This window comes from Pseudomonas halotolerans, assembly GCF_039581215.1.
GTDB lineage: Bacteria > Pseudomonadota > Gammaproteobacteria > Pseudomonadales > Pseudomonadaceae > Aquipseudomonas > Aquipseudomonas tehranensis.
On record NZ_JBCNTJ010000023.1, the window covers coordinates 1 to 90,030 of the forward strand.

At 60.6% G+C, this 90,030-nt stretch carries 85 protein-coding genes and 4 tRNA genes; 41 read left to right on the forward strand and 48 right to left on the reverse strand.

Annotation, left to right across the window (positions count from 1 at the left end; genetic code table 11):
- Positions 1-83 precede the first annotated feature (83 nt).
- From msrQ to AAIS01_RS24095, 6 genes are all read right to left on the reverse strand, one after another.
- Positions 84-704, reverse strand: coding sequence for a protein-methionine-sulfoxide reductase heme-binding subunit MsrQ (gene msrQ / locus AAIS01_RS24070; RefSeq protein WP_343471017.1), 621 nt, complete (start codon positions 702-704; stop codon positions 84-86).
- Positions 704-1,717 carry a protein-methionine-sulfoxide reductase catalytic subunit MsrP gene (msrP, locus tag AAIS01_RS24075; protein ID WP_343471018.1) on the reverse strand — a complete coding sequence of 338 codons (1,014 nt, stop codon included), beginning with the start codon at positions 1,715-1,717 and terminating at the stop codon, positions 704-706. Before msrP ends, msrQ begins: the two co-directional genes overlap by 1 nt.
- A gap of 63 nt (positions 1,718-1,780) precedes the next feature.
- Positions 1,781-2,638: a CDP-diacylglycerol--serine O-phosphatidyltransferase gene (gene pssA, locus AAIS01_RS24080; RefSeq protein WP_214918137.1), complete on the reverse strand. Its 858-nt coding sequence runs from the start codon at positions 2,636-2,638 to the stop codon at positions 1,781-1,783.
- Positions 2,639-2,781: 143 nt separating this feature from the next.
- Complete coding sequence (ilvC, locus tag AAIS01_RS24085; protein ID WP_003228216.1) at positions 2,782-3,798, reverse strand: ketol-acid reductoisomerase; 1,017 nt, start codon at positions 3,796-3,798, stop codon at positions 2,782-2,784.
- Positions 3,799-3,843: 45 nt separating this feature from the next.
- Positions 3,844-4,335: an acetolactate synthase small subunit gene (gene ilvN, locus AAIS01_RS24090; protein WP_003205610.1), complete on the reverse strand. Its 492-nt coding sequence runs from the start codon at positions 4,333-4,335 to the stop codon at positions 3,844-3,846.
- Positions 4,336-4,337: 2 nt separating this feature from the next.
- On the reverse strand, positions 4,338-6,062 hold the full coding sequence (locus AAIS01_RS24095) for an acetolactate synthase 3 large subunit (RefSeq protein WP_343471019.1): 1,725 nt from the start codon (positions 6,060-6,062) through the stop codon (positions 4,338-4,340).
- 400 nt (positions 6,063-6,462) lie between these two features.
- Between AAIS01_RS24095 and AAIS01_RS24100 the strand changes: the two genes are divergently transcribed.
- On the forward strand, positions 6,463-6,885 hold the full coding sequence (locus tag AAIS01_RS24100; RefSeq protein ID WP_431191943.1) for a DUF4124 domain-containing protein: 423 nt from the start codon (positions 6,463-6,465) through the stop codon (positions 6,883-6,885).
- A 7-nt stretch (positions 6,886-6,892) separates the two neighbouring features.
- Here AAIS01_RS24100 and AAIS01_RS24105 read toward each other — a convergent pair whose 3' ends face one another.
- The 3 genes from AAIS01_RS24105 to mrcB are packed head-to-tail and all read right to left on the reverse strand — an operon-like array spanning position 6,893 to position 10,273.
- Positions 6,893-7,222: a YqcC family protein gene (locus tag AAIS01_RS24105; protein WP_092403051.1), complete on the reverse strand. Its 330-nt coding sequence runs from the start codon at positions 7,220-7,222 to the stop codon at positions 6,893-6,895.
- Positions 7,222-7,938 (reverse strand): tetratricopeptide repeat protein, encoded by a 717-nt coding sequence (locus AAIS01_RS24110; protein WP_343471020.1) that lies wholly within the window; start codon positions 7,936-7,938, stop codon positions 7,222-7,224. The genes AAIS01_RS24105 and AAIS01_RS24110 overlap by 1 nt, the downstream gene beginning before the upstream one ends.
- Before the next feature lie 16 nt (positions 7,939-7,954).
- Positions 7,955-10,273 (reverse strand): penicillin-binding protein 1B, encoded by a 2,319-nt coding sequence (gene mrcB / locus AAIS01_RS24115; protein ID WP_343471021.1) that lies wholly within the window; start codon positions 10,271-10,273, stop codon positions 7,955-7,957.
- 126 nt (positions 10,274-10,399) lie between these two features.
- Between mrcB and AAIS01_RS24120 the strand changes: the two genes are divergently transcribed.
- The 3 genes from AAIS01_RS24120 to AAIS01_RS24130 all read left to right on the forward strand — a co-directional run bounded on the left by AAIS01_RS24120 (position 10,400) and on the right by AAIS01_RS24130 (position 12,872).
- On the forward strand, positions 10,400-11,956 hold the full coding sequence (locus AAIS01_RS24120) for a bifunctional aminoglycoside phosphotransferase/ATP-binding protein (RefSeq protein WP_343471022.1): 1,557 nt from the start codon (positions 10,400-10,402) through the stop codon (positions 11,954-11,956).
- A gap of 91 nt (positions 11,957-12,047) precedes the next feature.
- Entirely contained in the window at positions 12,048-12,389 is a 342-nt protein-coding gene (locus tag AAIS01_RS24125; RefSeq protein ID WP_343471023.1) for a pentapeptide repeat-containing protein, read from the forward strand.
- A 210-nt stretch (positions 12,390-12,599) separates the two neighbouring features.
- Positions 12,600-12,872 carry a TfoX/Sxy family protein gene (locus tag AAIS01_RS24130; RefSeq protein ID WP_047229837.1) on the forward strand — a complete coding sequence of 91 codons (273 nt, stop codon included), beginning with the start codon at positions 12,600-12,602 and terminating at the stop codon, positions 12,870-12,872.
- A gap of 342 nt (positions 12,873-13,214) precedes the next feature.
- On the opposite strand, the gene AAIS01_RS24135 is transcribed toward AAIS01_RS24130, so the two are convergent.
- From AAIS01_RS24135 to AAIS01_RS24150, 4 genes are read right to left on the reverse strand one after another with little or no spacing between them, the layout of a single operon-like run.
- Positions 13,215-14,072, reverse strand: a complete 858-nt coding sequence (locus tag AAIS01_RS24135; protein ID WP_343471024.1) for a ChaN family lipoprotein — start codon at positions 14,070-14,072, stop codon at positions 13,215-13,217.
- A 15-nt stretch (positions 14,073-14,087) separates the two neighbouring features.
- Complete coding sequence (locus tag AAIS01_RS24140; protein WP_343471025.1) at positions 14,088-14,855, reverse strand: heme ABC transporter ATP-binding protein; 768 nt, start codon at positions 14,853-14,855, stop codon at positions 14,088-14,090.
- Entirely contained in the window at positions 14,855-15,838 is a 984-nt protein-coding gene (locus tag AAIS01_RS24145) for a FecCD family ABC transporter permease (RefSeq protein WP_343471071.1), read from the reverse strand. Before AAIS01_RS24145 ends, AAIS01_RS24140 begins: the two co-directional genes overlap by 1 nt.
- Before the next feature lie 50 nt (positions 15,839-15,888).
- Complete coding sequence (locus AAIS01_RS24150; RefSeq protein WP_343471026.1) at positions 15,889-16,767, reverse strand: heme/hemin ABC transporter substrate-binding protein; 879 nt, start codon at positions 16,765-16,767, stop codon at positions 15,889-15,891.
- Between the two features lie 257 nt (positions 16,768-17,024).
- Between AAIS01_RS24150 and AAIS01_RS24155 the strand changes: the two genes are divergently transcribed.
- On the forward strand, positions 17,025-17,363 hold the full coding sequence (locus AAIS01_RS24155) for a Rieske (2Fe-2S) protein (protein ID WP_343471027.1): 339 nt from the start codon (positions 17,025-17,027) through the stop codon (positions 17,361-17,363).
- Here the strand turns inward: AAIS01_RS24155 and sfsA are convergent.
- Both sfsA and AAIS01_RS24165 read right to left on the reverse strand, forming a co-directional pair.
- Positions 17,298-18,053 (reverse strand): DNA/RNA nuclease SfsA, encoded by a 756-nt coding sequence (gene sfsA / locus AAIS01_RS24160; protein WP_343471028.1) that lies wholly within the window; start codon positions 18,051-18,053, stop codon positions 17,298-17,300. The two genes, AAIS01_RS24155 and sfsA, sit on opposite strands and share 66 nt — an antisense overlap.
- Positions 18,053-19,225 carry a pyridoxal phosphate-dependent aminotransferase gene (locus AAIS01_RS24165; protein WP_343471029.1) on the reverse strand — a complete coding sequence of 391 codons (1,173 nt, stop codon included), beginning with the start codon at positions 19,223-19,225 and terminating at the stop codon, positions 18,053-18,055. The genes sfsA and AAIS01_RS24165 overlap by 1 nt, the downstream gene beginning before the upstream one ends.
- Positions 19,226-19,575: 350 nt before the next feature.
- On the opposite strand from AAIS01_RS24165, the gene dksA reads away from it, so the two are divergent.
- The 15 genes from dksA (at position 19,576) to AAIS01_RS24245 (ending at position 39,801) form a co-directional block, all read left to right on the forward strand.
- A complete protein-coding gene (gene dksA, locus AAIS01_RS24170; RefSeq protein WP_018609331.1) occupies positions 19,576-20,019 on the forward strand; it encodes an RNA polymerase-binding protein DksA in 444 nt (147 codons plus the stop codon).
- 229 nt (positions 20,020-20,248) lie between these two features.
- Positions 20,249-21,139, forward strand: a complete 891-nt coding sequence (gene gluQRS, locus AAIS01_RS24175; protein WP_343471030.1) for a tRNA glutamyl-Q(34) synthetase GluQRS — start codon at positions 20,249-20,251, stop codon at positions 21,137-21,139.
- A gap of 77 nt (positions 21,140-21,216) precedes the next feature.
- Entirely contained in the window at positions 21,217-21,393 is a 177-nt protein-coding gene (locus AAIS01_RS24180) for a hypothetical protein (protein WP_003176118.1), read from the forward strand.
- Entirely contained in the window at positions 21,377-24,331 is a 2,955-nt protein-coding gene (locus AAIS01_RS24185) for a sensor histidine kinase (protein ID WP_160893587.1), read from the forward strand. Before AAIS01_RS24180 ends, AAIS01_RS24185 begins: the two co-directional genes overlap by 17 nt.
- Before the next feature lie 22 nt (positions 24,332-24,353).
- A complete protein-coding gene (locus AAIS01_RS24190) occupies positions 24,354-25,784 on the forward strand; it encodes a sigma-54-dependent transcriptional regulator (protein ID WP_343471031.1) in 1,431 nt (476 codons plus the stop codon).
- A gap of 786 nt (positions 25,785-26,570) precedes the next feature.
- Positions 26,571-27,968 carry a polynucleotide adenylyltransferase PcnB gene (locus tag AAIS01_RS24195; RefSeq protein ID WP_214918165.1) on the forward strand — a complete coding sequence of 466 codons (1,398 nt, stop codon included), beginning with the start codon at positions 26,571-26,573 and terminating at the stop codon, positions 27,966-27,968.
- A 3-nt stretch (positions 27,969-27,971) separates the two neighbouring features.
- A complete protein-coding gene (gene folK / locus AAIS01_RS24200) occupies positions 27,972-28,457 on the forward strand; it encodes a 2-amino-4-hydroxy-6-hydroxymethyldihydropteridine diphosphokinase (RefSeq protein ID WP_343471032.1) in 486 nt (161 codons plus the stop codon).
- Between the two features lie 365 nt (positions 28,458-28,822).
- A complete protein-coding gene (gene panB, locus AAIS01_RS24210) occupies positions 28,823-29,623 on the forward strand; it encodes a 3-methyl-2-oxobutanoate hydroxymethyltransferase (RefSeq protein ID WP_343471033.1) in 801 nt (266 codons plus the stop codon).
- Positions 29,620-30,480, forward strand: a complete 861-nt coding sequence (gene panC, locus AAIS01_RS24215) for a pantoate--beta-alanine ligase (protein ID WP_343471034.1) — start codon at positions 29,620-29,622, stop codon at positions 30,478-30,480. The genes panB and panC overlap by 4 nt, the downstream gene beginning before the upstream one ends.
- 183 nt (positions 30,481-30,663) lie before the next feature.
- A complete protein-coding gene (gene panD, locus AAIS01_RS24220; RefSeq protein ID WP_092403019.1) occupies positions 30,664-31,044 on the forward strand; it encodes an aspartate 1-decarboxylase in 381 nt (126 codons plus the stop codon).
- Between the two features lie 349 nt (positions 31,045-31,393).
- Positions 31,394-33,058 carry a glucose-6-phosphate isomerase gene (gene pgi, locus AAIS01_RS24225; RefSeq protein ID WP_343471035.1) on the forward strand — a complete coding sequence of 555 codons (1,665 nt, stop codon included), beginning with the start codon at positions 31,394-31,396 and terminating at the stop codon, positions 33,056-33,058.
- Between the two features lie 191 nt (positions 33,059-33,249).
- Positions 33,250-35,187: an acetate--CoA ligase gene (acs, locus tag AAIS01_RS24230; RefSeq protein WP_343471036.1), complete on the forward strand. Its 1,938-nt coding sequence runs from the start codon at positions 33,250-33,252 to the stop codon at positions 35,185-35,187.
- Positions 35,188-35,433: 246 nt separating this feature from the next.
- Positions 35,434-36,450, forward strand: a complete 1,017-nt coding sequence (locus tag AAIS01_RS24235) for a class I SAM-dependent rRNA methyltransferase (RefSeq protein ID WP_343471037.1) — start codon at positions 35,434-35,436, stop codon at positions 36,448-36,450.
- Positions 36,451-36,569: 119 nt separating this feature from the next.
- Positions 36,570-39,503 (forward strand): DUF748 domain-containing protein, encoded by a 2,934-nt coding sequence (locus tag AAIS01_RS24240; protein ID WP_343471038.1) that lies wholly within the window; start codon positions 36,570-36,572, stop codon positions 39,501-39,503.
- A 1-nt stretch (position 39,504) separates the two neighbouring features.
- Positions 39,505-39,801, forward strand: coding sequence for a DUF2845 domain-containing protein (locus AAIS01_RS24245; RefSeq protein WP_343471039.1), 297 nt, complete (start codon positions 39,505-39,507; stop codon positions 39,799-39,801).
- 328 nt (positions 39,802-40,129) lie between these two features.
- Here the strand turns inward: AAIS01_RS24245 and AAIS01_RS24250 are convergent, their stop codons facing one another.
- Together AAIS01_RS24250 and AAIS01_RS24255 are read right to left on the reverse strand one after the other, a co-directional pair.
- Positions 40,130-40,483: a BON domain-containing protein gene (locus AAIS01_RS24250; protein WP_343471040.1), complete on the reverse strand. Its 354-nt coding sequence runs from the start codon at positions 40,481-40,483 to the stop codon at positions 40,130-40,132.
- A gap of 325 nt (positions 40,484-40,808) precedes the next feature.
- Positions 40,809-41,231, reverse strand: coding sequence for a pilin (locus AAIS01_RS24255; RefSeq protein ID WP_343471041.1), 423 nt, complete (start codon positions 41,229-41,231; stop codon positions 40,809-40,811).
- A 224-nt stretch (positions 41,232-41,455) separates the two neighbouring features.
- Here AAIS01_RS24255 and pilB point away from each other — a divergent pair, with 224 nt between their 5' ends.
- From pilB to yacG, 5 genes are read left to right on the forward strand one after another with little or no spacing between them, the layout of a single operon-like run.
- Positions 41,456-43,156, forward strand: a complete 1,701-nt coding sequence (gene pilB, locus AAIS01_RS24260) for a type IV-A pilus assembly ATPase PilB (protein WP_343471042.1) — start codon at positions 41,456-41,458, stop codon at positions 43,154-43,156.
- Positions 43,157-43,158: 2 nt separating this feature from the next.
- Positions 43,159-44,376 (forward strand): type II secretion system F family protein, encoded by a 1,218-nt coding sequence (locus AAIS01_RS24265; RefSeq protein ID WP_343471043.1) that lies wholly within the window; start codon positions 43,159-43,161, stop codon positions 44,374-44,376.
- Position 44,377: 1 nt separating this feature from the next.
- Complete coding sequence (locus tag AAIS01_RS24270; RefSeq protein WP_107322952.1) at positions 44,378-45,247, forward strand: prepilin peptidase; 870 nt, start codon at positions 44,378-44,380, stop codon at positions 45,245-45,247.
- A gap of 11 nt (positions 45,248-45,258) precedes the next feature.
- The gene (gene coaE / locus AAIS01_RS24275; RefSeq protein ID WP_343471044.1) at positions 45,259-45,882 is read left to right on the forward strand and encodes a dephospho-CoA kinase; all 624 of its coding nucleotides are present in this window, start codon (positions 45,259-45,261) and stop codon (positions 45,880-45,882) included.
- Entirely contained in the window at positions 45,879-46,079 is a 201-nt protein-coding gene (gene yacG, locus AAIS01_RS24280; protein WP_047229863.1) for a DNA gyrase inhibitor YacG, read from the forward strand. Before coaE ends, yacG begins: the two co-directional genes overlap by 4 nt.
- On the opposite strand, the gene AAIS01_RS24285 is transcribed toward yacG, so the two are convergent.
- Together AAIS01_RS24285 and AAIS01_RS24290 are read right to left on the reverse strand one after the other, a co-directional pair.
- Positions 46,076-46,291: a hypothetical protein gene (locus tag AAIS01_RS24285; RefSeq protein ID WP_092402997.1), complete on the reverse strand. Its 216-nt coding sequence runs from the start codon at positions 46,289-46,291 to the stop codon at positions 46,076-46,078. The two genes, yacG and AAIS01_RS24285, sit on opposite strands and share 4 nt — an antisense overlap.
- Positions 46,292-46,354: 63 nt before the next feature.
- Positions 46,355-47,041, reverse strand: coding sequence for an energy-coupling factor ABC transporter permease (locus AAIS01_RS24290; RefSeq protein WP_343471045.1), 687 nt, complete (start codon positions 47,039-47,041; stop codon positions 46,355-46,357).
- A 145-nt stretch (positions 47,042-47,186) separates the two neighbouring features.
- On the opposite strand from AAIS01_RS24290, the gene AAIS01_RS24295 reads away from it, so the two are divergent.
- Genes AAIS01_RS24295 through AAIS01_RS24310 form a run of 4 tightly spaced genes read left to right on the forward strand, consistent with a single transcriptional unit; the run spans position 47,187 to position 49,922 of the window.
- A complete protein-coding gene (locus tag AAIS01_RS24295) occupies positions 47,187-47,813 on the forward strand; it encodes a DUF1780 domain-containing protein (RefSeq protein ID WP_343471046.1) in 627 nt (208 codons plus the stop codon).
- Positions 47,810-48,337: an MOSC domain-containing protein gene (locus AAIS01_RS24300; RefSeq protein ID WP_343471047.1), complete on the forward strand. Its 528-nt coding sequence runs from the start codon at positions 47,810-47,812 to the stop codon at positions 48,335-48,337. The genes AAIS01_RS24295 and AAIS01_RS24300 overlap by 4 nt, the downstream gene beginning before the upstream one ends.
- A gap of 52 nt (positions 48,338-48,389) precedes the next feature.
- Complete coding sequence (locus AAIS01_RS24305) at positions 48,390-48,563, forward strand: DUF3094 domain-containing protein (protein ID WP_214918225.1); 174 nt, start codon at positions 48,390-48,392, stop codon at positions 48,561-48,563.
- Positions 48,564-48,623: 60 nt separating this feature from the next.
- Positions 48,624-49,922 (forward strand): NAD(P)/FAD-dependent oxidoreductase, encoded by a 1,299-nt coding sequence (locus AAIS01_RS24310; RefSeq protein ID WP_343471048.1) that lies wholly within the window; start codon positions 48,624-48,626, stop codon positions 49,920-49,922.
- A gap of 137 nt (positions 49,923-50,059) precedes the next feature.
- Here AAIS01_RS24310 and AAIS01_RS24315 read toward each other — a convergent pair.
- The 7 genes from AAIS01_RS24315 to rluD form a co-directional block, all read right to left on the reverse strand.
- Positions 50,060-50,136, reverse strand: a tRNA-Pro gene (locus AAIS01_RS24315).
- A 94-nt stretch (positions 50,137-50,230) separates the two neighbouring features.
- Positions 50,231-50,306: transfer RNA gene (locus tag AAIS01_RS24320), tRNA-Lys, on the reverse strand.
- A 5-nt stretch (positions 50,307-50,311) separates the two neighbouring features.
- Positions 50,312-50,388, reverse strand: a tRNA-Pro gene (locus AAIS01_RS24325).
- Positions 50,389-50,395: 7 nt separating this feature from the next.
- Positions 50,396-50,471: transfer RNA gene (locus AAIS01_RS24330), tRNA-Asn, on the reverse strand.
- Between the two features lie 431 nt (positions 50,472-50,902).
- Positions 50,903-53,467, reverse strand: coding sequence for an ATP-dependent chaperone ClpB (clpB, locus tag AAIS01_RS24335; RefSeq protein WP_047229871.1), 2,565 nt, complete (start codon positions 53,465-53,467; stop codon positions 50,903-50,905).
- A 130-nt stretch (positions 53,468-53,597) separates the two neighbouring features.
- The gene (pgeF, locus tag AAIS01_RS24340; RefSeq protein ID WP_343471049.1) at positions 53,598-54,323 is read right to left on the reverse strand and encodes a peptidoglycan editing factor PgeF; all 726 of its coding nucleotides are present in this window, start codon (positions 54,321-54,323) and stop codon (positions 53,598-53,600) included.
- Positions 54,320-55,282, reverse strand: a complete 963-nt coding sequence (rluD, locus tag AAIS01_RS24345) for a 23S rRNA pseudouridine(1911/1915/1917) synthase RluD (RefSeq protein WP_092402987.1) — start codon at positions 55,280-55,282, stop codon at positions 54,320-54,322. Before rluD ends, pgeF begins: the two co-directional genes overlap by 4 nt.
- 151 nt (positions 55,283-55,433) lie before the next feature.
- On the opposite strand from rluD, the gene AAIS01_RS24350 reads away from it, so the two are divergent.
- From AAIS01_RS24350 to AAIS01_RS24365, 4 genes are all read left to right on the forward strand, one after another.
- Positions 55,434-56,450 (forward strand): outer membrane protein assembly factor BamD, encoded by a 1,017-nt coding sequence (locus AAIS01_RS24350; RefSeq protein ID WP_343471050.1) that lies wholly within the window; start codon positions 55,434-55,436, stop codon positions 56,448-56,450.
- 124 nt (positions 56,451-56,574) lie between these two features.
- Positions 56,575-56,808, forward strand: coding sequence for a PP0621 family protein (locus AAIS01_RS24355; protein WP_343471051.1), 234 nt, complete (start codon positions 56,575-56,577; stop codon positions 56,806-56,808).
- Entirely contained in the window at positions 56,798-58,390 is a 1,593-nt protein-coding gene (locus AAIS01_RS24360; protein ID WP_343471052.1) for a two-component system sensor histidine kinase NtrB, read from the forward strand. Before AAIS01_RS24355 ends, AAIS01_RS24360 begins: the two co-directional genes overlap by 11 nt.
- Positions 58,387-59,733: a sigma-54-dependent transcriptional regulator gene (locus tag AAIS01_RS24365; RefSeq protein ID WP_343471053.1), complete on the forward strand. Its 1,347-nt coding sequence runs from the start codon at positions 58,387-58,389 to the stop codon at positions 59,731-59,733. The genes AAIS01_RS24360 and AAIS01_RS24365 overlap by 4 nt, the downstream gene beginning before the upstream one ends.
- A 296-nt stretch (positions 59,734-60,029) precedes the next feature.
- Here the strand turns inward: AAIS01_RS24365 and thiO are convergent, their stop codons facing one another.
- From thiO to AAIS01_RS24400, 7 genes are read right to left on the reverse strand one after another with little or no spacing between them, the layout of a single operon-like run.
- Positions 60,030-61,151: a glycine oxidase ThiO gene (gene thiO / locus AAIS01_RS24370; RefSeq protein WP_343471054.1), complete on the reverse strand. Its 1,122-nt coding sequence runs from the start codon at positions 61,149-61,151 to the stop codon at positions 60,030-60,032.
- 53 nt (positions 61,152-61,204) lie between these two features.
- A complete protein-coding gene (locus AAIS01_RS24375; RefSeq protein ID WP_343471055.1) occupies positions 61,205-61,606 on the reverse strand; it encodes a type IV pilin protein in 402 nt (133 codons plus the stop codon).
- A 10-nt stretch (positions 61,607-61,616) separates the two neighbouring features.
- A complete protein-coding gene (locus AAIS01_RS24380) occupies positions 61,617-64,718 on the reverse strand; it encodes a pilus assembly protein (RefSeq protein WP_343471056.1) in 3,102 nt (1,033 codons plus the stop codon).
- Positions 64,705-65,184: a pilus assembly PilX family protein gene (locus AAIS01_RS24385; RefSeq protein ID WP_343471057.1), complete on the reverse strand. Its 480-nt coding sequence runs from the start codon at positions 65,182-65,184 to the stop codon at positions 64,705-64,707. Before AAIS01_RS24385 ends, AAIS01_RS24380 begins: the two co-directional genes overlap by 14 nt.
- A gap of 10 nt (positions 65,185-65,194) precedes the next feature.
- Positions 65,195-65,908 (reverse strand): PilW family protein, encoded by a 714-nt coding sequence (locus AAIS01_RS24390; protein WP_343471058.1) that lies wholly within the window; start codon positions 65,906-65,908, stop codon positions 65,195-65,197.
- Positions 65,905-66,366: a type IV pilus modification protein PilV gene (gene pilV, locus AAIS01_RS24395; protein ID WP_343471059.1), complete on the reverse strand. Its 462-nt coding sequence runs from the start codon at positions 66,364-66,366 to the stop codon at positions 65,905-65,907. The genes AAIS01_RS24390 and pilV overlap by 4 nt, the downstream gene beginning before the upstream one ends.
- A complete protein-coding gene (locus tag AAIS01_RS24400) occupies positions 66,363-66,836 on the reverse strand; it encodes a GspH/FimT family pseudopilin (protein ID WP_343471060.1) in 474 nt (157 codons plus the stop codon). The genes pilV and AAIS01_RS24400 overlap by 4 nt, the downstream gene beginning before the upstream one ends.
- Before the next feature lie 219 nt (positions 66,837-67,055).
- Between AAIS01_RS24400 and AAIS01_RS24405 the strand changes: the two genes are divergently transcribed.
- Entirely contained in the window at positions 67,056-67,571 is a 516-nt protein-coding gene (locus AAIS01_RS24405; protein WP_343471061.1) for a GspH/FimT family pseudopilin, read from the forward strand.
- Here AAIS01_RS24405 and ispH read toward each other — a convergent pair.
- The 6 genes from ispH to murJ form a co-directional block, all read right to left on the reverse strand.
- Positions 67,548-68,495 carry a 4-hydroxy-3-methylbut-2-enyl diphosphate reductase gene (gene ispH / locus AAIS01_RS24410; RefSeq protein WP_343471062.1) on the reverse strand — a complete coding sequence of 316 codons (948 nt, stop codon included), beginning with the start codon at positions 68,493-68,495 and terminating at the stop codon, positions 67,548-67,550. The genes AAIS01_RS24405 and ispH overlap by 24 nt on opposite strands.
- A gap of 179 nt (positions 68,496-68,674) precedes the next feature.
- Positions 68,675-69,112, reverse strand: a complete 438-nt coding sequence (gene fkpB / locus AAIS01_RS24415; protein ID WP_245140988.1) for an FKBP-type peptidyl-prolyl cis-trans isomerase — start codon at positions 69,110-69,112, stop codon at positions 68,675-68,677.
- The gene (gene lspA, locus AAIS01_RS24420) at positions 69,105-69,629 is read right to left on the reverse strand and encodes a signal peptidase II (protein WP_092403411.1); all 525 of its coding nucleotides are present in this window, start codon (positions 69,627-69,629) and stop codon (positions 69,105-69,107) included. Before lspA ends, fkpB begins: the two co-directional genes overlap by 8 nt.
- Positions 69,622-72,453, reverse strand: a complete 2,832-nt coding sequence (ileS, locus tag AAIS01_RS24425; protein ID WP_343471063.1) for an isoleucine--tRNA ligase — start codon at positions 72,451-72,453, stop codon at positions 69,622-69,624. Before ileS ends, lspA begins: the two co-directional genes overlap by 8 nt.
- Before the next feature lie 13 nt (positions 72,454-72,466).
- Entirely contained in the window at positions 72,467-73,405 is a 939-nt protein-coding gene (gene ribF / locus AAIS01_RS24430) for a bifunctional riboflavin kinase/FAD synthetase (protein WP_343471064.1), read from the reverse strand.
- A gap of 129 nt (positions 73,406-73,534) precedes the next feature.
- Positions 73,535-75,073, reverse strand: a complete 1,539-nt coding sequence (murJ, locus tag AAIS01_RS24435; protein WP_343471065.1) for a murein biosynthesis integral membrane protein MurJ — start codon at positions 75,071-75,073, stop codon at positions 73,535-73,537.
- Between the two features lie 254 nt (positions 75,074-75,327).
- Between murJ and rpsT the strand changes: the two genes are divergently transcribed.
- Positions 75,328-75,606, forward strand: coding sequence for a 30S ribosomal protein S20 (gene rpsT, locus AAIS01_RS24440; protein ID WP_003185593.1), 279 nt, complete (start codon positions 75,328-75,330; stop codon positions 75,604-75,606).
- Positions 75,607-75,815: 209 nt separating this feature from the next.
- On the opposite strand, the gene AAIS01_RS24445 is transcribed toward rpsT, so the two are convergent.
- The 5 genes from AAIS01_RS24445 to rplU form a co-directional block, all read right to left on the reverse strand.
- A complete protein-coding gene (locus AAIS01_RS24445; RefSeq protein ID WP_076386392.1) occupies positions 75,816-76,280 on the reverse strand; it encodes a CreA family protein in 465 nt (154 codons plus the stop codon).
- Between the two features lie 9 nt (positions 76,281-76,289).
- Entirely contained in the window at positions 76,290-77,408 is a 1,119-nt protein-coding gene (gene proB / locus AAIS01_RS24450; protein WP_092459954.1) for a glutamate 5-kinase, read from the reverse strand.
- Positions 77,409-77,678: 270 nt separating this feature from the next.
- Positions 77,679-78,902: an Obg family GTPase CgtA gene (cgtA, locus tag AAIS01_RS24455; protein WP_047230163.1), complete on the reverse strand. Its 1,224-nt coding sequence runs from the start codon at positions 78,900-78,902 to the stop codon at positions 77,679-77,681.
- Between the two features lie 190 nt (positions 78,903-79,092).
- Complete coding sequence (gene rpmA, locus AAIS01_RS24460; protein ID WP_003205738.1) at positions 79,093-79,350, reverse strand: 50S ribosomal protein L27; 258 nt, start codon at positions 79,348-79,350, stop codon at positions 79,093-79,095.
- A 35-nt stretch (positions 79,351-79,385) separates the two neighbouring features.
- A complete protein-coding gene (rplU, locus tag AAIS01_RS24465) occupies positions 79,386-79,700 on the reverse strand; it encodes a 50S ribosomal protein L21 (protein WP_003176051.1) in 315 nt (104 codons plus the stop codon).
- A 239-nt stretch (positions 79,701-79,939) separates the two neighbouring features.
- Here rplU and AAIS01_RS24470 point away from each other — a divergent pair, with 239 nt between their 5' ends.
- The 3 genes from AAIS01_RS24470 to AAIS01_RS24480 all read left to right on the forward strand — a co-directional run bounded on the left by AAIS01_RS24470 (position 79,940) and on the right by AAIS01_RS24480 (position 81,950).
- Complete coding sequence (locus AAIS01_RS24470) at positions 79,940-80,908, forward strand: polyprenyl synthetase family protein (RefSeq protein WP_343471066.1); 969 nt, start codon at positions 79,940-79,942, stop codon at positions 80,906-80,908.
- Positions 80,909-81,147: 239 nt separating this feature from the next.
- On the forward strand, positions 81,148-81,489 hold the full coding sequence (locus AAIS01_RS24475; RefSeq protein ID WP_076386396.1) for a zinc ribbon domain-containing protein YjdM: 342 nt from the start codon (positions 81,148-81,150) through the stop codon (positions 81,487-81,489).
- A 203-nt stretch (positions 81,490-81,692) separates the two neighbouring features.
- The gene (locus AAIS01_RS24480; protein WP_092459955.1) at positions 81,693-81,950 is read left to right on the forward strand and encodes a PA4570 family protein; all 258 of its coding nucleotides are present in this window, start codon (positions 81,693-81,695) and stop codon (positions 81,948-81,950) included.
- A 126-nt stretch (positions 81,951-82,076) separates the two neighbouring features.
- Here AAIS01_RS24480 and bamJ read toward each other — a convergent pair whose 3' ends face one another.
- The 4 genes from bamJ to AAIS01_RS24500 all read right to left on the reverse strand — a co-directional run bounded on the left by bamJ (position 82,077) and on the right by AAIS01_RS24500 (position 86,617).
- Positions 82,077-82,694, reverse strand: coding sequence for a BamJ family beta-barrel-assembly machinery protein (gene bamJ, locus AAIS01_RS24485; RefSeq protein ID WP_025215564.1), 618 nt, complete (start codon positions 82,692-82,694; stop codon positions 82,077-82,079).
- 205 nt (positions 82,695-82,899) lie between these two features.
- A complete protein-coding gene (locus AAIS01_RS24490) occupies positions 82,900-83,388 on the reverse strand; it encodes a TIGR00645 family protein (protein WP_047230159.1) in 489 nt (162 codons plus the stop codon).
- A gap of 132 nt (positions 83,389-83,520) precedes the next feature.
- Complete coding sequence (locus AAIS01_RS24495; RefSeq protein WP_092403427.1) at positions 83,521-83,862, reverse strand: PA4575 family protein; 342 nt, start codon at positions 83,860-83,862, stop codon at positions 83,521-83,523.
- 316 nt (positions 83,863-84,178) lie between these two features.
- Positions 84,179-86,617 (reverse strand): Lon protease family protein, encoded by a 2,439-nt coding sequence (locus AAIS01_RS24500; protein ID WP_343471067.1) that lies wholly within the window; start codon positions 86,615-86,617, stop codon positions 84,179-84,181.
- 274 nt (positions 86,618-86,891) lie between these two features.
- On the opposite strand from AAIS01_RS24500, the gene AAIS01_RS24505 reads away from it, so the two are divergent.
- The 3 genes from AAIS01_RS24505 (at position 86,892) to AAIS01_RS24515 (ending at position 89,917) form a co-directional block, all read left to right on the forward strand.
- Positions 86,892-87,380 (forward strand): DUF3015 domain-containing protein, encoded by a 489-nt coding sequence (locus AAIS01_RS24505; RefSeq protein ID WP_057451579.1) that lies wholly within the window; start codon positions 86,892-86,894, stop codon positions 87,378-87,380.
- 87 nt (positions 87,381-87,467) lie between these two features.
- Positions 87,468-89,321 (forward strand): Lnb N-terminal periplasmic domain-containing protein, encoded by a 1,854-nt coding sequence (locus AAIS01_RS24510; protein ID WP_343471068.1) that lies wholly within the window; start codon positions 87,468-87,470, stop codon positions 89,319-89,321.
- A 104-nt stretch (positions 89,322-89,425) separates the two neighbouring features.
- A complete protein-coding gene (locus tag AAIS01_RS24515) occupies positions 89,426-89,917 on the forward strand; it encodes a GreA/GreB family elongation factor (RefSeq protein ID WP_343471069.1) in 492 nt (163 codons plus the stop codon).
- The last annotated feature ends 113 nt before the right edge of the window (positions 89,918-90,030 follow it).

Here is a 90,030-nt window from a genome sequence, read left to right on the forward strand (position 1 = left end):
TTGAAACTCAAGGAGTTTTCCGTTTCGACTGCGCCGGAAGTGGGGCGAATTATAGACGTCCAGAATTTGCCGTCAAGCGTTAATTACGCTTTTGTTGCAGAAGGTGCCTTGCGCCCCATTAGGCGCGGAATCCGACGCATAACCGGCGGAACTCTCAACATCAGCAACACGGCCCCTATAGAAGCATAAATCGACCACTCCTTAAGATCCGCCCGCACAATCCACAACATATGCAGCAATCCAAGGCCCAAGATTGGATAAACCAAACGATGCAGTTTTTTCCAGCGCGTGCCCAGTCGCCGCTGACTGTAGCGATTGGAAGTAATCGCCAGCGCCAAGAGCCCCAGAAACCCAAGCGCCCCAACGATAATATAAGGTCGTTTGCTCAGTTCGACGCCCAGTTGCGACCAATCGAACCCCAGGATGAACGCCGTATACCCACTCAGATGCAATACCACGTAAGCAAAACACCACAATCCCAGCTGACGCCTGACCGCGATCCACCCTGCCCATCCCGTGAGTTTCTGCAACGGCGTCATGCTCAAGGTGATCAACAACAAAATAAGCGTGCCCAACCCGAGCCGATCCACCAGCACCTTGCCCGGGTCAGGCCCCAACTTATTCATCAACGCTTCGTAGAGCCAGAGCAACGGCCAAACCGCCGCAGTAACAAAGACGCCGATTCGCCAGACTGGAAAGCGCATCAATAGTCCTTCCTCAAGTCCATCCCTGCATATAAAGAAGCGACTTCATCCTGATAGCCGTTGAACATCAACGTATCGCGCACGTTAGGACTGAACAGCCCGCTCGGCAGACGGCGCTCCCGTGCCTGGGTCCAACGCGGGTGATCGACCGTCGGATTGACGTTGGCGTAAAAGCCGTACTCGTCGGACGCAATGCTCTGCCAGGTCGTCTTGGGCTGCTCGCTGACCAGACTGATGCGCACAATGGATTTCACACTTTTGAAACCGTACTTCCACGGCACTACCAAGCGCAACGGTGCGCCGTTCTGGTTCGGCAACTCTCGCCCATACATCCCAACCGCCATGATTGCCAGCGGGTTCATCGCCTCATCCAGTCGCAAGCCTTCAACATAGGGCCAGTCAATCAAAGCAAACCCCGAGCGTTGCCCAGGCATGGTCTTGGGATCCTGCAGGGTTTCGAAACGAATGTACTTGGCCTTGGAGGTCGGCTCGACCTGCTTGAGCAATGCGGAAATGGGAAAGCCGATCCACGGAATAACCATGGACCAAGCCTCCACGCACCGCAGGCGATAGATTCGCTCCTCCAACTGATATGGTTTCATGAAGTCTTCCAAAGCATAGCGCCCCGGCTTGCCCACTTCCCCGTCGATCACCACGCTCCAGGGCTCGGTTTTCAAGGATCCGGCATTGGCCGCCGGGTCCCCTTTGCCGGTTCCGAACTCATAGAAATTGTTGTAATGGGTGGCGTCTTTAAAAGGTGTGATGGACTCATCCTTGACCGTAACCGCGCCCCACTGGGTGGACGGCAGCTTCTCGGCAAACCAGGACGGCGCCTTGCCGGGCTCGACATCCGCATAACGCGCAACATCGGCAGCACTGGCCCAACGCGGAAGGCCGCTGACGGCAAGGCCAGCCACAGCTGCGCCCACCATTTGGCGACGGGATAGATAGAGGGATTCTGGCGTGACGTCCGACTCAAGGCAGTCGGACGACTTGGGGATCTTGATCAGCATGACAACTCCGCAGCATTGGAGGGCAGATGCACCAATAGACTGCGGAGTATGAGGGAAATTACATCACTCGGCTTTTTTGTGTCGACGCAGGCGCAACAGGTATTGGACCGGACCGGAAGCGGCATAGGCGAGGAACACCAGCAACAAGATGCGCGGCGGATCACTGAAGACCACCGCGAACACCAGCACCACCGCCAGAATCGCAACGAACGGCACCCGCCCCTTGAGATCCAGCTCCTTGAAGCTGTTGTACTTGATGTTGCTGACCATCAGCATACCGGCCGCCGCGACCAACAGCGCCACCAGGAACGACATCTTCGATCCCTGGATACCGTAGTCGCTGAAAGCCCAGACAACACCGGCTACGACACCCGCCGCGGCAGGACTCGCCAGGCCGATGAAGTAGCGCTTGTCGGCCGTACCGACCTGGGTGTTGAAACGCGCCAGACGCAATGCAGCACCGGCAACATAGATGAAGGCGACCATCCAGCCGACCTTGCCCATGTCCCCCAACGCCCAACCGAACGCCAGCAGAGCCGGCGCCACGCCGAAAGCGACCATGTCCGACAGCGAATCGTATTCGGCGCCGAAGGCGCTCTGGGTGTTGGTCATGCGGGCCACGCGCCCATCCAGGCCGTCGAGCACCATGGCAACAAAGATCGCAATGGCTGCGAAGGCAAAGTAACGACTCGCCCCGACACTATCGCCGGCGCTCAAGGCCGCCTGGGCGCTCATGGAGCTGATGATGGAATAGAAACCGGCGAACAGGTTCGCGGTGGTGAACAGGTTCGGCAGCAGATAGATGCCACGGTGCCGGACCTTACGGCCCTCAGCGTCATGTCCTTCTTCGACGTGCTCGTCGATGGGCAGCAGGCTTTCGGCGTCAGGAGCCTGGTTTGGCTCGTCGGGGCGTTCGCTCATGGACAGTACCTTGCAACGGTGTGAAAAATTCGACAGGTGTCTGGGACGAGGGTTCGGCCGCAAACGATGCAGCTTTATACCAGAAGCCACCGTCCAAACGAAAAAACGCGGCCAGGGCCGCGTTTTCCGATCAAGCTCGCGACTTAGTTCTTGGCTTTGTCGACGATCTTGTTGGCTCCGATCCACGGCATCATCGAGCGCAGTTGCTCGCCAATGATTTCGATACCGTGGGCGGCGTTGTTGCGACGCTTGGCGGTCATCGAAGGATAGCCGGTAGCGCCTTCGCTGATGAACATCTTGGCGTATTCGCCGTCCTGAATACGTTTCAGGGCGTTACGCATGGCCTGGCGGGACTCGGCGTTGATCACTTCCGGACCGGTCACGTACTCGCCGTATTCAGCGTTGTTGGAGATCGAGTAGTTCATGTTGGCGATACCGCCTTCGTACATGAGGTCAACGATCAGCTTCAGTTCGTGCAGGCATTCGAAGTAGGCCATTTCCGGCGCGTAGCCCGCTTCAACCAGGGTCTCGAAACCGGCCTTGACCAGCTCGACGGTACCACCGCACAGAACGGCTTGTTCGCCGAACAGGTCGGTTTCGGTTTCGTCCTTGAAGGTGGTTTCGATGATGCCGGTACGCCCGCCGCCAACACCGGCAGCGTAGGACAGAGCGACGTTCTTGGCGTTGCCGGAAGCGTCCTGGTAGATCGCGATCAGGTCAGGGATACCACCGCCCTTCACGAATTCGGAACGAACGGTGTGGCCCGGGGCCTTCGGCGCGATCATGATCACGTCGAGGTCGGCGCGTGGCACCACCTGGTTGTAGTGAATCGCGAAACCGTGGGAGAAGGCCAGGGTGGCGCCTTTCTTGATGTTCGGTTCGATTTCATTCTTGTACAGCGAAGACTGGAACTCGTCCGGGGTCAGGATCATGACCAGGTCGGCAGCCGCAACAGCGGAAGCAACGTCGGTCACTTTCAGGCCGTGAGCTTCGGCTTTGGCAACAGTCGCCGAACCTTTACGCAGGCCAACAGTAACGTCAACGCCGGAGTCTTTCAGGTTGCACGCTTGAGCGTGGCCCTGGGAACCGTAACCGATGATGGCGACTTTCTTGCCCTGGATGATCGACAGGTCGCAGTCTTTATCGTAGAAAACTTTCATGAAATACCCCTATATCCGGCCATTCAGGCCATTCGCTAATTTGGTTTAGATGCTCAGTACTTTGTCGCCACGGGCAATCCCGGTGACACCACTGCGTACGGTTTCCAGAATCGAGGCAGTGCCGATCGATTGAATGAAGCTGTCGAGCTTGTCGCTGGTACCGGTCAACTGAACGGTATAGACGCTGGCGCTGACATCGACGATCTGCCCACGATAAATATCGGTAGTGCGTTTGATCTCGGCGCGCTGGGCACCGGTGGCCTTGACCTTGACCAGCATCAGCTCGCGCTCGATGTGAGCGCTTTCCGACAGGTCCACCAGCTTGACCACCTCGATCAGCTTGTTCAGGTTCTTGGTGATCTGCTCGATGATCTCATCGTGTCCCACCGTGGTCAGCGTCAGACGCGACAGGGTCGGGTCTTCGGTTGGCGCCACGGTCAGGCTTTCGATGTTGTAGTTGCGCTGCGAAAACAGGCCCACTACGCGAGACAGAGCACCCGGTTCGTTTTCCAGAAGCAGGGAAATAATATGTCGCATGATTAGGTACGCTCCGTCTTGCTCAGCCACATATCGCGCATGGAGCCGTCTTTGATCTGCATCGGGTAGACGTGCTCGCTGGTATCGACCTTGATATCGAGGAACACCAGGCGATCTTTCATGGCGAACGCTTCTTCGAGCCCGGACTTCAAGTCCTTCAGATCGGTGATGCGGATACCCACGTGACCGTAGGCTTCGACCAGCTTGACGAAGTCCGGCAGCGACTCCATGTAGGAGTGCGAGTGACGACTGCCGTAGCTCATGTCCTGCCACTGGCGAACCATGCCCAGTACGCCGTTGTTCAGGTTGACGATTTTCACCGGCAGACCGTACTGCAGGCAGGTCGACAGCTCCTGGATGTTCATCTGGATACTGCCCTCGCCCGTGACACAGGCGACGTCGCTATCCGGAAAACTCAACTTGACACCCATGGCCGCCGGGAAACCGAAGCCCATGGTGCCCAGGCCACCGGAGTTGATCCAGCGGTTGGGCTTGTTGAACTTGTAGTACTGCGCGGCGAACATCTGGTGCTGGCCCACGTCGGAGGTCACAAAGGCATCGCCCTTGGTCACTTCGCACAGGGTTTCGATCACGGTCTGCGGCTTGATCACGCTGCCGTCGCCCTTGTCGTAAGGGAACAGGCCACGATCACCGCGCCATTCATCGACCTGCTTCCACCAGCTAGCCACGGACTCCTTGTTCGGAGCCTCGCCGATTTCCTTGAGGATGGCGACCATTTCGCTCAGCACGCTCTCCACAGGTCCGACAATCGGCACGTCTGCCTTGATGGTCTTGGAGATGGACGCCGGGTCGATGTCGATATGGATGATCTTGGCATTCGGGCAGAATTTCGCCGGGCCGTTGATGACACGGTCGTCGAAACGCGCGCCGACCGCCAGAATCACATCGGCATGGTGCATCGCCAGGTTGGCGGTGTAGCTGCCGTGCATGCCGAGCATGCCGATGAACTGACGATCAGTGCCCGGGTAGGCGCCCAACCCCATCAGCGTATTGGTGACCGGCAGGTTGAGCAGTTTCGCCAATTCGGTCAGCGGCGCGGAGCCACCACCGAGGATAACGCCACCACCTGAGTACAGCACCGGACGCTTGGCCGCCAGCAGCATTTCGGCTGCCTTGCGGATTTGCCCGGAGTGACCGCGCACAGCCGGGCTGTAGGAGCGCAGCTTGGCTTTCTTGGGGAAAATGTATTCGAACTTCTCGGCCGGGTTGGTCATGTCTTTCGGGACATCGACCACAACCGGGCCCGGACGACCGGATTCAGCCAGGTAGAAAGCCTTCTTCATGACCTCCGGGATCTCCGAAGCGTGCTTGATCATGAAGCTGTGCTTCACGATCGGCCGGGAAATACCGATCATGTCGGTTTCCTGGAACGCGTCGGTGCCGACCATGGTGCTGGGCACCTGACCGGAGATGATCACCATCGGGATGGAGTCCATATACGCCGTGGCGATACCGGTGATGGCGTTCGTGGCGCCAGGGCCGGACGTCACCAGGACCACGCCGGCTTTACCGGTGGCACGGGCATAACCGTCAGCCATATGGGTCGCCGCTTGCTCATGACGAACCAGGATGTGGGTCACTTCCGGTTCTTTGAACAGGGCATCATAGACATGAAGAAGAGCACCACCGGGGTACCCGTAGATATATTTGACGCCTTCGTCACGCAAAAAGCGGACGAGCATCTCACCGCCAGATAAAAGCTCCACGTTGTTCACCTCTAAAACGCCAGAATACCGGCCCACACAAAGGGACGGGTCTTAATAGGTTTACTTCTCGGCAGAGCATGAGCGACGGTGGTCGCCGACTACGTCAGCACTGACTGAGCAAGTATTGGGATCGTCCCAAGTGTTGCGGGCCTTTCCCACCCAGCGCGAGGTAACGCGTTGCGGGTGTAACAGGTCGGCGCGGATGTGCGCCTCATGATCTGCCGAGTGGGCCTGCTTCTGGCAGTCCCTCTACAGCGGACTTTGGATTCTTCTGTTTCGCCCTCTGCAAGTCAAGCCGTCAATGTGCTTTATTCGAAGTAAGCGCATGAGAACGCAAGAAAAAACCCTTAAACAGCAACTGTGTTAGCTTCAATTGCGCAACCCATGACAAGGAAACAGCATGCGAATGTTCTTCTTGACGGCCAGCCTGCTGGTTGGCCTGAGCCCGATGTGCATGGCCGGTCAGGTCTATAAATGGGTGGACGACCAAGGGGTTACCCACTTTGGCTCGCAGCCGCCGCCAGGGGGGCAGGCCACGACCGTGATCAAGCCCTCCCCTTCCGCCACCAAGCCAGCAGCCCCTCCGCCTGCCGGGGTGATTGGCGACCAGAAGGCGATTGACCAACAGGTCAAGCAGCAGATTGCCGAGCAGCAAGCCCAGCTCAAGGCCTTCTGCGAACAGACTCGGACCAATCTGGCGCAATTGCAGAACAACCCGAGGGTACGCGAGGACGTGGAGGGGGAAATGCGCCGCCTCACAGAAGAGGAGCGGCGCCAGCGCATCGACGAAACCCGCAAGCAGATCGAGGAGCACTGCCAATAACTGGCAGTCAGTTAACGTCGCTGATCAATTGGTCGAACTGCGCCAACAGGCGCTGCAACTCAATGCCTTGCCCCGGCCGCTGGGCATAGACCATTTCAGCCATCGCCAGGATGCCCGAGGCGTTGGGCAGCGGCAGGTCATTTTCCAGGATGGCTTTCATGCGTGGCAGGAAAATCCATTGCAGCCATTGCTCGAAGTCCAGCGTGTCGACCGCGAACGGCTCGACACTGGCCAATGCCTCGGCCGACGGCGAAACGCTGCTCCACCAGCCCTGGACCCGCAACTCCCGCTCAATCAGCAGCAACTGATCGGCGATCTTGGGAAAACGCGTATCCATCAGAGCGAAACCTTGGCCTTCTGACGGGCCAATGCCGCGCCGGCGGAGTCGCCTTGTTTCTCACGGGCCTGAGCGATCAATTCCCACAGGCTGGCCTGAAGCGCCGGACGACCGTTGGCGAATGTCAGGCCACGACGGGCCAGTTGCTCGGCTTGCGGCGCATCGCCCTGGGCCATGCGCACCTGGGCCAGGCGATAGAGAACCTGGGGTTCACGCGGTGCAACACGCTGGGCTCGCTCCAGGCTGGAGGACGCACCATTGAGATCACCACCGGCCTGTTGCTGTTGAGCGGTAGTCAGCAGTGCCAGTACCGGACCGTCCAATTGCTCATCAGCGGACAGACCTCCCGAGCTGGGCGATGGAACGCTGCTCGGCGCTGAAGGCATGCTGTAGCTGCCCTGGTCGATCGGCGAGGTATCGATAGGTCCTGGCGTGATCGGCCCCGGCGTGATCGGTGTGCTGCTGATCGGTGCCGACGTCGTGGCGCCCCCGGGCACCATCACGACGACACCGGTATCGCCCTGGGGAATCGCCTGGACCTGTCCCTGCACCGGCCGCTGCACCGTCGTTTGACGGAAGCCGCCATTGGCCGAGACCCGCTCGCTATTGGAAACGGCAGTGCCGGAATCGACAACCGGAATCGACCCGCGTTGTACGGTAGAGCAACCGCTGAGCAATGCCACGGCCGTAACCGCTGGAATCAACCACTTGTTCACTTGAAACCCTCTTTGCTTAATTCATCCAGTCCTTGACCCAATCCATGACCGATTCGGCGGGGTTTGGAATGCCACAGGCTGCACCAGGTGGTGGTTCGCTGCCGCGAATATACGGCATCTGCACCGCGCCCGGGCAACTGGCGTCGGAGCCTTGGCCGGTGCGCGAATCCACCCAGGCCTGAACGATATTGTCTGGTTGCGGCATGTCCAGCGGCAACGGATCGGCCTTGCGCATGAAACTGGTCCAGACCTGCAATGCACCGGTGGCACCGGTGAACGGGGTCTTGCCGTTGTCGTCACGGCCGAGCCAGACCACTGCCAGCAGGTCCTGGCTGAAACCGGCAAACCAGCTGTCGCGCGAGTCGTTGCTGGTACCGGTCTTGCCCGCCAGGGTCAGGTTGCGTGGCAATACGTTATAAACCGAACTGCCAGTGCCTTCACGCATGACCCGTTGCATGGCGCTCTGGATCAGATAAATGGACGCCGGATCAAAACGCTGCTGGATCTGGAACGGATAGCGCTTGAGCGGCTCGCCGTCAGCGGTGAGCACGCTGCGAATGCCGCGCATCGGCGTATTGAAACCGCCGTTGGCCAGCGTCTGATACATGGCTGCCACTTCAATCGGAGTGAGGCCACCGGCCCCCAGCAGCATCGAAGGGAAAGCCGGAAACTCGCGACTGACACCCAGGCGGGCCAGGGTCTTGAGGACGTTCGGCACGCCGATTTCAAGCCCGAGGCGAGCCGTCGACAGGTTGTAGGAATGCGCAAGCCCCTGGTACAGGAACACCGTACCGTGGGACCGGCGATCATAATTCTGCGGCTTCCACACCTGGCCGTCTGCGCCCTTGACCGAGAACGCCTCGTCGGACAGCCAACTGGTCAGGGTGTACTGGCTCGGCTTTTCCAGGGCGGTGAGGTAGACCGCCGGCTTGATCAGGGAACCGATCGGGCGGACCGCATCCAGCGCCCGGTTGAACCCGGCATAATTGGCTTGCCGACTGCCGATCATGGCCTGGACTTCCCCGGTTTCCGGGTTGGTCACCACCATCGCGGCTTCAACTTCATCAGAGCCCTTGCGTCCGGCCAGTCGCTTGAAGGTGTCATTGACCGACGCCTGGGCTTTCATCTGCAGGATCGGGTCGAAGCTGGTAAAGATCCGCAGGCCTTCTTCGGTCAAGTCTTCGTCACGGTAGTCCTCACGCAGTTGACGCTTGACCAGGTCCATGAAACCAGGAAACGAGCTGTCTGCCAGACTGCCGCGCTTGGTCACGCCCAAGGGCATCTTCTTCGCGGCTTCGACTTGCTCGGCCGTCGCCACGCCTTGCTGTTGCAGCAAGTCGAGTACCAGATTGCGCCGCTCGAGGGCGCGCTCCGGATTACGCCGCGGGTTATAGGACGATGGGCCCTTGACCATACCCACCAGCAACGCCACCTGATGCAGCTTGAGCTCGGACAGCGGCTGGCTGAAGAAGAACTGGCTGGCCAGGCCGAAACCGTGAACCGCTCGCTGGCCGTCCTGGCCGACGAAGACTTCGTTGAGATACGCCTCGAGAATCTCCCGCTTGTCGTAATGCAGCTCCAGCAACAGCGCCATCATGGCTTCCGTGAGTTTGCGACTCAGGCTGCGCTCGTTGGTCAGGTAAAAGTTCTTGACCAACTGTTGGGTCAGGGTGCTGCCGCCCTGACGCATATGGCCCGAGGACGCGTTCACCCAGATGGCCCGAGCAATCGACTTGGGCGATACACCGAAGTGATGATAGAAGTCGCGATCCTCGACGGCGATCAGCGTATCGAGCAGGAACGGCGGCACCTGATCGATCTTGATCAGGATCCGGTCTTCAAGGTTCTTGGGGTACAGGCCACCGATCAGCAGTGGCTCAAGGCGCACCACCGACAGCTTCGCATTGTTGGCACCGGTCAACGCCGCGACGTAGTCGCCGGAGAACCGCACTCGCACCGCCTGCGCCTGCTCCATGCCTTCATAAAACTGGAAACCGCGGGTATTGAGGTCAACAGTATTGCCATTGACGGACGCAGCGCCCGGGCCATTGGCCACGCTTTCACGGCGATAGCCCAGGGCATCGAGTTCGGTCAGAAAATCGTCCCGACTCAGCTTTTGTCCGACGAACAGCTCCAGGGGCCTGGCGTAGACCTTGGCCGGGATGGTCCAGCGCTTGCCGGAGAACTTCTCCTGGACCACGGCATCGAGATAGACCGCAAAGCCGGCGAGCACGACGAGGCCCACCAGGCTGAGTTTAAGGGCCCAGCCCAGCCAGGGCCGCAGGCGACTGGCAGGTGGTTTCTTGGGGGTACGGGGGGATCGGGTACGAGTCATGGCGGCGGATTATACGCACTTTGCCGCGGTTCAACATGACCACACAACGGGCCCTTCTGTTTGCGTTAACGCGGCTTGCCGCCATAATGACCGCCTTGAATTTTCCCAGTCTCTGAAGGATCGCCCGTGAGCCAGTCCCTGATCGCCGCCCTGCAAAACCCGGCCCTCTATCCGCATCCCGTCGAAGGGTTCCAGGTCATCGAGACCCACATTTCCTGGGTAGTGCTCACGGGGCCGTATGCTTACAAATTCAAAAAACCGGTCAATTTCGGCTTCCTCGATTTCACCAGCCTCGAGGCACGCAAGCATTTCTGCGGGGAAGAACTGCGCTTGAACCAGCGCCTGACCCAGGATCTGTATCTGGAAGTCATGCCCATTACCGGCACCCCAGAAGCGCCACAACTGGGTGGTGAAGGCCCGGCCATCGAATATGCCCTGAAGATGCGTCAGTTTCCCCAGAGCCAACTGCTCAGCACACTACAGGCCAATGGTGAACTGACCACGGCGCACGTCGACGAAATGGCTGCGCAGATCGCCCGTTTCCATCTCTCCACGCCTACAGTGCCTGCCGAAAACGCAGCCGGTACCCCCGACAGCGTCATGGCGCCGGTGCGGCAGAACTTCGAACAGATTCGTCCGTTCCTCAGCGACAAGGCTGACCTGTTGCAACTCGAAGCCCTGCAAGCCTGGGCCGAAAGCAGCTTCGAACGCCTCAAACCGCTGCTCGCTCAACGCAAAACCGAAGGTTTCATCCGCGAATGCCACGGTGACATCCACCTGGGCAACGCCACGGTGATCGATGGCAAGGTCGTGATTTTCGACTGCATCGAGTTCAACGAGCCGTTCCGTTTCACCGATGTCTATGCCGACACTGCTTTCCTGGCCATGGACCTGGAAGACCGGGGTCTCAAGTCACTGGCGCGACGTTTCGTCAGTCAATACCTGGAACTGACCGGCGACTATCGGGGCCTGGAACTGCTGAACTTCTACAAAGCCTACCGCGCCCTGGTCCGGGCCAAGGTCGCGCTGTTCAGCATGCCGGCCGAAGCCGCCCCCGTGCAGCGCGCCACCACCCTGCGCCAATACCGCAACTACGCGAACCTGGCCGAAAGCTACAGCACCATTCCATCGCGTTTTCTGGCCATCACCCACGGCGTTTCGGCGGTTGGCAAAAGCCATGTCGCGATGCGTCTGGTGGAAGCCTTGGGAGCCATTCGCCTGCGCTCGGACGTTGAGCGCAAGCGTCTGTTTGGTGAGCAACAAGTGCCCAACGACCCACAAGCCGGCATCTATAGCAGCGGCGCCAGCGATGCCACTTATGCCCGTTTGCATGAAATCGCCGGTGTCATCCTGCATGCTGGGTTCCCGGCAGTGATCGACGCCACTTACCTCAAACACGATCAACGCGATGCGGCGGCGAAAGTTGCCGAAGCCACGGGCGCTCCGTTCCTGATCCTCGACTGCAATGCGCCACAAGCGGTTCTCGAAAGCAGGCTTGCGCAACGTCAGGCCGATCAAACAGATCCATCCGACGCAAACCTGGCCGTCATCGCGGCACAACAGGCCAGCCGTGAAGCACTCACCCCGGCGGAAATTTTGTGCAGCAAGCGGGTCCAAACCAATGAAAGCGGCACGCTGGACATCGTGGTCGCGCAGATTCGCCAACGCTTGCCAGGCTTGTAAGAAACTATTTCGGCCGTGGAGTCCTCCCAGCCTTCACGGTCGCCAAATAGTGGCAGTATACTGGCGTCATAAAACCAACAGGTGATATGAAATGAGCCAACCCAAGCTTCTCAGTACCCCGCTGTATGCTTTGCTGCGTGAAGACGACATTGCCGGCTTCAACAACGAACGGCCTCAAGGCCCCGTTGATATGCGTGGCGGCGACTTTCGTGGCCTGGACCTGCGAGAGCTCAATGCCGACGACGTTGATTTCACTGACGCTTACTTTCGCTCCGCGGATTTGCGCGGTATCGATTTTCGCAAGTCGTCCCTGGAAGGTGCCAGCCTGGCCCATGCGCAGATATCGGGCGCCTATTTCCCCGCGGAGCTGTCTGCCGACGAGATTCTGATGTCGATGAACTTCGGCACCCGGCTGCGCTACCGCACCCGCTGAATCGGGCCAAATGTACCGTAGACCCCATTGATCTCCAGCGCCCCTGCCTGCGCTGGACGACGCATCCTGCCGCGCCTCCCCACCCTATCGTGCGTAATGCATTAGAAGCTTTTGCTTCAAATCCCACCAAAGAATCACGTTTTTCCTACTGACCGCTACACTGCTGAGAAGCTTGCCCACTGCACCAATCGGCCGTCGCAAGGAGGCTCGATGAATGATGAGCTGCAACACCTGAAAAACCTGGGCAAGACGTCAGCCCAGTGGCTGCACGCCGTGGGCATCCACAGCGCCTCGGATTTGCGCCGCCTCGGAGCGGTAGATGCCTATCGGGCAGTGCGCACCCGCGGGTTCCGGGCTTCAAAGGTATTGCTCTATGCCATCGAAGGCGCGCTGATGGATGTGCATTGGAATGACATCCCCGCCGAACGCAAAGAAGCTTTGAACAAGCAGTTGGACGCCGTTTCGACGCGCCACAAAGCCTGACAGTTTCGCGTGACTTGCTGCCGTCCCCTCTCAGGCGGAAGGTTATTTCATCGAATGCTAAAACAATGTTTGACATGGTAATGAGAATCGCTATGATTACCACATCCGGTCGCGAGACTGGTCGATATTTGAAAAGCCCTTGGTTCGGACTCTCAGATATCTCCTCATCAGGCTAATCACGGTTATTTGACCCGGCTTTTTGCCGGGTCTTTTTTTGCCTGAAAGAATGCACCTTTCTCCACATCGCCCCTATAGGCGCTGGCGAGCGCCACGAGGCTGCGATCTTTCCCAGACACCTGACTCTCAAGCGAAAGATCAAAAGATCGCAGGCTTCGCCAGCGCCTACGGGGCTCGCTTGTGTTCACGCATCTGCGCGCAGTAATCCTGCGGCGGCGTAGCCTTGGTGTACCACACGTAATCCGCCATGGCCGATGAAACCTCGCTGCCCTCCTCGGCCAGCAACAGGACGGTCGGCGCCTCACGGGCCCCCAAATCCAGCACATGCAGCGGCACCCCGACGTCCTTTCGGCCATGCCAGGCACCGGCGAACAACACTGCAGGTGATGGCGCATCCAGCAGGCGTTCGGCCATGCGTCGGTCACGTTGCTGCTGAACGGCCAGCATCGCCGGCATCTGTGATTCGGGCAGCAGGCCACAATGGGATTGGCGGATCTGCTCCAGCAACTGATCCTTCACACCGGCCGCATTCGCACGGGCGCCTCGCAAGTGCGGCGCTTGCCGGTAGACGCGCTGGATCTCGGCGGCGTCCAGATTGGCGGCCAACAACGGAGAACGTTGCGTCAGGGCGAACTCCACGACAGGACCATACAGGCTCCAGTCCCATCCCGGCGACCAATCCAGGGCTGCGGGCAGATCAGCGGGCAAGGCAGGTAACTGGCGGACCGCGTCAACCCGAGGCTGCTGGAGGGGCGTCAGCATTTCCAGCAGAAGGCTGCCTTGGGCCCGTTGCGCGGCCAGTGCCTGAAGCAGCCATAGCTGCAGCACGTGGTGATCGCGATTGTCATGTTGTTCGCCTACCACCACTCGAGGTGCCCGTGCCAGGCGCCCGACCAGTGCTTGAGGCGTGACGGCCCGGCCAGTGTGCAAATCAAGGATCTGCCCATCGACCGGGGGTGGCGTGACGCTCTGACAGGCCGTCAGCACACTCAATGCCAGCATCAGGATCAGGCGCACGTTCACGTCCTCAGGCGGCCCTCAGCGGGCGATGATCAGTGGATGCCCGCGCTCCGGATGGGGTTGCACCAGCACTTCCAGGCCAAACACCGCTTTGAGGGGTTCCGGGCGCAGTACTTGCTGCGGCGTGTCCAGGGCTACCGGCCGGCCGGAGGCGAGCAACATCAGGCGATCACAATAACGCGCCGCCAGGTTCAGGTCATGCAGGATCACCAACACGGCAGCGCCGTGATCGGCAAACTCACGCACCGCTTGCAGAATGGTGTGCTGATGCAGTGGATCGAGCATCGAAGTCGGCTCGTCCAGCAACAGGGTTTGCCCCGCTTCCCCTGGCCACAACTGCGCCAACACCCGCGCCAGGTGCACCCGCTGGCGCTCGCCCCCGGACAGCGCCAGGTAACTGCGGCCGTGCAGATGCGCCGCGTCTGAGGCTTCCAATGCCAAGGCAATGATTTGCTCGTCCCGTACTCGACCACTCCGATGCGGCAGGCGCCCCATGCCGACCACTTCTTCGACGCGGAATGCAAAATCCAGGGTCGATGACTGCGGCAACACCGCCAGGCGACGGGCACGCTCGGCGCCGTCCCAGTGGGACAATGGCCGATCATCGAGCCAGACCTGTCCCTGCGCAGGACGCAACTGACCGCAAAGCCCCGCCAGCAATGTACTTTTACCCGCACCGTTGGGCCCGAGGACCCCCAACACCTGGCCGGGGTGGAGCTCAAGATTGACATCCGCCAACACGGTCTTGCGACCACGCTGAATGTGCAGGTTCTGCGCTCGTAACATCAGGCGCGCCCTCGCAGCAATAAATAGAGGAAGAACGGCGCCCCGATGAATGCCGTGACGATGCCGATCGGCAGTTCCGCCGGAGCCAGCGCCAGACGCGCCACCAGGTCGGCGAACAGCAGCAGGCTCGCTCCCGCCAGCACCGAAGCCGGCAACAGAACGCGATGGTCGGGGCCGGCCATCAACCGTACCAGATGCGGCACCACCAGCCCGACAAACCCGATCATGCCCGCCGCTGCCACTGCCGCACCAACCCCCAGGGCCGTGCAAAACACCAATTCACGCTTGAGTCCTTCGACATCAACGCCCAAATGGGCAGCTTCGGACTCTCCCAACAACAGAGCATTGAGCGCCCGGGCCCGCCGAGGCAGCCAGAGTGCTACGCCAACGCTGACCAGCAACAGCGGCCACAACCGCGCATAACTGGCGCCATTCAGGCTCCCCAGGTTCCAGAACGTCAAGGTACGCAGCGTCGCGTCGTCCGCCAGATAAGTGAACAGGCCCACCGCCGAACCGGACAGCGCGGTCAGGGCGATACCGGCCAGGAGCATGGTCGCGACATGGGTCTGGCCGTTGCGCCGGCCGAGGCGATAAACCAATGCCGTGACCCCAAGCCCGCCGAGGAATGCACAGAACGACAACACATAGGGGCCGAACGCTTCGGGCAAGCCACCCAGCGCCGAGCCACCAACAATGGCGAACGCTGCGCCCAGCGCCGCACCGCTGGACACCCCCACCAGTCCCGGGTCGGCCAACGGGTTGCGGAACAGCCCCTGCATCGCCACCCCGGATAACGCCAAAACCCCACCCACCGCCAACCCCAGCAGCGTACGCGGCAGACGGATCTGACCGAGGATCAGCTCGGCCTGCTCCAGCCCCTCGGCGGCCACTGGCAACCCCATCAGGCGCAACGCGGCGCGCAAGGTATCGAACAGCGGCAAACTCACCGGCCCCAGGGCCAGGGACAGCCAGATCGCCAGCAGGCACAACAGGCCCAGGCCCATGAACAACGTGCGCGGCTTGACCAACGGGGTCATGGTGCCTTGGCCGGCTCGGTCGGGTAAAAACCGGCGGTCAGCTTCACCAGGCTTTGCGGCAACCGCGGGCCCAGCCCGCCGACCAGCAGTGTCGGGTCAAGCTCGATAACGCGCCCGGTCTTGGCGGCCCGAGTGGAGGAGAGAATCGGGTTTTCCCGGAACAACGCCGCACGTGCTTCCTCGCCACTTAACGCGCGATCGGCGAACACCAGAACTTCGGGGTTCAGGCTGGCCAGAGTCTCCACTGAAAATGACTTGTAACCTTTATGTGTCGCCAGGTTGTGACCACCGGCCTGCTGCACCAGCCAATCGGCGGAGGTGCCCAGGCCAGCGACCATCGGCTTGCCGCCGGCGCTCCCGACCAACAGCAACACGCCGGGGGCCTTTTGTTTGAGCTGGAGTTGGCTCACCCGAGCTTTTTGCTGACTGATCTGCTGTTGATAACGATCGAACAACTGCGCGGCTTGGTCCTCGGCACCCAGCAGTTGCCCCAGGTGTCGCAGATTGCCCTGGAGGGTCGGCAGGTCCGGCGTCGCCGAAAACAGTTCAACCTGTACCCCGGCGCTGCGGACCTGCGCCAGTACCGGTGGCGGCCCCATTTCTTCGGTGCCCACGAGGATCTGTGGACGCAGGCTCAGTACCCCCTCGGCCGACAGCTGTCGCTGATAACCGATGCTGGGCAAATCCCGCAAGGCTTCGGGATGCTGGCTGGTGGTGTCCACGCCCACCAGTTTCGACTCTCCGCCCAAGGCACTGACCCATTCCGACAGTGCGCCGCCGGCACTGACCCAGCGTTGTGGCAAATCGGCCGCTGTGGCCCCTTGGTTAGTCAGCAGCGCAACACAGAGCGCAACAACGCGGATATTCAGGCGCATCAGGCAGCTTCCTCAAAAGTTTTCCACAGGGTCGAGCATGGACCCGCCTGGCCAAGTATCCTCAGCCCTGCGAAGGAGGCGCCATTTGATAATTGTTTTCATTTAGCCGTCAAGCATGAACCTTTTGGTGTGACCTCTGTGGGAGCGAGCCTGCTCGCGATAGCGGTGTGTCGACCACATTGCGGCTAACTGATCGATTGCTATCGCGAGCAGGCTCGGTCCCACATAAACTCGATCACTCAACCATAGAGACGCACATGAAGTTTCTTTGTACTGGTGCCGAATTGCCCGACAGCGGCAGTCGCGGTTTCGACATCGATGGGCGCAAGCTGCTGGCCGTGCGTCGCGCAGGTCAGGTTTATGTCTATCTCAACCGCTGCCCGCACCGCGGCGTGCCGCTGGAATGGCGACCCGACGAGTTTCTCGACCCCAGCGCCAGCCTGATCCAGTGCGCCACCCATGGCGCACTGTTTCTGATTGAAAGCGGTGAATGCGTCGCCGGCCCCTGCGCCGGGCAGTTTCTGGCCGCGCTAGACAGCCGGGAAGACAAGCAAGGGATCTGGGTCGAGCTGGAGCGGTTCGAGCAACACCGGTAACCGGCGGTCCACCCACATCTGCTCGGGCGTCAACGTGACCCCGTAGGCCAGCACTTCCACACCCGCAGCCACAGCGTCGCGCAACGCCGCCGCGTACACCGGGTCGATTTCCTGTGCCGGGCGCACCGCGTCGATTCCGCTCAGGTTGACACAATACAACTGCACCGCCCGCACGCCGTCCCGGGCCAAGTGAGCGAGTTCGCGCAGGTGCCTGGCTCCTCGCAGGGTCACCGCATCGGGAAACGCCGCCACGCGGTTGCCATTAAACCCCAACGTGACACTTTTCACTTCGACCCAGGCAGAGCCTTCGTCATAGTCCAGTCGAAAATCGATACGGCTGTTTTCCTGACCGTAAGCCACTTCACGCTTGAGCCCGGTGAAACCGTTCAGTTCGCTGATGACCCCGGCACGCAGGGCCTCCTCGATTAACGGATTGGCTCGCGCGGTATTGATGCAGGCCAGCCGCCCCTGAGGGGTTTCGCCGATTTCCCAGGTACCGGGCAATTTGCGCTTGGGGTCGCTGGAACGACTGAACCAGACTCGCGCGCCTTCGGCCATGCAGTTGAGCATCGAGCCGGTGTTGGGACAGTGAATAGTCAGCAGTTCGCCATGAACGGTCTCGATATCGGCAAGAAAACGCTTATAACGTCGAATCAACCGGCCTTCTTCCAATGCAGGTGAAAAACGCATCAGCCTTGCCAGCTCCGCAGTCCGCGCTCAATTCGCTCCACCGCTTCCTGGAGCCGCGGCAGGCTCTGGGTGTAGGCGAAACGCACATGGTGCCCAGCCTGGTGACGACCGAAATCCAGCCCCGGCGTGAACGCCACGTGTTCGGTTTCCAGAAAGTGCTGGCAGAACGCAAAAGCGTCGCCGCCGAATGCACGAATGTCGGCATACAGGTAAAACGCGCCCTCTGGCTCCACCGCAATGCCGAAACCCAATTCACGCAAGGCTGGTAGCAGAAAGTCGCGACGCAGCGCGAACTCGGCCCGGCGTTGCTCGAATATTTCGATCGTCGCCGGTTCGAAACAGGCCAACGCCGCGTACTGGGCCATGCTCGGCGCACTGATGTAGAGGTTCTGCGCCAGCTTTTCCAGCTCACCCACGGCCGCCGAAGGCGCCACCAGCCAACCCAGCCGCCAGCCGGTCATGCCGAAATACTTGGAAAAACTATTCAGAACAAAAGCCTCGTCGTCGACTTCCAGCACGCTCGCAGCATCAGTGCCGTAAGTCAGGCCGTGATAGATCTCATCCACCACCAAGTGACCGTTGTGGCTCTTGATTGCCTTGGACAGCCCGGCCAGTTCGTCCCGACTGAGAATCGTCCCGGTGGGGTTGGCCGGCGAGGCGACCAACGCGCCCACACTGTTGTGGTCCCAGTGGCGGTTCACCAGGTCCGGGGTCAGTTGGTAGCGGACGTCCGGGCCGACCGGCACCAATTGAGCCGCGCCTTCCACCAGCCGCAGGAAGTGGCGGTTGCAGGGGTAACCGGGGTCAGCCAGCAGCCAGTGCTTGCCCGGGTCCACCAGCAAAGCGCTGGCCAGCAGCAACGCGCCGGATCCGCCCGGCGTGACCAGAATACGCCGCGGGTCTATGTCCACACCGTAACGCTGCCCATAGAAACCGGCGATGGCTTCGCGCAATTCGGGAATGCCACGCGCCGCCGTGTAACGGGTCTTTCCCGCCGCCAGTGCGGCCTGGCCAGCCTGGATGATCGGCTCCGCCGTGGTGAAATCCGGCTCGCCGATCTCCAGGTGGATGACATCGTGCCCGGCGGCCTGCAATTCATTGGCGCGGGCCAGCAGCGCCATCACATGGAAAGGTTCGATGGCGCGGCTACGCGCACTGTAGGGCTGAGCCATTAGCCTTCCTTCAACGGGAAAAGAACCGATTCTACCCAACTCTCTGTCCAAGTCAGAAACAACTGCGGGAACGAGCGCGAACCCAAAGAGGTCTGAGCCGTCGGATTGCAGGAAATGACTCCGGCAATTGGCCCAGGCTTGACTAGAATCAAGCATTGAGCGGGTTTGCTGCCCAACCAGACCGAACCCAACCACGCTCCGCAAGCCCCGGCCGCCGCAGGCTCGACAACCGGGAGTAGCGCGGCCCGATTTGATCTGGTAAGTTCGCCCGCTTGCAGCCGCAGGGCCGGCAGGTGTCGGTGATGGAGCAATCCTGCGTAGTGGATTACAAGAGTAGAGGCGGTCCATTCATGCCCACCCAAGCAAAGCAGAATCAAAATCAGTCGCTCAGCGGGTTTGAGCCATATGTCCCGCAAGCCGGCGAAGAATACATGGGCGCCCCCATGCGCGCGCACTTCACCAAGATCCTGAACAAGTGGAAACAGGACTTGATGCAGGAAGTCGACCGCACCGTGGATCACATGAAAGACGACGCGGCGAACTTCCCCGACCCGGCCGACCGTGCCAGTCAGGAAGAAGAATTCAGCCTCGAACTGCGCGCCCGCGACCGTGAGCGCAAGCTCATCAAGAAAATCGACAAGACGTTGCAACTGATCGAAGATGAAGAATACGGTTGGTGCGAGTCCTGCGGCGTCGAGATCGGCGTCAAGCGACTGGAAGCACGTCCGACCGCCGACATGTGTGTCGACTGCAAGACCCTGGCGGAAATCAAGGAAAAACAGGTCGGCAAGTAATTGTCTGGGCTGTAACAAAAACGGAGCGTTCACACGCTCCGTTTTTGTTTCTGAAACGTTCTCCAAGCCTGGCGACTTTGTGGGAGCGGGCTTGCTCGCGAAGGCGATGAATCATTCAACCTATACTTCAACGGACACACCGCTTTCGCGAGCAAGCCCGCTCCCACAGGAGATATCGTGATCGCGAGATGTGTGTTTCTGCCCGGCTGGACTCAGTAACATACGCCCCATGACTCCCACCTCCCCCTACATCGGTCGCTTCGCCCCCACGCCCAGCGGCCATCTGCACTTCGGCTCGCTGGTCGCCGCGCTGGCGTCCTACCTGGATGCCCGGGCCGTGGGCGGGCGCTGGTTGTTGCGCATGGAGGACCTCGACCCGCCACGGGAAGAGCCTGGCGCCCAAGCGGCCATTTTGCAGGCATTGCAAAGCTACGGGTTTGAGTGGGACGGTCAGATGGTCCGCCAGAGTGAGCGTCATGAGGCCTACGATCAGGTCATCAACCGCCTGCTCAGCCAAGGCCTGGCCTATGCCTGCACCTGCTCGCGCAAACAATTGGAGCCTTATCAGGGCATCTATCCGGGACTGTGCCGCAACGCCGGGCACGACGCCCAGGACGCGGCCATCCGTTTGCGCGTCCCCGAGCTGGAATATCACTTCATCGACCGGGTACAAGGTGAGTATCGCCAACACCTGGGCCGCGAGGTCGGCGACTTTGTGATCCGTCGTCGCGACGGGCTCTACGCCTATCAACTGGCCGTAGTGCTGGACGATGCCTGGCAAGGGGTCACCGATATCGTGCGCGGGGCCGACCTGCTGGACTCCACACCGCGCCAGCTCTATCTGCAAGAGCTGCTCGGGCTGTCACAACCGCGCTACCTGCATGTGCCACTGATCACCCAACCGGATGGGCACAAGCTCGGAAAGTCCTACCGTTCGCCCCCACTGACGGCCGACCAGGCCACGCCGTTGCTGTTACGGGCATTGCGCGCGCTGGGCCAGCTACCGGACGGCGAACGGGTCGGCGGCAATCCCAGGGAAGTGCTGGACTGGGGCATCCGCCACTGGGATGCGGGGAAGATCCCGCGCACACTGACCCTGCCAGAGGCGCAAATACATTGACGACGCTTGCAGCCTGGCGCTCATCCGTTACCATCGCCGCACGTTTTCGGGCACGCGCTTAAAAAAGAGAGGCCGGGATGTACATCTATCGCTTGGTCCTGCTCCTGGTAGTGGGGATTTATCTGTTCTCCCCGGCCATCATGGATTGGTGGATCGACGCCACGGGTGCCTGGTATCGGCCCTATCTGCTGTGGCTGATCCTGATTGTCGTGACCTTCATCCTGCAGAGCCAAAAAGATGCCGATGAGCTTTAGCCTGACCCAGATGATCCTGATCAGCGCCGCCTACCTGGCAGTGCTGTTCGGCGTAGCCTGGATCAGCGAACGGGGCATGATCCCCCGGGCGATCATCCGTCACCCGCTGACCTATACCCTATCGCTGGGCGTCTACGCCAGCGCATGGGCGTTCTATGGCACGGTCGGGCTGGCCTATCAGTACGGCTACGGTTTTCTGTCCAGTTACCTCGGTGTATCGGGGGCATTCCTGCTGGCGCCCGTGTTGCTCTACCCGATCCTGAAAATCACCCGCACCTACCAGCTATCATCCCTGGCCGACCTGTTCGCCTTTCGCTTTCGCAGCACCTGGGCCGGCGCGCTGACCACGATTTTCATGCTGGTGGGCGTACTGCCTTTGCTGGCCCTGCAGATCCAGGCGGTGGCTGACTCCATCAGCATCCTCACCCGCGAACCGGTGCAACACCGGGTCGCCCTGAGTTTTTGCGCCCTGATCATCCTCTTCACGATTTTCTTCGGTTCTCGCCACATCGCCACCCGGGAGAAACACGAAGGCCTGGTGTTCGCCATCGCCTTCGAATCGGTGATCAAACTGATCGCCATCGGCGGCGTCGGCCTCTATGCCCTGTACGGCGTCTTCGATGGCCCGCAACAACTGGAGCTCTGGCTGCTGCAGAACCAGACCGCCCTCGCCGCCCTGCACACACCTCTGCAGGAAGGCCCGTGGCGCACGCTGTTGCTGGTGTTCTTCGCGTCAGCGATCGTCATGCCGCACATGTACCACATGACCTTTACCGAAAACCTCAACCCGCGCTCGCTGGTGAGCGCGAGCTGGGGCCTGCCGCTGTTCCTGCTGCTGATGAGCCTGGCGGTGCCGCTGATCCTGTGGGCCGGACTGAAGCTGGGCGCCAGTACCAACCCTGAGTATTTCACCCTCGGCATCGGCATCGCCGCCAACAGCAAGGCCCTGGCGTTGCTGGCCTACATCGGTGGCCTGTCGGCGGCCAGCGGCCTGATCATCGTCACCACGCTGGCGCTGTCGGGCATGGCCCTCAACCATCTGGTGCTACCGCTCTACCAGCCGCCGGCCGAGGGCAATATCTACCGCTGGCTGAAATGGACCCGCCGCGCACTCATCGTCGCCATCATCATGGCCGGCTACGGCTTTTACCTGATGCTGGGAGACGGACAGGACCTGGCCAACCTCGGCATTGTCGCGTTCGTCGCCACCTTGCAGTTCCTGCCCGGCGTACTGTCGGTGCTGTATTGGCCAACTGCCAACCGCCGTGGCTTTATCGCCGGTCTGCTGGCGGGGATCCTGGTGTGGCTGGTCGCCATGCTGTTGCCACTGCTGGGCAACATGCAAGGGTTCTATATTCCACTGCTGAACATGATCTACGTGCTCGACGACACCAGTTGGCACATGGCGGCCATCGCCTCGCTGGCGGCGAACGTGCTGATGTTCACCCTGATTTCGCTGTTCACCAACGCCAGCAGCGAAGAGGCCAGCGCCGCCGAAGCCTGCGCGGTGGACAATGTTCGCCGCCCCCAGCGGCGAGAGCTGCACGCCGCCTCGCCCCAGGAGTTCGCCACGCAACTGGCCAAGCCCCTGGGTGCCAAGGCTGCGCAAAAGGAAGTCGAACAGGCCCTGCGCGACCTCTACCTGCCCTTCGATGAACGCCGTCCATACGCCTTGCGTCGCCTGCGGGACCGGATCGAAGCCAACCTGTCCGGCCTGATGGGCCCCAGCGTGGCCCAGGACATGGTCGAGACGTTCCTGCCCTACAAGGCCGGCGGCGAGAACTATGTGACGGAGGACATCCACTTCATCGAGAGCCGCCTGGAGGACTACCACTCGCGCCTCACCGGCCTTGCCGCTGAACTCGACGCCTTGCGCCGCTACCACCGCCAGACCTTGCAGGAGCTGCCGATGGGCGTGTGCTCCCTGGCCAAGGACCAGGAAATTCTGATGTGGAACAAGGCGATGGAAGAACTGACCGGAATCGCCGCCCAGCGCGTGGTCGGTTCGCGCCTGAGCACCCTGAGTGAGCCGTGGAAAGGCCTGCTGCAAGGCTTCATCGACCTGCCGGATGAGCATTTGCACAAGCAGCACCTGGCCCTCGATGGCCAGACTCGCTGGTTGAACCTGCACAAAGCGGCGATCGACGAGCCACTGGCGCCGGGTAACAGCGGCCTGGTACTGCTGGTGGAAGACCTCACCGACACTCAGATGCTCGAAGACAAACTGGTTCACTCCGAACGCTTGGCAAGCATTGGCCGGCTGGCCGCCGGGGTGGCCCACGAAATCGGCAACCCGATCACCGGCATCGCCTGCCTGGCGCAAAACCTGCGCGAAGAGCGCGAGGACGATGGCGAGCTGACGGAAATCAGCGGCCAGATCCTCGAACAGACCAAGCGGGTGTCGCGCATCGTCCAGTCGCTGATGAGCTTCGCCCATGCCGGCGGCCACCAGCACAACGATGAGCCCGTCTGTCTGGCCGAAGTGGCCCAGGACGCCATTGGTCTGCTGGCCCTTAACCGGCGCAATTTCGAGGTGCAATTCTTCAACCTGTGTGACCCGGACCATTGGGTCGACGGCGATCCTCAGCGGCTCGCCCAGGTACTGATCAACCTGTTGTCCAACGCCCGCGACGCCTCACCTGCGGGCAGTGCGGTGCGGGTCAAGAGCGAAGCCAGCGAACACACGATCGACCTGATCGTCGAAGACGAAGGCAGCGGTATTCCACAGAACATCATGGACCGATTGTTCGAACCTTTCTTCACCACCAAGGACCCGGGCGAAGGCACCGGTCTGGGCCTTGCACTGGTCTATTCCATCGTTGAAGAGCATTATGGACAAATCACCATCGACAGCCCGGCCGATGTACAAAGCCAACGCGGCACCCGTATACGGGTGACCTTGCCGCGTCATGTCGAAGCGACGTCCGCTGTGAACTGAGACCGTCGAGAGAATCGAATCAATGCCGCACATTTTGATCGTCGAAGACGAAACAATTATCCGCTCCGCCTTGCGCCGCCTGCTGGAACGCAATCAGTACCAGGTCAGCGAAGCCGGTTCAGTGCAGGAAGCACAAGAACGTTTCAGCATTCCAACGTTTGACCTGATCGTCAGCGACCTGCGCTTGCCAGGCGCCCCCGGCACCGAGCTGATCAAGCTCGGCCAGGGCACGCCGGTGCTGATCATGACCAGTTATGCCAGCCTGCGCTCGGCGGTGGACTCCATGAAAATGGGCGCGGTGGACTACATCGCCAAGCCGTTTGACCACGACGAGATGCTCCAGGCCGTGGCCCGCATCCTGCGCGACCGACAAACGGCGACCAACAATACGCCGGAACCCGCGAGCAAGACGGCAGCCTCGGCCAAAGTCGGCGCCGGCAACCATAACGGCGAAATCGGCATCATCGGCTCTTGCCCGCCCATGCAGGACTTGTACAGCAAGATCCGCAAAGTGGCGCCCACCGACTCCAATGTCCTGGTCCAGGGCGAATCCGGCACCGGCAAGGAGTTGGTCGCCCGGGCGCTGCACAACCTGTCCCGACGGGCCAAGGCCCCGATGATTTCGGTGAACTGTGCGGCGATTCCGGAAAGCCTGATCGAGTCCGAACTCTTCGGCCATGAAAAAGGCGCGTTCACCGGCGCCAGCGCCGGGCGCGCCGGGCTGGTGGAGGCCGCGGACGGCGGGACGCTGTTCCTCGATGAAATCGGTGAGCTGCCCCTTGAAGCCCAGGCACGTTTGCTGCGGGTGCTTCAGGAAGGCGAGATCCGGCGGGTCGGGTCGGTGCAGTCGCAGAAAGTCGATGTGCGCCTGATCGCCGCTACTCACCGTGACCTCAAGAGCCTGGCGAAAATCGGCCAGTTCCGTGAGGACCTGTATTACCGCTTGCACGTCATCGCCCTCAAGTTGCCGGCCCTGCGCGAGCGTGGCGCCGACGTCAACGAAATCGCCAATGCGTTCCTTGCCCGCCAGAGCGCACGGGTCAACCGCACCGATCTCAAGTTCGCCCCGGACGCTGAACAGGCCATTCGTCACTACGCCTGGCCGGGTAACGTTCGAGAGCTGGAAAACGCGGTAGAGCGTGCAGTGATCCTGTGCGAGAGCCCGGAAATCTCGGCGGACCTGCTGGGCATCGACATCGAGCTGAGTGACCTGGACGATGAAGAGTTCATCGGCCTGGCCCCCCAACAGGGAGGGGCCAACAACTCCAGTCACGAACCGACCGAAGACTTGTCCCTGGAAGATTACTTCCAGCATTTCGTCCTCGAACACCAGGACCACATGACTGAGACCGAACTGGCACGCAAGCTGGGGGTTAGTCGCAAATGCCTGTGGGAACGCCGGCAGCGCTTGGGTATCCCTCGCCGCAAGACCGGGGTCGCCAGCGAAAGCTGACTGTGTGGGAGCGAGCTTGCTCGCGATAGCGGTGTGTCAGTCGCGCCATAGGCAAGCTGATCCCCCATCGCGAGCAAGCTCGCTCCCACAGGGAATGTGAAAAAACTGTTACCTCAGCTTTTTTCACGTAACAGAAGCCGGGGTTTACGGTAACGAAACCCCGGCTTTTTTTCGCCCCGGCAACAACGGAAAATCATAACCCCCCCGGTTTTACTGGGGCTCGCAAAAGTTGGCACGCACCCTGCTATAGCTTTGGTACAAGAACAATAACAAGCCATGTAAACGACAATAAAAATAAGACGAATCGACTCACGCACAATAAAAACAAGACGGCGAGAGGCGCAGCTAACTGATTCTTTTGGAGAGGCGTTGTATTTGGGGCTTGCCCCACGACCAGGCCGAGAACAATAAAACTGTCTCAAGACAGGTGCCTGAACTGGTTGGATCGGTTGATCACTGCAACACAGCGACCAAAGCAATCCGTTTGCTCTTGACTCCCGAATGGGAGTGCCACGCAGGGAAGACCTCGTGGCGCGGGCACTCAACAAAAACAAGAAGCCCGAAATCAATAATAAAAACAGAGCACGCAACTAATTCTGGGGGAGCTTCGGCTCCCCCTGTGGTTTCCGGCATTCCCCTTCCTTGAAGCCTACAAGGCTTGTCGCTCAAGCTTGCAGCTCAAAACTGCTCCGTCCTACACCATCCCTCGACTAAATGCTAGAATCCCCGCCCATCATGCGGTCACTCTTCGTTTTTGGCCGAATATTCCTTCAAACAGTGCATCCCATGCTGAAGAAGCTGTTCCAGTCATTCCGTTCTCCCTTGCGTCGTACGCAACACATTCGCAGCACGCCTGAAGTGCTCAACAGTGGCCAGCATTCGTTGCAAAAGGCCCAGTTCAGCCGTTACGCGGTGAACATCGTCGAACGCCTGCAGAACGCCGGTTACCAGGCTTATCTGGTGGGCGGGTGCGTGCGTGACATGCTGCTCAACATCACGCCCAAGGATTTCGACGTCGCCACCAGCGCCACGCCGGAACAGATCCGGGCCGAGTTTCGCAACGCACGGATCATTGGCCGGCGCTTCAAGCTGGTCCACATCCACTTCGGCCGCGAAATCATCGAAGTGGCAACATTCCGCGCCAACCACCCCCAAAGCGATGAAGAAGAAGACAGCAACCAGTCTTCACGCAACGAGAGCGGGCGCATCCTGCGCGATAACGTCTATGGCACGCTGGAAGAAGACGCACAACGCCGCGACTTCACCATCAACGCCCTGTATTACGACCCTGTCAGCGAGCGCATCCTTGACTACGCCAATGGCGTACATGACATCCGTAACCGCCTGATCCGCCTGATCGGCGACCCCAAGCAGCGCTACCAGGAAGACCCGGTGCGCATGCTGCGAGCCGTGCGTTTCGCCGCCAAACTGGATTTCGGCATCGAAAAACACAGTGCCACACCGATTCGCGAACTGGCGCCGATGCTGCGGGAGATCCCGTCGGCGCGCCTGTTCGAGGAAGTGCTCAAGCTGTTTCTGTCGGGCAACGCGGCGGACACCTTTGAAATGCTGGTGGACCTGCAACTGTTCGACCCGCTGTTCCCGGCCAGCGCCGAAGCGCTGGAGTACAACCCGACCTACACCCACACCCTGATCAGCGAAGCGCTGATCAACACCGATCTGCGTATCAAGCAGAACAAACCGGTGACCCCGGCCTTCCTGTTTGCCGCACTGCTCTGGCCGGCCCTCCCGGCCCGAGTGCTGCGCCTGCAGGAGCGCGGCATGCCGCCGATCCCCGCCATGCAGGAAGCTGCCCACGAGCTGATCAGCGAACAGTGCCAACGTATCGCGATTCCAAAACGCTTCACGATGCCGATCCGCGAAATCTGGGACATGCAGGAACGCCTGCCACGGCGCAGCGGCAAACGTGCCGACCTGCTGCTGGACAACCCGCGTTTCCGGGCTGGCTACGACTTCCTGCTGTTGCGTGAAAGCGCCGGCGAACAAACCGATGGCCTGGGTGAATGGTGGACCGATTACCAGGACGCCAACGACAGCGAGCGCCGCGAGATGATCCGCGAACTCAGCGGCAAGGACGAGGGCGCCAGCGGCCCGCGCAAGCGTCGTCGCAGCAGCGGCGCCAAGCGCAAACGTGCCGGTGTCCCGAGCGCCTCGGACGAGTAATCGATGGAGCGCCTCTACATCGGCATGGGCAGCAACCTCGCCGAGCCCGCCGAACAATTGCGCAGCGCTATCCAGGCGCTGGCGCAACTGCCCGACACACAACTGGCGGGCGTATCAGCGTTCTACCAAAGCGACTCCCTGCTGCCCGGCCAGCCACGTTATACCAATGCGGTGGCGGCGCTGGACAGCCGCCTGACGCCGCTGGACCTGCTTGATGCACTGCAAGCGATCGAAACCGGCCAGGGCCGCGAACGTCTCGAGCGCTGGGGCCCACGAACCCTGGACCTGGACATCCTGCTGTTCGGCGATCGCCTGATCGACGAGCCCCGCCTCAAGGTTCCCCACTACCACATGCAGGCCCGGGCCTTTGTCCTGTACCCACTGGCCGAACTCGCCCCCGCCGATCTGCGCCTGGCCGACGGACGCTTGCTCAAGGACCTGCTTGCCGCGTGCCCATTTGTCGGCCTGGAACGCCTGCCCTCCCACTGACGAAGACCATCCCCTGTGGGAGCGAGCTTGCTCGCGATAGCGTCGGCACATCCAGCATCCAGGGCGACTGACACACCGCCATCGCGAGCAAGCTCGCTCCCACAGGTTTCGGTACCGGACAGTCACATCCGGGGCGCTCCCCCAAGCTGAAACGCATCAGTAACCTCGGTAACACCCGGCGGTAACACATCCAATTGACTTCCCGGGTGCTCCTCACGACTATAGGCGTCCCGTTGCCGCCAACGCGGCGCTAAAGGGCGCAATCCAGGCCTTACAAGCACCACACATAGAAGGTGCGCCTGTATAAATGACCCATCATGCGCGTTACTCGCAGTCGATCACGAGCGCCTAATGAGGACTTTTTCATGCCAGCTATTACCCTGACCACGCTGCAAGGTCTCAAGCAAAAAGGTGAAAAAATCACCATGCTGACCTGCTATGACGCAACGTTCGCCCACGCCTGCAACGAGGCCGGTGTCGAAGTGCTGCTGGTGGGCGATTCCCTCGGCATGGTGCTGCAAGGTCACGACAGCACACTGCCGGTGACCACCGCCGAAATGGCCTACCATGTGGCCGCCGTCAAACGCGGTAACACCGATGCCCTGATCCTCGCCGACCTGCCATTCATGGCCTATGCCACCCTCGAACAGACCATGACCAACAGCGCCCTCCTGATGCAGGCCGGCGCCCACATGGTGAAAATCGAAGGCGCGTTGTGGCTGGCCGATTCCATTCGCTTGCTGGCCGAACGCGGCATCCCGGTGTGCGCACACCTGGGCTTGACGCCCCAAGCGGTGAACATCCTCGGTGGCTACAAGGTCCAGGGCCGCAGTGAAAACCAGGCACGTCAAATGCGCGCCGATGCGATCGCGCTGGAGCAGGCGGGCGCAGCGATGTTACTGCTCGAATGCGTGCCCAGCGAACTGGCAGAAGAAATCACCCAGGCGGTGAAGATCCCGGTGATCGGCATCGGCGCCGGCAGCGCCACCGACGGCCAGGTACTGGTGCTGCACGACATGCTCGGCTTGTCGATCACCGGTCGCGTGCCCAAGTTCGTGAAGAACTTCATGACCGGGCAAGCCACCATCCAGGCCGCCCTGGGCGCCTATGTTGCCGAAGTCAAGGCGGTGACCTTCCCTGGCGTCGAGCACGGATTTTCTGCATGAACACCGTCAAAACCGTACGCGAACTGCGGGCCGCCGTGGCCCGCGCCCGCAGCGAAGGCAAACGCATCGCTTTCGTGCCGACCATGGGCAACCTGCACAGCGGCCATATGGCGCTGGTCACCAAAGCGGCGCAGCGGGCCGACTTTGTGGTGGCAAGCATTTTCGTCAACCCGCTGCAGTTCGGCGCCGGCGAAGACCTGGACAAATACCCACGCACCCTCGCCGCCGATCAGGAAAAGCTGCTCCAGGCCGGCTGCCATCTGCTGTTCGCACCGACCGTTGAAGAAATGTACCCCGACGGCATGGCCGGGCAGACCCGTGTCAGTGTCCCGCAATTGTCTGAAGGCCTGTGCGGCGCCAGCCGTCCTGGGCATTTCGAGGGCGTGGCGACCGTGGTCAGCAAGCTGTTCAATATGGTCCAGCCCGACCTTGCGGTGTTCGGCCAGAAGGACTTCCAACAACTGGCGGTGATCCGCGCGCTGGTCCATGACCTGAACATGCCGATCCAGATCATCGGCGAGCCGACCGTTCGCGCCGAGGACGGCCTGGCGCTGTCGTCGCGCAACGGCTTCCTCAGCCCGGAACAACGCGCTGTGGCGCCCGTGGTCTATCGCAGCCTGAGCCAGATTGCCGAGGCGATCAGGCTGGGGCGGCGGGATTTCCCGGCGCTGGTGGCCGAGCAAATCAAGCAACTGGAAACCGCCGGACTGCGCCCGGATTATCTGGAAGTTCGCCATGCCCGAACCTTGCGTCCGGCCACCGCCGAGGACCGTGACCTGGTGATACTGGTGGCTGCATTCCTGGGCACCACACGGTTGATCGACAACCTGCACCTGGACCTCGACACGCCCGCCTGAATACCACAAAACCCTGTGGGAGCGGGCTTGCTCGCGAAAGCGGTGTATCTGTCACATCGATGTTGAATGTGCCGACGCCTTCGCGAGCAAGCCCGCTCCCACAAGGGTACTGCAGTGTTATTGCCGCTTCAGTAGCCTTCGGGCAAACTGCCCGCCGTTCGGACCCGACCAGAGGAAACATTCATGCACGCCATCATGCTCAAGGCCAAGCTGCACCGCGCCGAAGTCACTCACGCCGTGCTCGACTATGAAGGCTCCTGCGCCATTGATGGTGAGTGGCTGGACCTGTCGGGTATCGGCGAATACGAACAGATCCAGATCTACAACGTCGACAACGGTGAACGCTTCACCACCTACGCGATCCGTGGCGAAGAAGGCTCGCGAATGATTTCGGTCAACGGCGCTGCGGCGCACAAGGCCAAGGTGGGTGATCGGGTGATCATCTGCGCCTACGCCCATTACAGCGAAGCCGAACTGGTCAACTTCAAGCCCCGCATGTTGTACATGGCTCCAGGCAACGAACTGAGCCACACCAGCAATGCCATCCCGGTGCAGCTCGCCTGATCAATCTGATAAATCCCTGTGGGAGCGGGCTTGCTCGCGAAAGCGTCGGTACATTCAATATTGATGTGACTGACACTCCGCCTTCGCGAGCAAGCCCGCTCCCACAGCGAAAGCACCTCTTCGACTAACCTCGCCGCACTTCCGTCTGTCGGACCAATCCCGCCCCTGTTGTATAAAAAAGTACCGGGAAACGGTCTGACAAAGCCAAGACAGATCGCAACGCGAGGTTTACTGTAGTCGCCCTGTGCCCATAGATCGTGTCGACGCAGTTGTCCGGCCGCCCACCTGAGGCCATGCCGGAATTTTTAGTGTACAAAAGGTCGTTCAAGTAAAAAGGAAACCCGCAGCGATGGCGTACTACCGAACCCCTCATGACGTGACCGCTCTGCCTGCCTGGCAAGCGCTGAATGACCACCGCAAAGCCATGCAGGATTTCAGCATGCGCGAAGCGTTCCATGCCGATCCGCAGCGTTTCAATCAATTCACCCTGTCGAGCTGCGGCCTGTTTCTCGACTACTCAAAAAACCTGATCAACGCCCAGACCCGTGACCTGCTGGTGTGCCTGGCCAATGAAGTCGACCTCAAGGGGGCGATCCAGGCGCTGTTCGAAGGCGAAATCGTCAATGCCTCCGAAAATCGCCCGGCCCTGCACACCGCGCTGCGCCGGCCGGTGGGCGATAAATTGCTGGTGAGCGGCGTCGACGTGATGCCCGACGTGCACAAGGTGCTGAACCAGATCACCGATCTGGTGGGCCGCATCCATGACGGCCTGTGGCGCGGCTATACCGAGAAACCGATTACCGACGTGGTGAACATCGGCATCGGTGGCTCTTTCCTCGGCCCGGAACTGGTCTCCGAAGCGCTGCTGTCTTACGCGCAAAAAGGCGTGCGCTGTCACTACCTGGCGAACATCGACGGCAGCGAGTTCCATGAGCTGACCATGAAGTTGCGCGCCGAGACCACGCTGTTCATCGTCTCGTCGAAATCCTTCAACACCCTCGAAACCCTGAAGAACGCCCAGGCTGCCCGTGCCTGGTACCTGGCCCAGGGCGGTTCCGAAGCGGAGCTGTACCGCCACTTCATCGCCGTGTCGAGTAATAACGCCGCCGCCGTGGCCTTCGGCATCCGCGAAGAAAACATCTTCCCGATGTGGGATTGGGTCGGCGGGCGCTACTCGCTGTGGTCGGCCATCGGTTTGCCGATCGCCCTGGCCATCGGCATGTCGAACTTCAAGGAATTGCTCTCCGGCGCCTATTCCATGGACCAGCACTTCCAGAGCGCGCCGTTCGAACAGAACATGCCGGTGCTGCTGGCGCTGCTGGGCGTGTGGTACGGCAACTTCTGGGGCGCGCAAAGCCACGCGATCCTGCCGTACGACCACTACCTGCGCAACATCACCAAGCACTTGCAGCAACTGGACATGGAATCCAACGGCAAGAGCGTGCGCCAGGACGGCACGCCGGTGTCGACCGACACCGGGCCTGTGATCTGGGGCGGCGTCGGTTGCAATGGTCAGCACGCCTACCACCAGTTGCTGCATCAGGGCACCCAGTTGATCCCGGCGGACTTCATCGTGCCGATCGTCAGCTTCAACCCGGTGTCCGATCACCACCAGTGGCTGTACGCCAACTGCCTGTCCCAGAGCCAGGCGCTGATGCTGGGCAAGACCCGCGCCGAAGCCGAAGCGGAACTGCGTGACAAAGGCGCGAGTGAAGAAGACGTACAGAAACTGGCCTCCCACAAGGTGATCCCGGGCAACCGTCCGAGCAACACCCTGGTGGTCGAACGCATCAGCCCACGTCGCCTTGGCGCATTGGTAGCGCTGTATGAACATAAAGTGTTCGTGCAAAGCGTGGTCTGGGGCATCAACGCTTTCGACCAATGGGGCGTGGAGCTGGGCAAGGAATTGGGCAAGGGCGTTTACAACCGTCTGGTAGGCAGCGAAGAAAGCGCGGCCGAAGACCCTTCCACCCAGGGTTTGATCAACTACTTCCGCGGGCGTCATCGCGGCTGATCTTGCGGTTGCACTACCCTGTGGGAGCGGGCTTGCTCGCGAAAGCGTCGGCACATTCAATATTGAAGTGACAGACATTGCGCCTTCGCGAGCAAGCCCCGCTCCCACACTGGTTCCATGTACAACTTGAACTCGATATTCACAGGGCGCATCTTTATGACTTGTCGCAAAAACAAGAATAAGGAACCGTCATGTTCGATATCAGCCAGTACCCCCAAGCCGATGCCGTCCGCCGGGCTGCGCAACTGAGTCAGGACGAGTACACGCGGCTCTACAAAGAATCCATCGAACACCCCAGCGCTTTCTGGGCCGAGCAAGCCACGCGCTTTCTTGACTGGATGACGCCTTGGCAGACCGTCCAGCGCTATGACCTCAAGATCGGCGACGCCACCTGGTTCGCCGGGGGCCAACTGAATGTCAGCGCCAATTGCATCGACCGCCATCTGGATACACGTGGCGACCAGACAGCGATCATCTGGGAAGGCGACAACCCCGCCGAATCGGCAGAAATCACCTACAGAAAACTTCATCACCATGTTTGCCGCCTGGCCAACGTGCTGAAAAGCCGCGGCGTGAAGAAAGGCGACCGCGTCTGCATCTACATGCCGATGATCCCGGAGGCGGCCTACGCCATGCTTGCCTGCACCCGCATTGGCGCCGTGCATTCGGTCGTGTTCGGCGGCTTTTCGCCGGATTCGCTGCGCGACCGGATTCTCGACGCCGATTGCCGCACCGTGATCACGGCCGACGAAGGCGTGCGCGGCGGACGATTCATACCGCTCAAGCGCAATGTCGATAAGGCCCTGGCAAGTTGCCCCAACGTCAGCACCGTGCTGGTGGTCGAGCGCACTCAGGGCGAAGTGGCCTGGGTCGAAGGCCGCGACCTTTGGTACCACCAGGCCATGCATGACATGAGCGACGATTGCCCGCCGGAACCGATGGACGCCGAGGACCCGCTGTTCATCCTCTACACCTCCGGCAGTACCGGCAAACCCAAAGGTGTGCTGCACACCACCGGCGGTTATCTGCTGCAAGCGGCGATGACATTCAAGTACGTACTGGACTACCGCGACAACGAAGTGTTCTGGTGTACCGCCGATGTCGGCTGGGTCACCGGCCACAGCTATATCGTCTACGGACCGTTGGCCAACGGCGCCACCACGCTGATCTTCGAAGGCGTGCCCAGCTACCCCAGCAGTTCGCGTTTCTGGCAGGTGATCGACAAGCATCAAGTCAATATTTTCTACACGGCCCCGACCGCCCTACGGGCGCTGATGCGTGAAGGGGCCAGGCCGCTGCAGGAAACGTCGCGCAAAAGCCTGCGATTACTCGGCAGCGTCGGTGAGCCGATCAATCCAGAGGCGTGGGAATGGTACTTCAACGTGGTGGGCGAACAGCGCTGCCCGATTGTCGACACCTGGTGGCAGACCGAAACCGGCGGCATCATGCTCAGCCCGCTGGTGAGTGCACCGCGGCTCAAGCCGGGCTGCGCCACCCGACCGATGTTCGGCGTGCAACCGGTATTGCTGGATGAAACGGGCAAGCAAATCAATGGTGCCGGCAGCGGTGTGCTGGCGATCAAGGCAAGCTGGCCGGGGCAGATTCGCAGCGTGTATGGCGATCATCAACGCATGGTCGACACCTACTTCAAGCCCTACCCAGGCTATTACTTCACCGGCGACGGCGCCCGTCGAGACGAAGATGGCGATTACTGGATCACCGGGCGCATCGACGATGTGATCAACGTCTCCGGGCACCGCATCGGCACTGCCGAAATAGAAAGTGCCTTGGTGCTACACGACAACATCGCCGAAGCAGCAGTGGTCGGTTACCCCCATGACCTCAAAGGCCAGGGCATCTACGCTTTCGTCACGCCGATGGACGGCATCGAGGCCAACGACGCGTTGAAAAAGGAACTGCTGGACCACGTCAGCAAGGAGATCGGCAGCTTCGCCAAACCGGAACTGATCCAGTGGGCGCCGGCACTGCCCAAGACTCGCTCGGGCAAGATCATGCGGCGCATCCTGCGCAAAATTGCCTGCAACGAGCTCGACAGCCTCGGCGACACCTCGACCCTGGCCGATCCGAGCGTGGTGGAGGGGCTGATCGATAAGCGGCTCAATCGCTGAGCCAGCAGCACAAGAGTCTGTGGCGAGGGAGCTTGCTTGCGCTGGACCTGTAGGAGCTGCCGAAGGCTGCGATCTTGTTCTTACACTTGAATCTCAAGTGAAAGATAAAGATCGCAGCCTTCGGCAGCTCCTACAGTACATCCCTCGCCACAGGTCGGTGCCCGGCTTCAGATCCGTATGCAATCCCAACCCGAGTATGCATAACTGCTAAACTCCCGCGCCTCATTTCTCTAAGGCGCGCCCGGCATGTCTTCCTTGAATCAGGCGCTGCGCGCCGCCCTCGATCAGCGTCAGGACCTGCTCGGCCAATTGCACCAGCAAGGCACCGATTGCTATCGCCTGTTCCATGGCAGCCAGGAAGGCGCCCCCGGCCTGACGGTCGACCGCTACGGCCCACAATTGCTGGTGCAGAGTTTCCATCAGTCGCTGGAACGCGATGCCTTGCTGCAACTGCACGGTATCGTCAACGAGTACCTGGGCCTGAACACCCTGCTGGTCTACAACGATCGCGCCCGGGGCAATTCGCGCATCGACCGCCAAGACACCGTTTACCAAGCAGACGAAGCTGCCGTGCAAGACCTTGTCGGCCATGAATGGGGCTTGAACTACCGCGTGCGCGGGCGCCATGCCGGGCAGGATCCATTGCTCTTTCTCGACCTGCGCAACGCCCGGGGCTGGGTCAAGGAACACAGCCGTCACAAAAGCGTGCTGAACCTGTTCGCCTACACCTGCGGCGTGGGCCTGAGCGCCGCGGCCGGTGGTGCGCGGGAGGTGTGTAACCTGGACTTTGCCGAAGGCAACCTGGCGGTGGGTCGCGAGAACGGCTTGCTCAACCCTGATCTGCCGCCCATGGATTTCGTGCAATCGGACTATTTCCCGGCCATTCGCCAACTGGCCGGCCTGCCCATCAGTCAGCGACGTGGGCAGAAACTGCCCAGTTATGTGCGCCTGGAGCAACGCCAGTACGACCTGGTGCTGCTCGACCCGCCCGCCTGGGCCAAGAGCGCTTTCGGCACGGTCGACCTGTTGCGCGATTACCAGAGCCTGCTCAAGCCGGCGCTGCTTACCACCGCTGAAAATGGCGTGCTGATCTGCTGCAACAACCTGGCAAAAGTCTCCATGGACGACTGGCGCGAGCAAGTGCTGCGCTGCGCGGAAAAGGCCGGTCGCCCGGTGCGCGAATGGAAAACACTGACACCCGGCAGCGACTTTCCCTCGCTGGACCAACAGCCGCCACTCAAGACGTTGATCCTTCAGCTCTGAACCAGCGGTCCAACTCCTACGCCGAAAACGGACAAATCTGATAAATCACAATGGCTTCGGAACCGTAAACGCATGCCATACTCCAAGGCACTCCGAATTCACACCAGATGAAGCCGCACATGCCCAAAGGATTGATTCGCGCTTTCGGCGCCCTGTTGACCGCACTGGCCCTCTACAGCCTGCTGGGTTTTCTGATATTGCCCGGTGTCGCCTTGCGGATCGCCAATCAACAACTGGCCGACCATGCCACGGTGCCAGCCCGGATTCAGCGTATCGAGCTCAATCCCTTCAGCCTCGAAGTCACGCTTTGGGGCCTGAATGTCGGGGAACCGGGCAAGGAGCAGGTCGCCTTCGAGCGGCTGTACACCAACCTGCAGCTCGACAGCCTCTGGTCCGGCGCCCTGCACCTGACCGATATCGAGCTGGACAAGCCCAAGACCGAGATCATGTTCGCCAAGGACGGTCAATTGAACCTGCTGGGCCTGTTCAAGCTGCCGGCCAGCGAACCCACCCCTGCCGACCCCGACGCCAAGCCGTTTCCCCTGCGGATCGACCGAATCAAACTGGCCGGCGGTTACCTGCATTTTCAGGACCTGCGTCCCAGCGAACCCATCGAATTTCTCTACGACACCCTTGATTTCGAGCTCAAGAACCTCAGTACATTGCCCGACGACAACGCCGACATGACCCTGGTGGCCGTCAGCCCTCAAGGCGGCCGGGTCGACTGGACCGGCAACTTCAGCCTCACCCCGATCGCCTCCGAGGGCAAGATCAAAGTTACCGACGGCCAGATGAAAGTCTGGTGGCCTTATGTACGCGACGCGGTACCGCTGGTGCTGGAAAACGGCGTGCTGAACCTGAGTACCGACTACAAGCTCAACCTCGCCAAGGGCACCGAACTGCTGCTCAACAACGTGGCCGTCAGCGTGGCCCCCTTCTCCATCAAGGCGCCGGATGGCCGCCCATTGGCAAAACTCGAACGCCTGGATGTGAGTGAAACCACCGTCGACCTGGCCAAGCAACACGTCATCGTCGGCAAAATCCGCAGCCAGAAGCTGGAAACCTGGGCCGCGCGCGAGGCGGATGGGCAACTGGACTGGCAAAAACTCTTCGCCAGTCAGCCGGCTAAACCGCAGGTCAAGGTCGAACCGGCATCGGCCCCGGCAGCCGCCGATTCGCCCGAGCCTGAACCCCAGGCACCGAGCAAACCCTGGCAGGTGCTGTTGAAGGACGTGCAACTGCGCAATTACCAGGTGCACCTGGCCGATCGTCAGGCGCAACCTGCCGTGGCCCTGGACCTGGGCCCGCTGAACCTCGACCTGCAGAACTACGACACCCTCAACGGTTCACCCTTTACCCTCAAGCTGGATACCGGAGTGGGCAAACAGGGCAAGATCCTGGCGGACGGCGAGGTCAACCTGAACCCGGTCACCGCCCGGCTCAAGGTCAAGACCCAGGACATCGACTTGCGGGTCGCCCAGGCGTACATCAACCCGTTCATTCGCCTGGAACTGCGCTCCGGGATGCTCGGCAGCGACCTGGCGGTGGACCTCAAGAGCACCGAGCCGCTGGCATTCGCCGTCACCGGTCGCGCCCAGGTCGACCAACTGCACACCCTCGATACCCTCAGGACCCGGGACTTCATCAAATGGAAACAGTTGGTGCTCGAAGGGCTCAACTATCAGCACGGCGATAGCCTGTCGATCGACAAGGTCAACCTGTACCAGCCTTACGCGCGATTCATGATCAACCGAGACCGTACCACCAACGTCGATGACCTGCTGATCCCACAACCGGCCGACAGTGGTACGAACAACAGCCCGGCAAAACCGGCCTCCCAGGACAAACCGCTGGGCATCCACGTCGGCGGCATTGCCATCAACGACGGCTCGGCCAATTTCGCCGACTTCAGCCTGACACCAAACTTCGCCACGGCCATCCAGCAGCTCAACGGTCAGATCGGCACCATCGACAGCCGCCAGGCCAAGCCGGCCACCGTGGACATCAACGGCAAGGTCGACCGCTACGCGCCTGTCACCATCAAGGGCGCGGTCAATCCCTTCGACCCGATGGCCAGCCTCGACATCGCCACCAGCTTCAAGCGGGTCGAACTGACGACCCTGACGCCCTATTCCGGCAAATTCGCTGGCTATCGCATCCGCAAGGGCCGACTCAACCTCGACCTGCATTACCGGATCACCAAAGGCCAGTTGCAGGCCGACAACAAAGTGGTGGTCGAGCAACTGCAGTTGGGGGAAAAGGTCGACAGCCCGGACGCCGTGAGCCTGCCGCTCAAACTGGCCGTCGCGCTGCTGAAGGACTCCGAAGGCAGGATTTCCATCGAGCTGCCGGTTTCCGGCGACCTCAATGACCCGCAATTCAGCGTGATGCCGATTGTCTGGCAAACCCTGCGTAATCTGGTAGTACGGGCCGCCCAGGCGCCATTCAAACTCATCGGTGGGCTGGTGGCCGGTGGCAGCTCGCAAGACTTGGGCAGCGTGTCATTTGCCCCGGGCTCAAGCGAACTGAACCCGGAAAACGAAGGCACGCTGCTCAAGTTGTCCGAGGCCCTCGGCAAACGTCCTGAGCTACGCCTGGAGATCGAAGGCACCGCCGCCCAAAGCAGCGACGGTCCGCTGCTCGCCGCCCAGCGTCTGGAACGTGAATACCAGTACAACTACTACAAGATGCTGCAGCGCCGGGGCGACAAAGTCCCGGCCAAGGCCTCGCTGCTGGAGGTGCCCGAGGATGAAAAGGCCCCGCTGCTCGAAGGCATCTATCGCACCCGTCTCAAGACCCAGCCACCGGCGGAATGGACGCAACTGGATAAAAAGGCACGCACGGAAAAACTGCGCGAAGGCGTGATTAAGTTCTGGAGTGGCAACGAAGTGTTGTTGCGTCAACTGGGACAGGAGCGCGCCAGCAGCATCAAGGACTTCCTGGTGGACAAAGGGCAATTGGCCGATGACCGCGTGTATTTCATCGACGCCAGCCTCGCTCAGGCCGAAAGCGACGGGCGCGTGATCACCCCCATGCATCTGGATGCCGAATAAGATGAAACGTCTGTATGGACTGAGTCTGGTCTTGCTACTTGCCAGCGGCCAGGCGTCAGCGGCCGATACATTGCGTTGTGGCAGCCAGTTGATCAGCGTCGGTGACCGTTCCGGAGAAGTGCTGCAAAAATGCGGGCAACCCGCGGCGCGGGATGACTTGGGCTACGAGCGCAGCGTCAATCGCCGGGAAGAATACCCGGTGGAAGAATGGACCTACGGCCCCAACAACGGCATGTACCAGTATTTGCGTTTCAAAGGTAACCGGTTGGTGCAGATCACCAGCAAGCGGGGGCGCTGAGCGGGCCACTGCACAATCGGCAGGCATGTGTGTTGAATGTCCTGCCGCCTTCGCGAGCAAGCCCGCTCCCACAGTGGACCGAGTTTCGTGAGGAAGAATGCGATCCATTGTGGGAGCGGGCTTGCTCGCGAAAAGGGGCACCCGATTTCCCAGGCTGATCCCTGAATACTTTTCCATCGCGCAATAGAACAGGCCCCCGGCACGAATGCCGGGGGCCTGTAATGGCCACGTCCGTGTGGCCTTTCGCATGAACTCCAAAGCAACGGCAAACGTATGTCTCAGCCCGCTTGCCGCGCCTTCTCCCGGTCCAGGCGAGAAGTCTTGAGTCTTACTCGGATTTCAGGCCATCAGCCGAAACGTCTCTAACGCCTTTGATTTTCTTGGTGATCGCCACGGCGGTGTCTTTTTGCGCGTCGCTCAGGACGGCAGTCGACGACAGCGACACTACGCCTTTATTGGTTTCTACCTTGATATCGGAACCTGGGATGCCTTTTTCAGTGACCAGATCGGCTTTGACCTTGGTGGTGATCCAGGTATCAGAAACGTCTTCCTTAGCCTCTGTCACTTCACCAGCAGCCAGCATCATTGGCGCCTGAGTTGCTTGAGTGGTCTCGGCGAAAGCGCTAGCCATGGTCAGAGTCAGGGCGGTGGCAGCTGCGGCAGTGATAGCGAACTTCTTCATACGAGTAACTCCTGTTTTTCTCAAAAACTGCCGGAGGTGTTTCCCGGCAGGGTTAACAGGAGTAGTGCGAAGGCTGTGCCAGTTTTGCGCTGCGAATTAATTCGTTTTAAATCAATCAGTTAAGCGAAACAGCAATTTTCACAATCATGCAAAATGCATGGCCCGCTGATTTTGGACATGCAAGTTGCGGGTTTTCGGCTGTCCGCTAAACCGCTGAATTGTTGGGCTTTTATTCCGCCCCCTGTCAATCACTCGCTACGGGCAGGTCGGGCGAATAAAAACCCCGCTGTTTTGCAGCGGGGTCGGGTCGGCTCAAACCACTTTATCAACCCGCGGCAGCAGCGCCCGTACAACCGGCCGGCAAGTATTCTTGGTCAGCGTTAGAAACGCACGTCCAAGCGCCGGTAGCTGTGCGAGAAAGAGTGATCGTCTTACCTGCCACGGCAGCAGGAGCGTTCGCAAGGGTACAAACGATGGTACCTGCTCCCGCTGCGGCGGTACCGGTGATCGCAATGGTGCAATTACTGGTAGGAGACGTAATGTTCATATTAGCCTCCGAGGGATCGGTCCCTTGATTCATGGCGTCTTCATATGGCACCTTCAGTGCCGAAATTTCCGCCAGCCCCGCCGTAGCCTTGGCCCGCGCTTGATATTTGGAATACTGCGGCAACGCAAACGTCGCCAGAATGCCGATGATCGCCACAACGATCAGCAACTCGATCAGCGTAAAGCCCTTCTGCTTATTCATAGATATCTCCATAGCATGAGGTGGAATCTCATGACTTGTAGAGACCAATGCATGGCATGTGCCAACCCTGTCGCACCCGCTGGCAGGGGACTTCGACCCGCAGCACCGCTATGTCCTACCCCAACAACCGCACTATCTGACGTTTTTTGTCACTGCGCCTCGCTGGTTTGGTCTGGATGCTTGACTAGGCTATAAGTCATGAACTGTCCGCGTCTGGAATTCCCATGAATGACATCGCCTTAAGCGGTCTGGCCAAGCAATTGGTACTGGCCGAACTGATCACCGAGCAAAGTGCGCACCAGGCGTACCAACAGGCCCAAAGCAGTCGCATGCCCCTGGTCAGTTACCTGGTGCAGAACAAACTGGTCCAGAGCCGCCAGGTAGCGGAAATTGCCTCGGAGCATTTCGGCGTGGCCCTGCTGGACCTCAACAGCCTGGACAAGGAAACCCAACCCAGCGGCCTGGTCAGCGAAAAACTGGTGCGCCAGCATCACGCCCTGCCGCTGTGGCGACGTGGCAACAAACTGTTCGTGGGCATCTCCGACCCCACCAACCACCAGGCCATCAATGACATTCAGTTCAGCACCGGCCTGACCACCGAAGCCATCCTGGTGGAGGACGACAAGCTCAGCGACGCTATCGAAAAGTTTTTCGAATCTTCCAGCACTGGCCTGGAAGGCATGGGCGATGTCGACCTCGACGGCCTGGACATCGAGTCGATCGATGATCACAAGCAGGACTCCATCGCCGGCCAGGACACCGACGACGCGCCGGTGGTGCGGTTCGTCAACAAGATGCTGCTGGACGCGATCAAAGGCGGCTCCTCTGACCTGCACTTTGAGCCCTATGAAAAAATCTACCGGGTGCGAGTGCGTACCGACGGCATGCTGCGAGAGGTGGCCCGCCCGCCGATCCAACTGGCCACCCGCATCGCCGCGCGCCTGAAGGTCATGGCCAGCCTCGATATTTCCGAGCGGCGCAAACCCCAGGACGGGCGCCTGAAAATGCGCCTGTCAAAAAACAAGTCCATCGACTTCCGGGTCAACACCCTGCCCACGCTCTGGGGCGAAAAAGTGGTGATCCGGATCCTCGACCCCTCCAGTGCGCAGATGGGCATCGATGCCCTGGGCTACGAGCCGGACCAGAAAGAGTTGTACATGGCCGCTCTCAAACAACCGCAAGGGCTGATCCTGGTCACCGGGCCCACCGGCTCTGGCAAAACCGTGTCGCTCTATACCGGGCTGAATATCCTCAACACCGTGGACATCAATATTTCCACCGCTGAGGACCCGGTGGAAATCAACATGGAGGGCATCAACCAGGTCAACGTGAATCCCCGCCAGGGTCTGGATTTCGCCCAGGCCCTGCGTTCGTTCCTGCGTCAGGACCCGGACGTGATCATGGTGGGCGAGATCCGCGACCTGGAAACCGCCGAAATCGCCATCAAGGCCGCGCAGACCGGTCACCTGGTGCTTTCCACGCTGCACACCAACAGCGCCGCCGAAACCCTGATCCGTCTGCACAACATGGGTATTCCCGGCTTCAACATCGCCACGGCGGTCCACCTGATCATCGCCCAGCGGCTGGCGCGCAAGTTGTGCCCGCATTGCAAAAGGGCCATCGAGATTCCCGAAGAAACCCTGCTCAAGGAAGGCTTCCCCCGGGAACGCATCGGCGCCTTCACGATCTATGAGCCGGTCGGTTGCGAACAGTGCAACAACGGCTACAAGGGGCGCGTGGGGGTTTACGAAGTGGTGAGGAATACGCCCGAGCTGCAACGGCTGATCATGGCCGAGGGCAACTCGTTGGAAATCGACCTGCAAATGCGTAAGGACGGTTTTAATGACCTGCGCGCCTCGGGACTGCTCAAAGCGATGCAAGGCATCACCAGCCTCGAAGAAATCAACCGGGTCACCAAGGATTGAACATGGCGGTCAAGGCAATAAAAACCGACGTCTACGCGTGGGAAGGCAAAGACCGCAAGGGCGCAAAAATGACCGGAGAGCTGACCGGCCAGAGCCCGGCCCTGGTCAAGGCCCAGTTGCGCAAGCAGGGCATCAATCCGGGCAAGGTACGCAAGAAGTCCACCTCGATATTCAGCAAGGGCAAGCGTATCAAGCCGTTGGATATCGCCCTGTTCACCCGGCAGATGGCGACCATGCTCAAGGCCGGCGTGCCCTTGTTGCAGGCGTTCGACATCATTGGCGAAGGCTTCGACAACGCCAACATGCGCAAGCTGGTGGACGAGGTGAAACAGGAAGTCGCCGCCGGCAACAGCTTCGCCGCGTCGTTGCGCAAGAGCCCGCAATACTTCGACGAACTGTACTGCAACCTGGTGGACGCCGGTGAACAGGCCGGCGCCCTGGATACGCTGCTGGAGCGCGTCGCGACCTACAAGGAAAAAAGCGAAGCGCTCAAGGCCAAGATCAAGAAGGCCATGACCTACCCGGCCGCCGTGGTGCTCGTCGCCGCCGTGGTCACGGGGATTCTGCTGGTCAAGGTGGTGCCGCAGTTTGAATCGGTATTCTCCGGGTTCGGCGCCCAACTGCCGGCCTTCACAGTGATGGTCATCGGCCTGTCGGAGTTCATGCAGCAGTGGTGGTGGATGCTGCTGGGTGGCGCGGTAGCTGCGTTCTTCGGTGTCAAACATGCACTCAAGCGCTCCCAGGGCTTGCGTGACTGGCGCGATAAGTGGCTGCTCAAACTGCCGCTGATCGGCACCCTGATGTACAAATCCGCCGTGGCCCGCTACGCCCGGACCCTGTCCACGACATTCGCGGCCGGCGTGCCGCTGGTGGAAGCCTTGGACTCAGTATCAGGCGCCACCGGCAACGTGGTGTTCAAACGTGCGGTACAACGAATCCGGCAGGATGTTTCGACCGGCATGCAGTTGAATTTTTCCATGCGTGCTTCAGGCATATTCCCGAACATGGCGATCCAGATGACCGCCATCGGCGAGGAGTCCGGCGCGCTGGACGACATGCTCGACAAAGTGGCGAGCTTTTATGAAGCCGAGGTGGACAATCTGGTGGACAATCTCACCAGCCTGATGGAACCGTTCATCATGGTGGTCCTGGGGGTGGTCGTCGGCGGCCTGGTGGTTGCCATGTACCTGCCCATCTTTCAACTCGGCTCTGCGATCTGACATGCCCCTGACTGAGTTTTTCGCGCTGTATCCCCTGGCCTTTGTGCTCGCCGCGTTATTGCTCGGACTGATCATCGGCAGTTTCCTCAACGTCCTGGTGTGGCGTCTGCCCAAGATGCTCTCGCGCGAATGGCGGCTGCAAGCCCATGACTTGCTGGGCCTGCCCGCCGAAGCCCCCGGCCCGGTCTACAACCTGATGCTGCCGCACTCCCAGTGCCCGCACTGCGGCCACCGCATCCGGGCCTGGGAAAACATTCCGCTATTGAGTTACCTGGCATTGCGCGGTCGTTGCTCCAGTTGTGCCGCGCCCATCGGCCGGCGTTATCCCCTGACCGAGTTGGCCTGTGGCATCCTGTCGGCGTTCGTCGCCTGGTATTTCGGCTTTGGCTGGCAGGCCGCAATGGTGATGGTGCTGACCTGGGGCCTGCTGGGCATGAGCCTGATCGATGCCGAGCACCAGTTGTTGCCCGATACCCTGGTGCTGCCGTTGTTGTGGCTGGGCTTGATCGTCAACAGCTTCGGGTTGTTCGTCTCCTTGAATCAGGCGATGTGGGGCGCCGTGGCCGGCTATCTGGCGCTGTGGTCGGTGTTCTGGGTGTTCAAACTGATCACTGGCAAGGAAGGCATGGGCTACGGGGATTTCAAGCTGCTGGCGATGCTGGGCGCCTGGGGCGGCTGGCAGATCCTGCCCCTGACGTTGCTGTTGTCATCGCTGGTGGGCGCCGTTATCGGGGTCATTGTGCTGCGCCTGCGTGATGCACCGACATCGACGCAAATCCCCTTCGGGCCCTATCTGGCCATTGCCGGCTGGATTGCCTTGCTCTGGGGTGGTCAAATAACCGACTTCTATTGGCAGTCCGTCGGTTCCTAATGTCGATTTCAATGAATAGCCCCGCAGAAAAAACCTGGACACTCGGCCTGACTGGCGGCATCGGCAGCGGCAAAAGCGCGGCGGCGCAGCACTTTATCGACCTGGGCGTGCACGTCGTCGACGCCGATCACGCGGCGCGCTGGGTGGTCGAACCCGGACGCCCGGCCTTGACTAAAATCGCCGAACATTTTGGCCCCGACGTATTGCAGGCCGACGGCACACTGAACCGAGCGGCCCTGCGCCAACTGATTTTCGAAAATGCCGAGCAACGCCGCTGGCTCGAGGCGCTGCTGCATCCGTTGATCGCCGAGGAAATCGCTCATCATCTGGCCCAGGCACAATCACCCTACGCGATTCTGGTGTCGCCGCTGTTGATCGAGTCCGGCCAGTACGCCATGACCCAGCGGATCCTGGTGATCGATGTGCCGGAACAACTACAGATCGAACGCACCTTGCAGCGCGACAAGACCAGCGAGCAACAGGTCCAGGCGATCCTCAAGGCCCAGTCCAGCCGTCAGGATCGCTTGAGCCATGCCGACGATGTGGTGGTCAATGACCGCGACCTCGCCTGGCTGCACAGCGAGGTCGAGCGCCTGCATCACTTTTACCTTACTTTGCGTGGAGGCCAATCATGAGCCAAACCCCTACCGTTGATTGCCCAACCTGTGGCGCCCCTGTGGAATGGAGCCCGGAAAACACCTTCCGGCCCTTCTGTTCCGACCGCTGCAAACTGATCGACCTGGGCGCCTGGGCGTCGGAAGAACACAAGATCCCGGTCAGCCCCGATGCCGAGGACGACCTGTTCAGCGAAGAGTTCGAGCCTCGTCATTAAGGCCGCATGAAACCGTAGTCCTGTTCATCGTCTAGATTCTCCGCCAGGAAACTCAGCTCATCGGCCAGGTCTTCCACACTGCGCACCGCCTTGCTCTGCTGCACGATCGCGCTGAGCAAGGCCCGCAGGCTAAGGCCCGGGTCGAAGCCGATTTCCACTGCCGCGTCCTGGCTGCGCCTGATCTCTTGTCTCGCCCACTCATAAACACTCATGGTTGTGCTCCTGGAATTTTTCCAGAGCATGAAGCGCGCCCGGCTGCTCAGCCTTGATGTGAATCAAGGCTTGTCGTCATCCTTCCAGGGGGCCGACAGATAGCGCGTACGGTTAAAGGTCTCCAGCCACTCGGGGCTGAACACCACCAGCGCACTGACCACCATGCCGTTGATAAACGCCTCGGGAAAGATGATCAGCCAGAGGTAGCCGATGAAATCTTCCAGCCAGTAAGGCATGGCGAACACCCCGTCGTACCACAGCAAGCCAAGCCCTACCAGCAGGCACAACAACGCCGAAAGCGCGGCGGCGAGAAACCCCGAACAGAAGATATACACAAACAGATTGCGTGGTTGGGCACGCTCCACCAGGATCGCGCAGCACTCGGTGACCAACACCGGCAGCAAAATCAGCAGCGCACCGTTGATACCCACCGCCGCCATGTCCTGGCGCCCCAGCAGCACCAGGGCAAGCTGGGCGCAAAGGCCGCCGAGAATCGCCAGAGGCCAGTCCAGCAGCAGTGTCACGGCGGTCATGCCGATGAAGTGATACGAGACGCCGGTATCGAAATCCCGTCGCACCAGCCACAACATGAACAGGGCCAGGACCGTGCCGAACAGCAAGTGCTGGCGACGGCTGTCGGTGAACAGCTCCACCCATGGCGCCCGCACTACGGCCCAGGCCAGCACCGGCAGATAAATCAGCCAGCCGGCCGTCAGCGTCTGTGCAGACAGCAGTTCGGCACCGATCACGGCGCTATTGCTCTGGCTTGTCCTTGCATCAAAGACTCCATGATCACCTCAGGATTCAAGCCGGCAGTCTACACCCCACCCCTCACCGGCCATAAATCAATGCAACGCTTCCAGCTTGTCACCATTGAACGCTAAGCTTGGGCTCATGGATGATTCCGATTATTTACGCCTGCTGACCATCGCGGCCGAGCAAGCCAACGCCTTTCTGTCCAATGCCCGCAAATGGGAGCGTGAGCGTTGGGTCTGCCAGCGTCTGCTGCAAGGGCTGAACGTACCCTATCGCGCCGACGAGTTCGCCCCTGCCGGAGAGCCGCCGGACGTATTGTTTCGCGATGCCAACTTCGAAGTGTTTTTTGTCCTCGACGAGGGCCGTCGCCTCAATGACGAATGGCGCGACGAACTGCAACGCCGCCGCAGCGCTTTCTCCCTGAGCCAACTGGTGCGCCGCGAAGCCAAGCCCCGACGCATCCCGGCCAATGAGTTCCTGCTGCGCCTGGCCCCGACCCTGCGCAAGAAAGCCCACAACTACACCGAACGCGGCATGGACCTGGGGGAGCTGGACATCATTGCCTTCGCCAGCCTCAAGCGTGAAGTGCTGGACCTCAACAGCCATTTCCCGCCGCCGACCGAATACCTGCGCCAGGGTTGGCGCTCGCTATCGCTGGTGGGGCCGACGTTTGCCCGGGTACTGTTCGCCCATCCCGATGCGCCGGATTTCCTTCGCAACAATCTGGGGCGCAGCATCGTGTTCGATGTCGGGATCAGCCTGTGAGCCCACTGCAGGAACTGATTGCCGCTGTGCCCCAGCAAGGCCGCGTACGCTGGATAGGCGTGCGCCCCCAGGGCCATGCGCCAATGATTGAACTGGACGCGGTGGAGGCACGCCTGGAAGCCGGCCTGACGGGCGACCATGCTCGTCCAGGTGTGCGCAACGCGCGGCAAGTCACCTTGATTCAGTGGGAGCACCTGGCCGTGATCGGTTCGCTGATGGGTCGCCCGGCGGATCAGTCGGTGTTGCCGCAAGAACTGCGCCGCAACCTGGTGGTCAGCGGCATCAATTTGTTCAGCCTCAAGGGCCGGCGTTTTCGCATCGGCCAGGCCATCTTCGAAACCACCGGCTGGTGCCAGCCGTGTGCGCGGCTGGAGCGCAACCTCGGCGAAGGGACGTTCCAGGCCGTGCGCGGCCATGGCGGAATCACCGCACGGGTGTTAAAAAGTGGAATCATTCGCCTGGACGACAGCTTGAGTGTCGAACCTGTTCCGGCGAACGGCTACGCTGCTTTCAATGCCGGATAGCACGACGCTGTAACGTCCATACCTTTCGCAACGTCTACCTGACGAGGCCTTTATGACCAGCCGCCTGAACCCGGAAGACCAGAAGCATGTCGAAGAGTACCTGCAACTGTCCCAGCACCGAGTCGAGCGCCGGCCTTTCCGGCCATGGATGCTCCTGGTGGTGGTACTGGCCATCACCATCGGCCTGGGTTTGTTGAGCCGAATGATCAGTTACCTGACGCTATGAGTTGCGTGGCACTCGCGCGGGTAACGGCACCGATTTCCTTTAGCCTTGCGAGATATCCCCATGACTCATCGTATTGTCATCGTTGGCGGCGGCGCCGGCGGCCTGGAGTTGGCTACCCGTCTGGGTAAGACTCTGGGCAAACGCGGCACGGCCAGTGTGATGCTGGTCGACGCGAACCTGACTCATATCTGGAAACCGCTGCTGCACGAAGTGGCTGCCGGTTCCCTGAACTCCTCCGAAGACGAACTCAACTATGTCGCCCAGGCAAAATGGAACCATTTCGGCTTCCAGCTCGGACGCATGAGCGGTCTGGATCGTGAGCGCAAGCGCATCCAGTTGGCCGCCACCTATGACGAGGCGGGCCTGGAGTTGTTGCCGGCCCGAGAGCTGGGTTACGACACCCTGGTGATTGCCGTCGGCAGCACCACCAATGACTTTGGCACTGAGGGTGCGGCGCAGCATTGCCTGTTCCTCGACACGCGCAAGCAGGCCGAGCGTTTCCATCAGCAATTGCTCAACCATTACCTGCGCGCCCATGCCGGGCAAACTGACGTGGTGGAGCGCATCAGCGTCGCCATCGTCGGCGCCGGGGCGACGGGCGTTGAACTGGCGGCCGAGTTGCACAACGCCGCCCATGAGCTGGCAGCCTATGGCTTGGACCGGATAAAACCGGAGAACATGCACATCACCTTGATCGAAGCCGGGCCGCGGGTGTTGCCGGCCTTGCCAGAGCGCATCGGCGTTCCGGTGCACAAAACCCTGGAAAAACTCGGGGTCGATGTCATGACCAATGCCGCTGTTGGCCAGGTGACAGCCGACAGCCTGATCACCGTCGATGGCAAGGTCATCAACGCGAGCCTGAAAGTCTGGGCCGCCGGGATTCGCGCCCCGGATTTCCTCAAGGAAATCGACGGTCTGGAGACCAATCGCATCAACCAGTTGCAAGTGCTGCCGACCCTGCAAACCACCCGTGACGAGAACATCTTTGCCTTCGGCGACTGCGCCGCCTGCCCGCAACCGGGCACCGACCGCAACGTCCCACCCCGCGCCCAGGCCGCCCACCAGCAGGCCTCGCTGCTGGCCAAGTCCCTCAAGCTGAGGATCGAAGGCAAGGCGCTGCCCGAATACAAATACACCGACTACGGCTCACTGATCTCGCTGTCGCGTTTCTCGGCGGTGGGCAACCTGATGGGCAACCTCACCGGCAGCGTGATGCTTGAAGGCTGGCTGGCACGGATGTTCTATGTCTCGCTCTACCGCATGCACCAGATGGCGCTGTACGGCATGTTCCGTACGGCGATGCTGATGCTGGGCAGCAAGATCGGGCGCGGGACTGAGCCCAGGCTCAAGTTGCACTGAGGGGCTTGCTCGCGATGGCACTGAATCAGCAGCATTGATGTTGACTGACACAGCGCCATTGCGAGCAGTCGATTACCGGGTTGCTTTTCCACAGGCAAAAAAAATCCCCGTATCTTTCGATACGAGGATTTTTAATATGGTCGGGGTAAGGGGATTCGAACTCCTGACATCCTGCTCCCAAAGCAGGCGCGCTACCGGACTGCGCTATACCCCGGTAAAAAAAAGGCGACCTTCGCAAGTCGCCTTCTTCGATCAGCGCTTTTGGCCTCTGATCTTAAGATTCGATTCCAGCGAACTGGTTTCAAAAATGGTGGGTCGTGTGGGATTCGAACCTACGACCAATTGGTTAAAAGCCAACTGCTCTACCAACTGAGCTAACGACCCAAAAATGGTCGGGGTAAGGGGATTCGAACTCCTGACATCCTGCTCCCAAAGCAGGCGCGCTACCGGACTGCGCTATACCCCGATTGAAATGGCTCCGTGACCAGGACTCGAACCTGGGACCCAATGATTAACAGTCATTTGCTCTACCGACTGAGCTATCACGGAACTGATATTTCAAGTTACTACTATTTGAAGCTACAACATTGTTGAAGCTAGCCTCAACCTCTTCTACCCTTACGCATCGCTGCGTTCGTGTGTCTGAGGCGCGCTATTCTACAATCTTAAAAACCTCTGTCAACCCCTTAAATTGCTTTCAAGACAATGATTTGCAACTTATTTTGGGTTGCTTCTCATAGAGAAGCGGCCCTAGGGGTGACGTACTGCGGGGCGCACTTTACAAGCCTTTTCCTTTGAGTTCAACGGCCTGATGAAAAAAATGGCGCTTGGGCGCGCCCCCCCATAAATCAAGAAAAGATCAACGGTCGTGGCGAGGGAGCTTGCTCCCGCTGGGTCGCGTAGCGGCCCTCAAAAAGCGGGGAGTGCTTCGCCCTCCAGCGGGAGCAAGCTCCCTCGCCATAAAAGCCCCGACAATCGCTTCAGTTGAAGACGATTTCGTCGTTTTCCACCGTGCCCGTCACCGTTTCGCCTGGCATGAAGCGACCAGAGAGGATCAACTGCGCCAGCGGGTTCTCGATCCAGCGCTGGATCGCCCGTTTCAGCGGCCGCGCGCCATAGACCGGGTCGTAACCCACGGCGATCAGCTTATCCAGCGCCTCGTCACTCAATTGCAGCTTCAGCTCGCGCTCGGTGAGACGGCTACGCAGGCGACCGAGCTGGATCTCGGTGATGCCAGCGATCTGATCACGGGCCAGCGGCTCGAAGATCACCACTTCGTCCACCCGGTTGATGAACTCCGGCCGGAAATGAGTGGAGATGGCATCCATCACCGCCGCGCGTTGCGCCTCACGATCACCCACCAGTTCCTGGATCTGCGCTGAGCCCAGGTTGGAGGTCATCACGATCACAGTATTGCGGAAGTCCACCGTGCGCCCGTGGCTGTCGGTCAGACGACCATCCTCCAGCACTTGCAGCAGGATGTTGAACACATCCGGGTGGGCCTTCTCGACTTCATCGAGCAGGATCACCGAGTACGGCTTGCGTCGCACAGCCTCGGTCAGGTAACCGCCCTCTTCGTAGCCGACATAGCCCGGTGGTGCGCCGATCAGCCGCGCCACGGAATGTTTCTCCATGAACTCCGACATGTCGATGCGCACCATGGCCTCTTCGGTGTCGAAGAGAAACTCGGCCAGCGCCTTGCACAGCTCGGTTTTACCGACACCGGTCGGGCCGAGGAACATGAACGAGCCACTCGGCCGGTTAGGATCCGACAGCCCGGCTCGAGACCGGCGCACGGCGTTGGACACTGCCACCACCGCCTCTTCCTGACCAATCACCCGCTGGTGCAGCAGGCTTTCCATCTTCAACAGCTTGTCGCGCTCGCCTTCGAGCATCTTCGACACCGGAATGCCGGTCCACTTGGACACCACTTCGGCAATTTCTTCTTCGGTGACCTTGCTGCGCAGCAACTGGTTTTCGCTCTTGCCGTGCTGGTCGACCATTTGCAGGCTGCGCTCCAGATCCGGGATCACCCCATACTGCAGCTCGGCCATGCGGTTGAGGTCGCCTTTACGGCGGGCCGCTTCCAGTTCCTGACGGGACTGTTCGATCTTTTGCTGGATCTGCGCCGAGCCCTGGACTTCAGCTTTCTCCGAATTCCAGATTTCCTCGAGATCGGAATATTCGCGCTCATGGCGAACGATCTCTTCCTGCAATCTTTCCAGGCGTTTCTTCGCCGCTTCGTCGCTTTCTTTCTTCAAGGCCTGGGATTCGACCTTGAGTTGAATCAGACGCCGCTCCAGACGATCAAGCACTTCCGGCTTGGAGTCGATTTCCATGCGGATGCGGCTGGCGGCTTCGTCGATCAGATCGATGGCTTTGTCCGGCAACTGTCGATCCGTGATGTAGCGGTGGCTGAGCTTGGCCGCCGCGATGATCGCGCCATCGGTAATCGCCACCTTGTGGTGAACTTCATAGCGTTCTTTAAGGCCGCGCAGGATGGCGATGGTGTCTTCTTCACTCGGCTCCTCCACCAGCACTTTCTGGAAACGCCGCTCAAGGGCCGCATCCTTCTCTATGTACTGGCGGTACTCGTTGAGCGTTGTCGCGCCGACGCAGTGCAACTCGCCACGGGCCAGCGCAGGCTTGAGCATGTTGCCGGCGTCCATCGAGCCTTCGCCCTTGCCCGCGCCGACCATGGTGTGCAATTCGTCGATGAACAGAATGATCTGCCCTTCCTGCTTGGACAGTTCATTGAGCAAGGCTTTAAGCCGCTCTTCGAACTCGCCGCGGTACTTGGCACCGGCGATCAACGACCCCATGTCCAGGGACAACAGTCGCTTGCCCTTGAGGCCATCCGGCACTTCACCATTGATGATGCGCTGCGCCAGGCCTTCGGCGATGGCGGTTTTACCCACACCAGGCTCACCGATCAGCACCGGGTTGTTCTTGGTGCGGCGCTGCAGCACCTGGATTGTGCGGCGGATTTCGTCGTCACGACCGATCACCGGGTCAAGCTTGCCTTCCTCGGCACGCTTGGTCAGGTCGACGGTGTATTTGTCCAGCGCCTGGCGAGACTCCTCGTGGTTGGCGTCGTTGACCGCTTCGCCGCCACGCAGGTTGTTGATGGCATTCTCCAGGGCTTTCTTGCTGACGCCCTGGCCGAGCAACAACTTGCCCAGCTTGCTGTTTTCGTCCATGGCGGCGAGCAGCACCAACTCGCTGGAAATGAACTGATCGCCCTTTTGCTGGGCCAGGCGGTCGGCCTGGTTGAGCAGTCGCGCCAGATCCTGGGACATGTTCACGTCCCCTGTCGGATTCTGGATCTTGGGTAGCTGGTCGAGTTCTTTGGCCAGCTCTTTACGCAGGCTGCTCACGTCAAAGCCCACTTGCATCAGCAATGGCTTGATGGAACCGCCTTGTTGTTCGAGCATGGCTTGCATCAGATGCGCCGGTTCAATACCGGGATGGTCCAGGCCGACGGCCAACGACTGGGCATCGGACAGGGCCAATTGCAACTTACTGGTTAAACGGTCAATACGCATGGGTCACCTTCCTTTTGAGCAGGCCGGACCTTAAAAACATCCTGAATGAAGAAACCTGCCAGATACCGCTATAGATGTGGACGATTCTGGAAGATTCAAGCAGTGCGCTATTGATACAGATCAGAGAAGTCTAGCGGTCGAGCCAGATCAGGGAGGCGAAGCGACCGGTACGCGGGTTGCGCCGGTAGGAAAAGAACCGTGGGTCGGTCACCGTGCACTGGCCGCCTCCATAGACCGCCGTGACACCGCGCGCCGCCAACCGCAGACGAGCCAGGGCATAGATGTCGGCCAGCAGTTTGCCGGCGTTGTGGCTGGGGACGAAGGCTTGCGCCGCCTGTGGCAACTGCGTGACGAAGGCTTCCCGCACCTCAGGCCCGACTTCGAAGGCTTGCGGGCCGATGGCCGGACCAAGCCAGGCCAGGACTTCATCGGCGGGCACTTCCAGCCTGTCCAGCGTGGCTTCCAGCACGCCGTTCGCCAGCCCGCGCCAACCGGCGTGAGCTGCTGCGACGCGGGTGCCGGCACGGTTACAGAACAGCACTGGCAGGCAGTCCGCCGTCATCGCCGTGCAGGCGATACCCGGTGTGGCGCTCCAGCTGGCATCGGCGGTGGCCACCCGGGCCGGATCAGCCTCGACCACGGCAGTACCGTGGACCTGCTGCAACCAAGCCGGACGGATGGCCAATCGATCGGTGAGGCGGCGACGGTTCTCGGCGACGGCCGCAGGCTCATCGCCCACATGGTCACCCAGGTTGAGGCTGTCGAACGGCGCCTGGCTGACGCCGCCGGTACGGGTAGTGACGCAGGCCTTTACCCAGCCCGGCGCGGGCCAGTCGGGTATCAGCCAGTCACTCATCCGATGAACGCCTCACGGTCCTGCTTGAGCAACGTCAGCAGCCAGACGAAGTCATCCGGCAGCGGCGATTCCCAGCTCATGCGCTTGCCGGTGGTCGGATGATCCAGCTCCAGGAAGCGCGCATGCAGCGCCTGACGCGGGAAACTCTTCAGCGATTCGACCATGGTCTGGCTGGCAGCCGGTGGAATGCGGAAGCGACCGCCGTAAGCCGGGTCGCCCACCAACGGGAAGTTGATGTGGGCCATGTGCACGCGGATCTGGTGGGTACGGCCGGTTTCCAGCTTGACCCGCACGTGCGTGTGGGAACGGAAACGCTCCAGCACGCGGTAGTGGCTGACCGCCTGCTTGCCGCCTTCCATCACGGCCATGCGCTGGCGCTGCTGGCCGTGACGGCCAATGGGGGCATTGATCTTGCCACCGGCGGTGACCACGCCGATCACGATGCATTCATAGATGCGGCTGACACTGCGGCTCTGCAGCTGTGTGACCAGTTGTGTCTGCGCCTGAATGGTCTTGGCCACCACCATCAGACCGGTGGTGTCCTTGTCCAGGCGGTGCACGATGCCGGCACGGGGCACGTTGACGATGTCCGGCACGTGGTGCAGCAAGGCGTTGAGCAGGGTGCCATCGGCATGACCGGCCGCCGGATGCACCACCAGGCCCGCAGGCTTGTTGATCACCAGGATGTCGTCGTCTTCATAGACGATGTCCAGGGCAATGTCCTGGGCGACCCATTCTCCCTGGGCCTCCTGTTCGGCAGTCAGTTCGAGGATAGCGCCGCCATGGACGATGTCGCGCGGGCGGATCACCGCCCCATCCACAGTCAGGCGGCCGTCCTTGATCCAGGCGGAAAGGCGCGAGCGCGAGTGCTCGGCGAAGAGTTGTGCGGCGACTTGATCGAGGCGTTGGCCGCCCAATTCGGACGGCACCTCTGCGCGAAGTTCTATTTTATCGGACATGCTCGGACTGGGCGTCGGCACAGCCTTTGGTTTCGGCTGCGCGCTTGTGGTTAAATACGGCGTCTTTTGCCCCGAGGCTTCTCAACGGGGCGCTCATCATAACAGGACGGCCCCGCCCAAGACAGCGGCCGTCATAGGGACGCAAGCCGCCATGCAAGTGAAACACCTGCTGCTGATCGCCATCCTCGCATTGACTGCTGCTTGCTCGTCGAAGGAAGTCGTAGACGAAAACCTGAGCGAAGTCGAACTGTACCAACAGGCGCAGACCGACCTGGACAACAACAGCTATACCAGCGCCACGGCCAAGCTCAAGGCCCTGGAGTCGCGGTATCCGTTTGGTCGCTATGCCGATCAGGCCCAGCTGGAGCTGATCTACGCCAACTACAAGAACGCCGAGCCGGAAGCTGCGAAATCTGCCGCCGAGCGCTTCATTCGTCTGCACCCGCAGCACCCGAACGTCGATTACGCTTACTACCTCAAGGGCCTGACTTCCTTCGACCAGGATGTCGGCCTGCTGGCGCGCTTCCTGCCGCTGGACATGACCAAGCGGGACCCGGGCGCCGCGCGCGACTCCTACAACGAGTTCGCCCAGCTGACCAGCCGCTTCCCCAACAGCCGTTATTCGCCGGACGCCAAGCAGCGCATGATCTACCTGCGTAACCTGCTGGCGGCCTACGAAATCCACGTAGCTGACTACTACCTGACCCGTCAGGCCTACGTCGCCGCTGCCAACCGTGGCCGCTACGTGGTGGAAAACTTCCAGGAAACCCCATCGGTGGGCGACGGCCTGGCGGTGATGACCGAGGCTTACCAGCGCCTGCACCTGGACGATCTGGCGGCCACCAGCCTGGAAACCCTCAAGCTGAACTACCCGGATCACCCGTCCCTGGAGGATGGTCAGTTCACCCCACGGGTTGACGAGGCCGACAACCGTTCGTGGCTGAGCAAGGCGACCCTGGGCCTGATCGAATCCCGTCCTCCCCTGCCGCCGGGCGAAACCCGCGCCAACCAGGATGTGCAGCGTCAGTTCCAGGATGCCAAGGAAGCCATTCCCAACGAGCTCAAGCCCAAGGACGCTGATGGCGACGTGATCGAGGAAGAAGAGCCCGAGAACGAATCCAGTGATCGCTCCTGGTTCAGCTACATGACCTTCGGTCTGTTCGACTGAGGCCAGGCACCCGAAAAAAGGGAGACCTGCGGGTCTCCCTTTTTTGTGCCTGGATTTTATAGCGCTGTGCGCCGTTCCTGTCCTTGGCTAAACTGCCTGATCATTAGCCAAAAAGCCGCCCATCATGCTTCGTTTACTGTTCTGGATCGCCCTGATTGCCGCCGCGATATGGTTGTGGCGCAAGTTCAAGGGCACCTCTGCCGCGTCGAATTCCCCTCGGGAACAGGACGCGCCGCCCATGGTCCGTTGCGCCCATTGCGGCGTGCACCTGCCGCGAGATCGGGCACTGGCCCTCGAACAACAGTGGTATTGCAGCCAGGCTCACCTCGAGCAAGGCCCGGGCACTCGTGACCGCTGAGCAAGCCTCAAGTCCTCGCGTCAAACAGGCGCAGCGCCTGCTGCGTCTCTATCACCTGTACCGTCTAAGCATCGGCATCACCTTGGTGCTGCTGATCTCCAGCGACATGGACAACCGCTTGCTGGAGTTCGCCAACAACGATTTGCTGCGCAGCGGCAGCTGGTTGTACCTGGTGCTGAATATCCTGCTGGTGGTGTTTCTTGAAAATACCCGCCGTCCAGCCCGGTTGTTCGGCCTGGCTCTGACCGACGTGCTGCTGCTGTCGTGGCTGTTCTACGCGGCCGGCGGCGCCCCCAGCGCCATCGGCAACCTGCTCATCGTCTCGGTGGCCATTGGCAATACGCTGTTGCGAGGCCGAATCGGCCTGTTGATTGCCGCTGTCGCTACGCTTGGCATCGTCGGATCCAGTTTCTTCCTCGACCTCAGCGACTCGAGCCGTCCCAGCAGTTATCTGCAGGCAGGCACTTTAGGGGCCCTGTGTTTTGCCGCCGCGCTGCTGGTGCAAGGCCTGACCCGACGACTGGAAGCCAGCGAAATCCTGGCCGAACAACGGGCCAGCGAAGTGGTTGGCCTGGAAGCGCTCAACGCACTGATCCTGCAACGCATGCGCACCGGCATCCTGGTGCTCGATCGCCAGCGTCGGGTGCAATTGGCCAATGAAAGCGCATTGAATCTGTTAGGCATGCACGATCTGGTCGGCCAGCAGCTCGACGATTGCTCAGGCGCCCTGGTGGAGCGCCTGCAACTGTGGTTGAACAACCCCAGCCTGCGTCCGCAAAGCCTGACCATGAACGGCAGCGGTCTTACCTTGCAACCGAGTTTCATTGCCCTGGGGCATCACGATCAGCATCAGATCCTGGTCTTCCTCGAAGACCTGGCTCAAGTGGCTCAGCACGCCCAGCAGCTGAAACTCGCCTCCCTGGGGCGCCTCACCGCCGGTATCGCCCATGAAATCCGCAACCCGTTGGGGGCAATCAGTCATGCGGCGCAATTGCTGCGCGAGTCCGAGGAACTGAACAGCGCAGATCGGCGTCTGACGCAGATCATCCAGGATCACTCCCAACGAATGAACCGCGTCATTGAAAACGTCCTGCAACTGTCCCGCCGCCAGCAAACCACGCCGCAACGCCTGGATCTACGGAGCTGGCTCGACCAGTTCGTCCGACAAGCCCGGGAAAACGCGGCTGGGCATCAGCACTTGCACCTGAGCATCGACCCGGGCGACTACATCACGCTGATGGACCCCGATCAGTTGACCCAGGTGCTCGACAACTTGCTGCGCAACGCCTGGCGTCACAGCGCGATGGCCCATGAAGAGGCCGAGGCCTGGCTGAAGCTGTTCATCGATCCCCACAGCCAGCTGTCCACGCTGGACATTATCGACAACGGCCCCGGCGTGACGCCGGACCAGCAAGCACATTTGTTCGAACCCTTTTTCACCACCAGCAGCCAGGGCACCGGCCTTGGGCTCTATCTGTCCCGTGAGCTGTGCGAAAGCAACCAGGCCCGCCTAGACTTCAAACCACGCCAAGGCGGCGGCTGCTTTCGCATCACTTTTGCTCACGGACGGAAACAGATTTGACTACACGCTCACGGCAACGAATCCTGATCGTCGATGACGAACCGGACATCCGCGAACTCCTGGACATTACCCTGGGCCGGATGAAACTCGACACCCGCAGCGCCGAGAACCTTGCCCAGGCCCAGGCCCTGCTGGCTGAAGACACCTTTGACCTGTGCCTGACCGACATGCGCCTGCCCGACGGCACTGGCCTGGAACTGGTGCAACATATCCAGCAACGCTACCCGCAATTGCCCGTGGCAATGATCACCGCCTACGGGAGCCTGGAAACCGCCATCGACGCCCTCAAGGCCGGCGCCTTCGACTTCCTGACCAAACCGGTCGACCTGGGACGACTGCGAGAGCTGGTCATCAGCGCGTTACGCCTGCCGCCGGTCGCCCTGCCGGCGGCGTCCATTGAGCGCTGCCTGCTGGGCGACTCCCCGCCGATGCACAACGTTCGCAAACAGATCGAAAAACTCGCCCGCAGTCAGGCGCCGGTCTACATCAGCGGGGAATCGGGATGCGGCAAAGAGCTGGTCGCCCGATTGATCCATGAGCAAGGCCCACGTTCTGGCCAAAGATTTGTGCCGGTCAACTGTGGGGCAATTCCCAGCGAGCTGATGGAAAGCGAGTTTTTCGGCCATCGAAAAGGCAGCTTCAGCGGGGCCATTGAAGACAAGCCGGGGTTGTTCCAGGCCGCCCATGGAGGGACCTTGTTCCTTGATGAAGTGGCCGACCTGCCCTTGGCCATGCAGGTAAAATTGTTGCGGGCGATCCAGGAAAAGGCCGTGCGGGCCGTTGGTGGCCGGCAGGAAGAGGTGGTGGATGTACGAATTCTTTGCGCCACCCATAAGGATCTGGATGGCGAAGTGGCCGCCGGGCGCTTTCGCCAGGACCTGTACTATCGACTCAACGTCATCGAACTGCGCGTGCCGCCGCTGCGCGAACGCCGCGAAGACATCGAGCAGCTCGCCAATCACACCCTCCAGCGCCTGGCCGCCAACACCGGCAGTCCTGCGGTAAAGCTCCATCCCCAAGCCCTGGACGCCCTTCGAAACTATCGCTTTCCAGGCAATGTTCGAGAGCTGGAAAACATGCTCGAACGCGCCTACACCCTTTGCGAGCAGCAATTGATCGAAGCCCATGACCTGCGTTTGGCCGAAGGCACTAGCACCACCGACGCAGACAGCCCCGATCTGATGCGGGTCGATAATCTTGAAGACTATCTGGAGGACGTCGAACGCAAACTCATCCTCCAGGCTTTGGAGGAAACCCGCTGGAACCGCACGGCGGCGGCGCAGCGGTTGAAGTTGTCGTTTCGGTCGATGCGGTATCGGTTGAAGAAGTTGGGGTTGGATTGAGCCCCGGCTTTCAAGCCCACGCTGCCCCCGTGGCGAGGGAGCTTGCTCCCGCTGGACTGCGAAGCAGACCCGAACCTGGCATCTCGGTGTGTCAGGTTGATTGAGTTGCTGCTTTTAGGGCTGCTGCGCAGCCCAGCGGGAGCAAGCTCCCTCGCCACAGGTTCTGTGTTCGCCTTGGCTGCTTTTCTAGCCCTTCGCCACGGGTACCTGCTCGTCCAGCACGCGATTGGCCAATAACTCACTCAGCTCGATCAGTTGTTGCCCCGGACGCTGAATTGGCAGCGATGGGAAAAAGGTTAGCCAGAGTTCTTCCCACCCGGCAACCGCCCCGCCGGCGCATACGGCACAGGATCAATCACCGGCTCACGCCCCAACATCAGGTCAACAAACAACCGACACGACGCCGGCGCGAGCACCAGACCATTGCGATAATGCCCACAGTTCAACCACAACCCCGAAAACCCCGGCACTTCACCGATATAGGGAATGCCCTCCGGCGATCCGGGCCGCAATCCGGCCCAATGCCCGACCACCTCGGCGTCGGCCAGCGCCGGAATCAACTGCTGCGCCGAAGCCTTCAGGCTATCGAGCGCAACATCAGTCGGGGTCTTGTCGAAGCCTTCACGCTCCAGCGTACTGCCGACCAGAATATGCCCGTCGCGGCGCGGAATCGCATAACGGCCCTTGGCCAGGACCATGCTCGATAGAAAATCCGACGCACACTTGTACAAAATCATCTGACCCTTGACCGGCTCGACCGGCAATTTCAGCCCCAGCGTCTTGAGCAGTTCACCGCTCCACGCGCCCGCCGCCAAGACCACCTGTTCGCCACGAATCTGTCCCGCCGAGCTTTCCACCCCCACGACGCGTCCACCGTCGCGGATGAACCCGCTGACCTCACAGTGTTCATGCAAGGTGACATTGGGCAGCGCCAGCAACGCAGCCTTGAGGGATTTCACCAGCCGGGGATTACGCACGTTGGCCACGTCGGCCATGTGGATCGCCCGGGAAAAACCCGCGCCCAGCACCGGCACCGCATCGTGCACGGCAGAGATATCCACAGCCCTCAGCGGGCGCCCTTCCCGCTCGGCCCAGGCCAAGGCTTCGACCTGATCGTCCAGGTCCAGCCAATACAGGCCAGTGACATGTACTTGCGGATCAATCCCGGTGGCCGCGAACAAACGCTGCCCCAGCTGTGGATAAAAGTCCTGCGACCAGTGGGCCAGTGCGGTGACCGCCGGGCTGTAGCGCCAAGGGTACAGCGGCGACACAATACCGCCGCCGGCCCAGGACGACTCCTGGCCGACACTGGAGCGATCCAGCAGCACCACATGCTGCCCTTCGGACGCGAGATTGAAAGCCGTCAGCAGACCGATGACTCCGCCGCCGACAATCACCACTTGCTGTTGCCTGGTCATGTTTTATTTCAACTCACAAGACAAAGGGCGCAGGACAGCGCCCGAAAAATAACTCAGCGACCCCAGCAATCCTTGGCGGTCAGCCCGGCAGCCGCGTTGATGATGCTTCGCGCGCCAGTGTTGTTGAGGGTGAAATCACCGCACTTGTCGGCGGCCATGGACGAGCCGCTGTTGCGCACGGCGGTCAGCGTAAAACCCTGGTCCATGAGCGTCTGGGTAATGGTGTAGAAATCGTTACCGCTGCTCAGCCCGGTCGCACTGGTGTAAACGCCGGTCTTGGAGTAATGCCGTTCGAGGATCTGCGCCTGTTCCGACAACAACCCGGCAATTTCGGCGCGCCGACCCTTTTTCATGTATTCGGTCAGGCTCGGATAGCCGACGGTGATCACGATACCGATGATGGCGATCACGATCATGATTTCGATCAAGGTGAAACCCCGGTTGGATCTGCGCATACCTTATCTCTCACTGTATTTGCCGCCACATGATGCGGCGACTGCCGCCGACGGATTTTCCCAGCAGGTCGGTGATACCACCACCGGAGTCGTTCACGATCATGTTGGTGGCCCCGTTGGCACTGACGACAGCACTCAAGGTCGGGATACCCCCCGTGAAAATCACCCCGCTGGAGACCGTGTCGAGGCTGTTGAGCAGGCCGTCACCGTTGGTATCAAGCACCGCGTAGTTGAGCATCTTACCGTTGAACGCATCCACCTGGATCAGTTTGCCGGTACCGAAGCTGGCGCAAGGGTCGGTGGTGTCCACGGCGGCTGTAGTGAAAACCACGCGCCCGAGTACCAAGCTGGCCGGGTTGATCACCCGCTCCCCCGTCAATGCGTTGTTGTACACCAAGGGTAAATACCAACCTTTTCTCGCAGGATACGTCACGTCAGTCTGGCTGGTCGTCACGAATTGCCCGGTGCTGCCTGAGAACACCCCCGTGATCGACTGGGCTTGCAGGCTCGAAACCGTGATTTGTCCGGTACCACCGACGGCGTCCCAGATCGAATAGAACCCCTGCAGATCCTTATTGAGCTTATCCACTGCTTCGTTGAATTTGCCCGTGCCGAAAAAAACCTGGGTCCCGCCCTGGGGGTTGTCCGCCAGCAGCGGCTGGACGGTGATGGGCTGGGTTGCACCGCCGGGGGCGGTGAATAATGGCTGCCCGGCAAATGCAACGCCCCAGGTGGTGGGGGAAGTGCCGCTGAGGTCGAACTTCCACATCCGCCCTTTCAAGTCGCCACCGTACGCGGCCTGCACCACGTTCTGGGAATTGACCCGAAGCTTGACCGAAGACAGACCGTTACCCGTCTCGCTGTTATTGACCGTGATTTTCCTGATCAGTGAGCCATCACGGATATCCACCACGTACAGCGCCGCCACGCCGGTGTTGCTGCCATAGCCATTGGCGATGAACGCGGCCCAACGACCATCGTCCAGGCGCGCGACTTCAGGACGCGCGTAGGCGTAGCCCAGGTCATTGAAGGCGTTGGCCGTATTGGCGACGGTCGGCGCGCTGATTTCCCACAACGCCCGAAGCGTATTGCCTGCCGCCGCATCGAACAGCTGCACCGCATAGAACGCTTTGCCCCCGGCTCCGGTCCCGCCCAGGGCCACTGTCTTCCAGGCACTGCCCAATTGCGCATCGAACACGCCGATCTGCCCATCCACCAGGAATTTGTGGCTCACGCCATTGACGTAATTGGTGTCGGCGATGTCCCGCAGCGAGGGCAGGACGCTCGACGGCATGTAGGCGTAACGCCGGGTGCCGTTGGTGCTGTTGATGACGCTGAAGAAACCGTCGTTGGCATTCACCACAAGATTGGCGTTCATGTTCGCCGCCTTGGTTGCCAGGTAAGTGCTGTAGCTGGTGTCGTTCAGCAGGTCCGAGGCGGTCTGGTCATTGGGCGAAGCCAGGAGCAGGGGCGAGTTGATAATGTCCCCCAGCAACACGCTGCGCACCTTCAGGCCGGTTTTATTGACGCCTTTGCTCCATTCCACCAGATCGGTGCCGGTGATCCCCGTGGGCAGGCCCTGGCTGAGGCTGGTTTGCTGAGCCGGTGAAAAGTTGCCGTAGGCCAGGGTTACCGGCGTGTTGGTCGCGGTGTTCCAGGACTGATAGGTCGGCGCCGTGGCACCCGGCACGATGCTGGTGTTGGTGGTCCACTGCACGGCCGCCGTATCGACCGTTCCCGCCGAAGTAAAACCGAATGCCCGGATGGTGCCCCGCCAGTCCTTGGGGTCATAGGTGGTCTGGTAATAGCTGGAGGTGGTGGACAACGTTGCACCGTTGGTGGTGCCGCCGCCCCCCGACCCGGCCTTGGAGGTGATGTCACTCAAGGCCGATGAGAGGGCCGAGCTCAGGCCTTCGCTGTCGGATGCCGGATAATACCTACCCGCGCCGTAGCGAGCGGCGTCGGACAACATCGTATTGGTCACTGCAAAACCCACGGTGTAGGTATTGAGGTACTGCCGGGGGAAATCCGTGGCATTCCAGCTCTGACCGGTTGCGTCGGTACCGGTGGAGCGCATGTCGATGTCGAAAGCGAACTTGGCGATGTCATCCAGGTAAAGCGTATCGCCCTCGGCGTCACCGTTGCGATCAGCACCATCGTTGGTACTGATGCCATCCCAGTTCGGCAGACGGGATCCACCTAGCGGGTCGTTGGTGGGGAAGGTGCGGTCATAGGTGGGCAAACCGTCGGTGATCACCACACCGAAATTCTTCTGGCACCGGTACTGGATCGGGCTGGTGTAGGTGCTGGGGGTACTGTTGTGGTACGGCGCCATGCCCCTGAAATACCGGGTAACCTCGTAATAGCTCTCGGCCAATGGCGTATTGGCAACCGCACCCAGGCCGTTGATGGCGTTGATCAGGGCACTGTAGTTGGCGTTGGCCTGGGTCTGGGTCACGCTGCCGCTGACGGGTGACAGATCGCTGACGCCACGGGCAATGTAGCCCCCCGGGCCGGAGTTGCTGAAGTTGGGCGGGTTGAAGGTGGCCAGACCGATGCGCAAGGCACGGTTGTTGGCGACCAGGTCGTTGGAGACATCCCGTGCCACGTTGATTCGATAGTCCCTGGGGATTGAGCCGTTGGTGTAGTCCCGGTTCGAGCCGTTGGCCAGGGTTACCAGATACGCCAGGTACTTGGCCGTGTACCGGGTGTTCTCGTCACCCACCGGGTCAGGCAGCCGCAGGCAGACCCGACCAACGTTGCTGCGGTAAAAACCGTACCAGCCATTTGAACAGCCGCCACGGAACAGGCCCACCAACAAAATATTGGCGTCGTCCATATCCAGCTCGAAGATACTGTTGCAGTTACCGTTGGAGGCGCATGCATAGGTGCGCAACTGAGTGGCAGAGGGATCAAACCCCGACGCCCAAATGATGTTGTTCATACTCCCCGAGTCATCGATCAGCAGCATCACGTTGGGGGTGACTGCGGCGGCACTCAGCAAGGGGGAGTCCGAAGGTGTGAAAGCATAGGCCGGTGCAGCCAGGTACAGGCTCAGCAGCACGCCCCAGAGCGCCTGCCTCCAGTCGCGAGGCACCTTAATATTTCGCATAGATACTCTCCACGACGCTGCGCTGGTTATTTCCCGCCACAGCCACCGCCGTGATCCGGTACAGCGTCGCCGACGTATTGATCGGCACGTTGACCGCCGTCAGCGTGGTGCCCAGATTCTGCACGCCATAAAACCCGCCAGGAGCGGCGATCCAGGTCACCCCCGACAACGAGTCGCGCCCGGCGGTCGTGCGGGTTGCCGACTCAGCCGGAGGTGCACACTGGGTTGCGGTGGTGCACACCGGCAAGGAGTAGGCCTCGGCCTGCACCGCGCTCTCCCCGACCCTCAGCACGGCCTCGGCCACCTGGAAAGACTGGTTGCGCAGCATGACGCTGCTGGTCATCTTTTCCTGCAGGGTGGCGCTCTGCATCGATGACAGCCCGATCAACGTAAGGAGCAGCAGAAACACGAGGCTGACCAGCAATGCCATGCCACGCTGACGGTGCCCGATGGACGTCGAGTTCATCAGTCGTCCCTCACAAAAGCCGGTTGCGCAAAGCGGCAACCACGTTGAAGGTCTGCTCGCGCACATTGTTTTTCGGGTCAAAGAGCGTGAGGGTCAGGCGCACACTGCGGATCAGGGCCGGATCGGTCGGGTTGCGGCTGTAGCTCGATGCCGCGACATCTGTCGCGCTGCTGGCCACGCCAAATGTCACATCGAATGTCCGGACGTTATCCACCAGTACCGCCTGGGTCGGGTTGCCAGCCCCGGTGCCCATCAACAACTGGTTATTGCTGAAACTGTAGACCAGCCGCCGTATCGGAAACGCCATTTGCCCGGCCGCCGGTAGCCGCGCCCCGGTATAGGCGGTCGCCGTGTTGCGACAGTCCGAGACCACGGTCCAGGTCGGCACGCCGCCACTGTTGCCGACATCCGTCGTCACCAGCGTCAGCTTCAGATTGGCGTTGTCCCAGCTGATCGGCGTGACCTTGCTGGCATTGAAGTCCCCCGCAGAGGACGCGTCGAGAACGGTCTCCAGGCAACCGAACATGCCTACCATGCGAATTTCCTGGATCATTTTGCTCAGGACGAACCGCGCATCCTCCTGCATCACCGCCGCCGCGTTCTGACTGACGTAGGTATTCTTGGCGGCGATGAAAATCTGCACCACACCCAGCACGACAATCAGACTGAGCACCAAAGCGATCATCAGCTCAATCAGGCCGAATCCCCGGCAACGCCTGTTCATGGCGTCGCTCCTGGTGGGTCGACGGCGACGCGACTGGTCAGCACGAAACTGCGTCGCGCCTCGGCGGCGTTGGTCGTGTTGGCGGCCCGGGCGTCGTCCCAAGAGATGGTAATGGTGTAGACCCGCTGGTGCAGGGCAACAGTGCCGGTGGCCGCGGCGCCGCCGAAGCTGACGATGTTGGTCTTGAAATCGTAGAGATCCTGGTCCCGGGCTACGTTGAGATTGGGTGAACTGGGCGGCGTGACCGTGTAATCGGCGCTGGAGTTGGCACGAATGCGGTCCAGCATGTCGTAGGCGATGAAGCTGGCCTGGCTGGTCATGCGCGAGCTGTCGGTATACTTGAGCGCATTGAGCTGAACCATCGCGGCTCCCAGCAAGCCCACGCCCAGAATCAGCACGGCTACCAGCACCTCGATCAGTGTCATGCCCTCCTGTGCTTTTTTACTGCAACCCTTCATCCGCAACTTCCACCCAATACGATTCGTCCATTGAGGCAAACATTCAGCGTCCTGCTTTGCGCCCCCCTTACATAATTGAAAGTCACCGGCGTGGCCGGAGTCGACAACCCGCCGAGGTTGTTGAAATCAATGTGGGTCGCCTCTGAGGTTAGCGTCAGAGTCGCACCGCCGCTCATCGCTGGAACAACCCGCAATACATTGGGCTCAGCGCCAGTACTGTCATACACCGTCAGTTCATCGCTCCAGACGCTGCCCTCGGCCGTGGGGCGAATCCTTGTCGTGACACCACGGTCGATCGCCGTCATCCGGGCGAAGTTCAGTGCCCGGCGCAGGTCGTCAATATCGGTATCGGCCTTGGTGCCCTGCACCGAACCGGTAAGGGCCGGTACCGCCAGGGTGATCAGGAGCAGCAGCACGCCAAGGGCTACCAGCACCTCGATCAGCGTGAAACCTTTTGTACGAAGATCCATCGATGCCCTCCGTTGCCGTCGGCTATACCTGCTTCTACACGCTAGAACAAACGACTGCGTGTGGCGAGGGAGCTTGCTCCCGCTCGGGCGCGTAGCGGCCGCTATTTTGGGGCTGCTGCGCAGCCCAGCGGGAGCAAGCTCCCTCGCCACAACATGCTCCTGCCGCACTGAGTTTCTTGCACTATCGCACCGCTTCACATTCTCCAGGGAGGAGATGTCATGCACCAACAGGGCTTCAGCCTGATCGAACTGCTCATGGGACTGGCGATTGCGGCAATTGTTCTGCCGTGGGCCGGCGCTGGCTACAAAGAGCTGATCGAATCCATTGAACGCAAGGACACGGCGCAGTTGCTGATCAGCGGGTTACGCAGCGCGCGCAGCGAAGCCATCGCGCGCAACCGGACGGTCGTGCTCAGGGGGATAGACAACGATTGGGGCCGGGGCTGGCGAATGACCCTGGACGACAAGGAGAAGACCGTGCTGATGGAGCGCAGGGCAAGCGCCCGGGTGATCGGCAACCAGCCGGTGAGACGCAGGGTGAGGTTCGGCAACCGGGGGGAAGCCTTGCACCCCGGCGGCGCATTCCAGGCAGGCACGCTGCATGTCTGCGCCAAACGCGGGCCGGTCAGCCACCATCAGGTGATATTGGCGCCCTCCGGCCGCGTCCACCTGGAAAGCGTCGAAGCCGAGCAGGCGCTGTGCGAAAAGGACTTAAAGCAAAGAGCGCACGCGTAGTTCCTTGGGCATGGAGAAAGTGACGTTCTCCTCGCGACCGGACAATTCATCGGCACCGGTTGCACCCCAGGCCTGCAGTTGCTGGATCACGCCGCGCACCAACACTTCCGGCGCTGAAGCACCGGCGGTAATGCCGATACGCTCGACGCCATCGAACCAGCTGCGCTGCAGGTCTTCGGCACCGTCGATCAGGTACGCCGGAGTGGACATGCGCTCGGCCAGCTCGCGCAGGCGATTGGAGTTGGAGCTGTTCGGGCTACCGACTACCAGCACGACATCACATTCGTCAGCCAGTTGCTTGACCGCATCCTGACGATTCTGGGTGGCGTAGCAGATGTCATCCTTGCGTGGCCCACCGATGGCCGGGAAGCGCGCACGCAGGGCGTCGATCACTCGACTGGTATCGTCCATGGACAGGGTGGTCTGGGTGACAAACGCCAGCTTTTGCGGGTTACGCACCTGCAGCGCGGCGACGTCTTCTTCATCCTCGACCAGATAGATCGCGCCACCGTTGCTGGCGTCGTATTGGCCCATGGTGCCTTCGACTTCCGGATGGCCCTCGTGGCCGATCAGGATGCACTCACGACCGTCACGGCTGTAACGGGCCACTTCGATATGGACTTTGGTCACCAAGGGGCAGGTCGCGTCGAATACTTTCAGGCCACGGCCGGCAGCTTCGGTACGCACTGCCTGGGACACCCCGTGGGCACTGAAGATCACGATGACGTCGTCCGGCACCTGGTCCAGCTCCTCGACGAAGATCGCCCCGCGGCTACGCAGGTCTTCGACGACAAATTTGTTGTGGACCACTTCGTGGCGCACATAGATGGGCGGCCCGAAGACTTCCAGGGCGCGGTTGACGATTTCGATCGCCCGGTCCACGCCGGCGCAGAAGCCACGGGGGTTGGCGAGTTTGATTTGCATGCTGTGCCTCGTGTCTTGCGCGCAAGAAATAGTAATGCTTGTCTAAAAACCCAAAGACAATGGAATCCCATGTGGGGGCGGGCTTGCTCGCGAAGGCGGACTGTCCGCCAACATCACTATTGAATGTAAGGCCCTCTTCGCGAGCAAGCCCGCTCCCACACTGGACCGCATCCGGTCAGTTAAAGCGCCTTGACGTCGATGATTTCCACTTCGAAATTCAAGGTCTTGCCCGCCAGCGGGTGGTTGAAGTCCACAGTCACCTGAGCGTCGTCGAAAGCTTTCACCACACCGGGCAGTTCCGTGTTGGCCGCGTCGTTGAAGATCACCAGCAGGCCTTCGGACAGTTCCATGTCCTGAAACTGGGAGCGTGGCATGGTCTGCACGTTTTGCGGATTGGGCTGACCAAAGGCGTTTTCCGGTGGAACCACCACGGTGCGCTTGTCGCCGGCCTTGAAACCGAAGATCGCCGCCTCGAAGCCTGGCAGCAGGTTGCCGTCGCCAACCTTGAACACCGCCGGAGCCTTGTCGAAGGTGCTGTCGACGGTGTCGCCGTTTTCCAGGTGCAGGGCGAAGTGAAGCTTCACTTCAGTGTTTTGAGCGATACGCTGCTCAGTCATGGACGGCTTCTCCGGTTTTCTTGCTCTTGAACATGTCCAGGGCGAGCATCACAGCACCCACGGTGATGGCGCTGTCGGCAAAGTTGAACGCCGGGAAATACCAGCGGTTCTGCCAATGCACCAGGATGAAGTCGATCACGTGGCCCAAGGCAATCCGGTCATAAAGATTACCCAGCGCGCCCCCGAGCACCAATGCCAGCGCCACGGCCAGCCAGGTCTCATCGCGGCCCAGGCGTTTGAGCCAGACCACCAGCACGCCACTGACCACGATAGCGATCAGGGCGAACAGCCAGCGCTGCCAGCCCGAACTGTCGGCCAGGAAGCTGAACGCCGCGCCCGTGTTGTAGGCCAGGGTCCAGCTGAAGTAGTCGGGAATGACCACGATCTGCTGGTACATGGTCAGCGAGTTCTCGAAGTAGTACTTGCTGGCCTGGTCAATGACCAGGACCAGCACGCTCAACCACAACCAGCTCAGCCGGCCGAAACGGCCCGCTGCGTTAGGCGCCACATTAGGCATAGTGACGAACCTCACCGGTGCCGCTGATGTTGTCGACACAACGACCGCAGATCTCCGGATGCTCCGGGTTCACGCCGACGTCTTCACGGCAGTGCCAGCAACGGGCGCACTTGGTGTGGTTCGACTTGACGATCTTCAGCTTCAGGCCGCTGACTTCAGTGACGACCGCATCGGCCGGTGCCTGCACCAACGGGGCGACACTGGCGGTGGAGGTGATCAGCACGAAACGCAGTTCGTTGCTCAGCTTGACCAGGTCGTTGCTCAGGGCTTCTTCAGCGTAGAGGGTCACTTCAGCCTGCAGGTTGCCACCCACGGCCTTGGCCGCGCGCTGGATCTCCATTTCCTTGTTGACCGCCGCCTTGACCGCCATGATCCGGTCCCAATAGGCACGATCCAGCTCGAAACCTTGCGGCAGTTCGGTCAGGCCTTCGTACCAGGTGTTGAGCATCACCGACTCGTTGCGCTCGCCCGGCAGGTACTGCCACAGCTCGTCGGCGGTGAACGCCAGGATCGGCGCGATCCAGCGCACCAGCGCTTCGCTGATATGGAACAGCGCGGTCTGGCACGAACGGCGCGCCTTGCTGTTGGCGCCAGTGGTGTATTGGCGGTCCTTGATGATGTCGAGGTAGAAACCACCGAGCTCCTGCACGCAGAAGTTGTGGATCTTGGAGTAGACGTTCCAGAAACGGTATTCACCGTAATGCTCCTGCAATTCGCGTTGCAGCAGCAGGGTACGGTCCACGGCCCAGCGGTCCAGCGCGAGCATTTCTTCCGCCGGTAGCAGGTCGGTGGCCGGGTTGAAACCGGTCAGGTTCGACAGCAGGAAGCGCGCGGTGTTACGGATCCGCCGGTAGGCGTCCGCGCTGCGCTGCAGGATCTGTTCGGAAACGGCCATCTCGCCGGAATAGTCGGTGGAGGCGACCCACAAACGCATGATGTCGGCGCCCAAGGTATCGTTGACCTTTTGCGGCGCGATCACGTTGCCCAGGGACTTGGACATCTTGCGGCCGGACTCGTCGACGGTGAAACCGTGGGTCAGCAGCTCGCGGTACGGTGCTTGGTTGTCAATGGCGCAGCCGGTCAGCAGCGACGAGTGGAACCAGCCGCGGTGCTGGTCCGAACCTTCCAGGTACAGGTCGGCACGCGGGCCGGTTTCATGGCCCATTGGGTGCGAGCCACGCAGCACATGCCAGTGGGTGGTGCCGGAGTCAAACCAGACGTCCAGGGTGTCGCTGATCTTGTCGTACAGCGGCGCTTCGTCGCCCAGCAGCTCGGCGGCGTCCATCTTGAACCAGGCCTCGATGCCTTCGACTTCGACGCGCTTGGCCACTTCTTCCATCAGCTCGACGGTGCGTGGATGCAGTTCGCCGCTTTCCTTGTTCAGGAAGAACGGGATCGGCACGCCCCAGTTGCGCTGACGGGAGATGCACCAGTCAGGGCGGTTGGCGATCATCGAGTGCAGGCGCGCCTGGCCCCAGGCCGGCACGAACTTAGTGTCCTCGATGGCTTTGAGGGAGCGTTGGCGCAGGGTCTCGCCAGTGGCTGGCTGCTTGTCCATGCCGATGAACCATTGCGCGGTGGCGCGGTAGATCAGCGGGGTCTTGTGGCGCCAGCAGTGCATGTAGCTGTGTTCGATGACGGTGGTGTGCAGCAGCGCGCCGACTTCGGTCAACTTGTCGACGATGGCCGGGTTGGCTTTCCAGATGAACTGGCCACCGAAGAACTCCAGCGATGGCACGTACACACCATTGCTCTGTACCGGGTTGAGGATGTCGTCGTTGACCATGCCGTACTTCTTGCAGGTCACGAAGTCGTCAACGCCATAGGCCGGTGCGGAGTGAACCACCCCAGTGCCTGCGCCCAGCTCCACGTAGTCGGCCAGGTACACCGGCGACAGGCGGTCATAGAACGGATGACGGAAATTGATCAGCTCCAGCGCCGAACCCGGGGTGGTGGCCAGCACCGAGCCTTCGAGGTTGTAGCGGGCCAGGCAGGACTCGACCAGTTCTTCGGCCAATACCAGCAGCTTGTCGCCAACATCGACCAGGGCGTAGCTGAATTCCGGGTGAACGTTCAACGCCTGGTTGGCCGGGATGGTCCACGGGGTGGTGGTCCAGATCACGATCGACGCCGGTTTGCTCAGCTTGCCCAGGCCAAAAGCGGCGGCGAGCTTGTCTTCATCGGCGATCGGGAACGCGACGTCGATGGTCGAGGACTTCTTGTTCTCGTACTCGACTTCCGCCTCGGCCAAGGCCGAACCGCAATCGAAGCACCAGTTCACGGGCTTGAGGCCCTTGAACACGAAGCCGCCCTCGACGATTTTCGCCAAGGCACGGATTTCGCCGGCTTCGTTTTTGAAGTCCATGGTTTTGTAAGGGTTGGCGAAGTCGCCCAGCACGCCGAGGCGGATGAATTCGGACTTCTGCCCTTCGATCTGCTCGGTGGCGTAGGCACGGCACAGTTCGCGGGTCTTGTCCGCGCCCAGGTTCTTGCCGTGGGTCACTTCAACCTTGTGCTCGATCGGCAGGCCATGGCAGTCCCAGCCCGGAATATAAGGCGCGTCGAAACCCGACAGGGTCTTGGAGCGCACGATCATGTCCTTGAGAATCTTGTTCAGCGCGTGACCGATGTGGATCGTGCCGTTGGCGTACGGAGGGCCGTCGTGCAGGACGAACTTCGGACGATCCTTGCCAATCTCGCGCAACTTTCCGTACAGGCCAATGCTGTCCCAACGCTGCAGAATCTGTGGTTCGCGCTGAGGCAGGCCGGCCTTCATAGGGAAGGCGGTGTCCGGAAGGTTTAGCGTGGCTTTATAGTCGGTCATTTAAGGCTCTTCATTAGCGATTGGCGCTGGTTGCGACAAGGGCACGGGCGGCGGCGATATCTGCATGGATCGCCGTCTTGAGCGCCTCCAGAGAGGCAAAACGCTGCTCTTCACGCAGCTTTTGGTGGAAAACCACCGTCAAACGCCGGTCATACAGATCGCCGGCAAAATCCAGAACATGTACTTCGAGGTGGGCCTTGCCATCCCCCTGGACCGTGGGCCGGACGCCGATATTGGCGACACCGGGCCAAGTCTTGCCGTCGATCTCGACACTCACCAGGAACACCCCGGTCAGCGGTACACGACGACGCTTGAGTTGCACGTTGGCCGTCGGCGTGCCCAGTTGGCGCGCCAGTTTCTGCCCGTGCAGGATCCGTCCGGCAATCCGGTACGGCCGGCCGAGCAAACGCTCGGCCCATTCGAAGTCGGCAGCCGCCAGGGCATTGCGGACCTGGGTACTGCTGACGCGCATGCCATCCATCTCGACGGTCTGCGCGGCTTCGACAGTGAAGCCCCGGGCCTTGCCGGCCTGTTGCAGGTAATCGAAATCCCCTGCCCGGTCGCAGCCGAAACGGAAATCATCACCGACTTCCAGATGTTTTATATCCAGACCGCCCACCAGGATGGTCTCGACGAATTCGGCGGCACTGAGCTTGCTCAGGCGCTGATTGAAGGCCAGGCACAAGACCCGGTCAACGCCTTCGGCGGCCAGCAGATGCAGTTTGTCCCGCAGCCGGGCCAGACGGGCCGGCGCGGTGTCCGGGGCGAAAAATTCCCGGGGTTGCGGCTCAAAGATCACCACGCAACTGGGCACGCCCAATTCCCGGGCACGCTCGCGCAACCGCGCCAGGATAGCCTGGTGGCCACGGTGAACACCGTCAAAGTTGCCAATAGTGGCGACACAGCCCCGATGCTGGGGGCGCAGGTTGTGGAGGCCTCGAACCAGCTGCATAACGCGCTTCTTGCTCATAAAGTGGCCGATTATAACCACACCCGGCGGCCGACGACAGGCAACACCGTAACCCAAAGTGATCGAGCCGACAAAACCACTGCCCGGCCCGGGATTATCGAGGGTAAACCCTCAGCTCAAGCCCTTGCGGTTGAAGTCGCGCAGGCGGAAGCCCATCAGCAGCAGCATGCCGAAATACGCCACCACGCCCGCGACGACCAGCACACCCAGGCGCAGGAAACGCTCGAGCATCTGCCCTTCGCCCCAGGCTGGCATGAAGTGCATCGCCCCCAGCAGCACCGCCGACATCACGCCCACGGCCACCAGCAGCTTGAGGCCGAACAGGCCCCAGCCCGGCTGCGGCTGATACATCTTCTGCTTGCGCAGTTGGTAAAACAGCAGCCCGGCATTGAGGCAGGCGCCGGCACTGATCGCCAAGGCCAGGCCGGCATGGGCCAGCGGACCGATCAGCAACAGGTTGAACAATTGGGTCATCACCAGGGTGAAAATGGCGATTTTCACCGGCGTGCGAATGTTTTGCTGAGCATAGAAACCTGGCGCCAGCACCTTGATCACAATGATACCCAGCAAGCCCACCGAGTAAGCGATCAATGCTCGCTGGGTCATCAGGGCATCAAATGCATTGAACTGACCGTACTGGAACAACGAAACGGTCAGCGGCTCCGCCAGAATGCCCAGCGCCAGGGCACAGGGCAACACCAGCACGAAGCACAGGCGTAGGCCCCAATCGAGGATGCGCGAGTATTCCTGACGGTCCTGGCTGGCGTAGGTCTTGGCCAGGGTCGGCAACAGGATCGTGCCCAGGGCCACACCCAATACGCCGGAGGGCAACTCCATCAGGCGGTCGGCGTAGTACATCCACGACACCGAGCCGGCCACCAGGAACGAGGCGAAAATGGTGTTGATGATCAGGGAAATCTGACTCACCGAAACCCCGAGGATCGCCGGCAGCATCTGCTTCATCACCCGCCACACGCCGCTGTCGCGCAGATTCAGGCGCGGCAGCACCAGCATGCCGATTTTCTTCAGGTGAGGCAGTTGATACAGCAACTGCGCCAGGCCGCCCACCAACACCGCCCAACCGAGGGCCATCACCGGGGGATCGAAGTACGGTGTCAGAAACACCGCAAATACGATCATGCTGACGTTGAGCAGGGTCGGCACGAAGGCCGGTACCGAGAAACGGTTCCAGGTATTGAGGATCGCCCCGGCCAGAGATGACAGGGAGATCAGCAATATATAAGGAAAGGTCACCCGCAACAGGTCCGAGGTGAGCTGGAATTTTTCCGGGGTATCGGTAAAACCCGGTGCCGTGGCCCAGATCACCCAAGGCGCGGCAAGCATGCCTGCGGCCGTGACCAGCGCCAGCACCAGGGTCAGCAAACCCGTGACGTAGGCAATGAACGTGCGGGTCGCCTCGTCGCCCTTCTGACTCTTGTATTCCGCCAGGATCGGCACGAAGGCTTGGGAGAACGCCCCTTCGGCGAAGATCCGCCGCAACAGGTTGGGCAACTTGAAGGCGATGAAGAAGGCATCGGTGGCCATCCCGGCACCGAATATCCGAGCAATCAGCGTGTCACGAACGAACCCCAGGACGCGTGAAAGCATCGTGATAGAGCTGACGGCAGCCAACGATTTGAGCAGATTCATGAAAAGAGTTTTTGCCTGTCGATAAACAGCAGGCGAACAAAGCGCCCACTTATGCGATACTCCGCGCCGCTAAACAGTGCAGAGCCAAAGCCCGCGAGTTTACAGGTCGCACGCCGGAAAGAAATCATCCGGTGCGTTGTACCTGCCATTCAGCGGAACGCGTCACCCGCCCTTGACAAGACATCAACTCATCGGCATGATTCGCGGCCTATTTTGTTTGCTATTTCCTAAAAAGTCTTTCGAGGAGCTCGACGGTGGCCAACACACCTTCCGCCAAAAAACGTGCAAAACAGGCTGAGAAGCGTCGCAGCCACAACGCCAGCCTGCGTTCCATGGTCCGTACCTACATCAAAAACGTAGTTAAGGCCATCGACGCAAAAGACGCTGAAAAAGCACAAGCTGCTTACGTTCTGGCTGTGCCAGTTATCGACCGTATGGCCGATAAAGGCATCATCCACAAGAACAAGGCTGCTCGCCATAAGAGCCGCCTGAATGGCCACGTAAAGGCCCTGAACGTTGCCGCTGCTGCCTAAGCGACGCGCTCGTTAAAAAACCGACCTCAGGGTCGGTTTTTTATTGCCCGGGATTTAACGGGCACCGCACGAACAATGTGGGGACAGACCTCTGTGGGAGCAAGGCTTGCCCGCGACAGCATCACCTCAGCATTAAGACAGACCGAGGCGCCCGAATCGCGGGCAAGCCTTGCTCCCACACAACCTCTCTCACAATGAGTTTGTCCGAACTATTGAGTACGAGCCCACGGCAAGATTGGAATCGCCGTCACCGCATTCTGCGGACTGCCTTCGATCACGCGATCGCTGTAGACCAGGTACACCAGCGTATTGCGCTTTTTGTCGAGAAAGCGCACCACCTGCATGGTCTTGAACACCAGCGACGTGCGCTCCCTGAACACTTCCTCACCGTCCTTGAGCTCGCCCTTGAAGCTGATGGGACCGACCTGACGACAGGCAATGGACGCCTCGGCGCGATCCTCGGCCAGCCCCAAGCCACCCTTGACACCCCCAGTCTTGGCCCGGGACAGATAACACGTCACCCCATCCACCTTCGGATCATCGAAGGCCTCAACGACGATCCGGTCATTCGGCCCGACAAACTTGAACACCGTCGACACCTGGCCAATTTCCTCGGCCGAGGCCAGCAGCGGCAATGCCACCAGCAAGCCGATCAATCCTTTTGCCAAACCCATGATTTTTCCTTAGACGAGAATCAGGTTGTCACGGTGAACCAGCTCTGGCTCGGCCATGTAACCCAACAGACCGACAATCGCATCAGACGATTGACCGATGATTTTTTGTGCCTCGAGCGCGCTGTAGTTGGCCAGGCCGCGAGCGATTTCGCGACCATCCGGCGCCACGCACACCACCATTTCACCGCGACGAAAACTGCCCTGGACCAGCTTCACACCCACCGGCAGCAGACTTTTATTGCCTTGGGACAGCGCCGACACCGCTCCCGCATCCAGCACCAGCGTGCCACGGGTTTGCAGATGCCCGGCCAGCCATTGCTTACGAGCCGCCAGCATGCCGCGCTCAGGCGACAGCAACGTGCCGATGCGCTCGCCGGCCTTGAGGCGATCCAGCACCCGCTCCAGCCGACCACCGACAATGATGGTGTGGGCCCCGGAGCGAGCAGCCAGACGGGCGGCGCGTAGCTTGGTCTGCATGCCGCCTCGCCCCAGCGCGCCACCAGTACCGCCCGCCACCGCGTCCAGCGCCGGATCATCGGCACGCGCTTCGTAGATCAGCTTGGCATCGGGATTGTTGCGCGGATCGGCGTCGAACATGCCGTCGCGATCCGTCAGAATCACCAGCAGATCCGCCTCCACCAGGTTCGCCACCAACGCGGCCAGGGTGTCGTTGTCGCCGAAACGAATCTCGTCGGTGACCACAGTGTCGTTTTCGTTGATCACCGGGATGACTTTCAGTTCAACCAGCGCTCGCAAGGTGCTGCGGGCATTGAGGTAGCGCTTGCGGTCGGACAGGTCGTCATGGGTCAGCAGAATCTGCGCCGTGTGGCGACCCAGCTCGGCAAAGCTCGACTCCCAGGCCTGCACCAGGCCCATCTGACCGATGGCGGCAGCAGCCTGCAACTCGTGCATCGCGCTGGGTCGCGATGTCCAGCCCAACCGACTCATACCCGCCGCCACGGCCCCCGAAGAGACCAAGACCAGCTCGACGCCAGCTTCATGCAAAGCCACCATCTGCTCGACCCACACCGCCATCGCCTTGCGATCCAGGCCCTTGCCATCCGCCGTCAGCAATGCGCTACCGATCTTCACGACCCAGCGCCGCGCACCCGTCACCTTGCTCCGCATTATCTTCAACCTTTGCCAGCGAACGGCGCGACCCAGCACCGCCCATGGGATTATTCGTATTTGCGTTTTACAGATACCAAAACGCCGCTCGAATGAGCGGCGCCTTGGAAACTGGCTGGTTGCGATGATAACACTGCGCTGAAACACTTGAACCTGTGGGAGCGAGCTTGCTCGCGATAGCGGCGTGTCAGCTAACGACTATGTCAACTGACAGACCGCTTTCGCGAGCAAGCTCGCTCCCACAGGTCCTGGCTTCACGCCAGCACCAGATCAGTCACGAACGTAGATGATTTCCGGACCGTCTTCGTCATCCACGTCTTCTTCGTCCCAATCGTCGTCACCGATGTCGTGGACCGACTTCACGCCGCTGCGACGCAGGGCACGCTGATCATCCAGCGCTTGCAACTGAGCACGCGCCTCGTCTTCGATACGCTGATCGAGCTCAGCCAACTCTTCCTTGTAGGCAGGGTCATTGGCCAGGCGATCGGCACGATCTTCCATATAACGCATGATGTCGTGACACAGACGCTCAGTGCCTTCTTTGGCAATGGCCGAGATCACGTAGACCGGACCTTCCCACTCCAGGCGATCGACGATTTCCTTGACCCGCTCTTCATGCTCTTCTTCGAGGATCTGGTCGCACTTGTTCAGCACCAACCAGCGGTCACGCTCAGCCAGGGCCGGGCTGAACTTGGTCAGCTCACTGACAATGACTTCGGCCGCATCAGCAGCACTGGTTTCATCCAGCGGCGCCATGTCCACGAGGTGCAGCAACAACCGAGTACGGGACAGGTGCTTGAGGAAGCGAATCCCCAGGCCGGCGCCATCAGACGCGCCTTCGATCAGCCCTGGAATGTCCGCAACCACAAAGCTCTTCCAGCGATCGACACTGACCACACCCAGGTTCGGCACCAAGGTGGTGAACGGGTAATCGGCCACTTTCGGCTTGGCCGCCGACACCGAGCGAATGAAGGTGCTCTTGCCGGCGTTCGGCAGGCCCAGCAGGCCCACGTCGGCCAGCACTTTCATTTCCAGCTTCAGGTCGCGCTGTTCACCCGGCTTGCCTGGCGTGGTCTGGCGTGGCGCACGGTTGGTACTGGACTTGAAACGGGTGTTACCCAGACCGTGCCAGCCACCATGGGCCACCAGCAAACGCTGGCCAGCCTTGGTCAGGTCGCCAATGACTTCCTGGGTGGCGGAGTCGATCACCGTGGTGCCGACCGGCACGCGCAGGATCAGGTCTTCGCCCTTTTTGCCGGTGCAGTCGGTGCTACCGCCGTTGGAGCCACGCTCGGCATCGAAGTGCCGGGTGTAACGGTAGTCCACCAGGGTGTTGAGGTTTTCGTCGGCGAGCATATAGATCGAGCCGCCATCGCCGCCGTCACCACCGTTCGGACCACCGTTCTCAATGAATTTTTCCCGACGGAAACTCATGCAACCATTGCCGCCGTCGCCGGCCTTTACTCGAATCGATACTTCATCAACAAACTTCATGACACACGCCTCTCGCCATACGGACGAGCCAAAAAAACAAGACATAAGACTCTTGCAAAAATGAGCGCAGCGACCTGATGACACGCCCCAACTGCAGCGCCGACGGCCCATACAAACAGTTTTGCAAGAGACTCACCCCACAAACGAAAAAGCCCCGTCGCAAGACAGGGCTTTTCCAGCGGTCTCGCAATTAAGCTGCGATAACGCTTACGTAACGACGACCGAAGGCGCCTTTTACTTCGAACTTGATCACGCCTTCGACTTTAGCGAAGAGGGTGTGATCCTTACCCATGCCTACGCCGTAGCCAGCGTGGAATTGGGTGCCGCGCTGACGCACGATGATGTTGCCCGCTTTGATAGCCTGGCCGCCATACATCTTGACGCCAAGGCGTTTGGCTTCTGAGTCGCGACCGTTACGGGTACTACCACCAGCTTTTTTGTGTGCCATGAGTTCAATTCTCCTAGTGAGGAATTAGGCTGAAATTAAGCCTGAATACCGGTGATTTTGATCTCGGTGTACCACTGGCGGTGGCCCATACGCTTCATGTGGTGCTTACGGCGACGGAACTTGATGATGCGGACTTTATCGTGACGACCTTGGGAGATCACTTCAGCCACAACGGTAGCGCCAGCAACAACTGGAGCGCCGATATTCACGTCATCGCCATTGGCGACCAACAGAACGCGATCAAAAGTCACGGATTCGCCGGTAGCGATTTCCAGTTTTTCGATCTTCAGGTATTCACCTGGGGCGACCTTGTATTGCTTGCCACCAGTAACAATTACTGCGTACGACATGGTATTTCTCCGATAATCCTGCTCACCCAGCGCTTTATAAGAAGAGGTATTGGCTGGCATGGCTGCATGGGCTGGAAGGCCCGGATGCAATTGCGTAAGGCAGGTGCTGCCCAGGAAGTTCAGGGTGCGCGATTGTACGCAAGCCGCAAGCGCCTTGCAAGAGGCCGTCCATCGTGCCTTGACAGGCCCAGGCGTGGGTCCTAGCATGCCGCGCAACCCTTCTGGAGCACCTGTCGCTGATGCAACCCCAAGCTTTCTACCGCGCGGTGGCGGACGATTTTAGCGCCGTCGACGGCATCATCAAGAAGCAGCTGACTTCCCGAGTGCCGCTGGTATCGAAAATCGGCGATTACATTACTTCGGCCGGAGGCAAACGCCTGCGGCCTTTGTTGGTGCTTTTGTGTGGCAAGGCCCTGGGCCGCGAAGGCGACGACATGCGCCTGCTGGCCGCCACCATCGAATTCCTGCACACCGCAACCCTGCTGCATGACGACGTGGTCGACATGTCCGGCATGCGCCGTGGCCGATCGACCGCCAACGCCATGTGGGGCAATGCCCCAAGCGTGCTGGTGGGCGACTTCCTGTATTCGCGCTCGTTCGAAATGATGGTCGAACTGGGCTCGATGCCGGTGATGAAGATCCTGTCCCAGGCCACGCGCATCATCGCCGAAGGCGAAGTGCTGCAGTTGTCCAAGGTGCGCGATGCCAGCACCACCGAAGAAACCTACATGGAAGTCATCCGCGGCAAGACCGCGATGCTCTTCGAAGCCTCGACCCACAGCGCCGCCGCCCTGGCTGGCGCCAGCGCCGAGCAGAGCGAAGCGCTGCGCACCTTTGGCGATCACCTGGGTGTAGCCTTCCAATTGGTCGACGACCTGCTGGACTACAAGGGCGACGCCGAAACCCTGGGCAAGAACGTCGGCGACGACCTGGCCGAAGGCAAGCCGACCCTGCCGCTGATCTACACCATGCGCGAAGGCACCCCTGAGCAGGCGGCGCTGGTACGCCAGGCGATCCAGAAAGGTGGGATCGAAGACCTGGAGAGCATCCGCGAAGCGGTTGAAGCCTCCGGCTCGTTGGACTACACCGCAAAACTGGCCCGTGACTACGTCACCCGCGCGATCAAATGCCTCGACGCCCTGCCGGCCAGCCAATACCGCGATGCGCTGGTGGAGTTGAGTGAGTTTGCGGTGGCCCGTACTCACTAACATCCTTGGGGCTTTTTTGTGGCGAGGGGATTTATCCCCGCTGGGCTGCGAAGCAGCCCTAAAAGTCATTCCCGGCGCTCCAGGCAGATTGGGTTGAGCGCTGCTCTTGGGGCTGCTGCGCAGCCCAGCGGGGATAAATCCCCTCGCCACAATTCGCTGACACACGCTGCTCCCCCTGCTTGCAACAAAACCCTATATAATGTGCGCCCTTTTGCCCTCCTGATACCCAAGGAACCTTAGTGAGCACGTTGCCTCCCTGCCCGAAATGCAATTCCGAATACACCTACGAAGACGGTACTCAACTGGTCTGCCCGGAGTGTGCCCACGAATGGTCTGCCAGCGGTGAAGCTGAAACGGCGTCCGATGAGACGGTGAAGAAGGATTCGGTCGGCAATGTCCTGCAGGACGGCGACACCATCACCGTGATCAAGGACCTGAAGGTCAAAGGCACGTCGCTGGTGGTCAAGGTGGGCACCAAGGTCAAGAACATCCGTTTGTGCGATGGCGATCACGACATCGACTGCAAGATAGACGGCATCGGCCCGATGAAACTCAAATCCGAGTTCGTCAGAAAAGTCTGAGTCTTGTGTATTCCATCCCACGCCCCGCGTGGGATGGCGCTTCACCCTCCCCGCTCCAGCCCCCCATTTGCGCCTCCCAGCCAAGCCCGAGCCGATTGAGCTGCCGCAACCCATCGTCAGAAAAACAATTTGAATACCAATAGAGCCTTGCTATTTAGCGAATAAGAATTATTCTCATAACGCCCATCAAGGAGATGAGAACCATGACTTATTTGATCGATGCCTGGCTGGACCGCCCACACCCCTACCTGAGAATCCTGCATCGGGAAACCGGGGAAGTCTGTGCGGTGCTTGAAGAGGAAGCCCTGAACGAATTGCAGGACCAGGGGGATCTGGACCTTCACAGCCTCAATTCCAGCGAGCCGCTGGTGCTCAAGGAACTGGTGCGCAATCTGTTTCTGTTCTGCTATGCCCGGGCGTTGCGCCCTACGGGTGATTTCAGTGGCAGGTTTCACGGATGAACGCGCAGCTCATGTGGGAGCGGGCTTGCTCGCGAAGGCGGTGTGTCAGTTAACGAAAATGTCGACTGGCAGTCCGTATTCGCGAGCAAGCCCGCTCCCACATCACATTACTGATGTCGGCAAGTTTTACAGAACGTCCAACAGCTCGACGTCAAACACCAGTACGCTGTGCGGCGGGATGCTGCCAACGCCTTGAGCGCCGTAGGCCAGTTCGCTTGGCACGTACAAACGCCATTTGCTACCGGCGTTCATCAGTTGCAGGGCTTCGGTCCAGCCAGGGATCACGCCGCCCACCGGGAATTCGGCAGGCTGGCCACGATCGTAGGAGCTGTCGAACACAGTGCCGTCGATCAGGGTGCCGTGGTAATGGGTACGCACCTGATCCTCACGGCTCGGCTTGGCGCCTTCGCCCTGCGTCAGCACTTCAAATTGCAGACCCGAGGCCAGGGTGGTGATGCCTTCGCGCTTGGCGTTTTCAGCCAGGAATGCGCGGCCTTCGCCAGCGGCAGCTTCGGCCTTGGCGGCGGCTTCGGCCTGCATGATTTCGCGGATGACTTTGAAGCTGGCGGACATCTCGTCCTGGCCCACACGGCTTGGCTTGCCGGCGAAGGCGTCGGTCAGGCCGGCCAGGATCGCGTCCAGGCTAACGCCCGGTGGCGGGTTGTCGCGCAGCTGGTCGCCCAACTGACGGCCAATGCCGTAGCTGACGCGGGTTTCATCGGTGGACAGGTTAACTTCGGACATGATGCTGCTCCGCTGTGCGGACGGCTCGGGAATTTGCCGTGCTCGACACAGCGCCTCCCGGAGCGCCCGGAACCAAAAGGGCGAGCAGACTAGCACAGATGCCGTAGCGGGTGATGAGCCGCCTCATCAAAGCGCCGCTGCCAAAAACGACAACGCCCGCCTGCTTTGCAACAGACGGGCGGTGCGCCAAGGCGATGAACGGGCCTCAGTGCTTGGTCAGTTTATCCAGGTAACCCATGGCAAACGCCGAGACCACGAAGGTCATGTGGATGATCACGTACCACATCAGGTGCTCGGGATCGACGTTCTTGGCGTCCATGAAGATGCGCAGCAGGTGAATGGAGGAAATGGCAACGATGGAGGCCGCAACCTTCATCTTCAGCGAGGACGAATCCATGGTCCCGAGCCAGTTGAGCTTTTCCTTGTCGGAATCGATGTCCAGTTGCGAGACGAAGTTCTCGTAGCCGGAAATCATCACCATCACCAACAGGCCGCCCACCAGCGCCATGTCGATCAGCGACAGCAGCACCAGAATCAGTTCGGACTCGGCCATGGCAAACACATTGGGAATGATGTGGAAGACTTCCTGAAAGAACTTCAGCGCCAGGGCCAGCAAGCCGAGGGACAGCCCGAAATAGATCGGCGCCAGCAGCCAACGGGAGGCGTACATTGCATTTTCGATAAAGCGTTCCATTGAATCTCACACCAGGGCTGAAAAATCGCGGCGAGTATATCAGTCACGCCCCGGGTCATAAACGCCAGGCCCATCCGTGACTTCAGCCCTTGTGGCAAAACCGTACTGCCAGCCCCCGCACGATGAGGGCTTTCAATGCAGCGGGCGAAACTCGAAGCCGTCGACGCTGCGACAACGGCCTCCATTGATTTCCCGTAACTGGGCCTGCATGTGCAGGCTCCAGATCTGCGGGTCGTCGGCCAGCTCATAACCGTGCAGTGTCAGGCTTTGCACAATGGTGTCGAGAATGGACTCAGCGGCATTCGGGCCGGGAAAAGGGCCTTGGGCCTTGATGGCCGAAGGTTGTTCGCCAGCCATTCCGGCGGCGAAGAGCAAGGTCCACATACCGGTATCTCCCGCCAGCGGACGGATAGCGCATTCGATACGGGTCACAAGGCCCAGGCATTGACGAGTGAGGCAAAGGTTGCGCGACATGGCGGCGCCCCTCGATAGATCCGGTATTCAGCCTCAGGAAGAGGCTGTTTCGATCCGATGATGGCTCTCGTTATCCTTGAACTGAGGATAGAAGAAAAGTTCCGGCCGCAAGTCCCGCCGAGACCAGAATACGCCGAATGGTCATAGTGTGAATATTGACGCCAAAGCGGTGGCACTTTTTAAGCATCACCGCAAGCAATTGTGGGAGCGAGCCTGCTCGCGATAGCGGCGTGTCAGTCAATATTCCATTGGCTGTCATACCGCTATCGCGAGCAGGCTCGCTCCCACATGGGCACTCGCAGCGATCAGGGAAGCATCAAGCCGGCTTGGCCTCCGCCAGCGCCTGTTGCGCCAGTTCCTTTTCCGCCTCCTTGATGTCGTCTTCGCTGATCATCTCCGCGATCACCCGCAGCCGCTCCACCACCCGGGCATTGACGCTACCCTCAGGGAATTCACCGTTTTCATCCGGCTCGCCGGCCGGTTCGCCCACCAGCAGGCTCAGGGCTTCGTCGGCCTGACGCACCGCATAGACGTGGAACTGCCCGGCGCGCACGGCGGTGAGCACTTTCTCGTCAAGCATCAGGGTGGCGACGTTGGCCTGGGGGATGATCGCCCCCTGCTCGCCCGTCAGCCCACGGGCTTCGCAAAGGCGGAAGAAGCCTTCGATCTTCTCGTTGACCCCACCCACCGCCTGCACTTCCCCAAACTGGTTGATCGAGCCGGTGATAGCGAAACACTGCTTGAGCGGCGTCTTCGACAAGGCAGAAATCAGCGTACACGCCTCCCCCAGGGAGGCACTGTCGCCGTCTACGTAGCCGTAGGATTGCTCCAGGGCAATGCTGGCAGAGATCGCCAGAGGAAACTCCTGAGCGTACCGGCTGCCCAGGTAACCGGTGAGGATCATCACGCCCTTGGAGTGGATCGGTTGGCCGAGGTTGACCTCTCGCTCGATGTCGACAATACCGCTGCCGCCGGGGTAAACCGTGGCGGAAATCCGCGCTGGCACGCCGAACGCCGAATCCCCCACCTCCAGCACCGTCAACCCGTTGCACTTGCCCACGGCCGCGCCGTCGGTGTCGATCAGGATGATCCCCGCCAGCATGTCGTCGAGGATCCGCGCCGAGACGCGCCCGGTACGGGTGGCCTTGGCCTTGAGGGCGCGTTCGATATGACCGGCGTCGGTCATCTCGTCACTGGCCAACTGACGAATGAAATCCGCCTCGCTGACCAGTTGGAAAAGATCGCCAATACGCGCTGACAAACGCCCCTGATGTTCGGCCAGGCGCGCACTGTAGGTGGCCAGGCGCGCCACCGCATCGGCGGTCAGCGGGGCCATGCCCTCCTCCGAAGTACGGGTCTTGAGCAACTGGGCGAACTGCTCCAGGCTCTCATCCCCCATCGGAATGTCTTCGTCGAAATCCACCAGTACGCGAAACATTTCCTGGAAGTCCGAATCCAGGTCCTGCAAGGCGTAATAGAGCTGGCGGGCACCGATGATCACCACTTTGACTTGCAGGGGGATGTGCTGCGGGGTCAGGGTGACCGTGGCCAGACGACCCAGCTCGCCCAGTGGCGACTCCATTTTCAGTTTGCGCGACTGCAGGGCACGCTTGAGTGCATCCCACACGAACGGCTCGCTCAGCATTTTTTCTGCTTCGAGGATCAGGAAACCACCGTTGGCTCGGTGCAACGCCCCTGGGCGCAGTTGCCGATAGGTGGTGTAGAGCGCGCCCTGGTCAGTGCTGTACTCAATGCGTCCAAACAGGTTGTCGTAGGTCGGGTGCGGTTCAAACACCACCGGTGCGCCACCGCTGGTTGGGTGCCCTACCATCAGGCTCGGGGCGTATTGCTCCTCCAGCAGCTTGCGGGCGATGGCGTCAGACTTGCTGTCGTCCACCAACTGCTCGACCACCGTCTTGAGCAGGTACACCTGCATGGCTTGCAGGTAACCGCAGACCGCGGCGTTCTCTGCGTACTTTTCCGACAGCGGCGCCAGCAACGGTTGCAGGGCCAGGGTGATGGTTTCTTCGTTGAGGTGACGCATCTGGTTGCTGGACTCGCGCTTCCACTGCGGCAGACTGGCGAGCTCTTCGTTCAAGCGCTCTTCCAGGCCTGAGATGTCGTCATGAAAACGCTCGCGCTCAGACTCCGGCAACTGGGCGAATTCCGCCTCGTCCAGGGCCTTGCCCTCGCTCATCGGCGTGAACGCGATGTTGCTGCTGTCACGGTACAGGGCAACATCCTTTTCCAGCGCCAGACGTTCGATCACATCCAGGGCGCGGTCGTAGCGCTGGTTGAACGCGCGGTCGATGGCGCTTTTTTTCTGTTGGTAGGACGGGTGCTCGAACACCGCCGGAAAAGTCGCCAGCAGGTTGTCGATCAGGCCGTTGATGTCGGCGATGAACGCCCCCGCCGCACCCGATGGCAGCTCCAGGGCACGGGGTTCGCGGGGCTCATCGAAATTATTGACGTAGACCCAGTCCGCTGGGGTCTGCATGCGCTTGCCTTCGGCCTTGAGGTAGCGCTTAACGAATGAAAACCGGCCGGTGCCGGGTTCGCCCATGACAAATACGTTGTAACCGGGGCGCGGCATGGCCACGCCGAACTGCAATGCTTCGACCGCACGCTCCTGGCCAAGCACACCGCGGAAGGGTTCCAGATCATTGGTGGTAGAGAAGCTGAACTGTTCAGCGGAAAACGGGCGGGTCAGCGCTTCAGGCGCTAGACGCAAGCTGGCAGCAACAGGATCAGGCATCGGGCTTCCTTACATCAGGCGGGGCAGATAGCGGCATTCTGGCGCTGCCTGCACCTGACTGGCAAGAAGCGCCTCAGAGCAAAGCATAGTCCAGGAGTATCTCCTGAGCCTGAGCCCGTCATTTCATGACAATGCAGTTACTTTTTGCAAAATGTCACGGAACCCCAGGATCGTGCCTAAACTCCAAACTGCGCGGCTGGAACAATAACCGGCCCACTGGCGCCAGCAGGTGCCAGACCCTGTCCATTGGTATGCACATAAAGAGAACATAGCTATGAAACGGATTCTTCTCGGTACTCTCTTCACCGCTGTATCCCTCAACGCCATGGCTCAAGCGCCAGGCGGTCCGGATTGCGGCTGGGGCAACATGCTGTTCGAAGGTCAGCGTGGCACCCCGGCTCACTTCCTGGCATCCACCACCAACGGCACCTCCGGCAACGCCACCTTCGGCATGACATCCGGCACCAACGGCTGCTCGACCAACGCGGCACTGACCTACGGTGGCAAGTCCTGGCTGGCCATGAACGGCATGATGAACGAGCTGTCCGAAGACATGGCCAAGGGCCAAGGCGAAGCGCTGACCACCTACGCCGTGGTACTGGGCGTGGCGCCGGAAGACCGTGCGCATTTCTCGGCTGTCACCCACGAGCACTTCCAGCAGATCTTCAGCAAGGCTGATGTGACCGCAGAAGACGTGCATACCAACACCCTGGCCGTGCTGAAAAGCGACCCACGCCTGGCCAAGTACGCCACTCAAGCTTAAGCTCGACACCACTCGCTCCTCTCGGGGAGCGGGTTTTCTTTTTGGGCCCCTTTCGGTCTTTATTTTCGACTTTCCAAGTAGCCAACTATGCTCAAACGCCTTGCCTGGCTGGCGCTCTGTGTGTGCGCCCCGTTGTCCGCCGCACCTCATGTCGACCCTCAACGCTTGCAGCAACTGGCCAACGACCGTTTCTGGATTTCCCTGGGCCACTATGAAACCGCCAAGCTCGGCGGCTGGCGCAGCTATATCAGCGACAAAAGATTTTTCCTTGCTCCCGACGGCAACGAACATCCCGACCACGAACTGACCGCCACGGTGCAAGCCCTGTACGGCCCGGCCAGCGCTGGCCAGCAACACGCCCAATGTGTGTACCCGGCGCGTACACGCTGGCTGAAAGCGCAGCTCAACCTGACCGACCTGCCGGCGGTTGATTGCCGCGAATTCACCCAATGGTTCAAGGATGTCGCGCCCCACAGCGCGGTGATGATTTTTCCGGCCGCCTACTTGAACAGCCCTTCTTCGATGTTCGGCCACACCCTGCTGCGCATCGACCAGGCCGATGTGCAAAGCGACAAGACCGCGCTGCTCAGCTACGCGATCAACTTCGGTGCCTACATCGAAGGCTCGGACAACAGCATTCTTTATGCCTGGAAAGGCCTGATGGGCGGTTACCCGGGCCTGTTCGCCCTGGTGCCCTATCAGGAGAAACTCTCCGAGTACCGCAGCCTGGAAAACCGCGACCTGTGGGAATACCGCCTCAATCTGAGCCAGGTGGAAACCGAGCGCATGGTCGAGCATGTGTGGGAACTCAAGCAGGTGCAGTTCGACTATTTTTTCTTCGATGAAAACTGCTCCTATCGCCTGCTCGAACTGCTGCAAGTGGCCCGTCCCAGCCTGCGGCTGACCGAACAGTTCCCGTTGACGGCGATTCCCACCGACACCGTGAAGGCGGTGAAAGAAGCCGGGCTGGTGGAAAGCATCGAATACCGTCCCTCCCGCGAGCGGGAATTGCTCAGCCGCGCCGAACCACTCACCGACGACGAGCAGCAATGGGTGCTGAACGTCAGCGCCGACCAGAAACAACTGCAAACCTCAGCATTCAAGGCATTGCCTCGCGCCCGCCAGGCGCTGATCATCGACGCGGCCTATCGCCTGGAGCGCTACCGCGCCAACGGTCAGGAACGCGACCCGCAGCGCGCCCAGCGCAGTTTCGAACTGTTGCGGGCGATCAACCAGAACCCCGCGCCGGAACTCGACATCCCGCGACCGGGCCTGCCCGAGGATGGTCACGAGTCGCGCACCTGGCAGGCCGGCCTCGGCACCCGTGGCGACCGGGCGTTCGGAGAATATGGCCTGCGCATGGCCTATCACGACCTCAACGACAACGCCGAAAGTTTCCCGTTGGGCGCACAGATCGAGATCCTGCAACTGAAGCTGCGCCAGTACGAAGGCAATGACTGGCAGGTGCAACAGCTGGACCTGGCAACCATTCGCTCGCTGACTCCACGCAATGAGTTGCTGCAACCGCTGTCCTGGCAAGTCACCGGCGGCCTGGAGCGGGTGCCGGGCAAGCACGACGACGAAACCCTGGTCAGCCACGTCAATGGCGGAGCCGGCGGCACCTGGGCACTGGGCGACGACATGCTGGGGTTCGCCTTGGGCACGGTACGGGTCGAACATAACAACGACTTCGCCCAGTTCATCGCTCCCGCAGCGGGCTTCAACACTGGCGTGCTGTGGAAAAACCCGCTGGGCAACTTGAGCCTGGAGGCCAAAGGCGACTATTTCATCAACGGCGAAGTGCGCCGTAGCGTGAGCCTGAACCAGCAGTGGGAACTGTCACGCAACCTCGGTCTGCGCCTGAGCGCCCAGCGCGAGTTCAGCCATCTGGCGTCACCGGAAAATGAAGTGATGCTGGAGGTGAAGTGGTATCACTATTGACCAAAGCGTCTACCCGCCCACAAATAGCGACAAGACGTTTTTAGACATCCAGCGAAACCAAAAGCCTGCGACCATGGCCCAAACTCCAATAAGAGGAGAACGCCATGAGTCGCGCCTTCGTCAATGAGGACAACGCCGCTGCACAGGCCGATCAGCCGGTCGAGCGTCAGGTCAGTGTGCAACCCAATTACGTCACCCCCACCGGCCTCACCCAATTACAGGCCCGGGTCGCTGAGCTGCAGGCGCTGCACAGCCAGCAGGTGGCCAAGGGAGAACTGGCGGACAAGCAACGAATCGCGGACATCGAACGGGATTTGCGCTACTTCAATCAGCGCTTGCAAAGCGCTCAGGTCGTTACGCCAACCTCATTGGATCAGGTGCGGATTGGGCATTGGGTGACCTTTGTGGATGAGCACGATCTCGAGCAGCGGGTGCAACTGGTGGGTGAGGATCAGGCTGATGCGGCCAGCGGATTGGTCAACTGGGATTCGCCGCTGGGGCGGGCTCTGCTGGGGACGAAAGTGGGCGATGAAGTGGTCTGGAAACGGCCGGTGGGGGATTTGACTATTGAAGTGGTGGCGATAGAACCGGGGTGATCTTGCCGGATTCATCGCGAGCAGGCTCGCTCCCACAGGTATCGAGCCCCACCGTGCATCTTGTGTCTGACCCAAAACCATTGTGGGAGCGAGCCTGCTCGCGATGGCGGTGG

What these genes read in the sequence shown, in the direction of transcription:
- pssA (WP_214918137.1), bottom strand. Translation starts at nt 2,638, where the DNA reads ATGAGCGAACGCCCCGACGAGCCAAACCAGGCTCCTGACGCCGAAAGC.
- pgeF (WP_343471049.1), bottom strand. Translation starts at nt 54,323, where the DNA reads ATGAGTGACTGGCTGATACCCGACTGGCCCGCGCCGGGCTGGGTAAAG.
- panB (WP_343471033.1), top strand. Translation starts at nt 28,823, where the DNA reads ATGCCAGCTATTACCCTGACCACGCTGCAAGGTCTCAAGCAAAAAGGT.
- fkpB (WP_245140988.1), bottom strand. Translation starts at nt 69,112, where the DNA reads ATGACTGAGCAGCGTATCGCTCAAAACACTGAAGTGAAGCTTCACTTC.
- AAIS01_RS24350 (WP_343471050.1), top strand. Translation starts at nt 55,434, where the DNA reads ATGCAAGTGAAACACCTGCTGCTGATCGCCATCCTCGCATTGACTGCT.
- AAIS01_RS24195 (WP_214918165.1), top strand. Translation starts at nt 26,571, where the DNA reads ATGCTGAAGAAGCTGTTCCAGTCATTCCGTTCTCCCTTGCGTCGTACG.
- rpmA (WP_003205738.1), bottom strand. Translation starts at nt 79,350, where the DNA reads ATGGCACACAAAAAAGCTGGTGGTAGTACCCGTAACGGTCGCGACTCA.
- proB (WP_092459954.1), bottom strand. Translation starts at nt 77,408, where the DNA reads ATGCGGAGCAAGGTGACGGGTGCGCGGCGCTGGGTCGTGAAGATCGGT.
- msrQ (WP_343471017.1), bottom strand. Translation starts at nt 704, where the DNA reads ATGCGCTTTCCAGTCTGGCGAATCGGCGTCTTTGTTACTGCGGCGGTT.
- pilV (WP_343471059.1), bottom strand. Translation starts at nt 66,366, where the DNA reads ATGAAGGGTTGCAGTAAAAAAGCACAGGAGGGCATGACACTGATCGAG.
- AAIS01_RS24510 (WP_343471068.1), top strand. Translation starts at nt 87,468, where the DNA reads ATGCTCAAACGCCTTGCCTGGCTGGCGCTCTGTGTGTGCGCCCCGTTG.
- AAIS01_RS24375 (WP_343471055.1), bottom strand. Translation starts at nt 61,606, where the DNA reads ATGCGCAGATCCAACCGGGGTTTCACCTTGATCGAAATCATGATCGTG.
- ileS (WP_343471063.1), bottom strand. Translation starts at nt 72,453, where the DNA reads ATGACCGACTATAAAGCCACGCTAAACCTTCCGGACACCGCCTTCCCT.
- AAIS01_RS24285 (WP_092402997.1), bottom strand. Translation starts at nt 46,291, where the DNA reads ATGAGTGTTTATGAGTGGGCGAGACAAGAGATCAGGCGCAGCCAGGAC.
- AAIS01_RS24155 (WP_343471027.1), top strand. Translation starts at nt 17,025, where the DNA reads ATGAAGTTTCTTTGTACTGGTGCCGAATTGCCCGACAGCGGCAGTCGC.
- AAIS01_RS24165 (WP_343471029.1), bottom strand. Translation starts at nt 19,225, where the DNA reads ATGGCTCAGCCCTACAGTGCGCGTAGCCGCGCCATCGAACCTTTCCAT.
- AAIS01_RS24130 (WP_047229837.1), top strand. Translation starts at nt 12,600, where the DNA reads ATGAATGATGAGCTGCAACACCTGAAAAACCTGGGCAAGACGTCAGCC.
- mrcB (WP_343471021.1), bottom strand. Translation starts at nt 10,273, where the DNA reads ATGACTCGTACCCGATCCCCCCGTACCCCCAAGAAACCACCTGCCAGT.
- AAIS01_RS24240 (WP_343471038.1), top strand. Translation starts at nt 36,570, where the DNA reads ATGCCCAAAGGATTGATTCGCGCTTTCGGCGCCCTGTTGACCGCACTG.
- AAIS01_RS24270 (WP_107322952.1), top strand. Translation starts at nt 44,378, where the DNA reads ATGCCCCTGACTGAGTTTTTCGCGCTGTATCCCCTGGCCTTTGTGCTC.
- AAIS01_RS24310 (WP_343471048.1), top strand. Translation starts at nt 48,624, where the DNA reads ATGACTCATCGTATTGTCATCGTTGGCGGCGGCGCCGGCGGCCTGGAG.
- AAIS01_RS24515 (WP_343471069.1), top strand. Translation starts at nt 89,426, where the DNA reads ATGAGTCGCGCCTTCGTCAATGAGGACAACGCCGCTGCACAGGCCGAT.
- AAIS01_RS24245 (WP_343471039.1), top strand. Translation starts at nt 39,505, where the DNA reads ATGAAACGTCTGTATGGACTGAGTCTGGTCTTGCTACTTGCCAGCGGC.
- acs (WP_343471036.1), top strand. Translation starts at nt 33,250, where the DNA reads ATGTTCGATATCAGCCAGTACCCCCAAGCCGATGCCGTCCGCCGGGCT.
- AAIS01_RS24400 (WP_343471060.1), bottom strand. Translation starts at nt 66,836, where the DNA reads ATGGATCTTCGTACAAAAGGTTTCACGCTGATCGAGGTGCTGGTAGCC.
- AAIS01_RS24470 (WP_343471066.1), top strand. Translation starts at nt 79,940, where the DNA reads ATGCAACCCCAAGCTTTCTACCGCGCGGTGGCGGACGATTTTAGCGCC.
- ispH (WP_343471062.1), bottom strand. Translation starts at nt 68,495, where the DNA reads ATGCAAATCAAACTCGCCAACCCCCGTGGCTTCTGCGCCGGCGTGGAC.
- AAIS01_RS24490 (WP_047230159.1), bottom strand. Translation starts at nt 83,388, where the DNA reads ATGGAACGCTTTATCGAAAATGCAATGTACGCCTCCCGTTGGCTGCTG.
- rplU (WP_003176051.1), bottom strand. Translation starts at nt 79,700, where the DNA reads ATGTCGTACGCAGTAATTGTTACTGGTGGCAAGCAATACAAGGTCGCC.
- thiO (WP_343471054.1), bottom strand. Translation starts at nt 61,151, where the DNA reads ATGACCAGGCAACAGCAAGTGGTGATTGTCGGCGGCGGAGTCATCGGT.
- AAIS01_RS24445 (WP_076386392.1), bottom strand. Translation starts at nt 76,280, where the DNA reads ATGGGTTTGGCAAAAGGATTGATCGGCTTGCTGGTGGCATTGCCGCTG.
- coaE (WP_343471044.1), top strand. Translation starts at nt 45,259, where the DNA reads ATGAATAGCCCCGCAGAAAAAACCTGGACACTCGGCCTGACTGGCGGC.
- clpB (WP_047229871.1), bottom strand. Translation starts at nt 53,467, where the DNA reads ATGCGTATTGACCGTTTAACCAGTAAGTTGCAATTGGCCCTGTCCGAT.
- bamJ (WP_025215564.1), bottom strand. Translation starts at nt 82,694, where the DNA reads ATGTCCGAAGTTAACCTGTCCACCGATGAAACCCGCGTCAGCTACGGC.
- rluD (WP_092402987.1), bottom strand. Translation starts at nt 55,282, where the DNA reads ATGTCCGATAAAATAGAACTTCGCGCAGAGGTGCCGTCCGAATTGGGC.
- AAIS01_RS24250 (WP_343471040.1), bottom strand. Translation starts at nt 40,483, where the DNA reads ATGAAGAAGTTCGCTATCACTGCCGCAGCTGCCACCGCCCTGACTCTG.
- AAIS01_RS24505 (WP_057451579.1), top strand. Translation starts at nt 86,892, where the DNA reads ATGAAACGGATTCTTCTCGGTACTCTCTTCACCGCTGTATCCCTCAAC.
- folK (WP_343471032.1), top strand. Translation starts at nt 27,972, where the DNA reads ATGGAGCGCCTCTACATCGGCATGGGCAGCAACCTCGCCGAGCCCGCC.
- msrP (WP_343471018.1), bottom strand. Translation starts at nt 1,717, where the DNA reads ATGCTGATCAAGATCCCCAAGTCGTCCGACTGCCTTGAGTCGGACGTC.
- AAIS01_RS24125 (WP_343471023.1), top strand. Translation starts at nt 12,048, where the DNA reads ATGAGCCAACCCAAGCTTCTCAGTACCCCGCTGTATGCTTTGCTGCGT.
- AAIS01_RS24405 (WP_343471061.1), top strand. Translation starts at nt 67,056, where the DNA reads ATGCACCAACAGGGCTTCAGCCTGATCGAACTGCTCATGGGACTGGCG.
- AAIS01_RS24295 (WP_343471046.1), top strand. Translation starts at nt 47,187, where the DNA reads ATGGATGATTCCGATTATTTACGCCTGCTGACCATCGCGGCCGAGCAA.
- AAIS01_RS24305 (WP_214918225.1), top strand. Translation starts at nt 48,390, where the DNA reads ATGACCAGCCGCCTGAACCCGGAAGACCAGAAGCATGTCGAAGAGTAC.
- sfsA (WP_343471028.1), bottom strand. Translation starts at nt 18,053, where the DNA reads ATGCGTTTTTCACCTGCATTGGAAGAAGGCCGGTTGATTCGACGTTAT.
- AAIS01_RS24355 (WP_343471051.1), top strand. Translation starts at nt 56,575, where the DNA reads ATGCTTCGTTTACTGTTCTGGATCGCCCTGATTGCCGCCGCGATATGG.
- AAIS01_RS24235 (WP_343471037.1), top strand. Translation starts at nt 35,434, where the DNA reads ATGTCTTCCTTGAATCAGGCGCTGCGCGCCGCCCTCGATCAGCGTCAG.
- AAIS01_RS24380 (WP_343471056.1), bottom strand. Translation starts at nt 64,718, where the DNA reads ATGCGAAATATTAAGGTGCCTCGCGACTGGAGGCAGGCGCTCTGGGGC.
- murJ (WP_343471065.1), bottom strand. Translation starts at nt 75,073, where the DNA reads ATGAATCTGCTCAAATCGTTGGCTGCCGTCAGCTCTATCACGATGCTT.
- dksA (WP_018609331.1), top strand. Translation starts at nt 19,576, where the DNA reads ATGCCCACCCAAGCAAAGCAGAATCAAAATCAGTCGCTCAGCGGGTTT.
- panD (WP_092403019.1), top strand. Translation starts at nt 30,664, where the DNA reads ATGCACGCCATCATGCTCAAGGCCAAGCTGCACCGCGCCGAAGTCACT.
- panC (WP_343471034.1), top strand. Translation starts at nt 29,620, where the DNA reads ATGAACACCGTCAAAACCGTACGCGAACTGCGGGCCGCCGTGGCCCGC.
- ilvC (WP_003228216.1), bottom strand. Translation starts at nt 3,798, where the DNA reads ATGAAAGTTTTCTACGATAAAGACTGCGACCTGTCGATCATCCAGGGC.
- lspA (WP_092403411.1), bottom strand. Translation starts at nt 69,629, where the DNA reads ATGCCTAATGTGGCGCCTAACGCAGCGGGCCGTTTCGGCCGGCTGAGC.
- AAIS01_RS24185 (WP_160893587.1), top strand. Translation starts at nt 21,377, where the DNA reads ATGCCGATGAGCTTTAGCCTGACCCAGATGATCCTGATCAGCGCCGCC.
- yacG (WP_047229863.1), top strand. Translation starts at nt 45,879, where the DNA reads ATGAGCCAAACCCCTACCGTTGATTGCCCAACCTGTGGCGCCCCTGTG.
- AAIS01_RS24500 (WP_343471067.1), bottom strand. Translation starts at nt 86,617, where the DNA reads ATGCCTGATCCTGTTGCTGCCAGCTTGCGTCTAGCGCCTGAAGCGCTG.
- gluQRS (WP_343471030.1), top strand. Translation starts at nt 20,249, where the DNA reads ATGACTCCCACCTCCCCCTACATCGGTCGCTTCGCCCCCACGCCCAGC.
- AAIS01_RS24105 (WP_092403051.1), bottom strand. Translation starts at nt 7,222, where the DNA reads ATGGATACGCGTTTTCCCAAGATCGCCGATCAGTTGCTGCTGATTGAG.
- AAIS01_RS24100 (WP_431191943.1), top strand. Translation starts at nt 6,463, where the DNA reads ATGCGAATGTTCTTCTTGACGGCCAGCCTGCTGGTTGGCCTGAGCCCG.
- AAIS01_RS24480 (WP_092459955.1), top strand. Translation starts at nt 81,693, where the DNA reads ATGACTTATTTGATCGATGCCTGGCTGGACCGCCCACACCCCTACCTG.
- AAIS01_RS24495 (WP_092403427.1), bottom strand. Translation starts at nt 83,862, where the DNA reads ATGTCGCGCAACCTTTGCCTCACTCGTCAATGCCTGGGCCTTGTGACC.
- AAIS01_RS24140 (WP_343471025.1), bottom strand. Translation starts at nt 14,855, where the DNA reads ATGTTACGAGCGCAGAACCTGCACATTCAGCGTGGTCGCAAGACCGTG.
- AAIS01_RS24150 (WP_343471026.1), bottom strand. Translation starts at nt 16,767, where the DNA reads ATGCGCCTGAATATCCGCGTTGTTGCGCTCTGTGTTGCGCTGCTGACT.
- ribF (WP_343471064.1), bottom strand. Translation starts at nt 73,405, where the DNA reads ATGCAGCTGGTTCGAGGCCTCCACAACCTGCGCCCCCAGCATCGGGGC.
- AAIS01_RS24180 (WP_003176118.1), top strand. Translation starts at nt 21,217, where the DNA reads ATGTACATCTATCGCTTGGTCCTGCTCCTGGTAGTGGGGATTTATCTG.
- AAIS01_RS24385 (WP_343471057.1), bottom strand. Translation starts at nt 65,184, where the DNA reads ATGAACTCGACGTCCATCGGGCACCGTCAGCGTGGCATGGCATTGCTG.
- cgtA (WP_047230163.1), bottom strand. Translation starts at nt 78,902, where the DNA reads ATGAAGTTTGTTGATGAAGTATCGATTCGAGTAAAGGCCGGCGACGGC.
- ilvN (WP_003205610.1), bottom strand. Translation starts at nt 4,335, where the DNA reads ATGCGACATATTATTTCCCTGCTTCTGGAAAACGAACCGGGTGCTCTG.
- AAIS01_RS24390 (WP_343471058.1), bottom strand. Translation starts at nt 65,908, where the DNA reads ATGAACAGGCGTTGCCGGGGATTCGGCCTGATTGAGCTGATGATCGCT.
- pgi (WP_343471035.1), top strand. Translation starts at nt 31,394, where the DNA reads ATGGCGTACTACCGAACCCCTCATGACGTGACCGCTCTGCCTGCCTGG.
- AAIS01_RS24255 (WP_343471041.1), bottom strand. Translation starts at nt 41,231, where the DNA reads ATGAATAAGCAGAAGGGCTTTACGCTGATCGAGTTGCTGATCGTTGTG.
- AAIS01_RS24265 (WP_343471043.1), top strand. Translation starts at nt 43,159, where the DNA reads ATGGCGGTCAAGGCAATAAAAACCGACGTCTACGCGTGGGAAGGCAAA.
- AAIS01_RS24190 (WP_343471031.1), top strand. Translation starts at nt 24,354, where the DNA reads ATGCCGCACATTTTGATCGTCGAAGACGAAACAATTATCCGCTCCGCC.
- pilB (WP_343471042.1), top strand. Translation starts at nt 41,456, where the DNA reads ATGAATGACATCGCCTTAAGCGGTCTGGCCAAGCAATTGGTACTGGCC.